The sequence below is a fragment of the Candidatus Bathyarchaeota archaeon genome (assembly GCA_023131225.1).
In the GTDB taxonomy this organism is placed as follows: domain Archaea; phylum Thermoproteota; class Bathyarchaeia; order Bathyarchaeales; family SOJC01; genus JAGLZW01.
This window is the reverse complement of sequence record JAGLZW010000033.1, coordinates 1-108,166: the sequence shown is the minus strand read 5'-3', so window position 1 is coordinate 108,166 and position 108,166 is coordinate 1. Positions and strand designations below refer to the sequence as shown.

115 protein-coding genes, 1 rRNA gene and 1 other RNA gene are annotated in these 108,166 nt (G+C 42.3%); 70 read left to right on the top strand and 47 right to left on the bottom strand.

Annotated elements, in window-relative coordinates:
• From KAU88_08620 to KAU88_08610, 3 genes are all read right to left on the bottom strand, one after another.
• A partial coding sequence (locus tag KAU88_08620) for a hypothetical protein (protein MCK4478571.1) occupies positions 1-859 on the bottom strand: 859 nt, incomplete at its 3' end.
• Between the two features lie 15 nt (positions 860-874).
• Complete coding sequence (locus tag KAU88_08615) at positions 875-1,561, bottom strand: AAA family ATPase (GenBank protein ID MCK4478570.1); 687 nt, start codon at positions 1,559-1,561, stop codon at positions 875-877.
• 120 nt (positions 1,562-1,681) lie between these two features.
• Positions 1,682-2,935: an HAD-IB family phosphatase gene (locus KAU88_08610; GenBank protein MCK4478569.1), complete on the bottom strand. Its 1,254-nt coding sequence runs from the start codon at positions 2,933-2,935 to the stop codon at positions 1,682-1,684.
• Positions 2,936-3,018: 83 nt separating this feature from the next.
• Between KAU88_08610 and ffs the strand changes: the two genes are divergently transcribed.
• Positions 3,019-3,347, top strand: an RNA gene (gene ffs / locus KAU88_08605) — signal recognition particle sRNA.
• 18 nt (positions 3,348-3,365) lie between these two features.
• Here the strand turns inward: ffs and KAU88_08600 are convergent.
• Positions 3,366-4,319 carry a TIGR00269 family protein gene (locus KAU88_08600; protein ID MCK4478568.1) on the bottom strand — a complete coding sequence of 318 codons (954 nt, stop codon included), beginning with the start codon at positions 4,317-4,319 and terminating at the stop codon, positions 3,366-3,368.
• A gap of 79 nt (positions 4,320-4,398) precedes the next feature.
• Between KAU88_08600 and KAU88_08595 the strand changes: the two genes are divergently transcribed.
• Positions 4,399-5,109 carry a nucleotidyltransferase domain-containing protein gene (locus KAU88_08595; GenBank protein ID MCK4478567.1) on the top strand — a complete coding sequence of 237 codons (711 nt, stop codon included), beginning with the start codon at positions 4,399-4,401 and terminating at the stop codon, positions 5,107-5,109.
• Between the two features lie 12 nt (positions 5,110-5,121).
• Here KAU88_08595 and KAU88_08590 read toward each other — a convergent pair whose 3' ends face one another.
• The gene (locus KAU88_08590) at positions 5,122-6,201 is read right to left on the bottom strand and encodes an mRNA surveillance protein pelota (GenBank protein MCK4478566.1); all 1,080 of its coding nucleotides are present in this window, start codon (positions 6,199-6,201) and stop codon (positions 5,122-5,124) included.
• A 160-nt stretch (positions 6,202-6,361) separates the two neighbouring features.
• Here KAU88_08590 and KAU88_08585 point away from each other — a divergent pair, with 160 nt between their 5' ends.
• A complete protein-coding gene (locus KAU88_08585; protein MCK4478565.1) occupies positions 6,362-6,499 on the top strand; it encodes a hypothetical protein in 138 nt (45 codons plus the stop codon).
• On the opposite strand, the gene KAU88_08580 is transcribed toward KAU88_08585, so the two are convergent.
• From KAU88_08580 to pyrH, 6 genes are all read right to left on the bottom strand, one after another.
• A complete protein-coding gene (locus tag KAU88_08580; GenBank protein ID MCK4478564.1) occupies positions 6,496-7,632 on the bottom strand; it encodes a DNA primase in 1,137 nt (378 codons plus the stop codon). The genes KAU88_08585 and KAU88_08580 overlap by 4 nt on opposite strands.
• A 68-nt stretch (positions 7,633-7,700) precedes the next feature.
• A complete protein-coding gene (locus KAU88_08575) occupies positions 7,701-8,138 on the bottom strand; it encodes a toprim domain-containing protein (GenBank protein MCK4478563.1) in 438 nt (145 codons plus the stop codon).
• A 7-nt stretch (positions 8,139-8,145) separates the two neighbouring features.
• Positions 8,146-9,228: a tyrosine--tRNA ligase gene (locus KAU88_08570; protein MCK4478562.1), complete on the bottom strand. Its 1,083-nt coding sequence runs from the start codon at positions 9,226-9,228 to the stop codon at positions 8,146-8,148.
• Positions 9,229-9,557: 329 nt separating this feature from the next.
• Positions 9,558-11,216, bottom strand: a complete 1,659-nt coding sequence (locus tag KAU88_08565; GenBank protein ID MCK4478561.1) for a phenylalanine--tRNA ligase subunit beta — start codon at positions 11,214-11,216, stop codon at positions 9,558-9,560.
• Positions 11,207-12,715 carry a phenylalanine--tRNA ligase subunit alpha gene (locus KAU88_08560; protein MCK4478560.1) on the bottom strand — a complete coding sequence of 503 codons (1,509 nt, stop codon included), beginning with the start codon at positions 12,713-12,715 and terminating at the stop codon, positions 11,207-11,209. Before KAU88_08560 ends, KAU88_08565 begins: the two co-directional genes overlap by 10 nt.
• Before the next feature lie 193 nt (positions 12,716-12,908).
• Entirely contained in the window at positions 12,909-13,583 is a 675-nt protein-coding gene (pyrH, locus tag KAU88_08555; protein MCK4478559.1) for a UMP kinase, read from the bottom strand.
• A 97-nt stretch (positions 13,584-13,680) separates the two neighbouring features.
• Between pyrH and KAU88_08550 the strand changes: the two genes are divergently transcribed.
• The 3 genes from KAU88_08550 (at position 13,681) to KAU88_08540 (ending at position 15,825) form a co-directional block, all read left to right on the top strand.
• Complete coding sequence (locus KAU88_08550) at positions 13,681-14,526, top strand: MBL fold metallo-hydrolase (GenBank protein ID MCK4478558.1); 846 nt, start codon at positions 13,681-13,683, stop codon at positions 14,524-14,526.
• Between the two features lie 403 nt (positions 14,527-14,929).
• On the top strand, positions 14,930-15,334 hold the full coding sequence (locus KAU88_08545; protein MCK4478557.1) for a hypothetical protein: 405 nt from the start codon (positions 14,930-14,932) through the stop codon (positions 15,332-15,334).
• A complete protein-coding gene (locus tag KAU88_08540) occupies positions 15,307-15,825 on the top strand; it encodes a hypothetical protein (protein MCK4478556.1) in 519 nt (172 codons plus the stop codon). The genes KAU88_08545 and KAU88_08540 overlap by 28 nt, the downstream gene beginning before the upstream one ends.
• On the opposite strand, the gene iorB is transcribed toward KAU88_08540, so the two are convergent.
• Both iorB and iorA read right to left on the bottom strand, forming a co-directional pair.
• Positions 15,822-16,415, bottom strand: a complete 594-nt coding sequence (gene iorB / locus KAU88_08535; GenBank protein MCK4478555.1) for an indolepyruvate ferredoxin oxidoreductase subunit beta — start codon at positions 16,413-16,415, stop codon at positions 15,822-15,824. The genes KAU88_08540 and iorB overlap by 4 nt on opposite strands.
• Positions 16,415-18,289 carry an indolepyruvate ferredoxin oxidoreductase subunit alpha gene (gene iorA, locus KAU88_08530; protein ID MCK4478554.1) on the bottom strand — a complete coding sequence of 625 codons (1,875 nt, stop codon included), beginning with the start codon at positions 18,287-18,289 and terminating at the stop codon, positions 16,415-16,417. Before iorA ends, iorB begins: the two co-directional genes overlap by 1 nt.
• 137 nt (positions 18,290-18,426) lie before the next feature.
• Between iorA and KAU88_08525 the strand changes: the two genes are divergently transcribed.
• Positions 18,427-19,848: a M20/M25/M40 family metallo-hydrolase gene (locus tag KAU88_08525; GenBank protein MCK4478553.1), complete on the top strand. Its 1,422-nt coding sequence runs from the start codon at positions 18,427-18,429 to the stop codon at positions 19,846-19,848.
• A gap of 14 nt (positions 19,849-19,862) precedes the next feature.
• Here KAU88_08525 and KAU88_08520 read toward each other — a convergent pair whose 3' ends face one another.
• Positions 19,863-20,189 carry a DUF3227 domain-containing protein gene (locus KAU88_08520; GenBank protein MCK4478552.1) on the bottom strand — a complete coding sequence of 109 codons (327 nt, stop codon included), beginning with the start codon at positions 20,187-20,189 and terminating at the stop codon, positions 19,863-19,865.
• A gap of 125 nt (positions 20,190-20,314) precedes the next feature.
• On the opposite strand from KAU88_08520, the gene KAU88_08515 reads away from it, so the two are divergent.
• Both KAU88_08515 and KAU88_08510 read left to right on the top strand, forming a co-directional pair.
• Entirely contained in the window at positions 20,315-20,503 is a 189-nt protein-coding gene (locus tag KAU88_08515; protein ID MCK4478551.1) for a hypothetical protein, read from the top strand.
• A gap of 47 nt (positions 20,504-20,550) precedes the next feature.
• Entirely contained in the window at positions 20,551-21,723 is a 1,173-nt protein-coding gene (locus tag KAU88_08510; protein ID MCK4478550.1) for a hypothetical protein, read from the top strand.
• Between the two features lie 18 nt (positions 21,724-21,741).
• Here KAU88_08510 and KAU88_08505 read toward each other — a convergent pair whose 3' ends face one another.
• The 7 genes from KAU88_08505 to KAU88_08475 form a co-directional block, all read right to left on the bottom strand.
• Positions 21,742-22,896, bottom strand: coding sequence for an acyl-CoA dehydrogenase family protein (locus tag KAU88_08505; protein ID MCK4478549.1), 1,155 nt, complete (start codon positions 22,894-22,896; stop codon positions 21,742-21,744).
• Positions 22,897-22,970: 74 nt separating this feature from the next.
• Entirely contained in the window at positions 22,971-24,137 is a 1,167-nt protein-coding gene (locus KAU88_08500; protein MCK4478548.1) for an acyl-CoA/acyl-ACP dehydrogenase, read from the bottom strand.
• Between the two features lie 136 nt (positions 24,138-24,273).
• Positions 24,274-25,056, bottom strand: a complete 783-nt coding sequence (locus tag KAU88_08495; protein ID MCK4478547.1) for an enoyl-CoA hydratase/isomerase family protein — start codon at positions 25,054-25,056, stop codon at positions 24,274-24,276.
• A gap of 13 nt (positions 25,057-25,069) precedes the next feature.
• Positions 25,070-25,933, bottom strand: coding sequence for a 3-hydroxyacyl-CoA dehydrogenase family protein (locus tag KAU88_08490; GenBank protein ID MCK4478546.1), 864 nt, complete (start codon positions 25,931-25,933; stop codon positions 25,070-25,072).
• Between the two features lie 112 nt (positions 25,934-26,045).
• Positions 26,046-27,341 carry a phenylacetate--CoA ligase gene (locus KAU88_08485; GenBank protein ID MCK4478545.1) on the bottom strand — a complete coding sequence of 432 codons (1,296 nt, stop codon included), beginning with the start codon at positions 27,339-27,341 and terminating at the stop codon, positions 26,046-26,048.
• Between the two features lie 109 nt (positions 27,342-27,450).
• Positions 27,451-29,040 carry a sodium:solute symporter gene (locus tag KAU88_08480; protein MCK4478544.1) on the bottom strand — a complete coding sequence of 530 codons (1,590 nt, stop codon included), beginning with the start codon at positions 29,038-29,040 and terminating at the stop codon, positions 27,451-27,453.
• A complete protein-coding gene (locus KAU88_08475) occupies positions 29,041-29,214 on the bottom strand; it encodes a hypothetical protein (protein MCK4478543.1) in 174 nt (57 codons plus the stop codon).
• 563 nt (positions 29,215-29,777) lie between these two features.
• Here KAU88_08475 and KAU88_08470 point away from each other — a divergent pair.
• The gene (locus tag KAU88_08470; protein MCK4478542.1) at positions 29,778-30,773 is read left to right on the top strand and encodes a hypothetical protein; all 996 of its coding nucleotides are present in this window, start codon (positions 29,778-29,780) and stop codon (positions 30,771-30,773) included.
• Here KAU88_08470 and KAU88_08465 read toward each other — a convergent pair.
• The 5 genes from KAU88_08465 to KAU88_08445 form a co-directional block, all read right to left on the bottom strand.
• Positions 30,770-32,002 carry a hypothetical protein gene (locus tag KAU88_08465; protein ID MCK4478541.1) on the bottom strand — a complete coding sequence of 411 codons (1,233 nt, stop codon included), beginning with the start codon at positions 32,000-32,002 and terminating at the stop codon, positions 30,770-30,772. The genes KAU88_08470 and KAU88_08465 overlap by 4 nt on opposite strands.
• Positions 32,003-32,105: 103 nt before the next feature.
• On the bottom strand, positions 32,106-32,510 hold the full coding sequence (locus tag KAU88_08460) for a hypothetical protein (GenBank protein ID MCK4478540.1): 405 nt from the start codon (positions 32,508-32,510) through the stop codon (positions 32,106-32,108).
• Positions 32,511-32,512: 2 nt separating this feature from the next.
• Positions 32,513-33,331, bottom strand: a complete 819-nt coding sequence (locus tag KAU88_08455) for a type II secretion system F family protein (protein MCK4478539.1) — start codon at positions 33,329-33,331, stop codon at positions 32,513-32,515.
• A gap of 2 nt (positions 33,332-33,333) precedes the next feature.
• On the bottom strand, positions 33,334-34,338 hold the full coding sequence (locus tag KAU88_08450) for a type II secretion system F family protein (GenBank protein MCK4478538.1): 1,005 nt from the start codon (positions 34,336-34,338) through the stop codon (positions 33,334-33,336).
• Entirely contained in the window at positions 34,338-35,852 is a 1,515-nt protein-coding gene (locus KAU88_08445) for a type II/IV secretion system ATPase subunit (protein ID MCK4478537.1), read from the bottom strand. Before KAU88_08445 ends, KAU88_08450 begins: the two co-directional genes overlap by 1 nt.
• A gap of 180 nt (positions 35,853-36,032) precedes the next feature.
• Between KAU88_08445 and KAU88_08440 the strand changes: the two genes are divergently transcribed.
• Together KAU88_08440 and KAU88_08435 are read left to right on the top strand one after the other, a co-directional pair.
• Positions 36,033-36,515 carry a molybdenum cofactor biosynthesis protein MoaE gene (locus tag KAU88_08440; protein ID MCK4478536.1) on the top strand — a complete coding sequence of 161 codons (483 nt, stop codon included), beginning with the start codon at positions 36,033-36,035 and terminating at the stop codon, positions 36,513-36,515.
• Positions 36,516-36,644: 129 nt separating this feature from the next.
• Positions 36,645-37,115, top strand: coding sequence for a hypothetical protein (locus tag KAU88_08435; protein MCK4478535.1), 471 nt, complete (start codon positions 36,645-36,647; stop codon positions 37,113-37,115).
• Positions 37,116-37,124: 9 nt separating this feature from the next.
• Here the strand turns inward: KAU88_08435 and KAU88_08430 are convergent, their stop codons facing one another.
• The 3 genes from KAU88_08430 to KAU88_08420 form a co-directional block, all read right to left on the bottom strand.
• On the bottom strand, positions 37,125-38,132 hold the full coding sequence (locus tag KAU88_08430) for a DUF4332 domain-containing protein (GenBank protein MCK4478534.1): 1,008 nt from the start codon (positions 38,130-38,132) through the stop codon (positions 37,125-37,127).
• A gap of 113 nt (positions 38,133-38,245) precedes the next feature.
• Positions 38,246-38,887, bottom strand: a complete 642-nt coding sequence (locus KAU88_08425; protein ID MCK4478533.1) for a rhomboid family intramembrane serine protease — start codon at positions 38,885-38,887, stop codon at positions 38,246-38,248.
• A gap of 156 nt (positions 38,888-39,043) precedes the next feature.
• Positions 39,044-39,490, bottom strand: coding sequence for a hypothetical protein (locus KAU88_08420; protein MCK4478532.1), 447 nt, complete (start codon positions 39,488-39,490; stop codon positions 39,044-39,046).
• Positions 39,491-39,691: 201 nt separating this feature from the next.
• Between KAU88_08420 and KAU88_08415 the strand changes: the two genes are divergently transcribed.
• Both KAU88_08415 and KAU88_08410 read left to right on the top strand, forming a co-directional pair.
• On the top strand, positions 39,692-40,012 hold the full coding sequence (locus KAU88_08415; GenBank protein MCK4478531.1) for a hypothetical protein: 321 nt from the start codon (positions 39,692-39,694) through the stop codon (positions 40,010-40,012).
• Positions 40,013-40,143: 131 nt separating this feature from the next.
• Positions 40,144-40,575 (top strand): arsenate reductase ArsC, encoded by a 432-nt coding sequence (locus KAU88_08410; protein MCK4478530.1) that lies wholly within the window; start codon positions 40,144-40,146, stop codon positions 40,573-40,575.
• Here the strand turns inward: KAU88_08410 and KAU88_08405 are convergent.
• Entirely contained in the window at positions 40,572-42,656 is a 2,085-nt protein-coding gene (locus tag KAU88_08405) for an adenosylcobalamin-dependent ribonucleoside-diphosphate reductase (GenBank protein ID MCK4478529.1), read from the bottom strand. The two genes, KAU88_08410 and KAU88_08405, sit on opposite strands and share 4 nt — an antisense overlap.
• A gap of 144 nt (positions 42,657-42,800) precedes the next feature.
• Between KAU88_08405 and arcC the strand changes: the two genes are divergently transcribed.
• From arcC to KAU88_08385, 4 genes are all read left to right on the top strand, one after another.
• Complete coding sequence (gene arcC, locus KAU88_08400; GenBank protein ID MCK4478528.1) at positions 42,801-43,742, top strand: carbamate kinase; 942 nt, start codon at positions 42,801-42,803, stop codon at positions 43,740-43,742.
• A 395-nt stretch (positions 43,743-44,137) separates the two neighbouring features.
• Positions 44,138-44,731, top strand: a complete 594-nt coding sequence (locus tag KAU88_08395) for a hypothetical protein (GenBank protein ID MCK4478527.1) — start codon at positions 44,138-44,140, stop codon at positions 44,729-44,731.
• A 113-nt stretch (positions 44,732-44,844) separates the two neighbouring features.
• A complete protein-coding gene (locus KAU88_08390) occupies positions 44,845-46,839 on the top strand; it encodes a methionine--tRNA ligase (GenBank protein ID MCK4478526.1) in 1,995 nt (664 codons plus the stop codon).
• 7 nt (positions 46,840-46,846) lie between these two features.
• On the top strand, positions 46,847-47,500 hold the full coding sequence (locus KAU88_08385; GenBank protein MCK4478525.1) for a CehA/McbA family metallohydrolase: 654 nt from the start codon (positions 46,847-46,849) through the stop codon (positions 47,498-47,500).
• On the opposite strand, the gene ftsZ is transcribed toward KAU88_08385, so the two are convergent.
• Together ftsZ and KAU88_08375 are read right to left on the bottom strand one after the other, a co-directional pair.
• Positions 47,497-48,624, bottom strand: coding sequence for a cell division protein FtsZ (gene ftsZ, locus KAU88_08380; protein ID MCK4478524.1), 1,128 nt, complete (start codon positions 48,622-48,624; stop codon positions 47,497-47,499). The two genes, KAU88_08385 and ftsZ, sit on opposite strands and share 4 nt — an antisense overlap.
• Positions 48,602-48,772, bottom strand: coding sequence for a type II toxin-antitoxin system ParD family antitoxin (locus KAU88_08375; GenBank protein ID MCK4478523.1), 171 nt, complete (start codon positions 48,770-48,772; stop codon positions 48,602-48,604). Before KAU88_08375 ends, ftsZ begins: the two co-directional genes overlap by 23 nt.
• Before the next feature lie 197 nt (positions 48,773-48,969).
• Between KAU88_08375 and KAU88_08370 the strand changes: the two genes are divergently transcribed.
• Both KAU88_08370 and KAU88_08365 read left to right on the top strand, forming a co-directional pair.
• A complete protein-coding gene (locus KAU88_08370) occupies positions 48,970-50,283 on the top strand; it encodes a tRNA (N(6)-L-threonylcarbamoyladenosine(37)-C(2))-methylthiotransferase (protein ID MCK4478522.1) in 1,314 nt (437 codons plus the stop codon).
• Between the two features lie 125 nt (positions 50,284-50,408).
• Complete coding sequence (locus KAU88_08365) at positions 50,409-50,696, top strand: hypothetical protein (GenBank protein ID MCK4478521.1); 288 nt, start codon at positions 50,409-50,411, stop codon at positions 50,694-50,696.
• Between the two features lie 4 nt (positions 50,697-50,700).
• Here the strand turns inward: KAU88_08365 and KAU88_08360 are convergent, their stop codons facing one another.
• A complete protein-coding gene (locus KAU88_08360; GenBank protein ID MCK4478520.1) occupies positions 50,701-50,919 on the bottom strand; it encodes a hypothetical protein in 219 nt (72 codons plus the stop codon).
• Between the two features lie 230 nt (positions 50,920-51,149).
• Between KAU88_08360 and KAU88_08355 the strand changes: the two genes are divergently transcribed.
• The 14 genes from KAU88_08355 (at position 51,150) to KAU88_08290 (ending at position 62,417) form a co-directional block, all read left to right on the top strand.
• Positions 51,150-51,389: a DNA-binding protein gene (locus KAU88_08355; protein MCK4478519.1), complete on the top strand. Its 240-nt coding sequence runs from the start codon at positions 51,150-51,152 to the stop codon at positions 51,387-51,389.
• Between the two features lie 324 nt (positions 51,390-51,713).
• Positions 51,714-52,190, top strand: a complete 477-nt coding sequence (locus KAU88_08350; protein MCK4478518.1) for a hypothetical protein — start codon at positions 51,714-51,716, stop codon at positions 52,188-52,190.
• 69 nt (positions 52,191-52,259) lie between these two features.
• Complete coding sequence (locus tag KAU88_08345; protein MCK4478517.1) at positions 52,260-52,625, top strand: hypothetical protein; 366 nt, start codon at positions 52,260-52,262, stop codon at positions 52,623-52,625.
• Positions 52,626-52,629: 4 nt separating this feature from the next.
• A complete protein-coding gene (locus KAU88_08340) occupies positions 52,630-53,112 on the top strand; it encodes a hypothetical protein (protein MCK4478516.1) in 483 nt (160 codons plus the stop codon).
• A gap of 2 nt (positions 53,113-53,114) precedes the next feature.
• Positions 53,115-53,711: a DUF1616 domain-containing protein gene (locus KAU88_08335; protein MCK4478515.1), complete on the top strand. Its 597-nt coding sequence runs from the start codon at positions 53,115-53,117 to the stop codon at positions 53,709-53,711.
• 73 nt (positions 53,712-53,784) lie between these two features.
• Positions 53,785-54,051, top strand: a complete 267-nt coding sequence (locus tag KAU88_08330; GenBank protein ID MCK4478514.1) for an AbrB/MazE/SpoVT family DNA-binding domain-containing protein — start codon at positions 53,785-53,787, stop codon at positions 54,049-54,051.
• Positions 54,036-54,464: a type II toxin-antitoxin system VapC family toxin gene (locus tag KAU88_08325; protein MCK4478513.1), complete on the top strand. Its 429-nt coding sequence runs from the start codon at positions 54,036-54,038 to the stop codon at positions 54,462-54,464. Before KAU88_08330 ends, KAU88_08325 begins: the two co-directional genes overlap by 16 nt.
• Before the next feature lie 339 nt (positions 54,465-54,803).
• Entirely contained in the window at positions 54,804-55,847 is a 1,044-nt protein-coding gene (locus KAU88_08320) for a Gfo/Idh/MocA family oxidoreductase (protein MCK4478512.1), read from the top strand.
• 15 nt (positions 55,848-55,862) lie between these two features.
• The gene (locus KAU88_08315) at positions 55,863-56,789 is read left to right on the top strand and encodes a DUF362 domain-containing protein (GenBank protein MCK4478511.1); all 927 of its coding nucleotides are present in this window, start codon (positions 55,863-55,865) and stop codon (positions 56,787-56,789) included.
• Between the two features lie 109 nt (positions 56,790-56,898).
• A complete protein-coding gene (locus tag KAU88_08310; protein MCK4478510.1) occupies positions 56,899-58,071 on the top strand; it encodes a glycosyltransferase in 1,173 nt (390 codons plus the stop codon).
• 137 nt (positions 58,072-58,208) lie between these two features.
• Entirely contained in the window at positions 58,209-59,105 is an 897-nt protein-coding gene (locus KAU88_08305) for a DUF362 domain-containing protein (protein ID MCK4478509.1), read from the top strand.
• A 33-nt stretch (positions 59,106-59,138) separates the two neighbouring features.
• Complete coding sequence (locus KAU88_08300; GenBank protein ID MCK4478508.1) at positions 59,139-60,134, top strand: Gfo/Idh/MocA family oxidoreductase; 996 nt, start codon at positions 59,139-59,141, stop codon at positions 60,132-60,134.
• Between the two features lie 31 nt (positions 60,135-60,165).
• Positions 60,166-61,053, top strand: a complete 888-nt coding sequence (locus KAU88_08295; protein MCK4478507.1) for a glycosyltransferase — start codon at positions 60,166-60,168, stop codon at positions 61,051-61,053.
• Positions 61,054-61,214: 161 nt separating this feature from the next.
• Complete coding sequence (locus KAU88_08290; protein MCK4478506.1) at positions 61,215-62,417, top strand: glycosyltransferase family 4 protein; 1,203 nt, start codon at positions 61,215-61,217, stop codon at positions 62,415-62,417.
• A gap of 227 nt (positions 62,418-62,644) precedes the next feature.
• Here the strand turns inward: KAU88_08290 and KAU88_08285 are convergent, their stop codons facing one another.
• Both KAU88_08285 and KAU88_08280 read right to left on the bottom strand, forming a co-directional pair.
• The gene (locus tag KAU88_08285) at positions 62,645-64,150 is read right to left on the bottom strand and encodes a family 10 glycosylhydrolase (GenBank protein ID MCK4478505.1); all 1,506 of its coding nucleotides are present in this window, start codon (positions 64,148-64,150) and stop codon (positions 62,645-62,647) included.
• A 50-nt stretch (positions 64,151-64,200) separates the two neighbouring features.
• Entirely contained in the window at positions 64,201-65,703 is a 1,503-nt protein-coding gene (locus KAU88_08280) for a fibronectin type III domain-containing protein (protein MCK4478504.1), read from the bottom strand.
• Positions 65,704-65,849: 146 nt separating this feature from the next.
• Here KAU88_08280 and KAU88_08275 point away from each other — a divergent pair, with 146 nt between their 5' ends.
• From KAU88_08275 to KAU88_08200, 16 genes are all read left to right on the top strand, one after another.
• Positions 65,850-68,000, top strand: coding sequence for a DUF2206 domain-containing protein (locus KAU88_08275; GenBank protein MCK4478503.1), 2,151 nt, complete (start codon positions 65,850-65,852; stop codon positions 67,998-68,000).
• Positions 68,001-68,096: 96 nt separating this feature from the next.
• Complete coding sequence (locus KAU88_08270) at positions 68,097-69,587, top strand: sulfatase (GenBank protein MCK4478502.1); 1,491 nt, start codon at positions 68,097-68,099, stop codon at positions 69,585-69,587.
• Between the two features lie 246 nt (positions 69,588-69,833).
• Positions 69,834-70,790, top strand: coding sequence for a hypothetical protein (locus KAU88_08265; GenBank protein ID MCK4478501.1), 957 nt, complete (start codon positions 69,834-69,836; stop codon positions 70,788-70,790).
• A 602-nt stretch (positions 70,791-71,392) separates the two neighbouring features.
• Positions 71,393-72,106, top strand: a complete 714-nt coding sequence (locus KAU88_08260; GenBank protein ID MCK4478500.1) for a class I SAM-dependent methyltransferase — start codon at positions 71,393-71,395, stop codon at positions 72,104-72,106.
• Positions 72,107-72,173: 67 nt separating this feature from the next.
• Entirely contained in the window at positions 72,174-73,172 is a 999-nt protein-coding gene (locus KAU88_08255; protein MCK4478499.1) for a Gfo/Idh/MocA family oxidoreductase, read from the top strand.
• 37 nt (positions 73,173-73,209) lie between these two features.
• Positions 73,210-74,088 carry a DUF362 domain-containing protein gene (locus KAU88_08250; GenBank protein MCK4478498.1) on the top strand — a complete coding sequence of 293 codons (879 nt, stop codon included), beginning with the start codon at positions 73,210-73,212 and terminating at the stop codon, positions 74,086-74,088.
• 247 nt (positions 74,089-74,335) lie between these two features.
• On the top strand, positions 74,336-75,298 hold the full coding sequence (locus tag KAU88_08245) for a GNAT family N-acetyltransferase (protein MCK4478497.1): 963 nt from the start codon (positions 74,336-74,338) through the stop codon (positions 75,296-75,298).
• A gap of 21 nt (positions 75,299-75,319) precedes the next feature.
• Positions 75,320-76,300 carry a hypothetical protein gene (locus KAU88_08240; GenBank protein MCK4478496.1) on the top strand — a complete coding sequence of 327 codons (981 nt, stop codon included), beginning with the start codon at positions 75,320-75,322 and terminating at the stop codon, positions 76,298-76,300.
• A 69-nt stretch (positions 76,301-76,369) separates the two neighbouring features.
• Positions 76,370-76,546 (top strand): hypothetical protein, encoded by a 177-nt coding sequence (locus KAU88_08235; protein ID MCK4478495.1) that lies wholly within the window; start codon positions 76,370-76,372, stop codon positions 76,544-76,546.
• Between the two features lie 348 nt (positions 76,547-76,894).
• The gene (locus tag KAU88_08230; protein MCK4478494.1) at positions 76,895-78,262 is read left to right on the top strand and encodes an alkaline phosphatase family protein; all 1,368 of its coding nucleotides are present in this window, start codon (positions 76,895-76,897) and stop codon (positions 78,260-78,262) included.
• Positions 78,263-78,841: 579 nt separating this feature from the next.
• Positions 78,842-78,997 (top strand): hypothetical protein, encoded by a 156-nt coding sequence (locus tag KAU88_08225; protein ID MCK4478493.1) that lies wholly within the window; start codon positions 78,842-78,844, stop codon positions 78,995-78,997.
• Between the two features lie 107 nt (positions 78,998-79,104).
• Positions 79,105-79,344: a CopG family transcriptional regulator gene (locus KAU88_08220; protein MCK4478492.1), complete on the top strand. Its 240-nt coding sequence runs from the start codon at positions 79,105-79,107 to the stop codon at positions 79,342-79,344.
• 15 nt (positions 79,345-79,359) lie between these two features.
• Complete coding sequence (gene sat / locus KAU88_08215; protein MCK4478491.1) at positions 79,360-80,505, top strand: sulfate adenylyltransferase; 1,146 nt, start codon at positions 79,360-79,362, stop codon at positions 80,503-80,505.
• Between the two features lie 12 nt (positions 80,506-80,517).
• Positions 80,518-81,909 (top strand): alkaline phosphatase family protein, encoded by a 1,392-nt coding sequence (locus tag KAU88_08210; protein MCK4478490.1) that lies wholly within the window; start codon positions 80,518-80,520, stop codon positions 81,907-81,909.
• Entirely contained in the window at positions 81,910-82,455 is a 546-nt protein-coding gene (cysC, locus tag KAU88_08205; protein MCK4478489.1) for an adenylyl-sulfate kinase, read from the top strand. It abuts the gene before it with no gap.
• Between the two features lie 54 nt (positions 82,456-82,509).
• Complete coding sequence (locus tag KAU88_08200) at positions 82,510-83,691, top strand: DHH family phosphoesterase (GenBank protein MCK4478488.1); 1,182 nt, start codon at positions 82,510-82,512, stop codon at positions 83,689-83,691.
• 335 nt (positions 83,692-84,026) lie between these two features.
• On the opposite strand, the gene KAU88_08195 is transcribed toward KAU88_08200, so the two are convergent.
• Positions 84,027-84,299 (bottom strand): DUF2061 domain-containing protein, encoded by a 273-nt coding sequence (locus tag KAU88_08195; GenBank protein ID MCK4478487.1) that lies wholly within the window; start codon positions 84,297-84,299, stop codon positions 84,027-84,029.
• Positions 84,300-84,417: 118 nt separating this feature from the next.
• Here KAU88_08195 and KAU88_08190 point away from each other — a divergent pair, with 118 nt between their 5' ends.
• The 9 genes from KAU88_08190 to KAU88_08150 all read left to right on the top strand — a co-directional run bounded on the left by KAU88_08190 (position 84,418) and on the right by KAU88_08150 (position 91,364).
• Positions 84,418-84,660 (top strand): hypothetical protein, encoded by a 243-nt coding sequence (locus KAU88_08190; GenBank protein MCK4478486.1) that lies wholly within the window; start codon positions 84,418-84,420, stop codon positions 84,658-84,660.
• Positions 84,657-85,052 carry a type II toxin-antitoxin system VapC family toxin gene (locus KAU88_08185; protein MCK4478485.1) on the top strand — a complete coding sequence of 132 codons (396 nt, stop codon included), beginning with the start codon at positions 84,657-84,659 and terminating at the stop codon, positions 85,050-85,052. Before KAU88_08190 ends, KAU88_08185 begins: the two co-directional genes overlap by 4 nt.
• A 479-nt stretch (positions 85,053-85,531) precedes the next feature.
• On the top strand, positions 85,532-85,918 hold the full coding sequence (locus tag KAU88_08180) for a hypothetical protein (protein ID MCK4478484.1): 387 nt from the start codon (positions 85,532-85,534) through the stop codon (positions 85,916-85,918).
• Between the two features lie 56 nt (positions 85,919-85,974).
• Complete coding sequence (locus KAU88_08175; protein MCK4478483.1) at positions 85,975-86,181, top strand: hypothetical protein; 207 nt, start codon at positions 85,975-85,977, stop codon at positions 86,179-86,181.
• Between the two features lie 291 nt (positions 86,182-86,472).
• Positions 86,473-87,210 (top strand): glycosyltransferase family 2 protein, encoded by a 738-nt coding sequence (locus KAU88_08170; protein MCK4478482.1) that lies wholly within the window; start codon positions 86,473-86,475, stop codon positions 87,208-87,210.
• Positions 87,211-87,327: 117 nt separating this feature from the next.
• Positions 87,328-87,906: a hypothetical protein gene (locus KAU88_08165; GenBank protein ID MCK4478481.1), complete on the top strand. Its 579-nt coding sequence runs from the start codon at positions 87,328-87,330 to the stop codon at positions 87,904-87,906.
• Between the two features lie 172 nt (positions 87,907-88,078).
• Complete coding sequence (locus KAU88_08160) at positions 88,079-90,127, top strand: exosortase/archaeosortase family protein (GenBank protein ID MCK4478480.1); 2,049 nt, start codon at positions 88,079-88,081, stop codon at positions 90,125-90,127.
• A gap of 83 nt (positions 90,128-90,210) precedes the next feature.
• The gene (locus KAU88_08155) at positions 90,211-91,155 is read left to right on the top strand and encodes a hypothetical protein (protein MCK4478479.1); all 945 of its coding nucleotides are present in this window, start codon (positions 90,211-90,213) and stop codon (positions 91,153-91,155) included.
• Positions 91,156-91,157: 2 nt separating this feature from the next.
• A complete protein-coding gene (locus tag KAU88_08150; GenBank protein ID MCK4478478.1) occupies positions 91,158-91,364 on the top strand; it encodes a hypothetical protein in 207 nt (68 codons plus the stop codon).
• 213 nt (positions 91,365-91,577) lie between these two features.
• Here the strand turns inward: KAU88_08150 and KAU88_08145 are convergent, their stop codons facing one another.
• Positions 91,578-92,060 carry a hypothetical protein gene (locus KAU88_08145; protein MCK4478477.1) on the bottom strand — a complete coding sequence of 161 codons (483 nt, stop codon included), beginning with the start codon at positions 92,058-92,060 and terminating at the stop codon, positions 91,578-91,580.
• Positions 92,061-92,099: 39 nt separating this feature from the next.
• On the opposite strand from KAU88_08145, the gene KAU88_08140 reads away from it, so the two are divergent.
• The 5 genes from KAU88_08140 to KAU88_08120 all read left to right on the top strand — a co-directional run bounded on the left by KAU88_08140 (position 92,100) and on the right by KAU88_08120 (position 94,481).
• Positions 92,100-92,285 (top strand): hypothetical protein, encoded by a 186-nt coding sequence (locus KAU88_08140; GenBank protein MCK4478476.1) that lies wholly within the window; start codon positions 92,100-92,102, stop codon positions 92,283-92,285.
• Positions 92,286-92,384: 99 nt separating this feature from the next.
• Entirely contained in the window at positions 92,385-92,639 is a 255-nt protein-coding gene (locus KAU88_08135; GenBank protein ID MCK4478475.1) for an AbrB/MazE/SpoVT family DNA-binding domain-containing protein, read from the top strand.
• The gene (locus KAU88_08130) at positions 92,602-93,066 is read left to right on the top strand and encodes a PIN domain-containing protein (protein MCK4478474.1); all 465 of its coding nucleotides are present in this window, start codon (positions 92,602-92,604) and stop codon (positions 93,064-93,066) included. The genes KAU88_08135 and KAU88_08130 overlap by 38 nt, the downstream gene beginning before the upstream one ends.
• A gap of 170 nt (positions 93,067-93,236) precedes the next feature.
• Complete coding sequence (locus KAU88_08125) at positions 93,237-93,905, top strand: hypothetical protein (GenBank protein ID MCK4478473.1); 669 nt, start codon at positions 93,237-93,239, stop codon at positions 93,903-93,905.
• Between the two features lie 63 nt (positions 93,906-93,968).
• Positions 93,969-94,481 carry a hypothetical protein gene (locus tag KAU88_08120; GenBank protein ID MCK4478472.1) on the top strand — a complete coding sequence of 171 codons (513 nt, stop codon included), beginning with the start codon at positions 93,969-93,971 and terminating at the stop codon, positions 94,479-94,481.
• A gap of 233 nt (positions 94,482-94,714) precedes the next feature.
• Here KAU88_08120 and KAU88_08115 read toward each other — a convergent pair whose 3' ends face one another.
• Positions 94,715-95,182 (bottom strand): hypothetical protein, encoded by a 468-nt coding sequence (locus tag KAU88_08115; GenBank protein MCK4478471.1) that lies wholly within the window; start codon positions 95,180-95,182, stop codon positions 94,715-94,717.
• 334 nt (positions 95,183-95,516) lie between these two features.
• Here KAU88_08115 and KAU88_08110 point away from each other — a divergent pair, with 334 nt between their 5' ends.
• Positions 95,517-95,798, top strand: coding sequence for a hypothetical protein (locus KAU88_08110; protein ID MCK4478470.1), 282 nt, complete (start codon positions 95,517-95,519; stop codon positions 95,796-95,798).
• A 68-nt stretch (positions 95,799-95,866) separates the two neighbouring features.
• Here KAU88_08110 and KAU88_08105 read toward each other — a convergent pair whose 3' ends face one another.
• Positions 95,867-96,115: a hypothetical protein gene (locus KAU88_08105; GenBank protein ID MCK4478469.1), complete on the bottom strand. Its 249-nt coding sequence runs from the start codon at positions 96,113-96,115 to the stop codon at positions 95,867-95,869.
• Positions 96,116-96,258: 143 nt separating this feature from the next.
• Between KAU88_08105 and KAU88_08100 the strand changes: the two genes are divergently transcribed.
• The 3 genes from KAU88_08100 to KAU88_08090 all read left to right on the top strand — a co-directional run bounded on the left by KAU88_08100 (position 96,259) and on the right by KAU88_08090 (position 98,728).
• Entirely contained in the window at positions 96,259-97,677 is a 1,419-nt protein-coding gene (locus KAU88_08100; protein MCK4478468.1) for a glycosyltransferase family 2 protein, read from the top strand.
• A 223-nt stretch (positions 97,678-97,900) separates the two neighbouring features.
• Complete coding sequence (locus KAU88_08095; protein MCK4478467.1) at positions 97,901-98,263, top strand: hypothetical protein; 363 nt, start codon at positions 97,901-97,903, stop codon at positions 98,261-98,263.
• 54 nt (positions 98,264-98,317) lie between these two features.
• Positions 98,318-98,728 (top strand): CTP-dependent riboflavin kinase, encoded by a 411-nt coding sequence (locus tag KAU88_08090; protein MCK4478466.1) that lies wholly within the window; start codon positions 98,318-98,320, stop codon positions 98,726-98,728.
• On the opposite strand, the gene KAU88_08085 is transcribed toward KAU88_08090, so the two are convergent.
• The 3 genes from KAU88_08085 to KAU88_08075 form a co-directional block, all read right to left on the bottom strand.
• Entirely contained in the window at positions 98,718-100,196 is a 1,479-nt protein-coding gene (locus KAU88_08085; protein ID MCK4478465.1) for a CoA-binding protein, read from the bottom strand. The two genes, KAU88_08090 and KAU88_08085, sit on opposite strands and share 11 nt — an antisense overlap.
• A 136-nt stretch (positions 100,197-100,332) precedes the next feature.
• Complete coding sequence (locus KAU88_08080) at positions 100,333-101,187, bottom strand: coenzyme F420-0:L-glutamate ligase (GenBank protein ID MCK4478464.1); 855 nt, start codon at positions 101,185-101,187, stop codon at positions 100,333-100,335.
• 24 nt (positions 101,188-101,211) lie between these two features.
• The gene (locus KAU88_08075; GenBank protein ID MCK4478463.1) at positions 101,212-102,324 is read right to left on the bottom strand and encodes a hypothetical protein; all 1,113 of its coding nucleotides are present in this window, start codon (positions 102,322-102,324) and stop codon (positions 101,212-101,214) included.
• 115 nt (positions 102,325-102,439) lie between these two features.
• Here KAU88_08075 and KAU88_08070 point away from each other — a divergent pair, with 115 nt between their 5' ends.
• Complete coding sequence (locus KAU88_08070; GenBank protein MCK4478462.1) at positions 102,440-103,024, top strand: hypothetical protein; 585 nt, start codon at positions 102,440-102,442, stop codon at positions 103,022-103,024.
• 43 nt (positions 103,025-103,067) lie between these two features.
• On the opposite strand, the gene KAU88_08065 is transcribed toward KAU88_08070, so the two are convergent.
• From KAU88_08065 to KAU88_08050, 4 genes are all read right to left on the bottom strand, one after another.
• Positions 103,068-103,274, bottom strand: coding sequence for a hypothetical protein (locus tag KAU88_08065; protein MCK4478461.1), 207 nt, complete (start codon positions 103,272-103,274; stop codon positions 103,068-103,070).
• A gap of 37 nt (positions 103,275-103,311) precedes the next feature.
• Positions 103,312-104,325: a hypothetical protein gene (locus KAU88_08060; GenBank protein ID MCK4478460.1), complete on the bottom strand. Its 1,014-nt coding sequence runs from the start codon at positions 104,323-104,325 to the stop codon at positions 103,312-103,314.
• On the bottom strand, positions 104,325-104,711 hold the full coding sequence (locus KAU88_08055; GenBank protein ID MCK4478459.1) for a DUF559 domain-containing protein: 387 nt from the start codon (positions 104,709-104,711) through the stop codon (positions 104,325-104,327). The genes KAU88_08060 and KAU88_08055 overlap by 1 nt, the downstream gene beginning before the upstream one ends.
• 164 nt (positions 104,712-104,875) lie before the next feature.
• On the bottom strand, positions 104,876-107,086 hold the full coding sequence (locus KAU88_08050) for an elongation factor EF-2 (GenBank protein ID MCK4478458.1): 2,211 nt from the start codon (positions 107,084-107,086) through the stop codon (positions 104,876-104,878).
• A gap of 282 nt (positions 107,087-107,368) precedes the next feature.
• On the opposite strand from KAU88_08050, the gene albA reads away from it, so the two are divergent.
• Positions 107,369-107,653 carry a DNA-binding protein Alba gene (gene albA, locus KAU88_08045; protein MCK4478457.1) on the top strand — a complete coding sequence of 95 codons (285 nt, stop codon included), beginning with the start codon at positions 107,369-107,371 and terminating at the stop codon, positions 107,651-107,653.
• Between the two features lie 126 nt (positions 107,654-107,779).
• Here albA and KAU88_08040 read toward each other — a convergent pair.
• Positions 107,780-108,166 (bottom strand): 16S ribosomal RNA (locus KAU88_08040); the annotation flags it as partial.

Below are 108,166 nucleotides of genomic sequence, written 5' to 3'. Positions count from 1 at the left end.
CTCTATCACCTTCACATAAGCCTTGGCGGATGTATGCTGCAAAGAGTTTCCACTTGTCTACTTTGTCCGTATAGAAAACAACAAGATGCTCTCCCTCTCTTAGACGAAGAGAAGGATCTGTAATTTTGAATAGACTCTCTAGAATTGTTGTCTGCCTAAAATGATATGCCACGATTCCACAATATAGCACATAAAATAGAGAACTTATTTCTACTAGTTCAATTCCTAGGTTCCTCATTAATGCATGGAAAAGCAACAATGTTACTCCAGTAGCTGCCCAGCAAATTCCAAGCCACCAGAGAGCGTCCGAAACATGTTTTTCATTGCATTTGCGACTTAAAAGAATAAAAACTGCACAGGGGTACGCTATAACACTGACTAATATTCCTCCAAGAAACACTGTGAATAGCGGATCATATACAAAGCTCTGAACTAGATTTCCCCATAAATTCGGAACATTGTCTTTTACTTGCCATGGCGTGAATATCCATGCCACAATTAAAACTGAAAACGCATACATTTTGAAGAGAAGAGAGATTATGTTTATCTTATTTGAGAAAAAACCTTTTCGTTGTATTACTTGCTGTTGCTTGTATAAAATAAAAGCAGTTTGCTCTACTGCCAATGCCGCTACGATTGCGGCAGATGTCCCCCAAAGGATGCATGGTTGCATTATCCAGCTTTCTTTTATTATGTAGTTTTTAACCATGTTAATTAAGACAATTGAAGCTACAGCTGAAAACGCTATAAGGAGTAGTATTCTCACTGACTTGAAGTAAGAACCCTTTTGTCGCATAAAAAAAGCTATTAACGTAATGAGAACCACCAGAACTGCTAGATAAAAGAGCAAATCTATCATGATATTTCCCAAGTGTTACATCGTTGAGAACGGCACTATTTTGAGTCCAGTCTCTCCGATTATGACATCGTGATACTTTCTGCTGTGACTTGTTCCCCGCATCTTTCGAATCAGAAAACGGGTTTTAAGTTCAGTATCAACCATAACGTTTTCAAGGACAATGACTGAATCGGCAATAAACTCCTCTATTCCAAGCCCTAATGTATTAGACCCTGCTGGAACGCTGCAAGTCATTATAGTTGTGCAACCAATCTTTTTCAGCATTTTATAAAAAAGATGCATTAGAGTTCTATACTCGAACTTTTCACCTATTCCAATGAGAAAAGCGGTAAGAGAGTCTATAACCAATCGTTCAGCTTTCATTTCCTTAACTATTTTTAGAATAAAGTCCAAATTTGCATTCAAACCCACGTCTTTCATCGCTTGCAATCCTATGACCCTGACTTGACCTTCACGTTCCAGTTTTCCCAAGTTCATACCTAGTTCTTCCATGTTTCTCTGTAAGCTTGCTTCATCTTCTTCAAAAGTTGCATACACTCCCTTTTCTCCATATTGTGTGGCACCGTTGTAAATGAATTGAGTAGAGAATATTGTTTTGCCGCTGCCGGTACTACCTGCTAATAAGATTACTTCGCCTTTTACTAGTCCTCCACCGATAAGTTCATCTAACCCGTCTACTCCAGTTTTTATGCGCTCCATCATTTTTTAATCCTCTAACGTCGTGGCAGGGATAGCTATAGCATCCTCTGTTGAAAACTATGTCAGGTAATCTTAGACTAATCCTTTATGAAAAGAGAATACTAATTTCAAATAATTTGACACCTAAAACATTACAGAGAGAAGAGTCAGTATGGCACCAGTTGCCAACGGCGTTGAAAGATTGTCGTTAATCGGCAACGGCAAGGGTTCCACAACTGTGCCTACAATTGCGCCAATGAAAGCTTGCAGTGGGTGAAGAAAAAATGCGGCGCCGAAGAAAGCGAAAGCGAACCCGGCAACGGAGCCCTCCAAGCTTTTACCTTTGTTGAAAGGGATTGAAGTTTTTCCGAATATTTTGCCGAAAATCGAAGCGGTGCTATCTCCAAGTGAGACTATAGCTATCGATGCATAGTTTATTGGAGTTGGAAAAAGGATAAGAGATAATATGATGCCTAAAGCCAGAAATATTGGAGCCAAAACAAATTCATAGCGTTCTGAGGGTGCTGCTGCGTTTAGAGTAATTGATGAAATTAGGGGAATACTTTTTCTTTCAACTCTGGCAAGCTCAGCTGCCATGTATGTCAGAGTCGTTAGAAATAGAAGAAAAGCAACAATATAAACTCCAAAGCGCATAGCAGCCAGAGCCACAAAGAATCCGCTGGCATGTATAACTTCCCGAATCACTTCATTGCGCGATAAAACAAAACGAGGCCTTTTTTGAGTTCCTTCAAGAATCGGCACAATTTCTAGTAAGTTGCCTTTTATTACATAATCGGACTTTAGGGTTATTAGAAAATCTGGGTTGTAGCCTATCTTCAAGGTCTCTGGATAGAAAATTGGAGAGTTGTTGCGGTCATCAGCTACAACCACACAATCTCTTCGTGTAATGTTTTCTTGGTCCAAGATTTTATTCATTACGAAGGCTTTTCCGTTTTTCTTTATGACGTCGCCTTCGATGTTTCCTGTCAAGATATTGCCCTTAATTTCTAATTCGAGTCCAAAAGCGTAGTCAGCTTTCAGACGAGAAGCAAGATTTTCGACAATCATTTGGGGAAGCCCTGAGCTTATGAGGGCTGTTCTTAACCCTCTTTTCCTTAGTTCTACAAAAACTGCTTCTGTGTGTGGGAGTAAAGGTATTTTTCTGAATGTATTTAGCAGTTCTTCTACTGTGGAATCTCGAAATAGTTTGAACATAGTTTCTAGCGCTGATTTTAGAGAGAGTAAGCCTATCTCGTAGAGGAAACCAATGAAAAGGAGCTTAATGAACTGCAAGAAACTCAGGTTTCGCCCTAGTTCGAAGACTAAATAGCGATTTTTAGGTAGCAATACTCCTTCAACGTCGAAGATTACGAGTTTTCTTGAAGCTATTTGAGTCATGCTTGTCTATCTCTATTCTCTTTGTATTAGCAATTTGGTGGTTGGTAAAGTTTTAATGTTTGGACGAAGCTATGAAGTTTGGGTGGCGGGCCTTAGGTGGGGGGCTAGGGGTCTCCTGAAAGGCTTTGCCTTGACCGTAAATCCTCTATATGACGGACTGAGAGCTGAGGCTGAGGCGTCAAAGAGCGTTGGGCTCCGCTTATCCTTGCAGTGAATATCCGTCCCTTGGGGCTGGCGGTCATGGAGCTGTCTCTGTAGGGAGGCGGTTTCTGTGCCTACTAGGTGAATCTGGCCAGGCCCGGGAGGGAGCAACCTAAGTCTAGACGTTCAGCGCTCAAGGGGGTGCGGATACGAGACAATGGTAGGCTGTGGGCTTGACGAAAACTGGGCTTCGAACCTCAGTGACCCGCCGCTCAAAATTCACAGTTCCTCAGCGTTTATGCGACTTCAAATTGAGCAGCATTTTGCACGGTTGACACATCTCGTTTACAGTTGGTTCACCGCATGTTCTGCAATTTCTCAGTCTTTCTGTTTTTACTGCATTTTCTATGGAAGACCCTAGCCTCTCTGCTGAGCGATAAACCGTATATTTTATTCCTGGATGTTTTTCTTCCATTCTATTCAACATAGTACGAATGTCGTTTCTTAACGCTGCGGGAGCATAGGGACATGGTATGTTTTGGAACTCAAATTTTCGCAAATAAGCATACAACGTTGTTTCCTTTTCAAGGACTTCACAGAAAGGTTTAATGCGGCACACGAAATGCGAATGCGTAGCAGACGAAACGGGTCTAGCTCTAGCTATCCTCAATGGATCACCATGTAAAATGTTCAAGAGTACAGTTTGTGCCTCGTCGTCGAGGTTATGTGCGGTTGCAAGCTTTGTTGCTCCACAACTTCGAGCTACAGAATTAAGTGCACGCCGCCGTAAGACGCCGCAGTAGGCACAAGGCGTCAAACCTCCACCATTTTTTTTCTTATCATGTAATCTCTCAACCAACTCGTCGAGTTTATATCCAAACAATTCTTTGAATGAAACAATGACATGCTCAACACCCAGCTTTTTACAGCCTTCCTCGGCAATTTTTAATGCTTCATCCCTATAACCGCGGATACCTTCATCAACAGTAACAGCGATTAACTCAGCTTGAGGGAACGACCTTTCAAGTCTGGTCAAAATGTGAAGAAGCGCCATACTATCTTTACCGCCTGAGACTCCAACAGCTATCCTATCGTCGAAGCGAAGCATGTCGTACTTGGCTATGGCTGCTCTAACTTTGTTCTCTATAGAATGGCAAAAACAACTACTGCATAGTTTTTCGCCCGAGTAAGGGCGCATGTAAATTGCGCCTCTACGTTTACACATCGTACATGTTGAGGACATTGTTTCATCGCACGGGTTTTGGTTTAGTTTATTAAAAATTAACGCTCTAGTATAGGTTTCTATAGAAGGTCCAAATCTCATGACTAAGCCAATCAGACACGCTGAACGCCTAGAAATCCACTACAATAAACAGCGATGGCAACAATTGAAGATACTACGTTCGAAAGCAATTAATCTAATGGAGATTTTGGAAAAGGCAAATCTAACCACAATCACTCACGGCAGCGTTGCGAGAGGAGATGTAACAGCTAAAAGCGACATAGATATTTTCATACTCAACCTCCCCTCTTCTTTCAGAATCGAAATAACTCTCGAAAGAGCAGGCATTCAGATAAAAAGGCGATTAATTATACAAGCTACACCCTACTACGCTGTCAAAGGATACATCGAAATCGACAGCCAACAGGCGGTTTCCTTTCCTCTCGTAAAAATGCGTCGAGTGGAAAGAGACTTTTACAGTTTTGGAGGAGAAATCACTCTTACAATGCTAAGGGAAGACAGAAGAGTGGCGGGAGTTGACAAGAGACTTATGCTTATAGAGCCAACAGACAAGGGACACATTGAAAGCGGTATAGTCGGTCGAGAAGAGGAAACAGCCAAACTGTTAGGAATTTCTCTAGAGACAGTGTTGGACCGTATGCATGCGCTTCTACGAAGAGATAAAATAGGCAGAACAGGCGTGTTTATCAAAAGAGAATTGGCACCAGACGAAACTTTCGAGCAAGCCCTAAAAAAACTTGCCGAAACAAAACCAGAAGTGCGACGGCGCTTAAAATTTTTTGAAAAATAAAGTGTGTTCAGTTTAGCTAACAGGAAAGCGTAAAAGTGCCGCAACTCCTCCAAGAGCCAGCAGTTTCTGACCAGCTTCATGTTCAACGCTTATTACGATAATTTTTCCGCTTTTTTCTTCAGCGTCTCTCATTAACTTCTCCAAAACCAGTCGTTTTTCATCTGAAGCGTCTCTTATGGTAAAATCTGCCACAAGAAGGGTTTCAACAGCTCCAAATGTGCCCGCTTTCTCTACTTGCTCCAAGCCGTATGTTACATCACCTTTCTCTTTTCCAAGCCTTGCAAGCACTTCTTCAACAACTTTAGCTTCTTCTGCAATGCGCACATGCTTCAATGCTTTGTCTAACACGCCGGAGCGTAAAGCCTCCTTAATACCTGCTATTCCGCTGCTGTTGACACCTTTTACTTCTATCACTGCTTGAGCAATGTCTGGCGCCTCGTTTTTCACGTATCTAACGAATTGGTTTTTGACGAAGCCTACTCCAATTATCGCGATTGAACAATGAATGCTTTGCCAAAGTGTTCTCAAGGCGTTCAATGTTTTTCTAAAATAGTTTCGTAAGGCGTTTGCTCTCTTCTCGGCTTCTAACTTACCTGGAAGGCTAGCTTTGCTTTCAACTCGTACATCTATTCCATATTGCCTGATCATTGCGATACAGTACTCTTCGCTATCAATCGAAACAACAACGATAGGTGGTGCTTGGAAACGTCTAGCTCTTTCAAGACGGTCAATTTGATGCTTCAGCCACTTGTCCTTTACTATCGTTATCGGCTTGTTCACCGCTATGTTTAATGTGTGGTGTGCGCCTCGTCCAGCGATATCTTCCGGTGTTTCGTGTATTTTGCCGTGCACTCGAAGTCTGTTTAAACTACGGTCCCAAAAAACGTCTTCAACTCTTATGCCAAAGAAAACCGAAACACGTTTGCCTTTTTGAGGTCTTGCATACTCTCCGTCAACCTTCACTCCTCGAGTTGTTCTGGCATACACCAAGTCGCCCCTATAAATGATGTTGTATAAATGCCACAAGTCGTCCAACGTTTTAGGCACTACCTTTACGATACCTTTCTTGAAGTTCTTCCCTAAAATCTTCAAAATCGCACACCGCCTGCGTCACCTAATAGAAACATCGAGCTATTAAAAAGTTAAAATCCACAGCAGCAATCCTATTTCTTGGGGCGATCACTATTTGAAGGTTACCTTCTAGCTTTTAGACAGCAACTACGAGATTGAAGGTAACATATCGGAGTTTTGGATGTGGAGTACAGACACTGTTGGAAACCGCGTCTTGATAATTGACAGAACTTCAAAATCTACTTCATTGAAAGAAAATACAACCCCGGAGAAAGTTGAGGAGAAGCAAGAAGCATTAACTGAGTTTTTGGGCAGCTAACCTTGAATATCAGCGAAAGTGATAAGATGCACATTTAAGGGGTGCTTAACAACATCTGAAACACGTGCAGCCACCAAGTATTTGACTTTCTTCTTACTGGCGACGTCCACTAAACGTTGTGTTATAACGCCGTCGAAAACCACAGTATCTATATCTTCTATTTGTCGAAGCTTTTCTGCAAGTTCACTCACTGGCAAGCGCTCCATTTTTTCCATCTTTTCATTAAGCAATACCGCCTCCAAGCTGCCCTCTAACTCCTTTGCAACCTTAACAATTTGCTTTGGAACAAGCACCCTGCGTCTTTCTTTCCTCCTTTTCAGTCGCTCCATAGGAGCCTTTTTGTCAAGTGCTGTCATGATTTCTTTGCAGTTTAGTTCTTCAACTTCCATTCCTGGCGGAGCCCTTGTAACATACTTTGTGTTAGTTACTTGTATCAATTCTTTAAGTATCAAGTCGCCTCCACGGTCGCCGTCTAGAAACGCCGTTGCTTCCTTTCCTTTACATAGTTTGATTATCGTTTCTGGAATTTTCGCCCCTTCAAGGGCAACGACGTTCAGTATTCCACATCTCAAGAGATTGAGAACGTCGGCTCTGCCTTCAACAACAATTATCTCTTTTGCACTTTCGATTTCCGGTCCGGCTGTGAGTTTTTCTTTGCCATATTTTTCAACTTTTGCCGTTCGTAGCGTTTCTGAGACTTCGCGAAAAATTTGGTCTGTGCTTGGCATAGATTCGATGTTCCATTGGTGAAGAATCTCTTTTGCGCGGCCTATGATGAGTTTGCGTCTTGCATCACGTATGTCTTCAACTTTTTCCAGAGTGATTTTGGAGTTGCATGGTCCTACACGGTTGATGCTTTCTATACTTGCAGCTAGTATGGCTGTGGAAACGCGGTTAAGGCTTGTTGGTATGGTGATTATTCCAGATGTTTTATCCTGTTTTGATTGTAGATTGATTTCGATCCTTCCAATTCTGCCTGATTTTTGCAGTTCCCGCAAATCTAATTCGGGCCCAAACAAGCCTTCTGTTTGACCGAAAACTGCTCCAATAACATCTGGTTTTTCTACAACGCCCTCGATCTCAAATTTTGCACGGATTACATATTTTACTGTAACGGTTTGTGATGGCCCCATTAACGTCACCTCCGAGTGATAATGTAAGGATTAACATCACTAAATGTGAATTGTTACCGAATACTCGGTTACAGTTTTCTCTCTATTATAGTTTGCGAATTTCCAATCTTCTTCCTTAAAGTCTGCAGGTACGGTAGCAGGCCTTCTATGTCTTTGATATCATGACTTATCAGATTGCGGAGTTCTTGCCAGAAGAACACGTTTGGCTTTATTTTGGTTTGTTCAAGGTACCGTGTTAAACGTTTTGTCCATTCCTTGCCGCGCCTGTCAAAATCCATTAACAATACTACTTCTTCTATGTCCAGTTTTTCTATTTCTGTTACTAAGGCGAGGAAAGATTTTCTTGTTTTTGCTGCAATTATGTTGCCACAAAACGCAAGTTTGCGAAGGACATCGATGTCATTTCGGCCTTCAACAATTATAGGTATGCCCTTGGCTGATTGAAGGGCCAATCTTTCCAAGAGCTCTTCGATTCTCTCTATTTTTTCCTTTAAGCGAGTTGACAATGTTGTTTTACCTTGTTACTTCGATTTTCTTCATCTTCTCCAGCTTTTCTGGATACTTTTTAAAGTGAGTTCGAACTGGTTCTAATATTTGTATTAGGGCTTCTGCGACTGCGTTTTTTAGGTCCAAGGGATGAATTTTTCCTTCTCTATATACTTTTTCGAGTTCAATGTAGTTGGTAAAGATTTCGGTACAGCCGTATTCAGGTGGACGTGTTATTGTCAACTTATTAGTATTGCTGAACACAGCGAGTTGCGCCGCTTCTAACACTGGATTGCCACTTACTTGTTTTGGCGGGCAATACGCATCCTTTAACTTGGCTTTGATGTCTTCTGGCGAGTCGTGTACGAAGATACATGTGCGCGGTAGACTCTTGGACATTTTTGAGACGATCTTCAAGTTTAACGCTACATCGTCGTCAAGCTGCCTATCGCTTTCAGCGGGTCCTTTGAGTCCCATAAGTAAAGGAGTGTGAATACACGATGGTTTTTGCCAGCCTAGTTTTTCTGCTGCGTCGCGGGCGAGCATATGGGCTTTGCGTTGTTCCATGCCTGCACACGCTACATCAAGTTGCATGTGGAATATGTCTGCGGCTTGCATGCATGGGTAGAACAGCCAAGCGGTCTCAACATCGGAAAGGTTCATCTCTCTGCCCATGATAGGAAGTGCTCTCCATATACGTTGAACCGAGGCTTTTTTTCCTATTTTTACAACTTTTTCCCAGTATTCGATGTCTTTAGCGAGGTCTGTCGCCCACAAGTATTCAACATCTTTTATGCCTAGTGCGGTGAAGCATTCTTTGAAGTATTCGCCGCACAAGCGTATGTTTTTCATCTCGCCGCCGAGCTTGTTGTTAATCCATGAGTGCCAATCTGCAAGGAAAATGACGAAGTGGAAGCCTGCTTCAACCATGTCTTTAATTTTTGAGCCGCATACCAGACCTAATCCTATGTGCATTAGCCCGCTGGATTCGAAACCCCAGTAAGCGCGAGGTTTGGTTTTTGTTTCAAGCAAGGAGCGCAGCTCATCGGAGGTTATTATTTCCACAGTGTTACGTGTAGCAAGAACGAGTTTTTCTTCGATGTCCAACATTGTAGCCCCCTGAATATTTCTTTCTTACATTCTTTGATTAGAGACTTAAAAGTTCTCTTTATCGCGGGTGACATGTGTCCCACGTCACCTAACACTTAACTTCATTGATGGAGTCTCACGCTCTTCTATGTTAAGCTCTCTCTAGCGTGGGAGGTTAATTACCCGCGCCCACCGTGTCCCGTGTTTGGGTAAGCTCTTCGTCATAAGCCAGCTGTTACGCAAGCTTCTGTCAAGTCCGTCTGCACGAGCCCTCAAAGGGAGAGTTCCAGTGGGATTGTGCTCATGTCATCGCTAGGATAATAAACAGAAAACGTAGGAAAAAAGGTTTTCTAGTCTATCAACATCTCTAAGTCTATCTCAAAGGCTGCGGTAGGATTCTCTAGCTCGAAATTGTTTAGGACCTCTGGATGCACTTCGCCAACCATTCCTATCTGCTTGTTCTTGAAACTGATCGTTGCGGCTCTTCCATCGATAAAGCTTGAATGCTTTGTTTCTCTTATTTTCCAACGGTTCAAGCCCATATTTGCCATCAACGCTTCTAAAGCAGATTTTATTTCGGTGAAATTCGCGGTTGCATGAGATGATACTGCAGCTAGGTGCAGTCGTCTTTCGCATCGTGTCTCTTGCTTGCTATTTAGTCGCACTACATCCGAGACTTCGAAGAGCTTTTGGGGAAAACTTTCATGCTTGTTGTCCGCGAGGTTTTTCATCAAGCTAGGCAGCAAATCTTGCCGCACCATTGTGTATTCAGTTGAGATAGGGTTGGCAAGCTTGACAGATTTCTCGGCTTTTCTACGCATCTTTTTATAGTGTAAGTTTTCGTTTGTGATAGTAAAATTCATGGCTTCTGTGAAGCCCAAGCCTATCACGATTTGCCTTGCCATATTTGCGGTTTTGAAGGCGGGGTGCTGTTTTCCTACGGTGACTGAGGATGGAAAAGTGGGTTTAAGCTTGTAGTAGCCATAGCCAATCGCCACCTCTTCCACCAAGTCTACTTCATGAAGAACATCGATACGATAAGCTGGAATCATCACTTCAACGACGCCTTTCCCAAGTTTCTTAGTTCCTAGCCTACACTTCTTTAAACAATCAACGATTTTTGATTCTGAGAGCCTAAGACCCAACAACTCGTTAGCATATGCTGTTCGAAGCTTCATCTTCTGCGGGCTTAAATCAGGTGAGAACAGCGTATGGTCTGTGTATTTTACTTTTACGTTCTCGATGGTACTCCCCATATCTGAGAGAGCTGTGGATAGAACATTTAGGCTCTTTTTAACTGCAACATAATCTGTTCCTGTTACGTCGATGAACAAGTTTTCAGTCTGTTTGTCGATTCTTGTTAGTTCGCCATTTATTATCGGCGGCATAGAGAGCACTTTACTATCCTTATCAATTAACAAAGGATATTTCGGTGCCCAGTCAACCAACTGTCTGTACGCTTCTCCTTTTTCGTGGTCTTCTAGAATTTCTTTTGGACTCATCTCTTCAGTCTTGTCCAACGGAACGAATTTCACGCTGTTTGGCTCAACCGCTGTATAGGTGAAAGGCGGGTTAATTACGTCTAAGTTGTGCACACCTATGGAAGCCTTTTTGCGGTCTCTACCCACGCCCCAGTGTAAGTCCTCCTGCATTTCCATCAAGTCAATAACGTCTTCTTCGTCAAGCTTCACGTCACGCACAATCGCTGCTAGCATGAAAGGTCTAACCTCAGAGACTGCTTCGTCGATGTTGAGCACTGTTCTGCCGCTTTTCACGTTGTATTTTGGTAACCCAATTTCCCAGCCTCTCAACCCGTTGAAAGCCCTAGCTATTCCAGGATAGCTGCAAAAGTCGATACGGTTGGGGTTGAACTCCACTTTTACATTATTCTCTCCGACTTCTTCTATGTCGAAGCCCAGCCAAGGCAGCCATTTGACCATTTCTGCAAGAGTGAGTTTTCGCCCTACAAACTCGGAGAACCTTTCCCTGTCTAAAGTGATTACCGGCATAACGGTGTCCTCCTAATCCATCCTAGGTGGTTGCCATACAGTAGCCGTATGTCATCAAGCCCGAGTTCCAACATGGCTATACGTTCCAGCCCTCCTCCCCAGGCTAAAACAGGGTATTTTATACCCATCGGAGCTAAAACTTCAGGTCTAAACATGCCCATACCGCAAAGCTCCATCCAATGCTTAAGTTTCGGAACATAAACCATTGCTTGCGCTGAAGGCTCTGTATAGGGAAAATAGCATGGCCAGAACTCTACTTTTTTCAATCCAAAACTGCTATAGAAAATCTTTAAAGTACCCATCAAGTCGCGCAACGATACTCCTTTGTCTACCACAATGCCTTCTATTTGGTAAAATTCTGCCGTGTGCTTGTATGTAAGTTGTTCGTTTCGATAAACTCGGTCAACTGAAAAGACCTTAATAGGCGGCTTCTTATGCTTTGAAAGGTATTTGATAGTTTCAGATGTTGTATGAGTACGTAACACTAACCTCTTAGCCTCTTCTGGGCTCCACCTATATCCCCATCCACTCGACCCTGTTATCCAACCATCTTCATGCGTTTTCGCAACAGCGTCCACAACGATTTTCTCAGGTAATTTCCCAGCTTTAGGAATGGAAAGGTAAAACGTGTCTTGCATCTCTCTTGCTGGATGATCTTGAGGTTGAAATAACGCATCGAAGTTCCAAAAAGCTGTTTCAACCAGTGGCCCACGGATTTCGGTGAACCCCATTTCCAGAAAAATCCCTCTTGCACGTTCGATGATTTGCTGCAAGGGATGAACCTTGCCTGGATATACAGGTGGACCATGTGCAGTCACATTGAATTTTCTTAGTTTTGTCTCTCTCCATTTTCCCGTCACGATAAGTTCAGTGGTAAGTTGGCTTACTTCTTCAATGATCTTGACTCCTTTTTTAAGGAGCTTTCGACCTTTTGTGGTTAGATCCAGTATTCGATAAGTTTTTTCTTCAGTCTGTACAAGCTTGCGTTTCCGTAAAGTTGCTATTGCTTCTTGTTTTTCTCTATTTAATTCTTCAGTTATAATAGTGTCCTTTTCTGCTAAAAATGCTAGAATCTCTTCGTCCTTTCCTTTTTTTGGCTTTTTCAAAGCCTCCAAGGTTCGTTCTTTTCGTTCTATTGTTGCCCATTCTTTTCGACGTAGCCAGCCTAAAGCTATGGATACAAAATTATCTTCTAGTTTTGCGTCTTCAACAACCTTGTCAATCTTTGCTTTGCCGCTTAACTTAATTAGCGAATTAATCAGTTGACGTTCTGGCAATCCTCTCTTTGCGTGCAGTTTTCCTTCTTCGCTTAAGGTCACAATTGTTTGTACTTGTTCGTGCAGTTGGACAAACTTTTCTTCTGATAGTTTTAATGTTGCTCGCATGACAGCAGCGTGAGCGAGACCGCTGGCTTTTATGATTTGATTTACGTTGGCTTTACCGCCTAGATTGCCAAGAGCGAGGAGTGTTTTCTGTTCGTTTTCGCGAAGTCTAACCACTTTTGGTTCCCCCAGTTTCTTTTGAGTTTCTACTGTAGTTTAGTGGCGTTCGAATAAAAAGTCTCCATGTGGTTTGGTTGTTTTTAGGATGTTTTAGTCTGATTGGGGATAGAATTCTGTTGCTGGTTACGTAAATTGGTAGGGCATCCCTTCGTACCGTCATAGCATTATGCGGTGGTTTATTTATGTTTTATTATATGATTACAGTGCCGATTTTTTGGCCTTTTATGGCTTGTTGGATATTTTGGGGGGTGTAGCCATTTACTATGATGGTTTTGATGTTGGTTTTCTGTAGGATTTTGATGGCCACTGGGTCAAGAATTTGGTGTATTCCTGCTTTGTGGCGGTTTTGTTCGAAGAGTTGTGTTAGGTCGTGATATGTTATTGTATCTAGTTTTTCTGCGTCTTCATATTTTCTCGGGTCTTTGTTGTAGATGCCATCCTGATCCGTGGCTTTCACGAGAAGTTGTGCTTTTATTTTTTGGGCGATGAGAGCGGCAACTGTGTCTGTTGTCATTCCTGGTTTTAATCCACCCATAACCACGATTTTATCTTTCTCCAAGGCTTTGACAGCTTCGATTATTGAGGTAGGTATATTCTTTGTTCCGTTTTTATTTAGTTTCAACGTGACAAGTAGGGCGTAGAGACGTGAGACCTTTATGGCAAGCCAGTCTTGTGCCTCTTCGCTTAGTCCCAGTCGATTACCCGTCTTTATAAATTCCCGCGCCAGAGCACCACCGCCGACTACAGTTACGATTTTGTGACCTTTTTTTCTGAGTTGTTTGAGAATTTTTATGTATTGATTTATGAGTTTCGGGTTTGTTGGGGAGGCTATGACTGAGCCACCGATGCGTATTACTATAAACATGTTTTGTAGATGCTCCTACGTTGGCTATTTAAGGAGTATTTGGGGTAATAAAGCTAATGAGAAGGCAGTGGAGTTAACCCAGTTGATGTGATGAGCTTTGGAAGAGCTTAGAGTTGTATTTTTAGGGACAGGTGGTGGTCGGTTTGTGACTATTACACAGAAACGGCGGACTGCAGGAATCCGATTGTTGAGTGATGGATTTAATGTGCATTTAGATCCTGGGCCTGGGGGGCTTGTATATTCTTGGAAATTGGGGTTGGACCCACAGAAGATCGATGGGATTTTGGTTTCGCATGCTCATCCTGATCATTATAATGATGCTGAGGTTTTGGTTGAGGCGATGACTAGAGGGACTGTTAGACGGCGGGGTGTTTTGGCGGCGGCGAGAAGTGTGCTTAGAGGCGGCGAAACGGCTGAAGTGGCGATTTCAAAGTATCATCAAAGTTTGCCCGGGCGAGTCGTGGAGGTTGTGGCTGGGGAGGATTTTGAGGTTGGAGGTGTGAGGGTTGTGGGGGCTGAGGCGAGACATTCGGATGTGGATGCAGTTGGGTTTCGTTTTGAGACTGATGTGGGTAGCATTGGGTATACAAGTGACACTGAGTTCTTTGAGGGAATTGAGCGGTATTATAAGGGTGTGCGAATATTGATTTTATGTGTTTTGCGGCCAAGTGGAGAGCCGTGGCAGGGTCACATGACTACCGATGATGCGATGAAGATTGTGAATGCTGTTAAACCAGAGTTTGCGGTGTTGACGCATTTTGGGATGAAGATGATTTTTCAGGGTCCTGTTGGAGAGGCAAAACGTGTAGTGAAAGGAACAGGCGTAGAGACGGTAGCGGCGAGGGATGGGATGGAGTTATTGGTAAATGATGAAATTGTAGTGGGAAAGGTGAGTGGTGAGAAAAGGCGACGAGTTGGATTAGGCACGTTTTTTAGAAGTTAGCGCGTAGCTCTTAGACTACACTGTCTATTATAGGCTCTAAATAGGCTTTTAGTAGCTCTGCCAATGTGGTCTCAGAGAGAGTGTAGGTTGTTGCCAGTTTTTCATTTATATAGGTCATGTATCGTTTTTTTGCTGTTGGTGTTTTTCAAAGCATTTGACCCTAAAACAAAGCAAGTTTGAGTACTGAAGTTAAAGAAAAGTTTTATATGGATGGATTATCCAACCAATTCCTATGGAATCATCAACGACTCGCCGCGTTGCACTATTCGCCCTTCTGACTGCCTTATGTATTAGTTTACAATTAACCCCTCGTCCTCCAAACGTTGAATTTACTTCTTTACTTGTCTTCTTTGCAGGTGCCTTTTTCGGCGCTTTTTTAGGCAGTGCGCTTGGTGCAACTGTAATGTTCATCAACGGGTTTTTGTCGCCTTGGGGATTTGCCGGGTTAATGTTGCCTTTTCAAATGGCTGGAATGATTATCATGGGTATTGTAGGCGGGTTGTATGGACGCACAAAAAAAGGCATATACACCCCAAGTTCTTGTGGTGAGGCGGCCATTTTAGGTACTTTTCTTACAGTTATTTATGACCTAATTACCAATTTCGGCGTTGCTATGTCTTTTATGCTACTTGGAATACCTATTCTACCCGCTTTTATCAGTGCAATTGTCTCTGGTGCTCCTTTTCTGTTAATCCATGTCGTGTCGAACTTCTTTGTTTTTTTGGTAGCTTTCTTTCCGTTGACAAGAGCTTTACAGGAATTCTTCGGAGGTGAAAACATTTGGAGAAAAAACTCTTTACGTATATAACTCTAGGCTTGCTTACTTGGGCGATTGTAGGAACAGCTGCCGCAGGCTATTACTTCACCCAATATAACATCTATCAAAGCGAATACGACGATCTAGTGAATCAACTTAACACCAATGTTGGAGACATTTCAGCGATGTTGGAAGGCCTGTCTCTTGAAGCCAACATCTTCCTAAGCTATGGCAATGGTACAAAAATCTGGCACAACAACACTGTGCTTCCATTAGGCGCAACCGCATTCACAGCCATATACTCCATAGCTGACGACATGAACTATACAGACTATGGAAGAGAATTAGGAATATTGGTGACCTCGATAAATGGAGTAGACAACAATTCTACACACGGATGGTTCTACTGGCACTGGGATTCTGGAAGCTCAGAATGGCTCCTTCCAAGCTACTCATGTGCAAAACACATACTTCACAGAGGAGACGTAATCGCTTTCACATATGCTAGCTACATGGAATGGCCGCCACCGCCACCTATCTAGACTGCTGCATGCAATGTTTTGACAGCGTTGTAGCCCAACTCAAAAGCTCTCATATTTATGTCTAAATATTTGGCTGGCACTAATTCACGCAAAGCCTCTTTCAAAGTCTCAGTTTTCAACGGAAGCTTTCCAGTAGCCGCTAACGCCCCTATCATCACTATGTTTTGGGTTATTACGGCGCCAGCTTTTTCCGCCAACGTTGCAGCATTAACTGGGACAATGTTTCTCGTGAAGCTTCGGAGTTGCTCAAGAAGCTTTTCTACCGGTGGATATTCAGCACCGCTAATCTTGAAAGCCTTGGTGTTTGCAAGGACTATTGTATTTCGCGAGGCGAATCTGATGTTTCGAAGGGCTTCCATGGGTTCGAAGCCGACGATTACATCTGCGGTGCCTTCCAAAACTGTGGGTGCAAGTGCTTTTTCGCCGATGCGTACGTGTGAGACAACAGCTCCGCCTCGTTGAGCCATGCCATGAAGCTCACTTACACGCACATTGTAGCCTTCTTTGACTGCAGCCGTTCCGAGCATTTCTGCCGCCAACAGTATCCCTTGCCCTCCGACCCCAGCAAGCACAACGTTACACGTATCCACTAAACGGTGCCTCCTTGAATAGCGTTGTAAGGACAAACTGACATGCACAGCGTACAGGCAGTACACAACGTTCCATCAACCGTAACCCTATCTTCTTTCACCACAAGCGCAGGGCAACCCGTCAATTTGACACACACCATACAATTATTGCACTCGTCTGTAATTTTCATTGGCGCCACTTTGATTCCCTTCTTCCGCCTTTCCCGCAAGACCAATAACGTGCAAGGTGCACGAAAAACAACCACTGAAGGACCGGACGTCTTCAAAGCTTCCTTAAAAATTTCAGTGGCCTCTCTGACTTTGAAAGGGTTAACTACCTTGACGTACTTGACACCTAACCCTCGCGCAACATCTTCTATCAAAATGCGATTCGTCTCTGTTTGCATGCCGGTCTTTCCAGTTCCAGGGTGAGGCTGCTGCCCAGTCATTGCAGTTGTAAGGTTATCTAGCACCGCAAGCGTGACCTTGTGGTTGTTGTAAACTGCATTAGCAAGACCTGGAATTGCTGCGTGGAAAAACGTGGAGTCACCAACAACAGCTACCGCATCCAAACCAGCAACCTTGCTAATGCCTCCAGCGGTTCCTATGCTTGCACCCATACAAATGAGCACGTCGCCAACCTGCAACGGAGGCTGAATACCTAACGCATAACAACCAATGTCCGTCGATACCACCGCTTTCCCAGCAGTTACAGTTTTTATTATATGAAACGAGGCTCTGTGGGGACAACCTGGGCAGAGAATTGGCGGTCTGGGCAGCAGAATTTCGCGCGCTTGACTGTATTTTTCATCAATTGCCTTAAAATTTATGAGCGGTTCTTTGCCAGTTATTTTAGCAAGGGCTTCAACTACGATACGAGTTGATAGTTCGCCAAAGTAAGGGAAGAAAGACGTTTTCATTTTGCCATAGATTGCCACATTTGGCGATTGGTCTTTGGCCATTGCTTTGATGTGTAGTTCTAAATAGGGTGCCAGCTCTTCGACAACGACGATCTTGTCGTGACTTTTTAGGAATTTAATGATTTTTTGTTCTGGGAGTGGGTGGGTCATGCCGAGTTTTAGGATTCCAGCGTCTAAGTCTAGAAATTCCACTGCCTCGGCTACGTAGTTGTAGGCTGCGCCGGAAGAGATTATTCCGATTGTTTTGCCTTGTCGCACTATTCTGTTGAAGGGTGACGTCTCAGAGATTTTTTTGGCACGTTCAACTTTTTCGAGCAAGACTTTGTGTTGTGTCCGCGCGTGGGCTGGAACCATGACGAAACGCTTAACATCTTTGACAAATTCTCCTTTCAAGTTCGCTTTTTCTAGCGCTCCAAAGGTTACTGGTCCTCGTGTGTGGCTTATTCGGGTTGTTGTACGCAGCAAGACTGGCAGCTGTTGTTGTTCTGACATCTTCACGGCGTAGGGCACCATGTCTTTTGCTTCTTGAGCGTTGGATGGTTCAAGAAAAGGCAACTTGGAAAGCAGGGCATAGTAGCGGTTGTCTTGTTCATTTTGGGAGCTGTAGCATTCAGGATCGTCAGCCGTGACAATCACCATGCCTCCTCGAACACCCACATAGGCAAGTGTCATCAAAGCATCCGCAGCCACGTTCAAGCCAACATGTTTCATGACGGAAAGCGCTCGCACGCCGCAAATGGCAGCACCTGCCGCAGTTTCCAAAGCCACAATCTCGTTAGTTGAATATTCCATATACATACCTGCGTTTTTTGCGATTGCAGAGATAGAATCACCGATTTCAGACGCTGGCGTGCCGGGATAAGTGGTCACCACTCCGATTCCCGCCTCTAAGGCGCCGCGAGCGATTGCCTCGTTGCCTAAAAGAAGAACACACTTACCTTCCGCATCTTCTAACAACACACGAATATCAGGCAAAAACGTAATCCTCCACTTTGAGAAAACAGTTCATAAAGAAAGCTTCTCATATACGTTTCGTTATAAACTTATTTTACCTGAGCAAAAGTAACTATTAGTAACTTACATTATGAAAATCTTATTTCGGTGAAAAACTGTTGCAGAGGAAAAAAATTTTTGAACATATAGACCGGCACTACACTGAACATCTTGGCAAACTTCAAGAACTCGTTCGACAACCTTCCATCTCAGCAGAAAACAGGGGAGTTCGAGAGTGTGCAGAACTCGTCAAAAACTACTTCAAAAATCTCGGCTGCGAAAACTCTCGACTTGTAGAAACCTCAGGGTTCCCAGTTGTATATGGATACTATGACGCTGGTGCTGACAGAACTATAATCGTCTATTTCATGTATGACACTCAACCAGTTGACGACCCTGGATGGGCTATCCCTCCACTGGAAGGCAAAATTGTCAGTATGCCTCCTTTCGGTGATTGTCTTGTGGCAAGAGGGGCAATTAATACTAAAGGAGAACTATGTGCCTTCTTAAACGCTTGTGAGTCGATTAAAGCTGTGGGCGAGGAGATTCCAGTTAACCTAGTGTTTGTTGCCGAAGGCGAAGAGGAATTAGGTAGTCGGCACTTGCCAGAATTTATCGAGAAATACGAAGGCGAGTTGATGAAGGCTGACGCCGTGTTCTTCCCATTTGCTGATCAAGATATGAGGGGCAAAGTAGTGATGTATCTTGGCGTGAAAGGCATCGTCTATTTTGAGTTAGAACTTGATGGGAAGAGTTGGGGATATGGACCAACCGAGTTTGACATTCATGGAAGCAACAAAGCTTGGGTGGACAGCCCTGCATATCGCATGATACAAGCTCTAAGTACTATGACCACGAAAGACGGTAACAATGTTTTGATAGATGGCTTCTACGAGAACGCATTGCCGCCAAACCGAGAAGATCTTGGACTGCTGGAGACACTGGAAAAGACTTTTGATGAAGACTCCGTGAAGGATTCGATGAAAGTCGAGAAATTCATCGGAGATGTGCACGGAAAGAAGGCTTTGCTCAAATACTTGTACTCTCCAACTCTGAATATAGATGGCATATGGGGAGGATACATAGGACCAGGAACAAAAACTGTACTGCCATACAAGATCACAACTAAAATTGATGTGAGACTGGTTCCCAATATGTCAGTAGAAGAAGTAATACCAAGGATAAGAGAGCACCTTGATAAACATGGCTTTAGGAAAATCAGAATTGTAGAGCTTGAAGAAGGCTATGGATGGGCTAAAACAAGCGTGAAAGAACCTGCTGCACAAGCAGTTATCAAAGCCTACCGAGAATTCGGCTACGAACCAGAGATATGGCCTCACATGGCTGGTAGTGCTCCGTTTTGCATGTTTAATCGGGAACCTTTGAACTTACCGTTTATTATGGGCGGGCTGGGTCACGGCGGAAGGGCACATGCACCAAATGAATACATCGTTGTCCAAGAAGGAGGCCCTACAGGTGGATTATGCACTCTTGAGAAGTCTTATGTAACAATTCTCGACAATTTGTCAAAATTGCGTTAGGGCACGGTTTTCTATCATTTTTCGATACATGTAATTTTCAATTCATGCATGCAGTCGACTAACCTGTCTATGTCCTTTCTCTGTCCTTTAATTCTGAATTTCGTGCACAGATCTTTCACAAGCAGAGTTTCAATTACTTTGGCACCGGTCTCTCCAAATATTTCTTTAATAGCCTTAGCGAAAGTTTGCGGCTTTGTGGGAATATCTTCAAGTTTCAGCAGATACCCTTCCCTTAGATGGTAGTAAACCGCCTTGGCTGTATTTTCTCCAAAAATATTTTTCATGCTTTCGTCCAAAGCGGATAGCAATGTTCTGTAAAATCTGTCTCTTCTAGCTGCCAAACTTTCACACTCTAATAAGACACGCAACTTAAAATGTAATTACACGTCATAGGCAATATTTAACTTTTCGTCTGCTTTTACAATATCTTCATACGAAAATTAAAAAATGGAGGAGGTGACTATTTATGAAATGGAAAATTTTGCTTTTTGTCTGCTTACTCGTCGCAGCCGCCGTAAGCATAGCAGCAACATCCCTCAGAACCGTCCCTTCAAACAGCATGAACTCCTTCGACCTCAGCAATCTATTGTTAGACGGAGGTTTTACGCCGACAGGTGGCGGAGACCCACTTCCTGGCGGTGGAATTCCAACATAACTTAAAAAAGCATCTGTTGCTAAATAATACAAACTGGTGCGGCGAGAATGCGAAAAAACTTGGACCTCTTCGATTTGAAGATATTGGAAGGCTTAGGCACCTACGGACCACGAAATATAACAGCAGTCGCGAAACAACTCGGCTTACCTGAAGCAACTCTGCGTAGAAGACTAAAACAGATGCTTCCCCAAATTTTTTTACGAGCCAACGTTTACCACACAAATATTGGCCTCAAAAAGGTAATTGTCTTTGCAGAAGCCTTTCAAGGCTATGAAAATCTTCTTTATCACTGCTTGGATGCTCATGATTATCTGATCTATATCTCTCGATGCTTTGGTGCATATGAAGGATGTGTTGCGATTTTTGCCGTTCCAACAGCGCATTGCGCTGATTTTGAGCAGTTTCTAGGAAAATTAGAAGACAAACGAGTTGCTACAAATATCCGATATCACTGGTCAACCTGCTTTCAAACCGTTAATCTAAAATGTGATTGGTACGACAACGATTCAAAAAGTTGGAAGTTTTACTGGAAAGGATGGATTAAAGAAGTCCTAACCGAAGGAACTGAATTGCCCTTCACATTAAAGGATCCCCCAGAGTACCCAATGAAGGCTGATAAAACCGACATTTTCATTTTAAAAGAACTTGAAGCAGACGCCACAATATCTCTCAAAGAGATGGCTACCAAATTAAAGACCAGTGTACCTTTAATCAAATACCACTTCGACAAGCATATCATTGGACGATGTTTACTTGAAGATTTCCAAGTCATCTATTACCCCTTTGACAAATCGATATCCAACGGTTTCTTCTTCATGTTCAGGTTTGACAACTTGGAAAAAATGTCAAAATTCGCGCGTTCATTGTTAGACAAGCCTTTTGCTCTTTCTATGGGCAAGGTTTTCGGAGAACCGTCACTATTCGCTTATATTTATCTGCCTTTAGCAGAACTCAGAAGGTTTTTAGATAGCTTAGGGGAATTAGTTAGGATGGGTTTCTTGCGTAGATATGAATATGTACTTCAAGACATGAAAATGACCCAACGGTACTCGATACCTCACAAATTTTTCAAAAATAAGTCTTGGCAACACGAGCAAGAAAAATACTTGAAGAAAGTTGATGATCTGATAGCAATGGAAACATTTCCTGTAGAAGAGAAAAAACGCGGAATTGCTCCCCATCTTCGAAAAAATGTTGCATTTCATCAAGCGTGCAGCTAACGAAGAGAAAAAAGTGAACTACATTGATTTCATTAGGTAGTTCAGTATAGTTAGCTTCTGCATTTCCGTGGTTCCTTCGTAAATCTCCATTATTTTCGCGCAGCGATGGAAACGTTCTAAGTGATAGTCTGCGAGATAACCGTACCCACCATAGACTTGCATAGCCTCGTCTGTAACTTCCATTGCAACTCTGCTGGCATAAGCCTTAGCCATAGACGTAGCCATAGGACTAACCTTTCCTTGGTCATAAAGCCAAGCAGCCTTGTAAGTCAGCAGTCTTGCTGCTTCGATCTTCGTCGCCATATCCGTTAGTTTAAAGGATATTGCTTGAAACTTAATTATTGGAGCACCGAACTGTTTCCGGTTCTTGGCATACTGGAAGGCTTTTTCGAAGGCACCATACGCCATGCCTACCGCTTGAGCAGCCACAGTGATTCTGGTGCTGTTGAAAAGCTCTAGCGCATAATAGAAGCCTTTGTTTAGTTCACCTACGAGACTGCTTTCGGGTACTTTGAGGTTACATAAGGCAAGGGACCCTGTAACGCACGGTTTGATCCCCATTTTACCGTGCAGTTTTGTTGTTTCCAGCCCTGGCATGCCCTTTTCTGCTAAAAAGAGGCTTTGTCCTCTGTGCGGTGGCGAAGCGTTGGGGTCTGTTTGGCATAATATGACAAAGAAATCTGCGATAGGGGCGTTGGTTATAAACTCCTTCCCCCCATTGATAATCCATTCATTTTCGCTTTTAACCGCTGTCGTGTCCATGCGAGTTATGTCGCTTCCATGCTCGGGTTCCGTAAACGCTGCAGCAGATATGGCGTTGCCCCTAGCTAGAGGTGGGATACATTTTTTCTTTTGTTCTTCTGTTCCATGTTTTAACAGAATGTCTGGAATCATAAGGTTTCCAAGGGAGACTGCGGCGCCTAGTCCTGGATCTACTCGACACATTTCTTCTACAACTAGGCTATCTTCAATTAGACCATAGCCCTGTCCGCCGTATTCCTCTGGAATTCTCATGCTTGTGAATCCGAGTTTGGCTGCTTTTTTGTAGAGTTCTAAGGGAAATTCTTCTTTTTTGTCAGATTCTAATGCCAGTTCAGGAGTAAACTCTTTTTCGCAGAATTCCTTTGCAGCTCTTTTAATTTCCTTCTGTTCATCGTTTAATTCGAATTGCATCTATATGATCCTCCGTTTTTGTATTAGACTTACCTTTTTTGGTCTTTTAGTTCATATACTTTACGTGCGACAATCTAGTAGGATTTCGGCAACCCTAACACATGCTCGCCGATATATGCTAAAGCCATCTGATGGGTTACCGGGGCTAGCCTAATCATGTTTACTTCTCTCCACCAACGCTCTATATCATATTCCACCGCATACCCATAACCACCAAGGGTTTGCATGGCGTGGTAGACAGCCTGGATACCTGCGTCAACTGCCGCAACCTTGGCCATGTTAGCTTCGGCGCCGCAGGGTTGTCCCTTGTCATAGAGCCAAGCAGCCTTGTAATTAAGCAGCCTCGCAGCTTCTATCTTTGCCTTTGTCTCTGCTAGTGGAAACTGGATAGCTTGATGAGAACCAATGGGAACATCAAAAACATTCCTTTGCTGGGCATAATCAACAGCATGCTTGATGGCCAAAAGTCCTATTCCTCCTGCTGCTGCCGAGAAGGACATTCTTTCAGGGTTTAGGGTATCTAGTATAAGGTACCAACCTTTATCCTTCTCCCCCAACAGGCTTTCCTTAGGAATTCTAAGGTCACTGATGTAAACGTCACAGGTTTGTGAATAATGGATTCCGTGTTTTTCTATGGGGAAAACTTCAATTGCTGGGTTGGGGAGGTCCACGAGGAAAAGGCTTAGACCTAAGGTTCTTTTTGGAGCTTCTTCTTTAGGAGTTGTCCTTGTTATAAGCAGCATACCTTTTGCTCTGTCTGCGCCGGAGATGAAAGTTTTACGTCCGTTAATGACGTATTCGTCTCCCTCTTGCACAGCCATCGTCTGCGTGTTCAAAGTATTTGTTCCCGCATCAGGTTCGGTCAGAGCCATACAGAATTCCATGCCCTTAGCGATTTTTGGCAAGTACTTCTTTTTCTGATCTTCGTTTCCATGTTTCACTATCGACAAGCCCCCGAAAAGAGTAGTTAAACATAGAAACCAAATTCCACCCAATCCACAACTTTCAGAGGTTAAAGTTTCCATGGCCAGAATCATGTCAAACATCCCCATCCCGCCTCCACCATACTTTTCAGGAATGACAATGCCCACAAAGCCAGCGTCAACTAAAGTCTTCCAGAAATTTTCAGGAAACATGTGGTTCTTGTCTTTTTCCCTCCAATAGTCTGGACCAAAATCTTGGGCTATTTCGGAGGCTGCTTGAACTATCATTTCTTGTTCAACGCTTAACTTAAAATCCAAAGTTTTTCACCAGTTCGAACTTTCTAACGGCAATAGTAACTAGCTCAGAATATATTTTTTGTGCGCTTAAATAATAGAAGAGGGGGAACGAAGTTACCTAACGTTTTTTTAGTGGACTCCACAACTTAATTGTTGACTATTTGCCTTTCCATGCAGGCTTTCGTTTTTCCATGAAAGCTGAGACGCCTTCTTGCAAGTCTTCGCTGGACGCCACCACTCCAAAGCCTTCACGTTCTAGAGCCAGCGCCGCCTTCAAATCTATGTCCGACCCCATGTCTATAAGAGATTTTGCCACCTTCAGCGCCACGGGAGCCTTGCCAGCTAATTCCTTAGCAAACTGCCTGACAGCCATCATAAATCCTTCCGCAGCTACAACCTTGTTAACTATACCCCATTGAAAAGCAGTATTGGCATCGATTATCTTTCCAGTAAAGACAAGTTCTTTGGCTTTGGCTTTGCCGACAAGTCTGGTGAGACGTTGCGTTCCACCCCAACCTGGAATAAGACCAATATTAATTTCCGTTTGTCCCATTCGTGCTTTTTCGCTGGCGATACGGAAATCGCAAGCCATAGAGACCTCCATACCTCCGCCTAAAGCATAACCATTAATTGCAGCGATTACAGGTTTTCCGACGTTCTCTATTGCATCGCAAATTTCATATCCCATCTTAGACAACTCTCTAGCTTCTAGGGCAGTCATGCCTTTCATCGCTTTGATATCTGCTCCTGCCGAAAACGCTTTTTCCCCAGCCCCGGTGATAACAACCACTTTTACATTTTCGTCTTTTTGCACATCATCCATGGCGCCTAAGAATTCTTCTGTAAGTTCTTTGCTCCAAGCGTTCAGAGCTTCTGGACGGTTCAGTGTTATTGTGGCTATTCCCTCACTCTTCTCGTATATTATATATTTGAAATCCATAGTCGTTCCCTCGCTACTTTTTCTCTGTCCAGTCGTAAAAACCCTTTCCAGTTTTGCGCCCCAACAAGTTTGCACGCACCATTTGCTTTAGGCCCGTAGTTGGATGGAATCTGGGGTCGATTCCTTGGGTTAGCACTTCAGCGATAGACAGTGTTGTGTCCGCTCCTATGTAGTCCAGCAACATTAAAGGTCCCATAGGCCAGTTTAACCCAAGTTTGATTGCTTTGTCAATGTCATCTCTATCTGCTACACCTTCCCAGTAAAGGGCCACTGCTTCGTTCAGGGCTGGGATTAGGATGCGGTTTACAATAAATCCTGGGCTGTCCTTTTTAACCAGCACCGTTTCTTTCCCCATTTTATGGGCTGTATCTAACACTGTCTGGATTGTATCGTCTGATGTTTTGATGCCTCTTATCACTTCTACCAGTCGCATCAGTTGTGGGGGGTTGAAGAAGTGCATACCACAGATTTTTTCGGGCCTTTTAGTGGTAGAGCCGAGTTGTGTAATGCTTATTGAGCTGGTGTTTGAAGCAATAATCGCGTGTGGTGACGCGTATGTGTCGGCTTCTTTTAAGACAGGTATTTTTATTTCTGGCTTTTCGGGAACTGCTTCAACAATCAAGTCGGCGTCTTTCACGGCTTCTTCCAAGCTAAGTGTTGGATGGATTCGGCGTAGAATTTCGTCCACTTGGTCGTGTGTAATCTTGCCTTTACTCTCAAATCTAGCTAGGCTCATACGTATCATCTCCATTCCATGATCAACGAAACGTTGTTCAATATCTCTGAGCCACACATCGAACCCGCTTTGCGCGGCAACTTGGCAAATTCCGTGACCCATCAGTCCAGCACCTAGCACTGCAATTTTCTTAACTTCCATTACATTTTCCTCCAACTAAACATGGAATAGTTGCATATAACATCTGAGTTATTAGCTTTTGGATAACTATCGCATGTAAATTTTCGTCGTACGATGATTATCTTATGGCAAATTAGAAGATTCCTTCTCCTCTTAGATCTTTCACTCTTTTTGCTTTTCCTTCGAATCTCGGCAGACTGTTGTAGGGAACCAAGACTACATTTGCCTTAACTCCAGTTACCGTTTTTATGGATTCCACAATCTTGTGATTAAGATTTTGAAGTTTTGAGAGGTTTCCGTCTACGCTTTCGAAGATTTCTTTTTCAGGTTCAACATGTACTGTCATGATATCCAATCGTTCTGGACGCTCAAGGACTATCTGATAATTTTGAGAGGCTTCTTCTACGAGAAGTAACGCGTGCTCTACGGTTGTTGGCCACATCTTCACGCCTCTGACTTTGAACATAGCATCTGCTCTACCCAAAATCCTTTGCATCTTTCCTACAGTCCTTCCGCATGAGCATTCTTCAGTTGTAAAGGATGTTATGTCTCCTGTTTTGAACCTGAGCACGGGTGTTGCCTCTCTAGTCAACGTTGTTAACACGAGTTCTCCAGTATTGCCTTCCTCAACTTTTTCCCCAGTCACTGGGTCAATTATCTCTGGTATGAAGTAATCTTCAAAAACGTGGAGACCGTTGTGTTCTGGGCATTCTACTGACACTCCCGGACCAATCACTTCTGAAAGCCCGTAAACGTCAAAGGCTTCAAGTCCCAAAAGCTCTTGAATTCTATGTCTAAGCTCTTCAGACCACGCTTCAGCTCCGAACAACCCGCTCTTCCACTTAAGCTCGCTTACGGGGTCTATCCCAAGCTTTTCGTTTGCATACTCGCCTAAGTAGGCTGCGTAACTCGGCGTACACGCAAGTACGGTTGTCCCATATTCTTTTGCAAGTCTGATCTGACGTTCGGTATTACCAGAAGCAATAGGTAAAACGGTAGCACCAACTTCCAGCGCTCCATAATGGAAGCCTAAGCCACCTGTAAATAAGCCATACCCGTAAGCATTCTGCACAACATCACCTTTCTTTGTCCCAGCAGAAGCGTATATTCTCGCCATTGTCTTTGACCAAAGTTCCAAATCATTTTTGGTATAAGCACATGTTGTTGGGTGTCCCGTTGTTCCAGAGCTTGCATGTAATTCTAGAACTCTGCTGCTGTCCACCGCTAACATTCCATAAGGATACGCCTTACGAAGGTCTTCTTTAGTTGTGAAGGGGATTTTTTTAAGGTCGTCCAAGTTTTTTATGTCGTCTGGGGTTATTCCAGCGTCTCTGAACTTCATTCTATAGGTTGGAACTTTCTTGTAGCAATATTGCACAATTTTTTTTAGACGTTCCTCTTGCAGTTCTACAAGTTTTTCTCGGGGCATTTTTTCGTATTCAGGCTGGAAGATCCAACTTTCAACTGAACTCTTCAATGTTATCACCACGAATTCATTAGCATAAGAGCTTGACACATAAAAATAATTTCGTCTTTCCTCATTTGGTTACTTGATTTTCCTTTGCTTTTGGAGGAAATAACTTTTCAAGTGTTTCCTCGGGAACGGATTTCGTGGCTAAGCTTACGAGAGTGTAGACTAGGGCTGCGCCGAACATCAGAAGCAACGCCCAATATCCCCAATGGTACAAGCCAACTAACTGTCCATACGCTTTAGGATGGAGAACCGTGAGGACTAGGCCATAAATGATGGTGGCGATGGCGCCCCACTTTGTTGCTCTCTTCCAGTACATCGAAACTCCGACAACGAAAAAGAAGATTCCAGCCTGAGCCACCGCAGAGCCAGACATGAACTCCGAAAGAATTGGAGGTGGCGAAGTAAAAGTCCACCACAACGGTATGGCGATGAACGGTATAAGCATCAGCTTTGTAAGCCACAAAAGCTTCTTGGGAGAAGCCTCAGGATACGCATTATGGATGAGGTCCCGTGTAATGTTGGTTGCCATAATCATAACCATACCCGCTAGAGTTGCAACCGACGCTGCAAAAACACTTGCAGCAAACAATGAAGCAAGTGGGATGCCGCCGGCGCTTATGCTTGCGTAGACTGCTGCTGAGTCACCATATATGGGTGGATTAGCAGCCATCAAGGAGTCGCCCCAGACGCTTCTGGCGGCAAGTCCTACAGCGCCAATCCATAGGGGAGTTGAGCCGCCTACAATGATTATCAGCAGCATCATCCAATACTCCCGTCTAGTGATTTTTCGAGTGCCTAAGAAACGGGCTATGTTGTGGGGAAAACCTGTTGCCATAAAGAGAAACATGAACATTGCAGCCACAACGCCAACGTAATCTACGCCTGGAAAAGCTAAGCCCTTAGGGGGTGGCAAGGGCAGAGTGTAATTTCCTAAGGGAATTTGTGTTTGATTGCCTCCAGGATAAGTGAATGTTTGATTTCCAATTGATTCTGCTATCTGCACCGGGCCGCCTGCCCAGATAAGGGCTGTTATGCCTAATGTCCAACCAATAACTGTTAATAGAACGCCTTGAAAGCCTGAAACCCATTGGGTACCTGTGTATCCACCGATAATTACGTATACAAGCACTAAGATTGCCGTTGCTAGTAGGCTCCAACGGAAATCTGTGTTGGTGGTTATCGTCCACACGGTTGCCATGGCTTTGTACTGCCCAACAGAGTAAACTATGAGAAGAATAACCATAGCCAACCCAGCCAACCCTTGCACCATTTTGCTTTCAAATCTTACCCTCAGCATTTCTGGCACCGTTCGGGCTCCAAGCGCCACATACCTGCGCATTCTGTAGCCAATTACCAAGCATAGCGCTGTTCCCATCACACACATTGTGCCGATAAGCCAGCTACCTGACCAGCCATAAGCATAACCCAAACCAGCATTCCCAAAAATCGCCCAACCGCTCAAATAGCTTGCAACCAACGCGAAACCAGTTACGAGAGGACCGATGTCTCCGCGACCCACCAACCATTCCTCGAAATTTTTAGTTTTTTTCCTCATGAAAAAGCCTAAGAGAATACTTATAGTTAGGAATGCTGCTATAGCAGTTATTACGCCAATGGCCATTTCTGACCCCGTTTCAGGTATTGGTGGCGCCATTCAATCTTCCTCCCAGTAGTAGCGGGTTTTTATGAAAACTGCTAGAACGGCAAAGACTATTGCAAGCAAAGCATGCCCCCAAAAAGCGTACCAACCACCTAAGAAATAGGCGATTACTGGAATTAGAATAAAGCATAACGCCATAATTAGTAAAAGCCCATAGATTTTTCTCATGCAGATCCCTTCACTTTTAAAAGAATCATACTCTAATTATTTAATTCTTTAAAAGAGTAATCCTTCTCACAATAGTTTTCTGACTAATTGATTTGAACATATTGGCAGGAAGAAGAGAAAGATGAATTGCGAATTCTGAAATCCTAAATCGACAAGTTTTCATACGGCATAAATCAACTATTCCGGTGCCCACTTTGCCGAGAACGAGCTTTCAAGTTAGACGCTTTTGGGTAATGGAAATTCGTGCTTGCACTTTGGACACTTTGCACTGCTACATTGAACAACAGACGGGCATCCTGAACATGCAAAAGCTCTTCCATAACTAATGTCAAAGGTGAAACCGCATTTTGGACAACGAACTAACTGTTTGCCTTTGGACAACCGTTTTTTCTCCTTTACGAAGCGCACATGAAAAAGCTTTATGCTGTTTTAAAAGTTTTCGCGTTGACACATCTATTCTCCAGAAAAACAAAACCGAATGCTGGAAATATTTAAGAGCGAAGTTAAGCAATCCTAAACTATCAGCAAATGGCGTGATGACAGGAAAAGTCAGGTAAGGGACAATGTCAAAAGCTTCCAAAGTAGAGAGGATGAATCTCTATAAAGATCATTTGGTTCAAGTGTTTCTAAGCAAGTTTCTAAGCGGAGAAATCGCAAAATTAGGCCCTGTTTTTGATCCAAATCGCGGTTACAAGTATCCTCTTATTGAAGCAATTTTAGGAGACTCTGCGAAAGTTGAAGACTTTTTGGCCAAATTAAGCAAATTTGGAATTCTAAAGAGAGAACTGTATGATAAAATCCTGTTTTGCCCCTATTGCAGCTCGCCAAAAATCTCAATACATTATAATTGTCCCCATTGCAAATCGTTCAACATTAGAAAGAGCGCCTTGATAGAACATCTGCAATGTGGATATATTGACACAGAAGAGCCCTTCAAAAGGGGAGACAAGCTTGTTTGCCCAAGATGCAGCAAAGAACTGGTTAAGCCAGATGTTGATTACAGAAAAGCTGGAATGTGGTGCACATGCAATGACTGCAAAAAGAGCTTTGACATTGCCGTTCCATCTCATTTCTGCCGAGACTGCCACAAAAATTTCACTTTTGAAGACGCTGTCTACGAAAACGTTTACTCATACAAATTAAGCGACGAATCAAAAAAAGAGGCTTCACTTGGATGGATTCTAGTCGCACCTATAAGAGAATTCTTGGAAAGTCATGGTTTCAAGGTGGAAACGCCTGGATTTTTGAGAGGAAAGTCCGGTGCAAGTCACATGTTCGACATTACAGCCTTCAAGCCAGATGTTGCGAAAAACATGACAGTCATAGACCTTGCTACCTCTACTGAGGATGTTATCTCTGAGCAACCAGTAATCGCCATGTTTGCCAAAATCTATGACGTTACCCCTGACAATGCATACCTAATTGCAATTCCCAAAGCCACTGAGAATGGGAAGAAAATGGCAAAGCTCTACAATATTACTCTAATTGAAGCGAAAGGCCCAAAAGAAGCAATAAAAGCTTTAGAAAGCAAATGCAATAAACTAAAAAATAATTCTTAGCTTGGTGAGTAAACAGCGATATTTCCCCGTTCAGTCGTGACTTTTACGAAATAGGAATCATCTGGCAATGAAATGTCTGTGCGGATGTAATTTATTGATTCTCCTGCATTGATATAAACTTCTGTCACATATCTTGTGTGAATTGTGGAGTTAACAATCCATATTGAGATTATGTGACAGGTCAAAGCTCCTTCGCTCTTGAAGGAAAAACACGTTCCTTCAATAAGCACTCTAACAGCTAGAAAGTCTATATCGACAGCAGTTTGATTAATGTCAGCGCCTACGTCGTGGAATCTAATGTTTATTGCTCCATCTGCTCGTACATAACTAAGCCATTCGTCAGTAAGATTTACGGTGTAATTGTCCCATGCTGTCGTAGGTAGATGTCCTGCAGTAGAGTTGAATCCATTGTCGCTGTATTTTCCAGAGGTCCAGTTATATGCCTTTAGATACCACCTTTCGCCAGCATCACTTGCTCTATACTTTAACTGAACTTCTACACCTTTCACCTCTGTTAAGGAGTACGTATAGATATCCATCGTGAAAATTCCATTTATGTCAGCAATTGCACCATGGTTGACAACTATCCAAACGTTTGTTAGCCTGATGAATCTGTCTTCGAAACTTCTGGCAAAGGCTCCTGCTTGCAAAGAATTAACTTCATCCCAAGTCCATGGTACCCCCGAAAGAGGGTTTGTATCGTACTGTGTGTTCAAATTCTGGTAAGATGTCGTCAGAGCTATGGTTTCAGACGTATAATCTGTGTCATGCGTTCTGACTAGTGTTCTGATGTAAGATGCAGGTCCTAGGACATTGTTGTGTTTTGCTCTTATGTACACTCTGACCCAATTGATGTTTCCAGAGCCTGCGATGTCCTCCAAGCTGTACACTTCTCTTCGCCAACTTTGAGTCGTTGTTTGGACATAGGAATTGTCGTCGTCAGGAGGGTCTTCGTTGCAGCAGTTCCAATGTGCCGTTTCTGTAGGAACTTCTATGCCCAATTCTGCATATTGTCCAGCAGCATTTAGGTGGATTGTTGTCTGGTTTTCTTCTTGAAAAGTTTCGTATGAATTGTCAACAGCAGTTGTATCTTGGTAAGTGCCATTGATGTGGTTGCCAATGCTTACTGTATATTCGCTTTGCGTTGTGAACCATACTGAGCTGTTTATTTTCGCAACATCTGTGATTTTGAGCTTCTCTTGCATTTTTTCCCAGTCAAGCTGGTTCATCTGATAACTCCACAAGATAACATTAGAGGCCACTATCACTAGAATGACAAGGCTTAGCACTATAACTATGACGTTGCTAATGCCACGCTTATTGCGTCTAAACTTATGAAGGTGCCTTATAATAGTCGACAATTTTCGTTCCTCTACTAGTCACTACGTTTATATGATGCACGGTACCAGCATCCCAACTGAAAGTAACATTTAGCCATCCATGATCACCAATTTCCAGCGTGAGCGGTGTAAAGGATTGGCTTGTGAAGTCCACATACACTGATGACACTTCAATCGCCACTTTTCCTATATTACGGAGATAAATCGAAATTCCATCAGGTGTAAACCATACATCCTCTGCGACAACGCGTTCTCCCATAATTTGATGCATGTTGTCGGTTATCACATAGGTAGCTGAAGCCGCCAAAGACATGACTGCCACCGCCACAACAGTAAGTAGAACATTACTTAGAACCGGCGTAACTCCACACTTATTCCTTAAAAATCGCCTCATCATAATCACCAAGTAAATAGTTTCAAAGCAGCGTATCCAGTTACCATGAGAATTACACTGTGTTTCAACCCGGCGCTTAAGGTTCCTTCACCCATTTTTCCAGCAACTAATCCGCCGAAAAACGCTTGCACAAGGCTCATGTGGAAGAAAATGCGCCACGCTTCTTCAGAAGTTAATGCGGAAAAACCGATGATTGGTGAACCGTCCATTTCTACGAAGAACGTTTTGAAAAGCAAAACTATAGTGAAAATGAAGACAAAAAATGCAACATAAATTATTGCGATGTAAGGTCTTGTTTGAGCCTTTCGCTCCTTCTCCATGTTAAGAGTGGATTGAATAAAGCCTTCCATCGGAGCAAAGACCTTCTCCACACGCCCTCCAGATCGGCCAGCCTCAATAATCAAAGGTACAGTCCTCTGCACTAGAGCAGTGTCAACACGCTTACCAAACTCTTGAAATGCCTCTTCAAAAGATAAACCCCAAGACATCTGATTCACCACTTTCCTCAACTCCGCAGTTAGGGGACCATAATTTCGTTTTGAGGCTTCTTCCAAGGCTTGAGGTAAAGGCATACCTGTCTGTTGAGCCTGAACAATGCTTCTAAACAAGTCGGGCAAGTGTTCGTCTATTGATTTTTGCCAGCGGTATTCTAAATAACCTAGCACTGCAGTAGGAAATACAGCAACTACTGCAGCAAAAAAAAGATACTCGTCAAAAAGCGGTTTTCCCGCTAATGTTATGACTGCTGTCGCTACTATAACGAGACCTAAACCGATAGAGACTAACCAAGCGATTTTCTTTTCCCGTTTTTCAACTTTTAGCACTTTCACCACCGTGGCGTAAGAGCATCCAAGATTATTATGAAGATGACTGAGCCAACAGGTAGGACAATGTATGTTAAAAGCATCAACAGCAAGGTTGGATTCATTATTCCGAACCCGGCGCCTCCAAGCATAGCCATAACCGATAGCATCACAACGAAAATAAGCGGTCCTGCTACTAGTAATGTTACATAGAATTCTGAAAGCACTCCAAGAGTATCTGAAAACTTTCGCAAGGTAATATTTTTAAGCTTCATGTTTTGTCGCGATCTGTCCAACAAATAAGACATTAAATTGCCGCCAGAGTATATTGTTGCTATGAAGCCTTCAAGTAATTCTCTAAATCTCTCAGAAGGTGTGCGTTTTGACGCATTCTCTAAAGCAGTGATTATGTCTGCACCAAAAAGTTCCACATCTCGAACGATGATTCTTGACTCATCAACGACAGCCAATCTCTGAGGAATATTTGAGAGAGAGCGAAACATTTTGGCAGGCGGTATGCCTGCACCTGCTAGAATTGCCAAATAACCCGTTGCAAAAGACATGCTATCATCTAAGTTTCGTTTAATGTTGTCTGCTCTGTAAACAGGATAAATGTAAAAGCAAATGATGGTTATAGCGCCCGCAAGCAAACCACCACCTACGCCAAAAAGAAGGGATGGAAAGAGCTCTATCTGTAGGATAAGATGCAATGTTGAAGGAACAAAAAACATTGTGAAAACAGTAACTACTAGGCTAGTTAGAAGAGTAAGGCTGACGTAGGGCTTAAAACTTATCCTCATGCCAGATCTATGCAGACCAATAACCATGTCTCTGAATAAAGGTAAAAAACGATTTGTTCTTTCTCCCAAAAGATGGTAAGCGAAAAGTTCAGGCTTCCACTTTGTTTGCTCTATATTCTCCGTTGATTGACCAAAGTGACTTAGGGGCGCAGAAATTTTTAAGCGAATTTTGTTCATAATGCGTTGGCGTATCTGGTTTACTGACTTCTTAAGACGAGTAAAGCTCATTAGCTGCCCATCCTTGCCTTTCTATACATTCGATCAGGATTTGCGTAGTATTCTCGGATAACGTTGGCGACTTCGGTGTATTTTCGTATGTTTTTTCGAACCATCCACTCCAGAACAGCTTTTCTTCTTTCCAGTTCTTCACGAATCTCTTCCACACTAATTCCTGTTTTTTCCATGTTTCTTTCCAAAATATGACTTCGCCCTGTGTATTTGAAGGAGTCACTCCTAATGTCCCACTTGAACACGTCATTCGTAAGCAGTTCTTTTGTTCCAGGATCAAGAGCAACAACCTCGGTCACAGCTGAGGTTCGCCTTGCAGGTTTATCATCGATTTCTGTCCTTACCTGGATTGTCACAACGTCAATCATAGCCAGTAGAGACCTCGGTATGTTCATGGGCTCAGATTCTAGCCTGTGCACAACTGAGTCCACCGACTCAGCGTGGATTGTGCTCATACCCAGATGACCTGTCGCCATAGCTTGGAACAATGTATATGCTTCTGCACCTCTCACTTCACCTACGATTATGAAGTCGGGACGCTGACGTACTGCCGCTTTTAGAAGATCAAATAATGTTATGGCACCTGGGCCTTCCTCTTCACATCCAAAACTCGCTCGTACAATAGAGGGTATCCAGTTTTCATGAGGTAAGTTAAGTTCAGCAGTGTCTTCTACACTTACAATTTTTAACTCTGGCCTAATAAACATGGATAGGCAGTTAAGTATAGTTGTTTTGCCGGAAGCCACTCCTCCCGCTACCAGAACAGATGCTCTATTTTCTATCGCGTACCAAAAATAGGCAGCCATTCCAGATGATAACGTGTTGAAGCCTATTAGATCCGAAATCGTGAGGGGGTCGACACGGAAGCGTCGTATTGTAAATGTTGAGCCACGTCTGGTGATTTCGTTTCCATATGTTAGTTGAATGCGACTTCCGTCTGGAAGAGACGCGTCTAGCATGGGAGATGCCATAGAGATGTTTTTGCCGGAAAGGTACGCTAATCTCACAATGAAAGAGTTTAACTCGCTTTCATCTTCGAAAATTATGTTGGTGGGTAGAGATTCGTATTCGCGATGCCAAACATAGATCGGAATATTGACGCCGTCTGCAGAAATATCTTCAACCATACGGTCTTTCATTAAAGGGTCAATTTTTCCATAATAAACAAAGTCGCGTACAATGTAGTACATTAGTTTGTCTATGGCCTCTTCAGCAATTTTTAGGCGATAATTCTTGATGACTTCTCGGATTTTTTGTTTCAGATATTCTGAAGCTTTTTCTCTTGTGTCGATTTCTTTTAAGTTTACATCGATTTCTTCCATCAAAATGCTTTTTATTTCCTTAAGCATTTCAGCTTCTTCTTCAAGCAGTGTTGGTTCGATTACTTTGTAGCGGACTTTATGGGTTTTGGGATCTTTTACTATGGCGGCGTATGCATATGGCTCTTGAACGGAGTAGACCTGTCTGAATACCGAAAGCTGTTTTTTTCTGATTTTTTGTTGTGTTTTTTCCACTGTTTTTCACCTTTGTTTTTCAGCATGTGTTCTGCTTGAAGGGGGGTTCTTGGTTTTGTTCGAATACAGGTCATATAGTGTAGCAAGTCTTAATAAAGTGTATGAATTCATGATAACCCGTTCCTCAAACACACACCAACTCCACAAAACTTTACAAGAACCAAAACACAGTGAACAAGCATGATGAAACACTTAACAAGAAAAACAGGAGTTCACAAAAAGGGAACCATAAAACTCACAAACATCATTCAAACCGCAAAAGCAAACAAAAACTTCCACAAAGCAGGCGCCATCGCACTATTCATCGGCGTTGTCAGAGGCGAAACCAAAAACAAAGAAAAAGTCAAAACGCTTGAACTAGAAGCATACAGAGAAAAAGCCAACGAAATGCTAGAAAACATCTGCAACGACCTAAACAAAAAAGAAGGAATAATCGACGTTCAAATCCATCACCTACTCGGCAATTTTAAAGTCAGCGAAGAACTCGTCTATGTCCTAGTCGCAGGAGCACATAGAAGTAAAGTATTTCCCGTCTTGCAGGAAGCGGTGGAACGATTCAAAAGAGAGGCTCCCATCTTCAAAAAAGAATACGTAATCAACAAAGAAGGAAGAACAAAATCCTACTGGGTCAGCGAACGAGAACACGAAATGAACAGTCACTGAGGATAAGACTAATGGTTTACAAAGTCTGAGGCATCGACAACTCACTCCACATGCTGAAAGAAGCAAGAAATAAACTGAAAAAAAGAGACTAAGGCGGCGCAAGAACGAGTCAGACTCTTTGAAGCAGACATGAAAAACTTCAACTCAAACAGAAAATTTCCCCTAGCACATATTCCCTCATCAACCATCCAATACTGCGCCAAACAAGAAGAGCAAATTGCGTGCTTAAAAGCAATAAACAGACACCTGTCAAGAAATGGGCTTTTAGCCTTCAACCTAATCTTGCCATCAGCAACCTATAGCAATAATCTAAGATTCATCCGCAAAGCAAAATATAACGATACAATAGTAATGCGTTTCATCTCCTATCAGCCAAACTGGCAAGAACAACTCCTCAAAGTCTCGCTGCTTTTCGAAGTTTACAAGAACGGTGAAATTATCAAACGCATCTACGACGCTTCTATCATAGCAATGATAAGCAAACGAGAGCTGTTGCTTCTACTCGAAGAAACAGGGTTTAAAGTAAAAAACTTCTATGGAGATTACAGTAAATCAAAGAAAATATTAAACCATGCTGTCATAGAGGCAAGAAAGATTTAGTTTAGTAAATCATTGCGCTTTTGCTAATCTGATCCACAAAGCGATTTCTTCCAAAGTGGGTTTTTCGTCTTCTTTGATTTTTCCATCTTTCACGTAAAGCTCAGCAGTTTTCGCGACTCTAGCACCAAGGCTAAAAGTGTCCTGAAGCGCAAGTTCTTGCTTAGAATTTACTCCACTTTTCAAAAGAAGCACAGCATCTTCATGCTGGACCCTGGGGACCATTAACAATTGAATTATACTTTGCAAATTTTTTGCTTCACCCTCAGTCATAGTTTTTGTCAACGCTATTTCGACAGGACTCTTCAACAGTAAGTCCTCAATTTTCTCTATGCCATTCAATTTCAACTGTCGAACTGTCCCTCGTTTCAATACTTTTCCTTCTAGCACACTTATTCCGTCAGTGCTCTTAAGGCAAGGCTCAGGAATAGAATTAAATTTAGTCATAATCTCTTGAATGTTTTTCAACTCTTCTTCTACAGCCTCTATAGCCTGTAGTTTCTTCTTCAACTTTGGCAACTCTTTTTGGCTAGTTTGGATTTTGCTTATTTTGTGTTCCATTCCCAGCAGTTTCTTTTGAGTTGTTTTGAGGATTTTTTCATGAGTTTCCATGCTTTTTTTCAGTTTGTTATTCAATTCTCCAAACTTCTTATGCAAGACTTTCATACTCTCTTTTAACTGAAATTCTCTGAGTCCCAGCTTTGTTAGTGCCTCATCAGTTGAATTTTTAATTTCCTCACATTTCACATCAAGTTGTTCCTCAAAATCTTTACTTAGCTGATATAATGGTAAGTCCAACGATTCGCCGCGAAAAACTACGTAGCAAACTGCTCCGATGAAAAAGAAAGTGGTTGTTAGGGTTGCGATGAAGTAGGTAGTGACTTCTAATGAGAATGAAAGAACTGTAATTACGCTGACGTCTTCAATCTGCCACAAGATCCACCCATGTAGGGTGCCTAAGATTGCTAAGAAAGTGAATATAATAAGTATCCAAACTGTGAAGGCTTTTTTGGAAGTCAATGCTATCCCTTAAATAAGCTAGCATATTTGACAATTTAACGTTATGAAGCAACAATAATTATTACTGTTACGTGTGCGCGCTGTGATCGACATCTACGAAACATAGATGTCGCTTAAAAGAAATTGAGCAAAAATTGGATTAGATAAATCATAGTTATAAAGGCAATGAGCAACAAAATTGTAAGGCTTAAGTTCTTTACCCATTCACCTTTACTCCACATTATGCCAAAAGGAATCCCTAGGAGGAAACCTGTGACATGAGCCATGTATCCTACATTCCCACCTAAGTTCATGCTAACCGCGAAAACATTAAAAATAAAATATAAAATCGCTACCAAGCCTAAGGGCATAAAAAAGAAAAGCCATGACGATTTTAACGGTTTGATAAGCATTGCTGCAGCAGACAAGGTGAAGATGGCTCCAGAAGCTCCAATCATTGAAACATTGAAGCCATAGTAAAATGAGCTAATTATAAGAGAGCCAACTCCTCCTACAAGAAAAGCTGTCATTGTCAGCTTTGCACCTGCGTCTTCTTCAACTACTCTCCCGAAAACATAGAGAAAAATCATATTGCCTATCAGATGTATTGGATCAAAATGTATAAAAAGAGATGTGACAAGAGTCCATAACGCACCTTGTGCCAATCTGCTTCCACTGTAAACTAGATACTCTTTTGCAAAGTTTGAATATACATCATACCAATAGAAGAGACTAACCAACGTGCAGATGATTATCAGGAAATTTGTCTTTTTCAAACTTTCATCAAACCTAGAGAATTGGTGACAATTTGCCCTTATATTAGGTTTCTATTCTAGAGGACGGGCCGTCGCCGTTCAACATCTTCTGGAGGAATTGGATATCTCTTCAGTTTCTTGTTGATTGGTCTGTGCTTCCTGCGCCTTTATTGTTACTTAAGGTTGCTTGATTTCTTCTCCAAGAAATTCTTCTCTCAATGCCTCTGTAATTTCTTCTTTCAGAGCTTCTGGTTTCTCTTTTTGTGGTTTAACATATTCGCTGAGTTTTCTCTGTTCTTTTTCTTCTCTAAGCTGGACTGCCTCCTCTATTTTCTTGGCTTGAAGAGTATTTTCAGAAACTACTGTGGATTTTCGACTTCTCTTAAAAATGTACAACGTAACAATTATTGAGAGGAATATATTCACCCAAGACAGACCGAAAATTATTCCAGATAAAACCCAGTAAGGCATCGCCCATCTGTAGCTGAATTGCAAACCGTAATTGTAAAGGTCGCCATGAACTATGTAGTTCACTTGGTTTAGGCTGAGCATGGTGAAAAGAGAGGCTGCTGCCATTAAGATTAGAACTGTACTTATTGCTGACGGGTTGACGTTAGTTTCCATATGGTGACCTTGATAGTTTAAGGCAGTGAAAAGGCCATTAAGTGTTGTGACTTTGAAATTAGATTCAGAAATTAATAGTGGGAATAAGCTGGGCAATGATTGCATAGGTCCTTTGAAATCGAATAAACTACAACAGATCTACCATTTGTCTTTTTTGACAATATTAATTCAAAATAAAGATAGGTAGGTAGTAAATCAATTATGTCAGGACGAATTATCAATTTTTCCTCGGTGTTCCAATTGGACGCAGAAAACTCCCGTACACAACTTCAGGCACCTATCGAAGGATATGCTGCCTTAGAAAGAGTTTCCCCGGTTGAGGAAACGAAGAGCCACCGGTTTTCTGCTCTTGTAGACGGAATTTGTATGGGAGTTGGTATGATTTTTATTCTTCTCGGAGTGCTTATGCCGATAACGAGTGTTGGAATGTTACTCCAAGGATTGATGTCAATCATCGGTGGGCTCGTTGTCTTAGCTGTAGGAATTGTTGTCGAAGTACACCATTGGGCTAAGCTCCACTGACTGCATTATGTCTGCAAACAATTTTTGAATTTAGAACTTTAAAAACACAAGTGAAAAAAAAATAGTGTATACTTTATCCTTAAAGACCTATGAGCGAACTTGAATAGGATCATTTTTTGGAGAATAGTTAGGTGACCAAAGTATTATTTGTCTGCGTCGAGAATGCGGGCAGAAGTCAAATGGCTGAAGCCTTCGCAAACTTGCACGGTGAAGGAAAAGTCAAAGCATTTAGCGCTGGAACTATGCCCTCGAATAACATCTATTCCTCAATCGTCAAAACAATGCAGGAAAAAGGAATCGACATCTCTAAGAACAAGCCTAAACTTCTAACCACTGAAATGCTTCAAAATGCTGACATAGTTGTTGTCATGGGTTGTGAGGCAAGGGGATTTTGCCCTGCATGTCTACTTGAGAAAGTTGTTGATTGGGGATCGGAAGACCCAAAGGGCAGACCTATAGAGGAAGTTAGGCGAATCAGAGACGAAATAGAAAGAAAGGTTGTTGAATTGGTTTTAGACCTCAACATTCAAAAGAAGTTTGCAGATGAGGAGAGTGTGTCTTAAATGCAAGTTGGACATCCAAAACTAATATCTGCAAGTGTTCCCTCGCTTTCAACAGGTCGCAGAACTTGTTTTTCTCGGCTACGGTGGCGATAAACGGTCACACCTTTGCATCCCGATTTGTATGCGAGCCAATAAGCTTCGTCAATGTGGTCGGGTGTAGCTCTGTTGGGAAAGTTTATGGTTTTTGAAACCGCGTTATCAGTGTACTTCTGGAAAGTTGCTTGCATTTGCACATGCCACTCTGCGCTCATGTCATGAGCCACCACAAAGAGTCTCCTTATACGTTCTGGGGTCTCTTCCACATCTTGTATGGACATTTTTTTCGCGATTTTTTTTATCAGTTCCTCGTCGTAGAATCCCTCTTTCAAAGCTATACTTTCGAACAGTGGATTCACCTCAATAAGACTTCTTCCTAAGCTTTCGGCAACTTCGCGAACGTAGACAATTGCAAAGAGCGGCTCAATTCCCTGCGAGCAACCTGCAATTATGCTTATGGTACCAGTGGGAGCAATAGTTGTAACTGTGGCGTTTCTCATAGTTTTGAACTGTTTTTCCCAAATGCTTTCGTGGAAGTTTGGAAAGTTTCCCTTCTCTTCACCTAACTCTACACTCATCTTTTTTGCTTCAGTGCCTATGAATTTCATGAGTTTTTCTCCAGTTTGAAGGCCTTCTTTAGTGTCGTATCTTATACCCGTTTTAATCAACATGTCGGCAAATCCCATTACTCCTAGGCCGATTTTCCTGTTTCCCTTAGTTACCTTTTCTATTTCAGGCAACAAGTAAACATTAGCGTCGATTACATCATCTAAAAATCTTACAGCCGATCGTATAGTTTGCCTTAGTCGATTCCAGTTTATTTTGCCATCATCACACACGAACTTGCTTACGTCAATGCTTCCCAAAGTGCAGGATTCATAAGGTAAAAGTGGTTGTTCACCACAGGGGTTGGTGGATTCGATTTGCCCTAAGCGAGGTGTTGGATTGTGTCTGTTTATCGTGTCTAAGAAAATTATACCAGGCTCGCCGTTTTTCCACGCCATCATTATCATGAGGTTCCATATTGCTCTCGCCTTTAGCGTTTCAACTGTTTCACCATTTCGAGGGTTTATTAAATTAAAATCGCTGTCTTCTTCAACTGCCTTCATGAATTTGTCAGTAACAGCCACAGAAATGTTGAAGTTTCTCAGCACTCCTTCCTTTTCTTTCGCAACGATAAAGTCCATGATTTCAGGATGGTTGACGAGAAGTATGCCCATATTAGCACCTCTACGTCGACCACCTTGTTTCATCACCTCGGTCGCAGTGTCGTATATTTTGGCAAACGATATTGCTCCTGAGGCTATGCCTCCCGTGGTTCTGACAACATCTCCCCTTGGTCTAAGTCGCGAGAATGAGAAGCCAGTTCCCCCTCCAGTTTTGTGAATTAGAGCAGCCGCTTTCAGCGTATCGAATATGCTTTCTATGGAGTCGTCTATGGGCAAGACGAAACAGGCGCTGAGTTGCCTGAACATTGTACCTGCATTCATGAGCGTGGGAGAGTTGGGGATGAATTCGAGGTTTGTCATCATATGGTAAAATTCGTTTTCATAATCGGCTACTTCGTCCTCACTTTTGCCGTATTGTTTTTCAACTTCAGCTAAGCTATTAGCGATTCGTCTAAACATTTGATTTGTAGATTCGACGACTTTGCCTTTCTCGTCTTTTTTAAGATAACGTCGCTCTAGCACAAGAATCGCATTTAGGGGAAGTTTAAGCTCGTCGACGACACCCAGTAGAGCCTTCGTTCTCCTTATCTTAGCTCGTTTCTGTCGATAAAGAATGTATGCCTTCGCCATGCTGGCTTGCCCGTTCTCTATAAGTGTTTTTTCCACAAGATCTTGAACTTGCTCCACGGTGGGCATCTGATTTGGTTCGAGTTGCTTCTCTAACTGCCTTACAACTTGCTCAGCAAGATTCACAGTAAGTGGCTTATCTTTCACTCCAACAGCCTTCGCAGTTTTCCAAATTGCTTCAGCGATCTTGTTGGAGTTGAATTCAACTATTCTACCATCTCTTTTCTTGATTTTTTCAATCGTAGCCATATAAGACGTCCCAGTTATGAATGTAGATTTTCTCTTTTAACTATTAGGTTTCAAGTATGTAATGTGACTTTTTCAGAAAAGGCTTTAAAATGCAACTGGTTCTCTTTCCTATCCTACTGCTAAATGCATACAGATGGTGATTGTGTGAGTCGGAAAGTGTTAGTGGCATTAGGTGGAAACGCAATTTTGAAACATAAGGAGAGGGGAACTGCTGAAGAGCAGTTTGGGAATGTGAAAAGAGTTTGTAAACATCTTGTTGGGCTAATTAAGGACGGATATAAACTTGCAATAACTCACGGAAATGGTCCTCAAGTTGGCGATATTCTCCTTAAAAATGAGCAGTTGAGGGATGTTTTGCCCCCTATGCCATTGGACGTTTGTGGAGCCCAGAGTCAAGGCATGATAGGATATATGTTGCAACAGTCAATGCGGAATGAAATGGACAGATCGGGCATAAATATTCCGGTTGTATCTCTTGTAACCCAAACATTAGTTGATGAGAACGATGTTGCTTTTAGAAAGCCTACGAAACCTATAGGGACTTTTTACACTGCCAGAGAGGCTGAAATGTTGAGAAAAGAGAAAGGGTGGACGATGGTTGAAGATAGTGGGCGGGGGTACAGGCGGGTGGTGCCGTCGCCTAAACCTAAGGAGATATTGGAGAAAGATGCGATTAGAACGTTGTTTGAGAGCGGTGCAATAGTTATTGCTGTTGGCGGCGGAGGGATTCCTGTGGCGGTTAGAGATGATGGTAGTTTAGAGGGTGTGGTGGCGGTAATTGACAAGGATTTGAGCGCGCGAATTTTTGCTAGTGATGTAGGAGCGGAGGTTCTTCTAATGTTAACTGATGTTGAGAAAGTTTTCCTTAATTACGGAAAATCGAGTCAGAGTGATCTTGACGAAGTGAGTATTATTGAAGCTAAGAGGTTCCTGCGAGAGGGACATTTTGCAGCTGGGAGTATGGCGCCTAAAGTTGAGGCAGCTATAGAATTTGTGGAGGCGGGGGGTGAAAAAGCTGTTATATCTTCTTTGGAAATGGGGCGGAAAGCCTTGGAGGGAAAAGCAGGCACAACAGTACACAGCTGATGCTTGTAAAAGTTTTGTTCAGATTCTCTCGCATGCGTTGATTCATTGTTGACAGTGTTCCTTAGAGAAGCATTGTTTAGAGAAGGCGTGCCCATCGAATTCTAGTCAGTTAGAGATGACGCGTATAAAGATAGAAAAGTAATAACGTTAATGGTTTTAGTTGTAGAAAGCGTTGAGACGCAGAAGAATAGATCCAAAAGGGAATATTTTAAGAACTCTGAAAAGCTTGTCCTGCAATTCTATGGCTGAAAGGGGCTAAAATAGTCATAGTCATGGAAAACTACTTTTTGACCTCTCATTTTCTCAAGGCCAAGGGTTTACTTAGTTCGAAATCCAATGCTTACTCTAACAAGTTTTAAATAGAAAAAGCCTGAACACAATGGATAGGTGATATCTTGAAAAAACTAGTTACAATTTCATTGGCTTTGGCGATGTTTTCTATGGTTTTGGTGCCCTCCGTTAGAGCGCAAGACATCGAAGGATGGGTGAGTGTTAACAAAAATACGTATGAACCAGGTGAACATGGAACAATTTACATTACTATTAGAAACACTGGGGACGGTCCCATAGAAGTTAAGAATGTAACCATTGAATTCAAAGACTGGATGATATACACAGAAGATGGCTGGGACCCACTGGGCAACAAGACAATTGTTTACGATCCGGTGATCCATGTAAGCAGCGAAACGGCGGTTGCACTTGATGAGATTACCTTCACAGTCCCAAATGACGCTAGAGGGCACAGTACTTCCGTTGACCTTTCGATATACACAACCAAAGGTAAGCTGCCTGCGATTGCTATCAAAGGATGGAATAATCAGATCCAAGTTATGGACGCTTATAGCCTGCGTTATCTTAGAGCTATGGACAACATAGTGACGCTTCTAACAGTAGTCTCGATACTGGCGATTATCAGTGCCATCATTATAGCAGCAGCCATCTTTCTTTCGGGACGTAGACCGAGAGTTACGTGGCAGAAAGAGGAATAGCTCTCGTCCTCAAAACCTTTTTTTTCTTTTTATTCCGCTTTATTTAAGTATCTGCATATTCAGAATGTCTCTGGTATTATGTACTTTGGAGGTGCATTTCACTCGGTAAAGTTGTGGTCACCTGTGCGTGGCCTTACATTAATTATATGCCTCATTTGGGCACTTTAATAGGGTCAGTTCTCTCAGCTGATGTTGTTGCTCGATACTACAGACTGCGTGGGGAAGACGTAGTTTTTGTGACAGGTTCCGATGAGCATGGAACGCCTGTGGAAGTAGAAGCCATTAGATTAGGTATTCCACCAAGGCAGCTTACGGATAGAAACCACGCAAGGGTAGTTGACTTGTGGAAGAAGTGGGGAATTTCCTTTGACAATTATACTCGAACAGAAAGCCCTGTGCATAAGTCATTTGTTAAGAATGTTTTTTCGAAGATATACAAAAATGGCTACATCTTTTCTGAAGAAACCGAATTACCCTATTGCTCAAACTGTGACCGCTTCTTGCCAGACAGGTTTGTAGAAGGAATATGTCCAGATTGTGGTGCTGAAGGGGCTCGAGGTGACCAGTGTAGCTCTTGTGGACATCTACTTGAACCAGCAGAACTTGTTGATCCTTACTGTACAATCTGTAAATCTACACCCATTATAAAAAAAGTCGAGCACTGGTACTTTGACTTGCCAAAATTCACTGGTCAGCTTCGCCAATTCATAAAGAGTAACAGCAGATTGCCCTCTAACGCTAGAAAATTTAGCCTGAATATAATCAACGAAGGACTTAAGCCCCGAGCGTTAACCCGAGACAATAAATGGGGAATCCCTGCACCATTTCCCGGAGCAGAAAACAAAACAATATATGTTTGGTTTGAGGCTGTTCTTGGCTATGTCTCAGCCACGATCGAATACTTCAAAAACCGTGGAGAGGGAGAAAAATGGAAGGAGTTTTGGTTCGATAAAGATGTCAAAACTTTGTATTTTATTGGTAAAGACAACATTCCCTTTCACACCATTATCCTTCCAGCTTTGCTTCTTGCTATAGAAGAAGAGTACAACCTGCCGTGGAATGTTTCTTCAACTGAATTTTTGCAATTCAAAGGTGAAAGGTTCTCTAAAAGCCATAGGGTGGGTATCTGGATAGATGAAGCCCTAGAATTGTTCTCAGCAGACTATTGGCGCTACTTCCTCGTATCCACGCGCCCAGAAACAAAGGACACGAATTTTTCATGGGATATTTTCATAGAAAAGATAAATGCTGATCTTAACGACACTTTAGGTAACTTCATACACAGGACTTTGACATTCATTAATCAACATTTTGAGAGCTCGGTGCCCAAAACACACAACCTTGACGCCTGCGACAAACGCGTTCTCAGAGCTGTGGAAAAAAGAGTAGCGGAGGCGGCGGAAAACCTGGAAAGCTGCAAGCTGCAGTCGGCTTTGCAGAAAATTATTGACATCAGCCGTATAGGAAACAAGTATTTCAACGAAAAGGAACCGTGGAACCTCCTCAAGGCCAATAGGCAAAAAGCCGCAAATACGCTCTACGTCGCTGTCCAAATTGTCAAAACTCTGGCGATAACCCTTGAGCCATTCATTCCGTTCACTTCTGAAAGGATTTCAACTCTTCTCAATTTGTCATTCGAGACATGTTTGCAAAAGTGGGATGAAGCAACAAAGCTTTTACCCTCAAGTCATAAAGTAAAGAAGTCAAAACCGTTATTTAGCAAGATAGAGGTAAGCGGAGAGGAGTTGCAGAGCAAGTTGGAAAAGACGAAAACTAATCCGTCCACCGTAACATTTGAAGAGTTCTCTAAGCTCGACTTACGAATAGGCAAGATTGTTAAGGCAGAAAACGTTCCTCAATCAAGGAATCTTGTGAAATTAACCATTGACATAGGTGCTGGAGAACTGAAACAGGCCGTAGCAGGCATCGCTCAGCATTATAAGCCAACACAGCTGGAAGGCAAAAGCATTGCTGTTTTAGCTAATCTTAAACCTAAACGTGTTTTTGGCTTAGATTCTGAAGTAATGATTCTAGCAGCAGAGGATGGTAAAAGCATTTCAATCATTCAACCCGACAAGTCAGTCGAGGCTGGAAGCAAAATAAAGTGAACCCTCTTTGCCTTTAAGAATTGACATGCACGTTCACACAAAATATTCTTGTGACGCTTTTATTACGCCTGAAGAGTTGGTCATCTGCTCGAAAAGGCGGCGTCTAGACGGAGTTGCCATAACAGACCATGACACTGTCGGGGGATTACGGGAGTTCAGCAAAATTCGAAGTCTACTAATTATTCCTGGAATTGAGGTTACAACGAAGCAAGGCCATGTTTTAGCAATAAACATCAACACTGCTGTTAAGGCTGGTTTATCTTTTGCTGAAACTATCGACGAAATTCATGACGCTGACGGATTGGCAATAGTTGCTCATCCGACCGCGTTCTTTAAGGGAATCGAGGAGGAACAGCTTAATCGGAATTTCGATGCAATGGAAGTCATCAACTCTTCTGCAGTACCATTCTCTTTTTCAGTGCGTAAGAACCGGGAAATGGCGAATAAACTTAATCTTCCTCAAACAGGGGGGAGTGATGCTCATTATGCGCCTGAAGTTGGAATGGGCTATACTCTTGTCGACGCTGAAGCAGGTATTAACGAGATAGTTAAAGCGATAAAAAATGGAGCTGTGACGCCTTTCGGTAGATCGATACCTTGGAGTATGAGGTTAAGAAGGGAATTTGCAAGCATTAGGAGAATTTTATCGGGAAGGTTTTAGGATTCGAATTTTTCTAGCTGGTATAGACCAAGATCTACTGGCAGTTTTTTCTCAGGTTCTGAATAAGGTTCTAGGTTGAAAAGCTGAGGGGCAATTGAACCAAACTTTGACACTGTATGCGGTGAGTTAATGCCAGTCATCACCAGAGTGACTCTAATCTTCCCGTTCAGCTCGGGGTCTACTCTGGCACCCCAAATCAATTGGGCGTTGTTATTCATCATTTCTGTTACAATCTCTCCTACACGATTAGCTTCTTCAATTGTCATTTGACTATCGCCGGTGACCTCGATGAGTGCGCCTGTAGCTTCAGTGTAGTCAACATCCCGCAATGGGCTTCTTAGCGCGTTACGTACCGCTTCTTCGGCGCGATTCTGCGCGTCAGATTCGCCTATTCCTATCACTGCGACTCCACCGTGTTTTACAATGCTTATGAAGTTGGCGAGGTCAAAATTGATGAGGCTGGGCGCTGAAATCATCTCTACTAGGCCTTTTATCACTTTGGCTAACACTTGGTCAGTGATTTTGAAAGCTTCGCTGATTGGAAGTTCAGGTGCGAGTTCTGTAAGTTGGTTGTTGTCAATTACTACAACTGTATCACATTCCTGTTGGAGTTCAGTGAGCGTATAATAAGCTGATTTCACTCGATCTTTTTCGATTTGAAAAGGTTTCGCAACTACTCCTATTGTGGTGGCGCCTTTTTTCTTGGCGATTTCTGCGACGGCTGGGGCAGCTTCCATTCCAGTTCCGCCGCTTAGACCTGTGGTGATAAATACGATGTCCACGTTTGTTATGGTTTTCTCTATTTGTTTCTGTGACTCTTCTATAGCAGCCCTTCCTGAAACAGGATTTCCGCTTGTGCCAGCGTCTTGAGTCAGTTTCTCTTTGATTAGTATCTTTTCATCTGCTTGTGACGCGTTAAGTTGGAGTGAGTCAGTGTTGATTGCAATCGTATGCATGTTTTTTATTCTCATTCTTGTTAGCTGTGTGACCGTGTTGTTGCCGGCTTCTCCGATTCCGATGACTACGATTTTGCATTGGTTAGATGGCTGTATGCTGTCAGTTGGTGCAAGGGTGCCTTGCCATGTGGGTTGAAGAGCTTTGTTAGTTGGTTTTTTGCCAGCCATTTTGTTTCCTCCCCCAAACCTCTACGGATAACATGTCTCGTATAGCTATGCGGATGGCTTCTGCGCGGTTTGGATAGTATTGTTCGTTTACAAGGCTGTCTAGTGCTTTAATGTAGGGTTCGGGGAGATGTAACGTAATGAGTTTCATTCTTTTTTTGTGCCTCCTCCCTTCTGTAGGTATTAGGAATGGATGGTGTTTTTGAGTTATAGCTCTATATAACATACTGCAAATATGATTCAAATATGTTGGTGCATGTCTTTTTAAGCTTTGCCCTTGTTCTCCTTTCTGTTTGTGTAAAAGCTTCTGGTTTAAAGAATGTTTATGTTTTTGTTTGTGACTTAAACTTGTATATTTTGAATGATGGTGCTGTGATGCGGATATACGTGAAAGGCTTTGGTTGTTCCAGTAGCCTTGCAGACGCCGAGGTTCTTGCTGGTTGTCTTTCAAGAGCGGGTCATACAATAGTGAGCAGTCTCCAAGAGGCTGAGCTTGTGCTCTATAATACATGTGCAGTTAAAGGTCCCACTGAGAATCGAATGATAAACTTGCTGAAAAGAACCCCGAAGGAAAAGAAGCTTGTTGTGGCGGGATGTTTGCCGCTCATAAACTTTGAGAGGCTGAGTAAGGAGGTTTGCTTTGACGGGGTTGTTGGACCTGCTTTAGGGGAGAAAGTTGTTGACGTTGTAAAACATGTCTCTATGGGCGTGCACGTCGAAGATTTAGAAGATGCCATGCTGAATATGCCGCAACTAGATCTGCCTCGCATGCGTTTCAATCCTAGAGTAAGCATTATTCCCGTAAACTATGGATGCTTAGGCTCATGCTCATATTGCTGTGTTCGCTTTGCGCGTGGAAGGCTTAGAAGTTATAGCATCAAGGAAATACTGAACAAGGTTGAAAGAGATGTTGCAGAAGGCGTTCGCGAGTTTTGGTTGACGTCCCAAGATACGGCGTGTTACGGAATGGACGTTGACACTGATCTGGCCGAGCTGCTAAAGGGTGTCTGCGGTGTTAAGGGGGACTTTTTTGTCCGTGTTGGAATGATGACGCTTAATAATCTCATGGACATCGTTGATGAGTTGATGGAAGCATTTCAAAATGAGAAAGTGTATAAGTTTTTGCATTTGCCGGTGCAAAGTGGTGATGACGATGTTTTGGGGCGAATGAACCGTTTTTATTCAACTGAAGACTTCATTATGGCAGTTGGGAAGTTCAGAGGGGCGTTTCGGCAGTCAACTGTTGCTACTGATGTTATTGTTGGCTTTCCGGGAGAGACTGAAGAAGCGTTTAAGAATACTTGTAAGTTGATTGAAGATGTCAGACCGGACATAGTAAATGTTTCTAAGTTTTTTGTAAGGCCTAAGACTTCTGCGGTAGATATGGAGCCGCAGGTTTCGCCTTTAGAAGTGAAGCATAGGAGTGCGTGTTTGGCAAGCTTAGTTCGCCGTGTTGCTTTCGAGCGAAACATTGAGTGGAATGGTTGGAGTGGGAGGGTGTTGGTTGATGAGGTGGGAAAGCAGGGGTCGGTTGTTGGGCGGAATTTTGCGTATAAACCTGTTGTGATTAGGAGCAGGTGTGGGCATGGTTTATTGGGGCAGTTCGTCTCTGTGAAGGTGGTAGATGTCTTTCAGTCGTATTTGCTTGGTGAAATTGTGTAGATTTCTTTGGTTTTTTTCTTTTTTCAGTGTTTTTCCTTTGCTCGTTTGGGCTGAAGAAGGTTTAAATTGTGGATTAGTTATGACTATATTGTGGGACGCGAGAAAGGAGTCTGGTGAGAAGACTTTTGGTTCAGATGGCAACTGAGACTAAGTCATCGCATAGAAGTCGATTAGATATTATTGCAAACATACTTACTTCTGCTGCTGGTGGAGTGCGGAAAACTTCTATTATGTATAAATGTAACCTTAGTTTTAGGCAGTTGGAGGTTTACATGGGTTTTCTTTTGAATAAGGGTCTTTTGAGAGTGTTTACGAAAAGGCAGAGTGCAACTAGCTACTTTTTTGAGACTACTGCGAGGGGAAAGGATTTTTTGAGGGCTTACCATGATCTGGACGCCCTTATGTCAGCGTAACTTTTCATAATTGTTGTGTTTTTTTAAGAAATCCTAAAAACGTTTTGGACAGTTTTGCCTTTTTGTCTTTTCTATTGAGTTCGAGGAAGGAGTAATCTGCGAGGAAATCGGCTAGAATTTCTATTTTGAATTCGTGTAGTTTGGTTTTTTGACTTATTTCTTTTAACGTGTGCCACTTGCCATCTCTGAGTAGTTCAATGGCGCTGTTGATTTGTGGCTGCATTAGGGTGATTCCCTTCTATGATTGTTTCGCGGTGTGAGCTTAAATAATTTCTGAGGTTTTTGTTTAGAAGATTCTTCTAGAGGTGGAAGAGTGAAAAATAGCTTAGCTCGCTTGATCGTTAGATGGAGAAGTTGTAGTTAATTTTTTATAGTTTTAATAGGCTGATATGTATGTGGTTATTTGATAGTAATTGAAATCAGAGGTTGGTGTCGATGAGCCGGAGAAGTAGGATGGAGGTTATAATTGATATCCTAACGGAATCTCTGGACGGAGCGAATAAGACTAGGATTATGTATCGTGCTAACTTGAATTTTCTACGTTTCAACTGTTATCTTTCTGAGATGCTTGAGAACGGCTTGCTACGAAAGGAGAATAATGGTGTTGGGGGAGTTGTGGTGTATAAAGTGACTGAAAGTGGTAAGGCTTTGCTGAGGACGTTGCGTAAGGCTCAGCGGTTTATGCCGATTTGATCGACTCTGTCGTGCCTACTAAGTTTTCTATTGTTGTGCCTGTGCTTTTTTTTTGGGCTTATTTTCCAGTAGAGGCTTTCTTGCCTACCCCCCCCCTCCCCTCCCCCCCCCTCCCTTTTCTGGCTTTTTTAATTGTAGCGTTAGGGTAAGCACATGTATTTTGATATATTTAGCCGAGTTTTGCACGTATAGGTTCCATGAGAAATAGATTTTAGTTCTATACTATTAGTCTAGAACACTCGTACGACTATGTTTATAAATTGCCGTTCAATGTTCTATTCTAAATTTGGTAATGCTGGAGGCTTTTCTGGAAGGGCGCTTTGCTTGGAGAAAGGTGAGGTAATGACTGAGTCTTGTCTGCTTCCGTCAGGAAGGGATTGTATAGCAGGTGCTGTGGAGTGGAAGGGTTTTGTGGAGGAGCTTAGGCGGCAGTGGAAGCTTTTGTGGAGGGAGCGGATAGATGATAAGGTTAGGGCTGAAGGAATATCCAGTAAAGATTTTGAGTTGTTGTTTGTTGATCGTGGCACTGTAATTGTGGCGACGAGATGTTATAAGCAGTTGGATTTTAAGGAGATTTTGGAGCAGTACGGGACGCCTTATGAGGTTAGGGTTAAGCAGGAGACGCCTTCTCCTTATGTTGGTGGTTGGAGAAAGTTTGGTAGGGAGATGGCTGGTGTGCGGGGTAGAATGATGAAGAGACGGAAGAGAACATGGTCTGAAAATAAGGCGGAGAATGGTAAGATGCGGAGTTTGCAGTTGAAGCAAGGTGGAAGAGGCTGGCTGCACGTCAGAGCTAAGTAGCGAAAAGAGTTCTTGTGTCTGTTTGATTTCTGAGTTTTCTTTCTTAGGTTAGATTTTTGAGGGTTTGGTTTGACGAAGTATAGGAGTAAGCTTCAGATTATAGCTGAGATTCTGGAAATAGTCAGGGGAGGTGCTAAAAAGACGCATATTATGTATAGAGCTAATCTTAGCTACAAGCTGTTGTGTAAGTATCTTAATGAGGTTCTTGAGTGTGGGTTGGTGCGTGTCAGTCGTGACGATTCGTACGTGGTTGCTCCGAAGGGAGAAAAGTTTCTGCAGAGGTTTATTGATTATAAAAAGCTTCGTGAGCGTGTGAACGAAGAGCTAAGCGCTGTGGATAAAGAAAAGATTTTGCTTGAAATGATGTACACGAATTCGAGGGTTAGGAACTCTAGTGTGAAAGGATCGTCAAGAAAAGGTTTGGATGTTGCATAAAGTAATGTTGTTTCGTGTCAAACCTTTGTTGGCTTTCGCGGCTTTTATTCTACTAGTTTTTGGCTCTTGTGCTCGATTTCGCGTTTTCGGGGCCAACGAGACTGATGCCGTAGCTGCCATTACTGCGGCTGAGGAGAAAAATGTTCTTTGTTATGATGCTGTTGCGGAGGCAGATGGAGCTGAGGCGAATGTTACAGTTTTATTGGTGACGCTTGACGAGGCTGGGGAGCTGTTGTCTATGGCGGAGTTGTCGTACGCTAGGGGTGATTTTGATAATGCAGTTGATTTTGCCAGTCAAAGCCAAGGCAAGTTGAACGGTTTTGTTGTTGAGGCTGAGGCTTTGGCGGAGACGGCGGTACAGGGGAATTATTGGGATTTTTTAGTTAATGTTGTGGGTTCTGTGGTTGGGTCGGTGGCTGTTGTTTGTGGCAGTTTTGTTGTTTGGCACTTTTTTAAGAAGAGGTACGGTGGAGGTGTTGGTGCGTGAGTTTGGAGGAGCATCGGGTTGTGTTTATGGTTGTTACGGGTGTTTTGGTGTTGCTTGTAGCTTCGCCTGCGCTTAGTAGGTTGTTGGTTTTTCCGCGTACTGATTTCTTTACTGAGCTTTGGCTTCTTGGTCCGAATCATAGGGCTGAGGATTATCCGTTTAACATTACGCGCAACTATAATTACAGTGTGTTTCTGGGGATAGGGAATCGTTTAGGGTACGCTGCATACTATAAGGTTGCAGTAAAGCTTCGCAATCAGACTCAATCGGCTCCTGACAGTTTTAACCGTACTTTTAGCAGCTTGCCTGCATTGTATGAAATCCGAGCTTTTGTGGCGGATGAGGCAACATGGGAGATTCCGCTTTCGTTCTCTTTCGACTATGGGTATAATGAAACTCGCTTGCAGGTTGATGTTCACAGTATGACGTTGAATGGTGTTGTATTAGAAATAGAGAATTGTGAAATCGCTTGGGACCCGGAGAATAATGGTTTTTTGGGTAATTTGTTTTTTGAGCTTTGGATTTATAATGCGACGACGAATGGCTTTCAGTATCATGAGCGTTTCGTTAGTTTGTGGCTGAACGTGGCTGGTTCTTAGGTTGTTATTCTTTTTTTATGGTATAACGTAAGATTTATTTATACGTTGTTTGTTGTTATACTTGGTGTTGTGTATGACTGAGAGGTATCGTAGTAAGGTTGGACCAAAGGGACAGGTTGTTGTAGTGAAGGAGCTTCGAGAGAAGTATGGAATAAAGGAGGGGGGTATAGTCGAGCAGATTTCAACCGATAAAGGGGTTTTGTTAATTCCTGTTTCTGTTGATGGTTTGTTGGAAGAGCTTGATGCGGTGTCTGAGGAAGTGGGGAGGACTTGGCCGAAGGGTGTCTCTGCGGTTGAAGCGGTCAAGGAAGACAGGGAAAAGCGATGGCAAAAGAAGTAACATTGGATTCTTCGGTTCTTGTTTCGGCTTTTGTGAAAGGGGACAGATTTAGGCCTGCGGCGTTACGAATTATGGAAAAGGTATTTCGTGGGGAGTACCATGTGGCTACGAGTGCTATAGTGCCTATAGAGGTTTGCGGGGCAGTTTCTAGGCGTGCTGGTGTGGATAAGGCGGTTTCGGTGAGGCATCAGCTGGACAAGTGGGAAGGCATGAACTTCATTGTTTATAGTGAGCTTAGTAGGAGAAGGAGACAAGAGGCAACGGGGCTTGCTGTAAAGTTGGGGTTGAGGGGGATGGATGCGATAGTGGTTCAGGTGGCAAAGGAGAAGAAGGCTGCTTTGGTAACTTTTGATGAGGAGATGGCTGAGAAGGCGAAGGGCGTAGTTGAAGTTCTCACACTCAGTGACTCTTGAGAAATGAATGCTTATCGCGCGTGACAATCAGCGGTTTTCAGCATTATAATCGTTTTGTTGGGTTATGGTTGAACGTGACTGGTTCTTAAGTTGTTAGGTTGTTTGCGTTGTTTTCCCTCTTTGTGGATGGAGAGAGACCGTGTTGTGGTTTGTGTGATTGGAATTGGTGACTTTTGGTTGTTTTTAGTTGTTTTTTGTTGTGGCGTTCGTGTTTGTTGTGAGTTTCTGCGGGAAGAATTGTGTGCATATAATGATTAATTTTGAGTGGAGATTTTGATTCCGTCCTGACTTATATCGTTTCTATTACAGCATATTTGAGATGTTCAAAAGGAGAAGAGGATGTTGAATGTGGGTATAATCGGGCTTGGGCATATGGGCAGGTTGCATATGATGAATTGTCTGCATGTCGATGGTATCAAAGTGGTTGCTGCAGCTGATTCATCGAAAAGAGCTTTGAAGAAGGCGAAGCTTGTTGGCGTTAAGAATCTTTACATGGACTATCATGATTTGTTGAATGATTCTTCTAATGTGAATGCAGTCATCATATCTCTACCTAACTTTTTACATCTTGAGAGCGTTCAGTTGGCGTTGGAAGCTGGACTTGATATTTTTGTAGAGAAACCGTTGGCTAGGAATGTGAAAGAGTGTCGCAAGATTGTGAAGTTGGTGAAGTCAAGCGGCAAGAAGCTTATGGTCGGTCATTGTATGAGGTTTATTGATGCAATTGAAAAAATGAAGGTAGTGGCAGACAAGGGTCGTATTGGAAATCTGGAGGTTGTCACAATTGAGCAGATACTTAGCGGGCCCTTCGCCCACGGAACGGTTCCTGCACCTGTACCTGAGTGGTGGTTTGATCCTAAGAAAACCGGAGGAGGAGCATTACTGGATTTAGGTTATCATCTTATTGACTTATTCCGTTTTTTCGTGGGCATGGATGGCAAGATATTGTTTTCTTGTTTTGATCACAAATTTAATCTCCCTTTCGAGGACGGTGCAATAGCGATACTATGTTCATCTGATTCTTCTGTTAAGGGAATTATCAATGTTGGTTGGTATCAAAAATCGGTTTTTCCAGAATATAATTTCAGGGCAATTCTCCATGGAAATGCGGGGTACATGTCTAGCGATGATCTTGTGCCGAGGAATATTATTTTGCATGCTGTCAAGGAGGGAGCAAAGAATTTTCTTCGAAAAGTTGTTGGAAAGAAGATAAGGCCCCTTTCTTATTCGTATTATTATGAGTCATACTATAAGGAGTTGCAGCATTTTTTTGAATGTGTAAAGAACGATTCTGAACCATCCGTTTCAGCCATGGACGGATTAAAAACGATTGAACTTATTGAAGAAGCCTACAAGGGTTTTGGTGAAAGGCAATTTACTTAGGGAAGCAGTATTAAAATGGGCGACGTTGTTAGTCTAGTTCGAACGCACAATTCAGAGGAGGACATAAAGAAATCTATTGGCAAGGCGTTGGATCTCATAGATTTTAAGCCTAAGAGCTTAGTAAAATCTGTTGACATCAAGGTAAACTTGTGTTATTATTGGCATGCAGCAACAGGATATACCACGGACCCCCGAATTGTAGCTGGAATCATAGATTGTCTTCGCGAAAGATATGGCACGGGTATACATATCCGCATTGTCGAGGCTGACGCTACGGCCATGCGAACAAAACATGCCTTCGTAATGTTGGGATATGAAAAATTGGCTAGGGAAAAGAGTGTAGAGCTTTTTAATCTTTCCAATGATGAAACCCACGAAGAGACGGTTCGTGTAAACAGACATGAAATTGTCTTTCAAATTCCTCAATCATTATTAAAATCCGACCTGTTCATTAATGCGCCAAAATTAAAAACAATGCGTGATACCAAAATCACCTGTGCTCTAAAGAACCTTTTTGGTTGCATAGCTTCTCCAAGGAAAATAGTTTACCATCCAATTTTAGATGAAGCTATCGTTGGTATAAACAAGATCTTGCATCCAGACCTCATCATAGTCGATGGATTAGTCGCACTGGGCCGCTTTCCTATCGAACTCGGTCTTATTATGGTAAGTGTAGACCCGTTTTCAGTCGATTGGATTGCTTCTCAAATAATGGGATACAATCCCTCTAAAATCAAATTCTTAAAAATTGCAATGAAAGAAAAACTTGGGAAATTAGAAGGCATCAAGACTCGTGGAGAAAACCTAATAACTTTCAAGAAAACCTTCCCTAAGGAAAACTTCTTTTCATCAAAGCATTGGTGGAACTTCCAACTCCAATTACTTAAGTTATATCACAGAATTGTTAAAGATGTTATTCCTCCCGCTCTAGAAGAAGTTTAGATGAAATCGGAATGACAAACAGTTTTTGTATCGTTAGAGCATTTCTAGTGAAGCTTTTGGGAAGGCAATTTTGGTGTTCTAAAAATTATCTTAGAGATGAAGTAGAAAAATGAACCTTATAATAATCGTTTGGCTACTTCTCTGTCTAATTTTTTTTGGCGTCCCAGGCCTATATTTTCTGTATCTACGGCGAGTTGCCTCTAGACCATGGAACTTAAAGATTGACAGAAAATACAATCCACCAATAACGATCATAATCCCTACACACAACGAGGAGAAGACAATAGGGTTCAAGTTAGAGAATTTGTGCAATGTTCGTTATCTCAAGGAAAAAATGCAGATCATATTGATAGATGATGCCTCAACAGACAACACAATAAAAAAAGCGGTCAAATTCCTCAACCTACACCCAGAATTAAGTGTAGAAATGTTGAGTGAAACCGAACGTAGAGGAAAATCAGGAGTTCTTAACCTCGCGTTAAAACGCGCAAAACACGATATCGTGGTTATATCCGATGCTGACGCTTTTTGGACTACACATATCTTGACTGAGACATTGCCCTATTTAGCTGATCCGAAAGTTGGAGCTGTTATTGGCAGGCAAAAAGTGCTAAATTCTAATCAGTCTTGGGTTACTCAAACCGAAGAAACTTATCTAAACTTTACGTTTGAAGTAATTAGGCTTGGGGAATCAAAGATTCATTCTACAATAGTTTTCCACGGACTTTTCGGTGCGTACAAGAGAGAGGTTCTCGACGAATTCAATCATGAGACGGACGATTCAGGGACCGCTTTAGATATTGTACAGAAAGGAGCTAGAACTATATTCATTCCAGAAGCTACTTGCTTTGACATCTCTCCTTTTACTTGGAGAGGCTTGGTCTCTACAAAGTTGCGAAGAGCCACTCAGCTTGTGCAAATCTACGCAAAATGCTTGAAGCTTCTAGTAAAGAATCAATTGCATCTTCCAAAACGGATAGCCATGCCAGAAATTTTTCTTTATCTCTTCAACCCTATAGTCTTTCTTCTATTTGCCGCCACAACTTTGATCATGATTTCAGATTTCCAGTTGTACTCCGTCATCTTGACTTCGGTATTTCTGGCAACGCTTCTTCTGCCTAAGAGTAGGGGTTTTCTTTTCGGGGTAATACAGAATAATTGTATTCTGTTGAGTGCATTGTTCGCATTACTATTGAGAAGAAGGTTCATCTTTTGGAATACCTTAGAAGAGTCAAGATCACTTTTGACTAGAGACATGCTTGAAAAGGAAAATCTACTTTAGACCTTAGTCAGAATTGTTGGATTGACTGGTGGAACGATTCTTCCCACCCTTGGATTGTTAAAACATCATCTTATCTCATTTGAAGAAATGTTGTGGATTAAAACTCGTAAAGCTTCTTATCCTCTGGAGAGTTTAGTTTGAGTTTAGTAAGCTTTGTTGCAGTTCAACAATCTCATCACCTGAGACAAGCCATTTCGAGTTCTCTAGACTTGATTCAGTACAGATTCCCGAAAGATATAAGAAATGTTGTGATAAAGCCCAACATGTGTTATTACTGGGATTATTCGACTGGGCAAACCACCGATCCAAGTTTTGTTGGCGCTCTGATCGAGGTCATCCGAAACCAAATCTCGTCTAATGTGAATATTTCAATTGTAGAGTCTGATGCTTCAGCGATGAAATGCAAGTACGCTTTTAAGATGCTTGGGTACGAGAAACTGTCACAGCGTTACAGAGTAGATTTGGTTAATCTATCTCAAGATAAGGGCGATACGTTTAAGATTAATGTTGGAGGCCATTACTTCAACATAGTTGTACCTCAAACAATCCAGAAGGCTGATTTGCGAGTGAATGTTCCTAAAATAAAGTATTTGGCACAGACAGGAATTTCGTGTGCTTTAAAGAACATCTTTGGTTGTAATCCCTACCCTCAAAAATTCAAATATCACCAAAAGCTTGACGAGGCCATTGTCGCAATAAATAAGCTTATGAAATTCGATCTGTGCGTTGTTGACGGAATCATTGTTTCTGGTGCCCATCCGCGCAGGCTAGGGCTTATTATGGCTAGCCACGATCCAGTGGCGCTGGACGTTGCTGCATCCAGAATAGCTGGAGTGAATCCCAAGTCGGTGGGGCATATCATGTTGGCCAATAAAGAGGGAATAGGGGCGCTTTCCTTTTCTCCAGTTGGGATTGATCCCCGTTCTTTTAGCAGTATTTATCCAAGAAAAGGACCGTTTCATACACTCTTGAGCTTCGGGTACAAATTCTTAGTCGACACAGGTCTAAACGAACTACTTGGTCTCTCAGAATAGAGCCCTAGTTTAACCAGGCAGAGGATGGCAAAAATGGGAAGAACCAAGTTGGGATTAATCGGCTTAGGATACGTTGGGAGAATTCATCTTCAAAACTGCTTAAAACTCAAATCTGCAGAGCTTTCAGCAGTTTCTGACCTTTCCAAAAAAGCATTGAGTTCTGCCAAGAAGCTCGGAGCAAAAAACACTTTCCAGGACTACCAACAACTTCTGAAAGATGACGATGTAGATGCGGTTATAATAGCTCTGCCTACCCATCTTCATTTAGATTGCGTTAGAAAGGCAACGGAAGCAGGAAAGCACATCCTTGTAGAGAAGCCATTGGCTAGGAATGTGGCAGAAGGAAAAGAGATGGTATCTTCAGCTAGAAAAAACGGAGTGAAGCTGATGGTAGGTTATCATCTTAGGTTTTGTTCTTCGTTTCAGGCCCTCAAGGAAAAGATGCAAACTGGTATACTTGGTGAGGTACAGATTGCTTATGCTACTAATGTAGGACCGGGCCCATTCATGCATCGGGCTGACGGTTACTCTCCACGTCCTGTCCCTTCGTGGTGGTTCAGGAAGGAATTGACCGGTGGCGGTGCGCTAATGGATTCAGGAAGCCATATGGTTAATTTATTAAGATGGTACTTTGGCGAAGTATCTAACATCAAATGTTATCTTGGATATAGACTAAACATGAACGCTGAAGATCATGCAGTATGCTTAGTCAGGTTTGCAACAGGAAAAACCGTGATCCTTAACATTGGCTGGTTCTCCCAAAAAAGCCAAACAAAAGTAGAAATCTATGGAACTGTCAAACATGATTATGCTGAACACGCTCCTCCGAGTAAGGCAATCACGATTCTTCAGCTTCTCACAAGAAGGACCCCAAGTTTTTACCTTCCCTATCTTTCAGAGCTTGGATACTTTGCTCATTGTGTAAGACATGACTTGCAACCTGCTCCCTCTGGAGATGATGCACTTAAGGATTTGGAAACAATCTCCCTAGCCTATGAGAATGGCGTACCTTTGAGAAAAGCATCCTAGTACATTCTGTGATGACTTTTGAGTGATGCATATGAGACCTACAGTTACCATAGGGATTTGCGTGAAAAACTGTGAAGCTTCACTCAAAGAAGCTATTGACAGTGTTCTAAATCAGAATTTTTCTCATGAGCTTATGGAAGTGATCTTTGTAGACGACGGTAGCGAAGATGGAACTTTTTCAGTTATACAAAAGTACATCATGAGGATGGATGTTAAAGTCAAAGTGTTTCGTAATAAATGGATGGGATTAGGAGCTGCAAGAAACATCGTGGTAGATAATGCAAAAAGTGACTACATCGTCTGGGTGGACGGTGACATTGTATTACCAACAGATCATGTGCGAAAGCAAGTTGAATACATGGAGAAAAACCCTATGGTTGGCATTGCTAAAGCAAAATATGGTGCATTTCCAGAGGAAAATCTGATTGCCACTCTTGAAAACATTCCGTTTTTAGTGGACGATATACATAGCGGAAATGAATGGAAAACTGCTTCTAAACTTCCAGGAACCGGTGGTTCAATTTATCGGGTGGAAGCTATAAATCAAGTGGGGGGCTTCGACTACCACCTAAAAGGAACTGGGGAGGATCAAGACGCTGCCTTTAGAATTAAAGAGGCTGGTTGGTCAATTTGCAGAACTAACGCTGTATTTTATGAGCAGCGTAGTAAGACGTGGAAAGCTATTTGGGAAAAGTATGTTTGGTATGGTCACGGTGATTATGATCTATATCTTAAGAATAGGAGAATCTTTTCCCTTCTCAAGATGACTCCTTTTGCAGGTTTCATAGCAGGAGTACTATATGCTATTCCAGCCTACAGATTGTTACGTCGAAAAGTAGTCTTTCTGCTGCCGATTCACTTTACTTTCAAAATGACTGCTTGGTGTCTCGGTTTTTTGATAGGCTATTTGGGGAAATAGGTTATATCTGTGGGCACGATTCAGCAGCTTTTCCATATCGTCTGCTCACGCGCGCTTTAATCCTACACTATGAGGATGACCAAGATCTCACACGAGATTGATCTGAATAGGTAGTTAAGTTCATACTTGACAAGTGAGATTTTAAAATGGAAATCTGTATTTTGAGTTGTTTTAAAGATTTGATGTTGAAAGATATGGGCCCATCTGTACGCATTTATAATTTGGCAAAAGGTCTTGTATCGCTTGGCCACAAGGTTCACATAATAATCCCAAACGATAGAGTGACACATGAGCATATCGATGGATTGATAGTCCACGGTATCAAGGGTTTCTTTCCAAAGGTAATTCTAAAAATCTTTGGCAAATTACTAGGTGTGTCAAGACCTACATCTCTTCTTTTTTATGACTTTTTATTTATTTCAAGGGCTATTCGAATAATTCGAGAATCTAACGTAGTACAGATAGAACAGCAGTCAGCTGGTGGATTATTAATCCCAATTGTAGCGAGAATCCTAAAAAAACCACTTGTTATTGATTGCCATGACACATTTCAAGCATTGAGGATAAAACACACAACCATGCTAAGGAAAATCTTAGAAACCTTTTTGGAGAAGATAGCTTATGAACATGCGAACGTGATACTGACTGTTTCCGAAAAAGAAAAAGAGTACTTGGCTTCTTATGGAATTGGACGACGTAATATTGAAGTAATACCTAATGGTGTGGATACTAAAGCCTTTAATCCTTCATCAGATATAACAAATGTTCAGAATAAATATGATTTGAGAAATTTTCACACAGTAACTTTTGTTGGAAACATGGAGTACTTACCTAATCAAGAAGCTGTTCAAGTGATAGCTTCAGAGATTGCCCCGAAAGTTCAAAAAGAGATTAACAATACAAAGTTTCTTATAGTCGGGAGAAATCATGTAAAAGTGGAGTCGTCTAATTTAACCTTTACAGGGGTTGTTGAGAATGTCGCTGAGCTTCTTAATGCTTCCGACATTGCCATTGCCCCGTTATTCCATGGATCGGGTACAAGGTTAAAGATTCTTGAATATTTTTCATGCGGTCTTCCGGTGGTATCAACGACTGTCGGCGTAGAGGGTTTAGACGTCAAGAGTCAAGTGAACGTCTTAATCGAAGATGATATGAATGAATTCACTGTCAAAGTGATCGAATTGCTGAAGGATAGGATATTGTCGATGAGACTTGGGGAAGCCGCAAGAAAACTCGTACTCAACAAGTATGACTGGGAGAAAATTGTTAGGCAGCTAAACATAGTTTATCACAATTTGCTTTTTGGAACGAATAACAGGATCGTGCGCACGCAAAGGTCAAAAGGTTTAGTTAACCCGGAGTGAACACAAATCAGAAAAAAGGTCGTCTGCTTCAGCCTTTAGCAAGATTATTAGTTTTTTTCGTCGCTTATATATTAACGCAAAGTGTGCGCAAGGTTTTTTCATTTTCTAATTTGACATCTAACCATTCTATACGCATAACATTCTAATGCGCTAATCGGAATTTACGAATGTTATACTATTATGAATATTTTCTGACTTTGCATGTATCAGGTTTCTTCGGGTAGTTCTTATACTAAGCCACTTATTGAAAATTCATAGACTTTGCTAGTTATAATTCCTGAATCTTGACTCTGCACACGGAAATAATAAGTTGCATTTGGGTCTAGATTAGCGAGAGTTATACTATGGTCAATTACTCGTTGAAGATTCTCAACGACCTCTCCCTCAATATGCTCAATGTCCAAGTAGCTGAAGTTCCATTTTGAGTCATATTGCCAATTTACGTTAAATAAAGGAGATATGCTATATTCAACCCTGCTGATAGTTGGGATATTCGTGGTCCATGTAATTGTTGCGCTTTCATTCTGCTCATTTAGATAAACCGTTATTCCTTCCATCGAAAAAACTGGAGAAAGATTAAGGGCATTTAGATAATCTCTGATATCTAACCCGCCAGCGCCTGGACCACCATATCTCCAAATTATCCAACCATCAACTCCTTCTTCCCGAAGTATGTCAATTTCTGCTTTGAATTCTTCAGGAGTTTTAAGTATTGGAAATTGATTGGCTACAAATATTATCATAGGGATTTTTCCTTCTGGGCCTCCTACTCCTAATTCAACATCTGCTTTAACGCATGGTCGCAAGAAAGTTTCTAGTTCATTAGGATAAAAATATGCCATAGGAGCAACCCAGTCTAAATAGTCCTTCATCACCCAATCTGTCCAATCTTGTCCAATTAATTTACGCCGTTCAGCCCATTCATATGAAAGTCCGGTTTTGAGTATAGTCCAAGGAGCCGCCGAAATTTTCAAATCTGGCTTGATAGCTTTCATCCAACCAATGATATCTACTAATAACTGAGTAATTACTTCTACTCGCCACTCCAAAAATTCATTGTAACGAGAGCCACTGGGGGCGAATTCTCCTGGAAAATTCGTTACTGTTTCACCCAACCAGTTTCCTAATGCTGTTCTTGACTCTTCAGAGTAATCCATATCAGGAACACTACCTTGCCATTCCCACCTGATATAGTCAAACATGAATCCGTCTATGTTAGGATATTTCGTTACAAGTTCCTCAACGATGGCTCTTAGATAATCTCTGGCCTCTTGTTTTGTTGGACAGAGCCAATCGATGAAATTACCTTGACTATCAACGCAACCCCATTCTGGGTTGGGAGTCTGATAAAGAACGTTCATAGCTACATAAACTTCTATTCCAAGAGGATGAGCCACTTCTAGAGCTTCGTTTATGAAGTCTAAACCAGCACTTGCAGATATAACATCACTTGGATAACCCGCATATTTGGGCATCATTCCTTCAACTACCAGTAAATTAATGCCATAATCATAAAGGGTGTTAACTATCAAATTCCAATCATTTGACGCACTTAATGAAGTGAAATGGAAAAATACGGCCCGTATTTCACTGTTATCAGTCATTTTATAATGCAAAATGCGCCCGTCCGTGCTAATTGACCCTGAGCTTGAAATAGTATAATACATCTTGAACTGGGCCATTACCAAACTAGTGCCAAGAATCGTAGACAAAATTATAACAACTAAAACCACTCTAAACTTCGAAAAATGCATTTCTTTCATACCTTTCCAAATCCAGATTTCTAAGGTTTAAAGGTGTAGACCTTGGTGGTGGTGATACCGGATGAATCTTGGCTTTGTACGCGGTAATAATAAAGTGTTCCTTCCTGCAAACCTGTCAGAGTTATCATGTGACTCGTAACTGGTGTAGTATCTTCTATTATGGTTCCTTCAACATGGTCAATGTTCCAGTAATGGAAGTTATTCATCGATAGATATTCGTAAGATGCATTGAATAATGGGGATGTGCCATATTCAACTGTGCTGGTAGCCGGCTTATCTGTGGTCCAAGTAATCGTTGCATTACGACCTGTACAATTAACTTCTATCTCTCTCAACGAGAAGACCTGAGGTAAATCAATTAGATTGAGATAATCCCTAATGTCAGGGGCAACTGAGCCTTGTCCATCGCCTGGTCCACCATAACGCCAGATAATCCATCCGTCAGCTCCGTTAGCTCTAATAGTGTCGATCTGTTGCTTGAATTGGTCGGCAGGTACGGTGGCAGGGAAACAGTTAGTCATGAAAGGAACTAGAGGAATTTTTCCCTCTGGTCCCGCTACCATATATTCTTGATATTCTTGCATCATCGCAGCTATTGTGCTTATATCCGTTGTGTAAATCATTGGGGAAACAAAGTCTAACCATCCTTCTTTAATCCACTTATTCTGGTCTTGTCCTATCCACATTCTGTTATACGTAGGATTTGTTGGCGGCCAACCCCAAACAGCTGCTGAGATTTCTAAGTCAGGATTGACTCCTAATGCCCAACTTTGCATATCTCCTACTAAATCATCAATAATGGTTACTCTCCACTCTAGAAATTCCGTGTGTCTTGACATTCCAGGTGCAAAATCACCGGGCCAATTTATTATTGCTTCACCCAGATATGTTTCTAGTTTTTGCCGTGCATATTCTCCATATGGCATATCGTTATTATCATATCTTATGTAGTCAAGCATAAATCCGTCTATCGTATCTCCAGCTTGAATTCCACTCTGGACTTGAAAAGAACAAAGTTCCTCAGTCAAGTTTCTCAAATGAGTTAAAGCTGTAGGATTTGTTGGGTCAGTCCAATCCCATAATGTTCCGCTTGAGCTTACAGCTTTATGTTCATCGCTCAATGCACTTAAAAGAACGTTGAACGAGGCATGTAGTTTCATCCCTCGAGAGTGTGTAGCTTGTATAGCAGGAGTTAATTCATCTCTAGTATAAGATGACACATAATTACTTGGATACCGAGAACCTGAAGTGTACAGAACTTCAACAACAATACTATTGACACCATAGCCCTGTACAGTGTCACAGATTGTTTCCCAATCTGGATAAAGCATATTCAAACCGTGAACAAATAGAGCTCGCATTTCACTCTCATAAGTGGATGCTTGTTGAGTTTCAGATGAAGCAATTGACCCTGAACTAAAAATAGTATAGTAACTCGTTAACGGTGCTATTGCTGAAACAAGAAGAGGAATCGTAAAAAGAACAATGACGGCCAGAGTCATTTTGAATTTCGGGGTGCACATACCTTTTACACTTCCTATTCTATCATAAATATAGATTAAAAACCTATGCCTACATGATTTAGTGTTTATGTGTTCTCCCTTTGTACAAGAGAGCAAACCCGTATATAAAGTCTCTTGTCTTACGATATGGGTCAGAGACAGTGAGTATGACATACAAAAGTGACAAGCGATTGGTGGACAACAAGAATAGAGATTGGATTACACTTATTTTGGCAATCATTAATCTCCAAATTCTAGTTGATGTAGCAATTCTGCTGGACGTTCCTATTGCAAGGCAAGTTTTAGGTTTCATCTACTTGACTATTGTACCAGGGATGATTCTTCTCCTTTTCTTCAAGCTACCTGGTCTTGATTCTGCGGAAAAATTCTTGTTTTCTGTTGGATTGAGCGTAGTCTTTAGCCTAGTTCTTGGGCTAATGCTGAATGTGATTGGTCTTTTATTTCAGGTAGCCATTCTATCTACTCCCATTTTGCTTCTTGCAATGAACTCCACAGTTTCATTCCTTTGCGTACTTTGCTTCCTTCTTAACAAGAATAGACAACGAAGCAAAGAAAAAATCGATTTTTCGTTGCCTTTGGTCTTGTCTGTCTGTCTACCAATTCTCGCAATACTAGGGACAACTCTGGCAAATTTCAACGGAAATAGTGTGATTTTGCTTCTACTGATAGGAACTGTTGCGCTAGCGGTTCTCATAGGTTCTATTAGATCTGGAACGAGCTGGCCCTTTATTCTACTTATGATTAGTGTTGCGATTTTGCTCCATGGGTCTTTAGTATCAAATTACATTGTTGGCTATGATGTCCACCCAGCTTATTATGTCTTTGAGAACACTCGCGAGAATGGGATATGGAATTTACGCCCGAGTGACGCTGTCGTTCTCCGAACAAGTCAAATGTTAAGCGTGACCATTTTCCCGGCAATATACGCGGAAATTCTTGATCTAGAGGGGACATGGATATTCAAGATAGTTTACCCCATGATATTTGCGCTTGTGCCTGTCGGCTTGTATCAGTTGTATCAAAAATACATGGAAAAGAAAGCTGCTTTTGTCGCAACATTTGTCATTCTTGCTGGTATGACATTTTTCTATGAGCTGCCCGGTCTACCTACTCAGATGATTAGCGAACTTTTTCTAGTCTTGTCATTGTTAGTAGTGTTTCACAGAAAAATCAGTCCGACCACCAAAATGCTTTTCTTTACAATTTTCAGTGTGGGAATGATTGTGAGTCACTATGGGATTTCCTACGTTTTTTTGATCCTCATTTTCTTTTCATGGTTTGTTTCGTTCATCCGAAAGAAACAATCTGTAATTACGCTCACGCATGTCGTACTATTCGTTGTGATGGCTTTTTCTTGGTATATATATACTTCTCAATCAGCTAGCTTTGTATCACTGGTTGAAATGGGGGAAAACATACAAAGAAACTTTTGGGACGATCTTTTGGCTCCTTCAGCTCGTCCGGGACATGTCTTAAGGGCGGTTGGCGTGGGAGAACCTGCAACGTCGATAGGACACTGGTTTGGGAGAGGCTTTCACTATTTAGTGCAATTCTTTATAGTATTGGGCGTTGTGATTGTTGTCCTGAAACGAAAGACTAGCGACAGGTTCGATCATGAATATGTTGTAATGTCTCTGGCCATGCTGGTATTCGTATTGTTACCCTTGGTTGCTCCAAGTTTCAATTTGTTGAACGTTACTCGCACTTATCACATATCGCTTCTGCTATTGGCGCCTTTTTGTGTGATAGGAGGTAACTCCTTTTTTTCTTTTTTCCTTCGCTTTCGAAGAAACTTCGCACCATTTTTTTTGACTACTGTTGTTGTTGCGTCCCTTTTTCTTTTTGAAACAGGTTTCGTCTACGAAATAACTGGAGATACATCGTATTCAATATCTCTGAGCAGATACAGGATTGACAGAGTACTTTTTTATGGTGTTGGATATTTGACCGAATCCGTTGATGTATCCGCTACTAGATGGGTGCGTTCAAACATAGTTTTAACTGCGAACACACTAATCTATGCAGATGTAGTATCAGTATCCTTTCCACTGATGAGTTATGCAGTTTTTCCAAGAGCCCAGACAGAGATACTTACTAATGCAACCTCTTTCGATCGCACGAACGCATACGTGTATTTGAGGAAATTCAACACAATTGATGGCAAGATTTTTGGACGAGGATATGTGTTTGGGCATGTGTGGAATACCAGTGACTTGAGTTCTAGCCTGATAGCCTTTAACAAGATATACACTAATGGAGGTAGCGAAATCTTCTTTACGCTCAGAAGTGACTATTAGTGCGTGCGCAATGTTTTGTACAAGATTCCATCTTGAATTGATAAAAACTGTAAACCAAATGCATGACTATTAGGCTGCCTTTCAGGAGCTGGGAAATTGAAAGCACTTCCATCCAACATGAATGAAAAAGAACGAATGCCCAATATTATTCTTATTGTAGCTGATACGGTTAGGGTGGATCATCTTTCATGCTGCGGTTATCACCGTAAAACGAGTCCTAACATTGATAGGCTTGCGAAAAAAGGTGTTCTTTTTGAGAACGCTTTTGCAACAGCGGAATGGAGTCCTCCTTCTCACGCCTCGATATTTACAGGAAAATATCCTTCTTATCATAAGACTATGGGAAGACAGATATCCCTTAACAGAGAAAACATTACTTTAGCAGAGATTCTGAATTGGAATGGATATCAAACGATAGGCGTATCTAGTAACGGGCTTCTTAATGTAACAAGTGGATTCACAAAAGGTTTTCAAGAGTACTTTGATTTGTCCGTACCGTATAAGAGTTTTAGGTTTGTTAAAGAGAGCCCGAAAGATGTTATTAGAACTCTCATCTACGGACTCGATTGGTGGACTTATCGAAACGTTGAGAAGATTAAAAGCCTCCTGAACAAGTGGAACAAGAAAAAACCTTTCTTTCTGTTCACCAATCTCTTCTGTTGTCACGCACCTCATGACCCACCCCGCCCTTTTAAGAAGAGATTTTGCAGCTCTCTCGAAGAACCTAAACTCTATCTAACAGAGCTTCTCTTGAGCAAGATCTGTGGCCATACAGGAGAAAGAATGCGTGGTCGTAATTCGGATGTTAGGCGACTTAATCGTCTTGCTTCTGACGATGGCCAATATCATTTTATGGCAAACGAATTCCAAGTGTCTGAAGAAGAGTGGGAAATCGTTAAGTCTTGGTATGATGGTGCCATATCATATCTGGATTATCGAATAGGAGAACTCGTCGATTTTCTTTGCGACAAAGGAATTTTTGAAGACACCCTCTTAATAATACTCTCGGATCACGGCGAGAATTTCGGTGATCACGGCCTCGCTTCACACCAGTTTTGCTTGTACGACAGTTTGATTCATGTCCCATTGATAATGGTTTATCCCGATGTAATTCCCAGAGGAAAGAGAATTTCAAACCTTGCATCACTCGCAGATGTTTTTCCCACGGTATTAGATATCTTGAAGATTAAAGGGTTTAGAGATAGGATACAAGGCAAAAGTTTACTGCCATTTAAAGATCAAAAAGTTCATGATTTTGTCTGCGCAGAAAGCGGGGAAACTCTGAGAAATTCACCGCCAGAATTCAAGCTGATTATCCCTAAGCTTGAGCAAATTGATGAAGCAGCTAAGTGCGTTAGAACACAGTCTCATAAGTACATATTATATCGGGATGGAAAAGAAGAACTATACAATATTCAAAGCGATCCGTTTGAAAAAGTAGACATTGCAGGTGAACATCCCAAGATAAAAGATAATCTTAGAAAACTACTTAAAAGCACCTTGGACTTGTCGTATTTTGGGCCTGTTCATCCGCGAAAAGAAAGCGAAGAGATAGAGAAGAGACTGCGAGCGTTAGGGTACATTTAGATAAACAATTTGGAACGTTGATATATGCGGGTAACTTCTTTTGTTACGCGTATTCTCTTTGATCATTCAATCAAAAAATGTTTGTGTATGCGCGTAGGGGAGTTCACCCCCTACACTATCGCTCAAGATTTCCCTATCAAGTATTTAGAAACCTCACGAACTAGACTTTTCTTCTATAATTATCTTTCATCAATATTTATATCTCCTGAAACAGAACATATTTCACGCAAAACTTAGGTGTTAGAAATGAAAAAACTAAGAATGATATCTGCGCTAGCATTGCTTTTCGCATTAATAATCACTGCGGTTCCGATACTTGGTGCAAAAGCACAAGGACATCTCATATGGGAAGCAGACGTCCTCAGCACTGGCGGACCAGTGACTTCTCCAGTCCTAGAGGCAGGAAGAGTATATCGCATTGAGGCAAAGGGGTGGTTCATATCGTGCGACCCGACCTATGGATGGGTTATCTTTGCCGGTGACGCCCAATACTACACTGATGAGTTCTACGGTACATTCACCTACGGCCCGACTTGGACAAGCCCTCTTCCCGCGCCTAGTGGTCACTCTTTCCTACAGATCGACGGAATGGATGTGAATTGGGGTCCATTCAGCAACGTGGATCATGAGTACACGATCTTCTACACAGGAACAGGTGCACCAATTACCTTCACAATCGTGGACTGGATCGACGAAAACTACGCTCACAACTTCTGCCACATACACATCAAGATATACGAGGGCCCACCACCGCCACGTGGTGAAACTGCCTTCGCGTACGGCGACGGATACGCTACATGCTTCATGTCCATGGATTTTGACGGAGACGGGAAACGAGATTTCAAAAATTGGGGTTGGTCCAACGGACCGCTCGCACCTGGATCTTATACATTCGACGTCTGGGCAGGAGCAGCTAAGTGCGACCTTGGTAAGGGGACTCTGGTGGGCAATGTCACAATAGACTACGATGGTTCGACCGCCACAGTTACATACATGATGCACACAAGCTGGACGATGCAGAACACTCAGCTCTACGTGGGCTCTGAACCGCTTCCGAGAGATAGCCAAGGCGAGTACACGGTTGCTCCAGGTCAGTACCCCTATATTCACGCAGGGATAAGTGCGGTGAGCGACACGTATACCGTGTCTGGTCTGTCAGGCGATATCTACGTGGTCGCACACGCAGATGTATTAGAAGTATAGACTGGGCAGCTGGTCATGAGCCTGTGGACTAGATGAAACGGTTCATCTAGAACCACGATCAAACCTCCTTTTTTTTTTAGATATCCGAAACTGTCATTCATATCCACGGGCTGTAGAAGCGAAAGAAGACGCTTCAAAAACTCGTGTATCTAAAAGAAAAGAAAACCTGTTGTGGTGACCGACGAGTTTCCCTCTGAACATGCAGTTGACGAAAGCTCGTTTTCCTTGCTTGTTGATATTCTCTCCCGTGTACGGTTGATTTCTCCACCTCTTAGGACGGTGACTGTGGAGAAGATAGGCAAGAGAAAGGGACGTGCTACTCTTGACGTGGACAATAGATGAACTAGGATTGGAGACCGCTTGGGGCTATGTGCTACATTTCAAAGTGTACCCTAGAAATAACCCGAAAGGTAAATGGGTTGGATTCACCATTCCCGGAGAGTATTTGCTCAACTATGGAGCACGGATAGCTACTTCTTCATGGGAACACAATATTTGGATGGACTCCCCTTTCTTTTTTTCTACGCATGCTTTATCTTTGTAAGTTGAGAAGAGGTAATATGTGTAAAGACTGGTGAGGTTTCAGTGTGAATTTTTCTGATTTGATGATCAAAAGGAAACTTTCGCTGGCTGATCCTTGGTATCAATTGATATTGAGGATGATGAAGTCAAACATTTCCGTAGATATTGAGAGTATTTTAGAAGTTGGCTGTGGAAAGGGCGGTTTTTCTATAAGGATGGCAGAAAAATGTCAAAATGTAGTGGGACTTGACCTCTCATCAAGTTCGATTAGACAAGCAAAGAATTTGGCAAGAAGGTCGAGACATCATAAAAACGTGGATTTCGTGATTGGGGATGCCCAGTTTCTGCCATTTAAGGATGGCTCAGGCTTCGTAACTGTATGCTCAGAAGCGTTGGAACATATACCTCATTTTACCAAAGCTTTTCAGGAACTAGTAAGAGTGACTAAAAAATCAGGTTATTTATTTGTCACAGTTCCTAACTATATAAGTACCCAGTTATTAGAACTTTGGTTGTGGTCTCTTATAGGTGAAGGTGGCCGCAGACATGGACTGCATATTTTCCATTATTTCAAGGTTAAAAAGTTATTCAAGAGAAGCGATTTAGAAATATTGGATATACGTGGTACAGATTTTATTCACATCCCATTTCTCAGTCTTAAGAGAATGGACTGGAGCAATAGGACGCCATCAAATGAGAGTAGTCTCCTAAGATTTATGCGTTTTTTTGAAAGATACGACAGATTAATGTGCCTTTTTGGATCCAATATCGGAATTATGGCTAAGATCAAATAGTACAAATGGCGCCAAAAAAGGGAATTAATTGTGGTGAGCGCCGCAACAATAAGAAAGGTGTGCAGGCTTGAGAAACGTGAATTTAGGCATAATAGGCTTAGGATCAATTGGGAAAGTTCATTTGAAAAACTGTCTTCGACTCAAAAACGCCAAACTAGTCTCGGTGGCCGATTCATCCAAAAAAGCATTGAAATTTGCTAGAGAAAATGGAATCAAAAACATTCAAACTGATTACAATAGGTTACTTAATGATAAGAGCATCGATGCAGTCATAATAGCAGTACCCAATTTCCTTCACTGCGAATGTGCGTGTAGGGCTGCTGAGGCAAAAAAAGACATTTTCTTAGAAAAGCCTCTGGCTAGAAATCCAGCAGAAGGAGAACAGGTTCTATCTCATGTTAGACGCGAAGGAATAGAACTTATGGTGGGATACCCATCACGGTTCAGTGAGGACTTCAATAAGTTGAAGAGCAAAATAGAAAGCGGTACGTTAGGTGATATACAACTTGCTTATGCGACTAATATAAGTGCAGGCCCCTTCTCTCCAAGGGGCGAACTCGGTAGACCCTCCCCCGTGCCCGCATGGTGGTTCAACAAGGAGATGATGGGCGGCGGAGCCCTTTTGGATTTAGGGGTTCATTTGGTAAGTCTTTTTAGGTGGTATTTTGGAGACGCCGTCGATGCAAAAAGCTACCTAGGATACAGATTCAACATGGACTTTGAAGATCACGCAATGTGTCTTCTAAGATTTAGAGATAGGTTGCTTGCGACTATTACCGTGGGCTGGTTTTCGAAAGATCCTAAAGTAAGCGTGGAGCTGTATGGAACAGTTAAACACGCGTCTGTAGTTCGTTCCTCTCCCAGCGTGGTGAGAATTATTGCTGACGATCTTAGAAGGAAAGTTGGAAAGATCGAGCGTTCACTTGATCGCTATTTCAAAGAACTCCAGTACTTCGTCGACTGTGTGAATACAGATATTTCACCTAGTCCATCTGGAGAAGAAGCTCTTCAAGATCTAAGAATTATTTCCATGGCATATGAAAACGCCTTGCGTTTTGACTCTTGATTACAGCGATTTATCTATTGTTCTGGTTGAGTTGGTTTTGAGCCTCGTAAGCTTTGTCCGTGCCCAAGCGCCAAACGATATCTCCGTTAAAAATGCTATTAGCAAGTCTCTGGATCTTATACAATTCAGTTTGGAAAAACATCCCAAAAAAATCGTGATAAAGCCAAATTTGTGCTATTACTATGATTACTCCACTGGAGAAACTACTGATTCTAAATTTGTGGGCGCTCTCATTGACGTTTTAAGGGAACGATTATCTTCAGATATGGACGTTTCTGTTGTTGAGTCTGATGCTTCTGCTATGAGATGTAAACATGTCTTTAAAATGCTTGGCTATGAAAAGATGGCTAAAGAGAAAGACGTCAAGTTGGTTAATCTTAGTAAAGAGAAAAGCGAAAATGTTGAGGTGAAGATCAGAGATTATTATTTCCAATTTCGGGTGCCTCAGATTTTTCGTGAGTCGGATATGTTGGTTAATGTTCCCAAAATTAAGTATCAATCGGGAGTAAAGGTAACGTGCGCGTTGAAAAACATCTATGGATGTAACGCCTTCAGTAAAAAATTCGTTTATCATAGGGCTTTGAATGAAGCTATCGTGGGCGTAAACAAACTAATAAAAACTGGTCTAGTCGTCGTGGATGGTATCGTCGTGAACGGAGTCAACACAAAGCAGCTTGGACTAGTTATGGCAAGTGAGGATCCAGTGGCAACTGACGCCGCGGCGTCGAAAATTCTGGGACTAAATCCGAGATCTGTAAAACACATCGTGCTTGCCTCTCAGGAAGGTATAGGCGATATGCAGTTTATTCCAAAAGGCGAAAACCTAACTTATGTTAGGGATATCTTTCCGAGGAGAAAACTAAAAAACAAAATTCGGATGCTGCTTGCTCAAGTCTACATGCGTTGCATAAGATAGCGCGCTAGGATTTCTAAAATATGTCTCTAGAGCATAATCGAAACGCCTTAATAACATCCTTAACGACATGATGAGGTGACAAATCATCCTTAAAATAAAAGAACTAAGCAACTTCAATCAATTCGAAGATCTAAAAGACAAATGGAATGACATTTTACAAAATAACTTGGATAGTAACATTTTCTCTACTTGGGAATGGCTGTCAAGTTGGTGGAAGCACTTTGGAAGCGGAAGAGAACTTAGAATTTTGATTATCGAAGACAAAGGGAAAGCTATAGCTGTTGCCCCACTCATGTATTCCAAATACAATTTTCTTCATTTTGGCAATTTAAGAAAGATAGAGTTCATCGGAAGCCCCCAATCCGATTACAACAATTTCATTTTCCTTGAGAAAGAACAAGAATGCTTGAAACTCTTTTGGGATTATCTGACAGATAAACATGCCGACTGGAATTTTGTAGAACTGGGAGATATTCCTGAGAGCGCTACGTTCGTCAGTTTACTGCGAACGATGTCCACTGAAGAGCTATCTGGGGTTCATTTAGACGAGGTAATAACTTTCTCGTGCCCTTATATTGATCTTCCCATTTCGATTGAAATGTTTCTACAAAGATTAAGCGGAAACATGCGAAGAAATTTGCGCAGAAGAAAGAAGCGTCTAAGCGAGAAATATCGAGTTGAGGTTAAGACACATAGCGATTTTAGTTCAATTGAAGAAGCTATGGACGCATTTTACGAGTTACATCAAAAAAGATGGGAAACTCAAGACCTGCCTGGAGTATTTGCGGAAAAAAAGCTTCGCGACTTCCATTATGACATAGCCCGCCACTTTTCTAAAAAGGAATGGTTAAGCCTATACATTTTAACCGCAGATGACTTGCCTATCGCGGCGATATATTCTTTTAATTACAAACAGAAGAAATACGAGTATCTCACGGGATTTGATCCAGAATATTCCAAATATGGAGTTGCAAATCTGTTGAGGATGCACGTTGTTGAAGAATGTATTCGTAAAGGGTTAAAAGAATATGATCTAATGAGGGGCGATGAAACATACAAAATTTCTTGGAATGCCAAAAGCAGGAAAAATCTTGAATTTCGACTTATCCGCAAAGGCCTTTTTCCCAGAATATACGGTTGGATAACGAAAAGTGTTACCGCTACACTTTTAGCGCAAAAGTTGGGTAAATCCTTAACCCTTAGACAATAGTCCTCTCAAGGAAGCTTATTATTGAGAAGTGAAAAAAGGGTTCTTTTGACTTTCGATGTCGAAGGCCCTGTACTTAGAGAAGACTTTCTAAATGAGGAAGTAGTTGCAGCCTTATTCAAGGTATTGAAGTTATTAAGAAAATATGATTTAAAGGGACTTTTCTTTCTCACGGGGACTATCGCAGAGCAGATCCGTCGTTTTCCAAAGATTTCAGAATTATTAAAAACTCACGAAATAGGCTACCATGCATCAAGTCATTCCGTCAAACCTGCTATTTTTGAATATACAGACATAGAAAGCTATGTAAAGGCTGCCAAAATCTCGAGAAGAAGAGAAACTTCATGTATTAACCCTTTGAGTGGAAATATCTGCAGCAAAGGCGGTATTCTGTTACTGCGACAAATTTTTCCTGAAAAAGAAATCACATCTTTTAGAGCTCCATTTTTATGCTGGTCTCCACCCCATCTAGAAGCATTAAAAGAACTAGATTTCAAGTTTGACTTTTCAGCAGACATTTGCAAAATGCCAGTTCTGCATAAAGATGTGACCTTCTTTCCATACCCCATAATAATCGATTCGCCAGGGGTCAATTTTCCAATTATAATAAAAAAAATGCTAAGCCAAAAATTCTGTGTTCTCTTAATGCACCCATCTCATGTAATGTTTAAACCAGGCGAATCCTTCTACCATCAATACAGCAGTCCATTTCATCCTATCCGAATCAGAAAACGTAATCCTATGCGTGTCACATCGAAATTTTCGGAGCTAGAAATATTCTTGTTTGGGCTTCATCTACTACGAAAAAAAGGATTAATTAAACTCATAAATACGTTAGAACGAGCTGAAAAAACATTAGATCCTCATGAGACTGACATCGCGAAGGTTTATAATAAAAGCGTATATGCTGCCAAAAATCTATTTGGTTACAAACCAAAATTTTTATTACGCCATTTTCATCATTTTTTCAGAATTCGAAAGTCTGATATGCTAACCACGAAGTGATGATTTGTTGACCCATAAAAAATGCGCGCGCGGGCGAATTAAATAATTCTGGAATGTTTATGCGGAGAGTTGGTCTTCATCTCAACTTTGAAGAACCACCTAGCCTATGACCAGTTCACGTGGAAAGGCTTAGACAACGCGGGCATCCACACCAGCCTAGCGTTCTGCGTGTTTTACGCCGTTGTGATTGCAGCTTTGAAGCTGGGCCGACCAGACCTAACAGGAGGCATAGCTTACTTCGCTTGACAGCCACTGGAAAAGGACGGATGACACGACAACCAGTGTGAAGTAGGATCCTTCCGCCTGCATTCCCTTTCTACGTTCGCGTTCTCTTCCCCTTCACCGAAAAATCGAGTAGAATCTTTCATCTTGATATGTACACGGATGAAGTTAATGATTACAGATAGTCCACGCAGAACCAAAAAAAACTAATTATTTAACTCCCCTACGCGCAGATTTACCGATCATTCAAAAAAGTAGAAGTGTGGAAAGAAACACAATACGTTTTGGCTAGAGGGCAGTACATGCACACGAGTAATATCTCCTAATCTCAAAATTAGCCACTGAAACAACAAGTGTATAGGTAGAACAAACTTGAAAGTCCTTATTTTAGGATTTGATGGGGCATCGCCAAAACTAATTGATAAATGGAACGACTTTCTACCCACATTCAAGATGTTCAAACAAAGGGGCATCTTCGGTCAAACAATACCACCAGTTCCTGCTCAAACGCCGGTGGCATGGACGACGTTCATGACAGGAAAGAACCCAGGTAAACACGGAATCTTCAGCTTCGCCATGAGAAAAGCAAGAACCTACGAGAGAGAGATAATCCACCCGGCAATGCTAAAGTCAGAAACCTTTTGGCGCATCTTAAGCGACAACGGTAAAAAAGTGGGGGTTATAAATGTTCCAATGAGCGACGTCGAAAACCTAAATGGCTTTGTCATTCCAGGCTTCCTATCAAAAACCGAAGGTACTCCATACCCTGACAGCGTTAAAACCAAAGTTCAACGAAATCTTGGAATTGAAAGACTTGTTGGAGATGTTGAAACAGAAATTCTTAAATCGGTGAAAAGTGAGCCAGACTTGTTTTTTGAAAGCGTCAACCAAGTAACAGACCAAACAGCCCAAATTTCCCAATACTTATTTCAGGAAGAAAATTGGGATTTCTTCATAACAGTCTTTATGGGAACAGATAGAATTCAACACTTTTTCTGGAAATACGTCGATCCAACTCATCAAACATACGAAAAGAACCGATTCACTCAGCTTGTGAAAGAATACTACATTAAAATCGACGGGATTGTTAAGAGTTTCCTAGACCATATTGACGAAAATACGCTGATGATTGTCCTTTCCGATCATGGATTCTGTCCAGTCCACAAAGAAGTTTTCGTAAACAACTACCTAGAAGAACTAGGCTTTCTGAAAACAAGAAACGAGAAAATCGACTTGGAAAACAGCAAGGCAGTTTCATACGGATACGGGGACATATGGCTAAACGTAGAAGACAGAGAACCCCACGGCCTGCTAAAGCTAGGCGAGGAATATGAGACAACACGAAACGCAATAATCGAGGGACTTAGAAACCTTAGAGTTAATGGGGAAAACCCCTTCAAGGATGTGAAAAAGAGGGAAGAGATTTACTGGGGAAGCTACTTAGACAATGGCCCAGACCTACTGGCAATCTTTAAACCAGGTTGGCAAGCCGCCAGACGCCCAGCGATTATTAGAAAGCAACCCTCAGGGATATATGTAAATGAAGAACCTCGGTGGAGCGGAGGTCACGATGGAGCCCACGACCCTGTTGATGTTCCCGGAATATTTGGCCTAATAGGAGAAGGAATAACAAACCAGCGGAATCTAAAGGTTAACCTCTGGGACCTAGCGCCAACAATCCTTCAACTAATGAATGTCCCAGTTCCTGCAAACATGGACGGCAAACCTCTACGATTATGAAACCCCTTTCATCACCATATGACAATCATTAAAAGATTGCAATAGATGACGAAACCTATAAAAATACTTGCATTTTTTTCTTGATGCTTATACTGAATATGGACAGTGGGTGCAATCACCAAAAGGAGCAATTTCCTTTGGCGCTTTACTCTGTTTATAGTAGTTTTGAGTTTTGTCACAATTTTCGCGCTAAGGGCAATCAAAAAGTCATTTGAGGTTGAATCATTTCATGTGGGTGTATACTGGAATCCTAAATGCACAAAAGAGGTGACGTCAATCGAGTGGGGCAAGTTAATTCTAGGTTCAACCAACGACGTAAACATTTTCTTACGAAGCGAAGAGTTAGACTTATCATGTTTCATGTTTTTATAGACTAAAGATTGGAGTCGACACTAGGCAGCTGAATACATTTCCCTAAGTTGGGATTATGACGGCAGAAACGTTGAACATGGTGAAGTAATACCTGTTACCTTAACACTTAAAGTTGCACGCGATGTTCTTGGAATAATAGATTTCAATTTTAACATAATTATTTCTGGAACGAAATATGTTCTTGGCGATATAAATCAAGATGGATTTGTGAATATCTACGATGTGGTGGAGCTTGTATTCGCTTATGGTGTAACTCCTTCCAACTCTCACTGGAACCCTCTGGCCGATTTCAACGGTGACAATATTATAAATGTCTACGATGCAACTATGTTATCTCTAAACTACGACCCTTCTTCTCCGTAGTTTTTCTGCAAGCATGTTCGTCTAGAGAAGTAATCCATAAAGCTTAAATTCACTAATTAGATGTAATTAAAACGCTGTAATGACATATAATTAAGAAGCTTTTTAAAATGTCCAAAAAAGAAAAATCCGAAGAAAGAAAGAAATTCACCACAGTCTCCATTCCAATACCCCTCTTCAAAAAAGTCGAAGAAAGAATCAGAGACACAGGCTTCACGTCAGTTTCAAGCTACGTCGCCTATGTGCTGCGAGAAATAATAGCAGAAGAGGAAAAAGAGGAAGAACCCTTTAGCGAAGAAGACAAAGAGAGAGTCAAGGAAAGACTGAGAGCATTAGGCTACATAGACTAGAAGAGGCGAATTCAACTGCCGAAACCCCATGGAGGCAAGCTAATAAACAGAGTGCTAAAAGGCAAAGAAAAGAAAGAAGCGTTAGAAACGGCGAAGAGATTAGAGAAAATCGAAGTTTCTGACGCGGTTGCCAGCGATGTCGAAAACATTGCCAAAGGAGTTTTTAGCCCCCTTGAAGGCTTTATGATTCAAGAAGAACTTGAAGCCGTACTGCATTTGATGCGGCTTCCCAGCGACCTAGCTTGGACAATTCCCGTTCTACTTGACGTTTCTAAGAGCAAGGCTGAGAGGTTCAATGAGGGTGACGAGCTTGTACTACACTTCAATGGTGAACCTCTGGCGCTGATGCATCTGGATGAGAAATACAGTTTTGACAAAGATGAACTGGCAAACCACACTTTTGGCACGCTAGATTTGGCTCATCCTGGAGTGGCGATGGTTAAAACTTTAGAAGGCGTTTTTCTCGGAGGCAAAGTCGACTTAATCAACGAACCAAAGGGATCCTATGACCAGTACAAGCTGGAACCTTTGGAGACAAGAGTGTTATTTGAAGAGAAAGGTTGGAAAACCCTAGTAGGATTTCAAACACGGAATCCGCCGCATCTTGGACACGAATACGTGCAAAAGACTGCCCTTGCTTTTGTTGACGGCGTTTTCATAAACCCTGTAATTGGTAAGAAGAAGAAAGGCGATTTCAAAGATGCGGTTATTCTCGAAGCCTATAATGCTTTGATGAAAAGCTACTACCTTAAAGAGTCGGTAGTAATGTCTATTCTGCCCTTCGAAATGCGCTACGCAGGTCCAAGAGAAGCCATCTTCCACGCCATTGTCAGAAAAAATTTTGGCTGCACCCACTTTATTGTCGGTAGAGATCATGCTGGAGTGGGCAAATTTTATGGTCCTTATGACGCTCAAAAAATCTTTGACGAGTTTCCAGACCTCGGCATTTCCCCACTGTTCTTCAAATCCTTCTTCTATTGCAAACGATGTAGCGCTGTCACAAATGAAAAAGCTTGCCCCCACGGCGAAGAAGACCACATTAATTTTAGCGGAACAAAGATACGGAAAATGCTTTCTGAAGGACAAATTCCGCCGAAAGAGTTGATGCGTCCTGAAGTTGCTGAAGTGATTGCGAGGTACCCAAATCCATTTGTTGAATAGGAGTGCAGAGAGATGAAAGCTAAACGGGTTTTGGTAGTTGGCTTGGATTGTGCTCCGCCTGAACTGCTGTTCGACCAATTTGCAGATGAACTGCCGAACATAAGAAGAATGCTTGACGATGGGGTGCACGCGAGGATGGAGAGTTCCCACCCACCCATAACAATTCCTGCTTGGATGGTGATGGCTACAAGCAAGAACGCTGGAAGACTTGGAGTTTATGGCTTTCGCCACCGCAAACCTGGAACCTACAATGACATCTGGCTTGCAAACTCTCAATCAATCAAAGAGAAAACCGTTTGGGATATTTTAGGAGAGCATAACAAGAAGGTGGCGGTTGTTGGCGTACCACCAGCTTACCCTCCAAAGCCAGTCAACGGCTCTTTAATATCAGGTTTCATGACCCCTAGCGTTGACAAAAACTACACCTATCCGCGTGGGTTGAAGCAGGAAATAGAGAGGTTGGTTGGGAAGTATCTTCTTGATGTTGTGTTTAGAACAGGCGAGAAAGACAAATTGCTTCAGCAGCTTTACGAAATGACAAAGCAACACTTCACAGTTCTGAGATATCTCTTAAAAACTAAGCCTTGGCATTTCTTCATGTTTGTTGAAATAGGCGTAGATAGAGTGCATCATGCATTCTGGAAATTCTTTGACAAGGAACACCATCTTTACAAGCCTAACAACAGATACGAAGATGTTATTCTGGACTATTACAAGCTCATTGACAGCGAAATCGGCGAACTATTGAAACTTACAGACGACGATACGTCAGTAATTATTGTATCAGACCACGGCGCCAAACGAATGATAGGAGCTTTCTGCGTTAACCAGTGGCTAATTGAAAAAGAATACTTGAAACTCAAAAAAACGCCGCCAGCAGGGACATCACTTACAAAAACAGAAGTTGACTGGTCTAAAACCAGAGCCTGGGGATGGGGCGGCTACCACGCAAGAATATTCTTCAATATTAAAGGAAGAGAACCTAAAGGGGTCATAGAGTCTAAGAATTACGAGAAATTCAAGGATCAAATAACTGACGATTTAAAGACTATTCGAGGACCAAAAGGTGAAAAGTGGGACACAAAGGTGTACACTCCTGAAGAAATCTACCCAAATGGTATAGGAGACTACCCAGACCTTACAGTCTACTTCGACGATTTAAGTTGGCGTTCTGCAGGGACTCTGGGCTATGACTCGTACTATCTACCCGAGAATGACAAAGGACCTGACGACGCTGTGCACTCACATTACGGCGCTTTCCTCTATTATGACCCAAAACGGAAAATGGGTGGCATAAAATTAAAAGACATAAGCCTGTTGGATTTTGCTCCGACCGTGCTAAAGGTCATGGGAATTCCAGTTCCTGAAGACATGGAAGGGAAAACTATTGAAGAGGTGGCATAAATGAGCAAAGAAGATCAAGGATTTGTGGTTTGGCTAACTGGTTTACCTGGTTCGGGGAAAACAACGATTGCACAAGGACTACTTCGCGAATTGAAGGCTAGGAATCTTAAGGTGGAGCTGTTTGACGGCGATGAAGTGAGAAGAAACCTTAGCAAAGGGCTTGGTTTTAGCAAGGAAGACAGAGACACACACAACAAAAGAATAATTTATGTCTGCAGACTCCTAACACGAAACGGCGTAAACGCCATCGTTTCTCTGATCTCGCCCTACAGAAGCACTAGAGCCTACGCAAGAGAAAACCTACCCAAATTTGTCGAAGTTTACCTAAGCTGCTCCATCGAAGAATGCATTAGACGAGATCCGAAAGGTCTTTACAAGAAAGCCCTTGCTGGAGAGATAACTAACATGACTGGGATTCAAGACCCCTATGAAGAGCCTTCGAACCCTGAAGTGCTGCTGGACACCGAACATGATTCCTCACAAAACAACGCAGCAAAAGTCATTGGAAAGCTTGTGAAACTCGGTTACATTAAATCTAAGTCTTAATAACTACTTCCCAGACAACCATAGTCGATTCTGCCTCTAGCAACTGGCGACAATTTGAAGTTGGCTCCTTTGGAAAACTGGATAAAAATCATCAAACAGTCAGAAACAATGTTATCCCATATTTTCACAGAAAACTCTGCCTTCTTACTCTTTCACGACGACGCTGACGGTTGCTGTGCTGCTGCCATTCTTCTTAATTTAGTATCAAAACGAGCCAAGCATGGGTTCCTTGATTTCGCCTCGCCAGAGAATCATTCAGTTGAGTTGACACCGAGACTTCTTGAAAAACTTCAAGGAAAAAGTCCAAGTTTCATAGTTTCGCTTGATCTTGCACTTACAAAGTCAGTAGAGAAAATTAAGACACTTCTAAGCTTTCTTAAGGCACACATACTGATATATGACCACCATATTCAATCAAAATCTCTCAGATGGTCTGACAGATGCACCCACATAAACCCGTTAAACTTTAACCTTGGAAACATACCAGCAGCCCATTATTCCTATGTCTTATACAAAAATTACATGAAGGAAAATGATGTGTGCTGGGTGGCTGCTGTAGGCGTAGTTGCAGATTATCGGGCTAAAGAATGCAGAGACTTGTTACAGGAAGTGAGGAATCGTTATCCTTCGCTTTATCCTTTCGAAACCATCAACCAGGCAACGGCCCTTCGCTCGCCTCTAATGACCATGGCGCACCTTGTTAACGCTGGCTATCAACATTCAGACTATTCAGGAGCAAAAATAGCAGTGGAAGCATTGAATGAAGCCTTGCAGTTGGACGATCCAACAATGTTACTTGAAGGCAAAACGGAAAAAGCCACGCTTCTCCATAGGTATAGAAAGGAAGTTGACAAAGAGCTAAGTAAATATCTAGAACAGTTTGACTCTAAAGCCGAGTTCCACTCAGACTCCCAACTAGCGGTTTACTCCATAAAACCAAAGTTTAACATCACCAGCCAAATAGCCACGCAACTGCAACACAATAACCCAAACACAACCATTGCCGTCATATCTCCTGAAACTCAGGAAACAATGAAAGTATCTTTGCGAAGAGGAAGCAAAGTAAAAACTGATCTAGCCACTTTAGCTGAATCAACCACTACTGGTCTAGTGCAAGCTTCTGGTGGAGGCCACCGAGATGCCGCTGGTTGCATTCTACGAAATGAAGACATTGACCTTTGGAAGAAAAACACGTTGCAATATCTTCGTACATCTGCCAGGAGCAACTGCCTTTGAAGTTATTGCTTTAAAAGAGTTCTTTTGAACCAGTTAATCCTGATGTTGAGCTGACAATTTTAGAGATCCTTAGAAGGCTTGCTGGATAGCACGCGCATTTCAATTTGACAGGATTCCATTGTCAAACATGCTTGTAGAAATTTCCGCAAAAGCTGTCAGAAAAAAGTGTGCCTGAGTGTGTGTAATAGCACAAGTCTTCTAATATCTTTCATCTTGAAGTTTTGCAGAGAGCAAGTCAAAATGCACGTTGCCCCACGTTCACCTTGAGCTAAACTCGTGTGGGGGTGGGATTTAAACCCTCAACACACAAAAGTTTGGAGTTCGCTCGTTTTTCCCTAATCTATATACCCAAGGCGTCTCAATCTTTTCATCATTCTCTTCTTTTCTTTCTCTGTCAACTCATTTTTATCCTTAAGCCCCCAGTCAATTCCATCCCACAACCTTTCATGGAAATAGTATAGAATTACTCTTATAACATGAAATAGTATGGTCACAGTTGCGGTGATTTCCCAACTTTCTGTGAGAAACCAAGTTATCCCTCCGAGAATGATGATACCCAGCAATCTCCAAGTGATTGACTTCATTACAGATCTTTTTTTACTCTCCATTCGTATTCCTCTTGAAGCAGAATAGTTCTATATGATTATTCTAATTTTCGGCGCGCGCTACATATGTGCGTATCGAAACAAGGGTAAACCTTATATTCCGATTTTTTTGTAGTATAGAATGGTGGTAATATTGGGTAGGTATGTCACCGTGTCTGTGAAAGTCCCCCTTGAAGTTAAGGAGAAGATGAAGCTGCTCAACATCAAGCCATCTACGCTGTTGCGAAGAGCCATTGAGGAAGAGGTAAGAAGGAGGGAGATTCAGAGGATTAAAGATGAGATAGAGAGTCTAAAGCCGATGCTTAACAGGATACGCACGGAAGCCATTGTACGAAGTATTAGAGAGGACAGAGACCAAAGATGAGCTACGTGTTCGATTCCTCTTCAATATTCAGGGCCATAAAAGAGAATTTGGTAGAAGTCTTGGCTGGAAACTACACTCTAGAATTGACAAGATATGAGTTGGGAAACGTCTTATGGAAAGAGAACACCTTGCATAGACGAGTTAATAGCAAAGAATTAACAAAGCTCGCTAAGATAGTTAAAAAAGTGCTTAACTTGATGGAAATATCAACGATAAGTTGCCGCGAGGAAGAAATATTACGCATAGCTGAAAAGTTAAAATTGACATTTTACGACGCATCCTACATATGCTATGCCAAAGACAAAAAGCTGCCCTTAACAACAGAAGATGCAGGCATAATAGATAAAGCAAAACCCTACATTAAGGTTTTGAAGCTCGACGAGCTAATTTGACCCACGCTCTCATCATAGCAGCCTTGCTGGCACCATTCCCTTTTGATCACAGTGTCCGTTTTATTTGATCTGACTGAACGCAACGACTTCTTAGTTGATTTGTGTATTTTTCTTCGTGCGATATGACGTAAACGTAATTTATACGAAGCCTTGGTTATGCTCCGGTGGCGGTATGACCATGCGCACGTGTTTTTCCCTGCAAAACATGAAGAAGAACGCGCATAAGCAAAATTGAAATAGTTTTTTACCTCTCTCGACATCTTGTAAATAGATGCGCCCACGCAAGAACAAAGTAAATAGGTGGCTCAAAAATAAAAGCCAAGTTCGATTCTTTCATTACGTTTCTGCGTTCTTCAAAGAAAACAATACTGCTGATAATAGTTGTCGCACTGATAACGATAATTCTCAGCACCGTACTGTCTATATGGTTAAGCAAAACTTACAATCTATACGTTCCAAGCATCGGAACCATACACACATTGGGCGTCAAAGCCTATTGGGATGCAAACCTTGAAAACGAAACAAAAGAAATCTACTGGGGAACCAGCTACCCAGGATCATCAAACAACGTCACGCTTTACCTGCAAAGCATAAGCAACATCAATGCAGCCCTCCACCTTAACACTGCAAACTGGACCTTCCAAAAATCAGATGGCAAAACTGTTACAGGACCCACCGATACTTCACCTTACATGAACCTAACATGGAACTACAATGAAACCACAATTCAACAAAACGAAACTATTCAAGTGACACTAACCTTATCAGCTTCCTCCTCCCCCAACTTCATCCATTACCTCATCAACAACGATGTAAAAAACTTCAGCTTCGACATCATCATCAACACATCCAAATACAACAGCTAACCCTTTCTACAAAGCACATAAAAACTCAACGTTAAGAGCCTCATACAAAGAAAACAGTGAAAGCGTTTCCTAAGACCATTGCAACCGTAAAGCCCAAATACCACACAATCTTCTCCACGACCCTAATACTACTCACTATCTTAATCGTTTACTGGCAAGACCTAACAATCCTAACGAACAAGGTCCTGCAAAGCGAATCGGTAAGCCACATACTTCTCGTTCCATTCCTCATCACATACTACACCGAAAAAGAAATAATGTAAAGCATCAGTTTCGCTGGAAAGGCCTCGAGAAAAAACAAGACATGTTTCATTAGATGAAATCATCGGCTTAGCCCTATGTCTCTCCGCTTTAAAATCATTTCAAACCTGATGAAAATCCCACTAGTTTTAGCAAAAAAGGCGTAGATATCCAGTCTACATGCACACGCGAAAAATAACACGTACATTTTTTCGGAAGCCTTAATGTGCGCGCTAGAGTTACTCTATAACATTCCACTAATTGTTCTAGGTCATATTTCCACATAGTTTAAGAACTACATTTCGTTGTATGTGTTGAGAAACAAACTGAATAAGGGAGAAAGCGAGACACAGATGCAACCAGAAGCCAATCCGATGATTTCGGTAGTAATTCCCGCATTCAACGAGGAGAAGAACATAGCGGATATCATCGCGCAAACAGAAGACTCTTTGAACTCTCTAAACCTTACCTACGAAGTCATCGTCATTGACGACGGCTCCAATGACAAAACGCGACATTATGCTTCAAACAATGGAGCTAAATTGATAAGCTACCTGACCAACCACGGTAAAGGCTACGCAATTAGAAAAGGACTGGCAAATGCAAGAGGACAAATTCTGGTTACATTGGACGCTGACGGCTCTCACAGACCAGACGAGATACCAAAATTAATCAAGCCCCTGCTTTATGGCGCTGACGTTGTTATCGGATCGAGATTTCTTGGGACCCATGGAAAAGAAGTAACATCCAAACTTCACACCTTCGGTAATCATTTGTTCAACATTCTAATACTGCTTCTTACAAAAAAGAAAATCACGGACAGCCAAACTGGTTTCAGAGCTTTCAAAAGAAAAGTGCTAAAAGGAATCGAATTATTCTCTAACGGTTATGAAATAGAAAGTGAACTTACCATTAAAACACTCAAGAATGGCTTCAAGGTTATAGAAGAGCCCATAACTTGCGACAAAAGAAAAAACGGTCTCTCGAAACTAAATACCTTTTCAGATGGCTTTACAATCCTCAAGACAATTCTCAAAGCAAACTTCATCTAAGACTACATCACTGATTACGCCTTACAATGCAAGGATAGAACTTCTGTTTTTATTTTCTATAATAATATCCATTAATGGTTTATTAGGGACGAATACTTTGATTTTCGGTGACCCAAAATGAAAGAAAGACACATACTGCTTGTTTACTTATCTGTCATAATCCTTTTAGCCAGCATGGCAATTGGGCACACATTCGCAGATGAGTTGAAAGGATCTACTGAAGGCAGCCTTAACGCGCTAAATTCCGGGTACGCCATTACTAGATGGCCATGGGACGGTGGCGACCTTCTTCCAGGTGAAAGTGCCACAGTAAGAGCATGCACAACAGATCCTCCTCACCCAGAAGCCACACAGGTTGTGTTCAGATGGAATCGACCAGACGGCAGTCACTGGGACACAGATCCCAAAAACCTCACGCTTAGCGGTGACGCTTGGGACGGAAAACCAGTATGGGACGCATATGACACGCAGACCTTGGACATGGTCGGGAATTGGGGTGTTCAAGCACTGTTCCTAGACAGTGAGGGGAACCTACAGGGACCAAACCCGTATCCCATTGTAGGACTAAGGGCAATATCCTATCACGTTGTTCCAGAGGTGCCTTTAGGCGCAATCACGGCCGTGCTAAGCATGCTTGGAGCATTAGGTGTCTTTGCAATCGTTAGAAGAAAAACAGCTGTTCCAAAAATCCTTTAGGCTTGTTTAACTGACCCCCCTCCTTCTCAAGTTCGAACCAATAATGTGCAGAAAACCAAAAATTTGATGGAAGAAATTATCCCTACGTTCAGCGCGTTTAAATCCTCCAATAATCTAAATTATGCATGCACATTTCTGAGTGCAGTCAGTTTCAGACGGAGTCTTTTTAGTCATGAAAAAAGTTGCAGTATTCGCAAAAGCAGCGGGGTTTATTGGATTTTACCGTTTGTACATTCTCTCGGCATTTTTAATACTGTTAACTATTGTTATCGTGTATTGGCGTGACTTCGAAATTCTTGTAAACGAAGCCTTACAGAGCGAAGCTACAAGCCACATCATTTTAGTTCCTTTCTTCGTAGGCTTTCTTCTGTACCAAAAGAAAGATTTGGTAAAGGCTTCATTTATCTTGGAAAAGTTTCGTAAAAAAACGGTGGCTAAGTATTTAGATGAAGTTGTAGGTGTAGCTTTGTGCCTTGTCGCCTTCCTCTTTTACTGGTACGGCTCTTACACCTTCTATCCGTTGGAGTATCATCTTTTTTCCCTTCCCATATTCATCGCAGGCACAATATTGATCTTGTTCAGCTGGAAAACTTTCCTTGTACTAATCTTCCCCATTCTCTTTCTATTATTTCTCATACCCATCCCCGCAGAAATCACATACACCATCGGAGGAGTCATGGCTAACTTCAACACCCAAACATCCTACACATTACTAAGCGCTCTAGGTTTACCAGTTACCCTGCAATCTTCCTACGGGCCACCAACGATTGCAGTTGCCACTTCTTCAGGTCAACTCATCTATTTCGCAATAGATGTACCATGCTCAGGAATATACTCGCTAACCGCTTTCATAATGTTCGCCACTTTCTTGGCATATATCGTGATTGCCCCACTTTTCAAAAAAGCTGCTCTATTCGTACTCGGCTTTCTAGTCTTTGAAGCAACGAACATCTTTCGCATAACAACGATTGTCTCTATAGGATACTGGCTCGGCGAAGAAATTGCTATGATAATATTCCACACCGTTACTGGGTGGTTGCTAATTCTCGTTGGAATGCTCTTCATTCTCTTCGTAACAGAAAAACTCTGGAAAGTGCAAATCTTCCAATCATCACAAGGCCAACAAACATGTTCAATGTGTAACACAAGCCTGAAAAACCTTGAGACTTTCTGTTCGAAATGCGAAAGGTTTCTAGGCTCGACTTACTCAAAAATTTCTTCAAAGTTTTGGGCAAAACTCATCCTTCTCTTGCTCGGCACTTACCTCGTTACCCTGAGCATCCAAGCACCCACATTCGCCATTGCACAAGGAGTTATAGAAGTTACATCGAGTTCAAGCTGGGAAAACGCTACAAACGTTTTTCCAGAAATCCCGGACTACCAACTAAGGTTTCTTTACCGAGACACAAACTACGAAAAAATAGCCGGTCAAGATGCCTCACTTCTCTACGCCTACTTTCCAACCAACATGTCAAACCCAACAATATACGTAGACTTAGGCGTTGCCAGCACCATCTCAAACCTCCACAGTTGGGAAGTATGCCTAATAACATGGCAAACCTCCCAGGGTCGCTATCCTCTCGTATCTGTGTTAGATAAAAGAGACACACAACTGCTGCAAGACGTCCCAATCATCGCACGCTATCTAGTTTTTGAAACCCCTGCCAACTATACTCAAGTTACTCTTTATTGGTACGAAAAAGCAACATTCAACACAGGCCTCACAGTAGAGCAAAAATATGTTCGAATCAGCTTAATCATCATGACACTCAACTCCACAATGTATCCACAATTTGAAAACGAACTACTAACATTCGGACAATCCATCGCATCCTACTGGGAACCACTTAAAAGCCAATCTCTAATCTCCATTGGCATTCCCATGCAACAAATGCTCCTAGGTTTGGCAATTGCTTTTGTGGCAGTCACAAAAACTGCAGAATACACGAATGAATGGAGAAAGAAAAGCAACAACTTAAGAATCTTTAACAATTTTGCCTCAAAAGACGAAAAACTTGTGCTCCAGACAATCCAAGAGTTATTCAAAGAGAAAAAAATCGTGCAAACCAAAACTATAGCTTCAACCTTAACTTCAAAGACTGACACAGCCCTGGAGCGTAGCAATCTGATTAACATATTGAATCGATTAGAAGAATACGGACTTGTCAGAAGAGACATCGTTAACATTCGCGGCAAACCCGTCCTAGTGTGGAAACCGTAAACCTTCTTTGAATTAATCAACGCCTAAAAGATCGAATGCGTACATAAATGAATTGGAAACTTTAAAAGATAAAGCTACATTAATTGCTCACGAAAGATATGGCACTTGACAAAACCGGAAAATCACAGAAAAAACAAAAAACTGAAGACAAATCAGCGGAGCTATCAACTACTCAATACCTAGTAGAAACAGTCAAACAACTTCAAGCTGAAAACGAAAACCTGAAACTCGAACTAACAAAGTCCAGACGGATCCCTTCAGGCAAAATCGGAATAATCTTCCTAATTCCAGGCATATTATCCCTTGCCTTCTCAATATATACAACCTCATCCGTACTGGCCTTTATAGGCCTAGGCCTAACCTTCTGGGGCGCCCTATTCTTCTTCGTCCGACCCATAAAATACGTCCAAAGCACCCTCCTAGACTCCACCGCAATCACAACATACTCAACAATCGACCGAATAATCAAGGACCTCAACTACAAAGGAAAAAGCTTCTACATACCACCCTACCCAAAAGACATCTATCTCCCAGAATACCTCAAAGGCCTCAAAAACATGATAGTCTTCATATCCGCTGACAGCGACGCCAGCATGCCCTCCATAGAAGAAATGGCAAAAAGCCGCTTTCTCCTCGAAAACCCGAAAGGAATAAGCATCGCCCCACCCGGCTTAGGCCTACTAGCCCTCTTCGAAAAAGAACTAAAAACAGACTTGACCCGCCTCAACCTCAACGAACTATGCGACAGCCTGTCAAACATAATCCTCGAACACTTCCAACTAGCCAAAGAAATCGAAATAAAACCCGAAAAAAACACAGCCCACTTGAAAATCGTAGACTCAACCTACAAAGACCTGTACAGCAAAGAAGAAAACCTAAAAAGCATACACTTACTCGGATGCCCAATCGTAAGCGCCATAGCATGTGCAATAGCCAAAACCACCGGCAAAATGGTCACAATCGCAAAAGACGAAGTATCACTCGACAACCAAACCATTCAAGTTTGGCTTCAAATCCTAGGAGCCTAGAAATGAACTTCCCACTGTCAACATCTGACATCGGACTCTGGCTGGCAATAACAGCAATAATCCTACTCGTGACCTCTGAGCTCTTATCTTCCCCCACAACATACCTCAGCGACATCGTCATCGAAAGAACCCGCCTAAGACTGATATCCATCGGAGTCGGCATGGCATTCATGCTCACAGTATTGCTACGAATTTTTCAACCTTTCTAACTCGTCAAAATAACCCTACGCTACAATAACCCTTCTTATCCCTAAAAACTGGACTCAACCGATTTCTGCAACAAAACATGCTTCGGTTGAATCCCCAGCGATAGCCTTTCAGAAATGCCCCACAATCAAAATTGCAACAAACACTAACCAATGCGAAGACACCCACCAAATTCACGATATGCGCTAGCGTAGAATGCGAATAGTACTGTTCAACTACACATGTGTTTCAATTACCACATCGAAGCTGAACGCCGTTATATCTCTAACATCCCAAGACAGAGACAAAATCAACGCAACACGTATCGCACCATCAACCCCAATAGGTTGACCTTGATAATCACTAGTAAAATTTATGTAATGCTCCACCTCAGGCGACGACCAGTTGGCAGCCCAAATCGACAAAACCAACTCCGAGTTTCCCTCATTCCTCACATAAACATCCACAGTCTTGTTTTCACCAGGTTCAATAATACCCCAATCAATAGCTTCCACAGGGCTTGTACAGTCAACGTCCCAGTAAACACCAATATCAATCGACTTAACAATTGCAGTGTTCCGAAAAACCACAAACTGCGTGCTTGCAGTGTTCGCTATCAAAAATCCATTCACTATCGCTAATACAATAAGGAGTTTAAATATTGGAGGCAAAGCTGAGAAAACATCCTTTGCAACGGACGGCGAGAACCTTCCCAGCAACTTTCTCCCAAAAACAACAATTATGCGAACCAAACTAATATGTTTTGCTCACATCCAAAGCTGAAACAAGAAGTCAACCTCCCACTCGTACTCCTACTCTCAATGATACCCGACGTAGACATACTAATCCCCGGCGTGGAACACCGAACCATAACCCACTCAATCATAACTGCAACAGCAATATTCACCCCACTCTTCATTCGATACAGAACAGAAATTACTTGAGCAAAAGCATCCTTCTATTCAAGACAAAAAAAACCTGTTTACAGGTTACCAGAAAACATTTTTAAGTCCGGCAATCCAATACTTTCCTGGTGAACAGCCTTGAGTCTGACTATGCAAACCCGAATCGGAAAAAAATACGCCATCTACATACCGAAGGCCGTGGTCAAGACCCTCGGACTAAAAGAAGGACAAAAAATATCACTACGAATCGTTGGAAACACACTCGTCATAGAAAGTATCCAAGATCCTATTCACCTGGCCCTTTCAGGCGAAAGGTTTGCATCCATAACCCACGATCAAATCGAGGAAATAAGCATTGAAGAACAAGCAATCCACACTAAGCATTCTCCTTGACACATCATTTATACTTCCAACCCTTGGAATAAACGTAGGCAAAGAGGTTTCAAAGGGACTGAAAAAACTTGATGAAACAAACGCAAAAATATACTATTCCCAATTCAGCATTTTAGAATCACTATGGGTAACATCCAGATTTTTAACATCACAAACATTCAACGAAGAACGCTTCAAAATCGGCCTCAAAAGCATAATGAAAGCCGACAGATACACGAAGGTAGATGAAAACCCAGAAATATTCAACGAAGCCTTGAGACTACAGAAACTGGGCCACAAGGACATGATAGACAACATATTATACTCAACCTCGCTCCACCTCAACCTCAAACTCTTAACATTAGACACACAACTCAAAAAGTTCATCGGCGATAAAGGGCTGAAAGACACACTAATATCGCCAAACCAAATAACTAAACCATCATAACAAAAAACCTCCCATAACACTTTTTCAAACACGCCTTCACCAAGTAACTGTCAGTAATCACACGCTTTATTAGGAAACAAAGATTATTTTAGCGAAAGCATTCTCTCGTTTGGAGCGCAAAGACCACGTTTGCAGTAGGCCACCTATCACTCGGCTACCTCTCAGCTAAAATATCAGCGAAGCTTCTCAAACAAAAAATCAATCTACCACTAATATTTCTACTCTCACTAATACCCGACGTAGACATACTAATCCCCGGCGTGGAACACCGAACCATAACCCACTCAATCATAACTGCAACAGCAATATTCACCCCACTCTTCATTCGATACAGAAGCAAAGCAATACCCTATTTCGCCGCACTAGCACAACACAGCCTAATCGGAGACTTCATAACAGGCGGTGCACAAATGCAAGGAGCCCAACTTCTCTCGCCTATAACCTCAACATGGTACGGCCTGCCAATCAGCATACTAAGCCAAACCAACATAATCCTAGAATGGAGCAGCTTCCTAGTCGCAGGGGCGGTAATGCTCAAAACAAAAGACATACAAAAGCTACTGAAAAGCCATCTGCCACACCCATATCTTTCTATACTCGCCCTAACAGTTTTGTTCCCTTCACTCCTCTACTTCCCCGTTTCAGTCCCCTTTGAACTTGCGCATGCATATACGCTTTTAATTCCACATATCGCTTACTTAATTCTCTTTACACTGTCCATAATCAACGTTTTCAAATCGATTCAAAGAAAACCATTTTCGACACGTACAACCTCGCAAAATCCGAATCTCTACTACCAACCAAACGAAACAAATAGAAAACTCGAACACATTTTCTAGTACAACATAACCGAAACCTTTAAACTTCTGCCTCCAAAATGAGAGACCAGAAAGGGTGAACATATGCAAAAGAGCAGGCACATTCTAACGGCCATAGCATTCGCTGTAGTAATAATTCTGTCTCTAGCACAACAAACGTATGCAATAAACGTATACGTCGCAAAAGAAGACGGCACCACAGCAAGCACCTTCGAAATGGGCGAAAAAGTAAGAATAATCACTTATTCAACAAAAACCCCATTTGACATCACCGTTATAGACCCCGAAGGTAAGACCCGCTACAAAGAAACTTCTTACACCCATGATTATGACAAAATAATAAACGGAATCACAGACAAAGCTGGACGCTGGGAAGTAATAGTCACTGAACAAACAGGAGACACAATACCCAAAACAACCTCTATTCCGCCAACCTCTACTCACTATACCACTACCATCAACAACGTGGTCCCCGAGGTTCCCCTAGGAACAATAACAATCCTCATAGCATTTCTTGCAGCCTTCGGAATAATAGCATTCCGAAATAAAGTTACTCCAACGCGCACAAAACGCAAAAACCACACCACACAAAAATAAACTATTCCAAATATCTCAGCACCATTTACTTGCAAGTACAAACACTTTTAGACCAGTAGCATCAGATTCCCTCAGCAATTCTGCAAACCAGCCACTGCAGCTGAGGCGATCCTAGATTAGGCTCTGGAAAACATTTAAACTACGGAATCGTTTGAAAATTCTGAAAGGTTTCTCTGTCACCAATAAAAAAAAGGAAAACATGGGTTTAAAGAACATGGGAGATTTTGAATGTGCTACTCGATGCCTGTTATAGTTATGTCGAAGCTGAAGCTATCAATCTCACTGATATTTGATGCCACTGACAGGGTTAAGACCGCTTCTAGAACCGAATTAGCATTAACTTGGCTGCCTTCGCTGCTCCAACTTAACGTTATGTACGTTGAAGCTGAAGAAGGGATCCAGTTGTCGGCTGTCATGTTCAACGTCATAGGGACTGTGCCTTCATTTTGAATGTAGATGGTGACGTTTTGGCTTGCGCCAGGCTCCATATAGCCCCAATCAATTGTTGATACTTCGTTTATGCACGCGTTTTCCCAGTAGACGCCTACTCCTATGGAGTTGACGTTGCCTTGGTTGTTGATTGTTTTGCTTCCGAACAGTAGTCCGGAAGTTATGACTACTGCTGTGACCGCCATGGTTATGACTGTTAGGAGGATTATTGTGGAGAATCTTTGGTTGAGCATTTTCTCGACCCAAAGCATATGAAATCTGAAGTCTTAATAAACATTCTCGTAGAAACGTCGCACACAAATACACCCACAACACCATCCACACGTCAAAAAACGACGCCTCACCTTCCCAAATCAACCAAACTGTTCTACTCAACAAGAAAACTATCAAGACCATTTCACAAGCGTCAAGCCAAATGTGCGCGCGAAAATATGTCGCCCCACGGAATATAGAATCTTACGAAACACCCCTTTTAACCTGCCTCACCCGTGAATGTTATAGACGATATTTCTAGACAAGGTGTATAGATTGATAAACTGGGACAACCCACGCAAACGTAGAGACCGCTTATTTATCATTGCAGAAATGCTCGACATCGCCAAAGATGGAGCATTAAAAACTCAAATCATGTACAAAGCTAACCTAAGTTTTGCCCAATTGAACACGTACCTTAAATTGCTGTTGGAAACACAGCTACTTGAAATCATAGATAGAAAGGGAAAGAACATTTACAGGACAACGAAGAAAGGCTGTGAATACATGCAAAGCTACAAAGAAATCATTGAAATCTTAAGCAACAACACTAACAACAATAACTGCCCCCGCATCAAAGGCGGACCGACGATATACTGGATAAAAAAACCTTAACACCATGGCTCACCTAGCGTACCCTTTTATAAATTCTCAGTCTGAAATGCCAAAAAAGAAAAAAGAGGTTATTGAGTTCCCACGATGTTTACTGTTCTTCTTTTCCAACGGACAGCTAGAACAGCCAAAGTAATGATTGACGCCGTGCCCACTAGCAGCAGAAGCAACCCAGGAGTTATCAGTGTTGGGATAGTTTCCAGCCCCAACAACTGTTTAAGCTCTTTGAAGCCAATCTTCTCCTGCTCGCCCAGTATTTCAATTGTTTTCCGACGGGCAGGGTCTCGAAGCAGAGTATAGTAACGGGATTGCTCGTCCATAGGTAGGCACCACAAGTTGTCTCCTAAGATGGCCACGTAAGGTATTTATGGCTTAGCATCATGTTTTCCTGTTGGAATATTATATTTTGAGGAATAGGACTTATTTTACGTTCAAACCGTAGTTTCCTATTGAAGGGAGAAAGGTGGCGGTTCCAAAGCCAAAAACCAATCGTCTCTATTATCCACTATTAGTGCTACCTTTCATCTTGGCATTCGCTTCCTGGTGGGGCTTCCCCGTCTTGGCTCAGTGGCTATCAATGACAGTGTTTGGATACGAGCCTTTGCTTCAGCCCGCAGGTTGGCTATGGCATGCCACTGTTGCACTATATTATTCATGGTTTACTTTCCTAGCCATCGGAGTTGGAGGCTTGTTAGCGGTTAGCGCATGGCTGTCACGGCGCCACGCGAAGCGACAGAATGTTGGATTTTATCCTATGGTATCATTTGTCGTGCCAGCCTTTAATGAGGAGAAAAAGTTGCCACGGTGCATTGACAGCTTGTTCCGGTGTGCAACTGAGTATCCTGGACCTGTAGAGGTTATTGTCATAGATGACGGAAGTATTGATGCTGGTTATGAGGTGGCCTTTGCAAGTTTACAGTTGAACACGCGGCGGCATCCGAAGGTTAAGGGGCGAGTTGTGCGGCATATGGCGAATTTAGGGAAGACTGAGGCTTTGCGAACCGGCGTGAATCGTGCTTTGGGCCAAGTTGTTGCGGTTGTGGATGCAGATTCTTGGTGGCATAAGGACGCGCTGCGAGGTCTAGTGGAATATATGCTTAGAAATGGAAAGGTAGCGGTTACTGGTTATGTTCATCCCAGCGACGGCGAGGCTGAGGCTAATCCGCTTGTAGTTTTGCAGCAGCTAGAATATAGTCAAGGGCTAAGCGTTTTTCGGTGTGCACAGGCCTTGGGAAACGCTGTCTTAGTAGTTCCCGGGGCGATTGGACTATTTAGGGCAGATGTACTCAGGGACATTTTGAATAGTAGAAGGTTGAAATCGGTCACCGAGGATTCTGAGATTACATTGGAGCTGCAAAAGCGCGGTTACGGAGTGGGATATTTGAATGCAGCGCGGTGCGGAACTATTGCACCCAGAGATCTTGATAGCTTTTGGAGTCAGCGGCTTCGATGGTTCGTTGGCTGGCTGCACAACGTATTAGGGGTTCATCGAGATATTTTGCTGGAGAGACGTTGGCTAAGTTTGCTCCTATGGTATTGTCTAGTTGTGGAATATTTTGGGGCCTTCGTGGAGTTCGCCGCAGTCATCAGTTTCCCGCTTTTGTTCTGGTTTGCACCCGACAGGATTCTGTTTGTACTCAACCTGCTGTGGTTCGGCGGTTATGCGTTACTCGTAGGCATGATGGCTCAGGCGGTTGCGCTGCGGTTTGCGTATGGAGAGTATAATCACAAGTGGCTGTTGTATTATACACCGTTTTATTCGATTTTGTGGTTCGTCAACTTGTGGGCGCGGATGTTTAGCGTAGTGAAGTATGCCTCTGGGTATAGAGGGAACTGGCACACAACAAAACGAAGAACAACCAAACAGCTAACCCGCCATTAAAGCTTTCAGTCTTCAACAGCATACATCATTGCAGATAAAGTCGCGTGTTCATCCAATCGTTTTGAACTCCCGTTGCATGATAAATTATGTTATGCCACGATTCCGCTCAGCTGGTTACGCGCTCCAACCAGAAACCACTAAAAGCACAAATACAAACCTAAAATATGCGAAGAGAATAAAAATGAAGCGCAGTAAATAAGGAAGACACGGAGAAAACAACAAAATGAACCAACTCACAATAAAATACGAACCCTTCAAAGAAATCATAGTCATTGAACGCACCCAATTCCCAACACCAGACGATCTGGCACGATTCACAAGCATCATCGCTGGAGGAAAAACAGCAGGCATATACTGGGCCCGAGGTATAGCTTTCATCTACTTCCCCCTGTCCATAAACACCGAAGCAGCCGCAAAAGAACTCATAGAAAAAAGAAGAATCTACTGGGCCTTCCTAAGCTACACCCCCATGCCAACCTACAAACCCATAATCGAAACAAAAGAAAAAATAATAGTCCCAGTCATCGACATGTCAACCAACCCCTTGTTCCAAAAAGTAGCTGAATGGCTGAAAACCCAGAAATAACCGAAAGCAGACCTACAAGCTGGCAATCAAGTCTTCTACGTCGAAGGTCAACAAATGAACACAGTCACAATAAAAGGAACAGTATTCAGCGGCGAAGGAACTGGAAGCCAATTTGTCAGAATCCCTTGGGCAACAAAGCAAATCAAAGAAAAACTAAGCTTCAACCCTTACTTTGGAACATTAAACATTCACCTTCAAAAAAGAGAAACAAAAAAACTAGAAAAAATCTTAAAAGAGTCTAAAGGCACCAAAATCATCCCAGCAGAGGGTTTCTCTCAAGCCCAATGCTTCAACGTATTGATAATGAACAAAATCAAAGGAGCCATTGTCCTCCCCGAAAAAACAAACCATCCACCCAACGTCCTAGAAATCATTGCACCAGTTCATCTACGCAACACACTATCGCTAAAGGACAGCGACGAAGTCAAACTAACAATATACTTAGACACCAACATCAAAAGCTAACGCCATGTCTCTTCGCATAGATCTCCAAATAATCATCAAAGCAATCTATCTTCCTCAAATACTCGCCATAATACACCAACGCAGTCATCGCTCGCGCCGCGTCTTCCGGTGTAGAGTAAGCCGGAATTCCCAGCTTTTCAAATCTTGAACGGATAAACAATGCCATCTCTGTCTCTCCAATGTCACAGGCAACAACAGGCTTCGTATAACTCTTCGCCAAATTCGCTATTCGGTCCACAAAATCTTCCTGCAAAGCGGGAGTATGATGCAAACCCAACACAATTAAACCGTCAACTTCAGGTGCATCTAACAAAATCCTTGCTGAGAGCTCAAACATCTCAGAAGTTGCAGAACCCGTAATATCAACCGGATTCAAGTTGGTCGCAAACTTGGGCAGCCCTCCCTCCCGTTTCAACTTTTCAAACTTTTCAAGAACCTCATCAGATAACGTTTTAACCATTAAACCCCGTAACTCACACTCATCAACAGCCATCACACTTGGCCCTCCCGCATCAGTAAGAATTCCAATGCTATTTCCAGCAGCCGGCGGCTGAAAAGTAAAAGCTTTGCCAACATCAAAAAACTCCTCCATATCCTTAACGCGAATGACACCCACTTGAGCAAAAGCCGCATCATAGATTTTGTCCGATCCTGCAATGGCTCCTGTATGAGAAGCAGCAGCTCTAGCACCAGCCTTAGTTCTCCCGCTCTTTAAGGCAACTATTGGCTTTCTTTTTGTAACTTTCTCCGCAGCTTTCATGAATTCCCTACCAGCTTCTATGGCTTCAGCATAAAGAAGTATCACCCACGTTTCGTCGTCATGAAGAAAGTATTCAAGCATTTCAGCCTCAGCTACATCACATTTATTTCCGAAACTCACGAACTTGCTTACACCCATCTGCATTCCACTCAAGTAATCAAGTGCAGCAACACCAAAAGCGCCACTTTGAGTAATCATTGCAAGATGTCCCGCCATAGGGCGAGGGGTTGCTATGAATTCGTCCCCAGTTGTTAACACTTTTGTTTCTGGTAAGAACAACATGTCGACTCCAGTGCTTATGTCGTAGACGCCAAGGCAGTTAGGTCCTAAAATTCGAATGTTAGCTTCATTTGCAACTGAAACTACAGCGTTTTCAAGTTCAGTCTTTCCAATTTCGCTGAATCCAGCGGTAATTATCACTGCAACTTTGACGCTTTTTGCAGCAGCATCTTTCATAACGCTGAGAACAGCCACAGCGGGCACAACAATTACAACAAGCTCGATTTCCCCATGTATCTTGGCTAATGAAGGATAAGTTTTGTATCCCAGAATGTGGGTTTCATGGGGGTTGACTGGATATAACTCTCCCTTAAATACACCTCTTCGCTTGTTTTCAGCGAAGTTCTTGAAAATTACATGCCCCGCCTTGTAGATTTTTTTGGAGGCGCCAACTACTGCAACTGATTTCGGGTTGAAAAACGTGTCCATCTGCTTAATTATTGAGCTCATCTTAGTTTCTCCAGTTTTGAGTCAGTGATACTTCAAGTAACTTATCTCACTATATGGGCTTTACGATGCGCACGCTTAGTCACTTACCTTCACTGAACTGGGAAAAAACACAAAACTAGACACGCACAAAATGTATCGATCTAACCACAACAATAGGCATGTGTTCTGTTTCTTCCAGCATTTTCCAAGAAACACCTGTTAAGGAAACGTTGAAAGTTTCAGCCATGCTCCAAATTGTCCTTCCCGCGCCAAAACCTCGAGCACGATCGGCCAACTCTGCAACCTTTAAAGCCTCTTCGATACCCATACTTATGCCAGCAAAAGCCAATGGAGTAGATCTTCTCTTTAAGTTCAAGACCCGCGCGACGATATAGCTAAGAAACCCACCTACAGACAGTATTCCCTTAATCGGCTTAGGTCTAGGAGTAAAATGAAAGTTTCCCCAAGAATACGTTTTATCAGTATCAACAATCATGACACCTACATTTTTATTAAGCTCTGCTTCTATGCTACAACGAATTCTTTCTGCCACACGATAACTGTTATTCAGAAGCAAACTAACATACGAGTACGGAAGATTGCTGCCATCAATTCCGCCTTCAGAACTATGCATTAACGCTTGCAAAAAGCCGCAATATTGCAACGCTACTTGTTTATGAGCACTACCTTCTTGGATAGGATAGTTTCTAAAGTGAAGAATCGCGCTCTTTCGCAAGTGGCAGAGTGGCCCAAGAACATATGCCCAAACATATCGCATCCAATATTTAGCTAGAAAACATGCCGTCAAGCTTGGCTTCACTACACTTTCATCTACAATGTTGCCAATTGCTGTCGAAATAGCCTTTTCAGAAACTACTACAATGTCACCATCCTGGACCTTGCCTTTCAAATCCACAACCATTTTGGAAATATAGTCCACATTAGGCTTCCAGTACTGTGTCTTAACGGCTAAGGCTTTGTAGCGCTTCACAGTTAATCACAGCACAGATGACCGCTATCGATTACTTTGGCTAAGTGTTCTTTTAAGGAAATTGCAGAGTTGCGACACCTGCGGGTGTTCACCGGTTGGGCCGCTAATGTAATAAGCTGCAACAGCATTTGCAAACATAAGTCTCAGGTCAACTGGAAAATCGTTTGCGTCTGCATATATATTGCCTGCATTCCAAGCGTCACCAGAGCCTGTTGCCCGCAAAGCCTTAACATTGAAAGCAGGAACGACAGTGCTCTCATTTTTTGCAAAAGTAGCGGAATAGGTTGTGGCGTGGAGATCTATACGGCTGGTAAATCTTTGAGCTAGAATCTTCGCGCATTCTTTCGCAAGAGCCGACATGGACTTACATTGTTCTTGAAGTTTGGCCAATCGTTTAGGGGCTACATACTCAGCAAAGGTAATGACTTCATTTTCGTTTACGCTCAAGATATCTACCAAATCGCTGCGAAGCAAAATTTTCTCGACTAGTTCAGGTATTTTCGGTTTATTCGGAAGTGGGTCGGCAGTGTCATAGTAAGTTTTACCTCTGCCCTCAGTTTTAACATGGTAAAACACTGTCTCTGCAAGTGCTGTTCCGTGTCTTCGAGTACCAGCCCAGTTGAAAACACAAACATAATCAGTCTTCTCTAAGAGAGAAAAGTCTTCTTTTGTGAGGTTATTTGGACCGAATTTTTCTAAAGATCCGAGATCACGCAACATTACATTTTTCTTCTCTCTGCCTTGTGTGAATTCCAAGGCTGTTGTAAGGGAAACGGTGCCATTTACCTTAACGTACGATAGATCAATGTCTAATTGTTGAAGGCCTAGCTCGAGTAGCTTAAACCCAAGCTCACTTGTATGGACAATGGGAAACACATTCATGCCTAGAGAAGCCAGCGCCTCCGCAGTGTTAACAGCGTTACCGCCCCTAGTCTCCATTTGCGCCACATTATCTATACTCCCCCCCTTACGGTTCACAACTTCAGATATCCTTCTTGAAAAATGTCTCGCGTTTCCATTCCATGAGATGAAACGATCCAAAAAGAAGTCAGGCATCAAAACTACATTGAATGTTTCTGGTTTGAACCTGCTTAGATGGCTCATCAGTCCTTCTACATTTTGAGAAAAAGCTTTCAAGGACAAAGCTCCCTGAGAATGCATAAAACCCTTTCTGATAGATAACTTTTACATTTTTGTATGCACAAAGAAGTCTACCATAGTGTTAAATTTAGGAAATATTTCTAAAGTATCTATGGCAGTTGAAGAACTTTCATTGACTGAATTAGAATTTGTTGGTGATTGCAACGACGAGTTTAGCAGAATTATTAAGAAATATGTTGATGCTCATGAAGGAGTCACTTTAAGAGATCTCTTAAAATTCTTGTATCAGTCTGTTCTTGGGGCTCATCACATATTTGATATGATGGAAGAAAATGGAATTAAGAAATGGATCGAAAAAAATCTTAACGATGCTGAACCTTCAGACAGACCATTGACAGAAGAATTATATGGAAAAAAGTGGGTGAGAATCGATTTAGGGTCTTTTAAGAAAAAACATGGAAATAATTCTGAAAAGCTTTTTGAAATTTTTTTGAAAGGAAAGGAAGAGAAAAGAGGTTCTATGGATGAATTTTTGAGTTTCCAAGATGAATTGACGCAGCTCGTAAAGAACGGAAAAATTAAACCGTTATCTCATAGTAGTCTAGGAGATTTAGTGGGAGATTTTATCGTAAACTACAACCAGAAAGGTTGCCCACCACTTCATCATTCAAGGCTATATGTGGAGAAAAATCCCCCTTATCTAGTGGCATCGTCCAAAGCTGCAAAAGATATGTAAAGAAATATCTAGTCACGTGTTCACATCCTCCCCAGTGAATATGTTATCTAGTCTCTCTATCGTTGTTACCCCTCTTCTCAAGTGCTTCTAACCGCTTCATTAATTCGTCCATTTGCGGTGGAGCCATGCCCCAACCGTTAAGTCGCAGCTTTAATTCCTCTATGCGCTTATTCGCGGCCTGCAAGTTCTTTTCAAGCGTGTGCACGTCCTTTCTTGAAACGGTTCTAAGGTCTTCACTTAGGATGTTCAAGTAAGGCTCTGCCTGTTCAAACTGTTCTTGTGCCCATTCAGACCGGTTGAAAACTTTGTTGTACTGGTTTGAGTCGATGCTGTGACCTAAGAAGAATTCTGCCATGAATTGTTTGGCATCTGTTAAATTCCATTCTGTCCTGTACGTGTCTCTCATTTCGTGTGCATGAACCCTGTATCTGACAAGTTTGCTTCCAGCCTTCTTTTTTGATGATCCCCATTTTTACGGTGTGCCTTTTGAAGTAGCAACTAATTGATTCCCCGCTTATTAGAGCCCACTTTTCGGTGACGAAGATGGCTTCTTCCAGTTTGGGCAATGTGTCTTGTACTGTTCTGTCTTTTCGTGTAACTGTGCCTCTTACTTCTAGGTACTTCTTCAGTTTGTCAACGCCGTCTTTGCCGAAGAAGGTGAAGTAGCCGCCTTTAGGCTTCATGTAGCGGTGTTTGCGTCTAGGCAAGTCTACTCTGACTACTTGTTTTCCCTCGTCCAGTTGCTTCTTAACTTGCTGCCAGCAGTGAGTGTTAAAATACACCAGTTCATTCAGGCCCATGCTAGATTGAAACATGATGATGAAAATGGCTTGGTGGAATTTGTTGCTACTTAGAATAATGTTCTTCAATTCTTTGATGCTCATGTGTCCTTTAACGCTTTCTCTGGTTGCTCTTATCTTAAAGTTTATGTCGCGGGGCAAGGGCACGTGGTTGGAAGCGTAGAAGCTATAAATGGCGCTTTTAATCAGCATCTTCGTCGAGTACGTGCCTTCCCTCTCGTTCAAATATGAACGCAGCAGGTCAACTTGTTTGAACTGCGCTCTTTGTCGTACGCATTCATCCTGCATGTCTAGGAGCTGTTCTGGCGTTTTGTTTTTGAAGAGGTCTGGCCCTTTCTGGCTGACCCACGTAAAGTATTTGTGCGCGTAATAGAGATATCTGATTTGAGTTTTGGGTTGAAGGTTGCTTAGCCACCTGTTTATAGATGGGTGCTGCTTACTCCACTCTTTACGCTTCTCGCCAGCTAACATTGGGGACGCTTCAAGACTTGACGATGCCATTAAATTCTCGCCTCTTTGCTGCGAGGGCAAACTTGCATTATTTTTTTAAGGCATTCGTCAATGTTTTTGTTTACTTCTTCGTCCGTGACTGTGACTACGTTGAATCCTTGTTTTCTTAGTAGGTTTTCTCTCCAATCGTCTTTTTCTTGTTGTCGACTCCACTTATGGGTTTCGCCTTTCACTTCGACGATTGTGTTTGAGTGAACTAGAAAATCTACGGTGAACGTCCAAGCTTTGTCGTTGCCGTCTACGCATCGTATCATGTATTGGCTAAAGTAACGTAAGCCTTTCTTGGTCATTGCTCTTCGCAGAGTCATTTCGGCTCTAGTCGATTTTGGGGCTTTGAGGCGAACTGCTGTTTTAGTGTTCATTTTACGTTTCTTCATTATTTAGCCTTCTTGGTGTAGGTGGCTTAGAATTTTTATTTTGTAGCTCAACGAAGATTTCCCGCAACTTAACTCGGCGGCTTGTGACGGTTCATTGCTAATACCTTCGCTGGACACATAATCTACAACAAGAATACTGTCGAAAACCAGTGAAAGCTGAGCTCTTAGGCCTGGTCAATGAACCGACTGGCATTGGGTATGTCTGGCGACAGACCTCTCCTTTCTCTAATCGTCTTAATAACCTCGGCGGTTACATTCTCCGGTGCCTTTTCCCAATGATCAAAAGCGGTTTGCCAAAAAGCATGCCCTGAAGTAGCTGACCTCATTTCAGCAGACAATCCGAAAGTTTCAGCAACAGGAATGAACCCTGTAATCATCGTTAAAGGACCTTTCTGCTCCGAGGCAATGATACGCCCCCTCTTTCTAGTGATCAGACCAGAAACTTCACCAACCCATTGAGCTGCCACAGACACGCTGATCTTGTAGACGGGCTCAAGAATGACAGGGTTCGAAGACAAGAATGAGCCAAGAATTCCACGTCGAGCAGCTGGCATAACTTGGGCTGGGCCTCTATGCACAGGGTCCTCATGCAACGAGGCATCCATTAGCTTCACTTTCAATCCTCGAATGGGCTCTTCACACAGCGGCCCATTTTGGCAGGCCCACGTGAACCCTGAAATTATCATGTCTCGAATTTCCCGCAGATACTGTACGCCTTTTGTCAAGTCAACCAGAATATTTCTATGTTCTTCAAGTGCCCATATGTTTCTTGCCTGTTCAGTGGGCCAGCCAGCTTCTTTCAAAACAATGCCCATCTTCTTTCGCGCCATTTCCTCTGCTAAGTCACCCTTCTCAATCAACTGAATAATATTCTTTTCAAGTGGCTCCAGTTGTATCCAGAACTTATTATGTTTGTTCGGACTTTTTGCCATAACCACTGCGCTTGGCGACAGAGTTGATTCTCTGTAGACCACTAGTGGTTTGGACGTAATTATTTCGAAGTCCCCACCCGCGAATTCTCGGAGAAACTTCACTGCAATTTCTAGGTGAAGCTCGCCCATCCCACTTAGTAGGTATTCGCCGGTTTCTTTGTTTATGCTTGTTACCAAGTTGGGGTCTTCGATGGCTAGACGGTGCATGACATCGATGAGACGAGGTAAATCCCTAGGGTGTTTTGGTTCAATGGCTATTGTGATGACTGGTTCGGAGACGTATTTTATGCGCTCGAAAGGAACCATCCCATCTTTACTATTAACGCTTACCAGAGTTTCACCTGCTCTTGCCTGATCAAGACCTAGAACCGCAGCTATGTTACCCGCGTCTATCTGACCAACAACTTCTCTGAAAGCACCCATATACATGGAAACTTGCTGTACGCGATAGTCTCTTTTAGCGCCTACGAGGTATACTCGCTCTCCTTCCCTCACAACTCCGGAGAATAGGCGTCCTGTGGCTACTAGTCCGGCATGTGGATCCAGCTGTGCTAATGTAATGCACATCACTATCGGACCTTTAGAGTCAGCGTTCATCATGGCTTTTCCCAGTTCAGAGTCAATGTCGCCTTTCCAGACTTTTGGAATTCGGTATCTTTGAGCTTCCATGGGGTTTGGTAGATGCTTGACGACCATTGTGAGGATGGCCTTGAAAAGAGGCAGTTCTTGGACTAGCTCCTCGACTTTCTCGTTCTTGTAAGCATCTATTATGTCGTTGAACTTTATGTCTTTTTCTTTAGCGATATCGACGGTAAAACCCCAGCGGTGGAGAGCTGAACCGAAGGCAACTGTACCTTTTGCAACGTCAACTTTCCAGTTTTCTTTTTGTTCAGCCTCGCCATATAGGGCGATAAGGTTGTTGAAGTCACGTATTATGCGAGCAAGTTTTGCTTGGATTTCATCTGGACCTAGTTTGAGCTCTTTGATTAGGCGGTCGACTTTGTTTATGAATAATACGGGTTTTACGCGTTCGTTAAGGGCTTGCCGAGTGACCGTTTCGGTTTGAACCATGACTTCTTCAACTGCGTCCACGACCACTACCACTCCGTCTATGGCGCGCAGGGCACGTGTAACTTTTCCCGTAAAATCTACGTGGCCTGGAGTATCAATGAGGTTAATTAGGTATAGGGTGCCTTTTTCCTCGTGGAGAAGGCTGATGTTGGCGGTTTTTATTGTAATTCCTCGTTTTTGCTCTTCCTCAAGGTAGTCTAGGGCTCGGGCCACACCTGCGATTTTTGGGCTTAGGAGGCCCGCTTCAGTGAGAAGGCTATCTGTCATAGTTGTTTTGCCATGATCTATATGGGCGATTATTCCAATGTTCCGTATGTTCTCTTTTTTATCCATGAGCTTTAGGATATCTGCAATTTGTTTGAATCTTGGCATGCTTGTGAATCCCCTTTCAATTATGAGCTTAAAGGCTTGTAAGGATTGTCTCCTATTAACTTTACTGAGCACAACAGACATGTGGCTGTAGAAGTATGTGGCTTCCGGGATTAGACTCTCCATTATAGGCTCTAGATGATTGGCAAACACGTGAGAAAGGAAGAAGTTAAGGACATGCGGTGATTGTCCTACTTTAATTCTAGTTTTTTGTTCCTATACGTTCATATACTAGTCTGTCTATTGCCTTTATTACTATATACACAAAGAAGGCAGATATACAAAATGAGTACAGAACCAAACGTGATTTACGTCGGAAACAAACCTCCAATGAACTACGTCATGGCAGTCATTACAGGCTTTAACATGGGCAACACAACCGAAGTCACATTAAAGGCACGTGGCCGCGCCATAAGCACAGCTGTTGATGTCGCTGAAATCGTTCGCAACCGATTCTTCAAAGACACCAAAGTACACGCCATTTCCATCGGCACCGAACAAATCACACCCAGAGAAGGCGGCAACCCAAGAAACGTCTCAACAATGGAAATCACCCTTAAAAAAGAATAAGCAATTGAGACACCAAAAACCGCCTACCCATCTATTTTTTCTCCAACAATGAAATAAAAGTAGCATCAAGCTTAGCGCACTGAACAATCTTTCCCCTCCAACCCACAAGCAAAGCGTTGCTTACTTAGGAGGTGATCCGGCCGCAGGTTCCCCTACGGCCACCTTGTTACGACTTTTCCCCTCTCGCGAACCTCAGGCTCGACACAGCCACTAAGGACCGCGCCTCACCCAAAGCCCACTCGAGTGGAACGACGGGCGGTGTGTGCAAGGAGCAGGGACGTATTCACCGCGCGTTAATGACACGCGATTACTAGGCATTCCAGTTTCACGAGGGCGGGTTGCAGCCCTCGATCCAAACTACGACAGGCTTTAGGGATTACCATCCTCTCACGAGGTAGGAACCGATTGTACCTGCCATTGCAGCACGCGTGTGGCCCGGGGGATTCGGGGCATACTGACCTGCCGTGGCCCACTCCTTCCTCCGCCTTATCGGCGGCTGTCCTCCCAGAGTGC

Bases quoted from the DNA above. Each gene is read 5' to 3' on its own strand.
- KAU88_08615 (MCK4478570.1), bottom strand. From the start codon at position 1,561: ATGATGGAGCGCATAAAAACTGGAGTAGACGGGTTAGATGAACTTATC.
- KAU88_08610 (MCK4478569.1), bottom strand. From the start codon at position 2,935: ATGACTCAAATAGCTTCAAGAAAACTCGTAATCTTCGACGTTGAAGGA.
- KAU88_08600 (MCK4478568.1), bottom strand. From the start codon at position 4,319: ATGTCCTCAACATGTACGATGTGTAAACGTAGAGGCGCAATTTACATG.
- KAU88_08595 (MCK4478567.1), top strand. From the start codon at position 4,399: ATGACTAAGCCAATCAGACACGCTGAACGCCTAGAAATCCACTACAAT.
- KAU88_08585 (MCK4478565.1), top strand. From the start codon at position 6,362: ATGTGGAGTACAGACACTGTTGGAAACCGCGTCTTGATAATTGACAGA.
- KAU88_08580 (MCK4478564.1), bottom strand. From the start codon at position 7,632: ATGGGGCCATCACAAACCGTTACAGTAAAATATGTAATCCGTGCAAAA.
- KAU88_08570 (MCK4478562.1), bottom strand. From the start codon at position 9,228: ATGTTGGACATCGAAGAAAAACTCGTTCTTGCTACACGTAACACTGTG.
- KAU88_08565 (MCK4478561.1), bottom strand. From the start codon at position 11,216: ATGCCGGTAATCACTTTAGACAGGGAAAGGTTCTCCGAGTTTGTAGGG.
- pyrH (MCK4478559.1), bottom strand. From the start codon at position 13,583: ATGTTTATAGTAATACGCATCGGTGGCTCAGTCATAGCCTCCCCAACA.
- KAU88_08545 (MCK4478557.1), top strand. From the start codon at position 14,930: ATGTTCATCAACGGGTTTTTGTCGCCTTGGGGATTTGCCGGGTTAATG.
- KAU88_08515 (MCK4478551.1), top strand. From the start codon at position 20,315: ATGAAATGGAAAATTTTGCTTTTTGTCTGCTTACTCGTCGCAGCCGCC.
- KAU88_08510 (MCK4478550.1), top strand. From the start codon at position 20,551: ATGCGAAAAAACTTGGACCTCTTCGATTTGAAGATATTGGAAGGCTTA.
- KAU88_08505 (MCK4478549.1), bottom strand. From the start codon at position 22,896: ATGCAATTCGAATTAAACGATGAACAGAAGGAAATTAAAAGAGCTGCA.
- KAU88_08495 (MCK4478547.1), bottom strand. From the start codon at position 25,056: ATGGATTTCAAATATATAATATACGAGAAGAGTGAGGGAATAGCCACA.
- KAU88_08490 (MCK4478546.1), bottom strand. From the start codon at position 25,933: ATGGAAGTTAAGAAAATTGCAGTGCTAGGTGCTGGACTGATGGGTCAC.
- KAU88_08485 (MCK4478545.1), bottom strand. From the start codon at position 27,341: ATGCCCCGAGAAAAACTTGTAGAACTGCAAGAGGAACGTCTAAAAAAA.
- KAU88_08480 (MCK4478544.1), bottom strand. From the start codon at position 29,040: ATGGCGCCACCAATACCTGAAACGGGGTCAGAAATGGCCATTGGCGTA.
- KAU88_08475 (MCK4478543.1), bottom strand. From the start codon at position 29,214: ATGAGAAAAATCTATGGGCTTTTACTAATTATGGCGTTATGCTTTATT.
- KAU88_08470 (MCK4478542.1), top strand. From the start codon at position 29,778: ATGTCAAAAGCTTCCAAAGTAGAGAGGATGAATCTCTATAAAGATCAT.
- KAU88_08465 (MCK4478541.1), bottom strand. From the start codon at position 32,002: ATGAACCAGCTTGACTGGGAAAAAATGCAAGAGAAGCTCAAAATCACA.
- KAU88_08460 (MCK4478540.1), bottom strand. From the start codon at position 32,510: ATGATGAGGCGATTTTTAAGGAATAAGTGTGGAGTTACGCCGGTTCTA.
- KAU88_08450 (MCK4478538.1), bottom strand. From the start codon at position 34,338: ATGAGCTTTACTCGTCTTAAGAAGTCAGTAAACCAGATACGCCAACGC.
- KAU88_08440 (MCK4478536.1), top strand. From the start codon at position 36,033: ATGATGAAACACTTAACAAGAAAAACAGGAGTTCACAAAAAGGGAACC.
- KAU88_08435 (MCK4478535.1), top strand. From the start codon at position 36,645: ATGAAAAACTTCAACTCAAACAGAAAATTTCCCCTAGCACATATTCCC.
- KAU88_08420 (MCK4478532.1), bottom strand. From the start codon at position 39,490: ATGGAAACTAACGTCAACCCGTCAGCAATAAGTACAGTTCTAATCTTA.
- KAU88_08415 (MCK4478531.1), top strand. From the start codon at position 39,692: ATGTCAGGACGAATTATCAATTTTTCCTCGGTGTTCCAATTGGACGCA.
- KAU88_08405 (MCK4478529.1), bottom strand. From the start codon at position 42,656: ATGGCTACGATTGAAAAAATCAAGAAAAGAGATGGTAGAATAGTTGAA.
- ftsZ (MCK4478524.1), bottom strand. From the start codon at position 48,624: ATGGCTGGCAAAAAACCAACTAACAAAGCTCTTCAACCCACATGGCAA.
- KAU88_08375 (MCK4478523.1), bottom strand. From the start codon at position 48,772: ATGAAACTCATTACGTTACATCTCCCCGAACCCTACATTAAAGCACTA.
- KAU88_08360 (MCK4478520.1), bottom strand. From the start codon at position 50,919: ATGCAGCCACAAATCAACAGCGCCATTGAACTACTCAGAGATGGCAAG.
- KAU88_08355 (MCK4478519.1), top strand. From the start codon at position 51,150: ATGGAGGTTATAATTGATATCCTAACGGAATCTCTGGACGGAGCGAAT.
- KAU88_08340 (MCK4478516.1), top strand. From the start codon at position 52,630: ATGTTGTTTCGTGTCAAACCTTTGTTGGCTTTCGCGGCTTTTATTCTA.
- KAU88_08330 (MCK4478514.1), top strand. From the start codon at position 53,785: ATGACTGAGAGGTATCGTAGTAAGGTTGGACCAAAGGGACAGGTTGTT.
- KAU88_08325 (MCK4478513.1), top strand. From the start codon at position 54,036: ATGGCAAAAGAAGTAACATTGGATTCTTCGGTTCTTGTTTCGGCTTTT.
- KAU88_08320 (MCK4478512.1), top strand. From the start codon at position 54,804: ATGTTGAATGTGGGTATAATCGGGCTTGGGCATATGGGCAGGTTGCAT.
- KAU88_08315 (MCK4478511.1), top strand. From the start codon at position 55,863: ATGGGCGACGTTGTTAGTCTAGTTCGAACGCACAATTCAGAGGAGGAC.
- KAU88_08310 (MCK4478510.1), top strand. From the start codon at position 56,899: ATGAACCTTATAATAATCGTTTGGCTACTTCTCTGTCTAATTTTTTTT.
- KAU88_08300 (MCK4478508.1), top strand. From the start codon at position 59,139: ATGGGAAGAACCAAGTTGGGATTAATCGGCTTAGGATACGTTGGGAGA.
- KAU88_08295 (MCK4478507.1), top strand. From the start codon at position 60,166: ATGAGACCTACAGTTACCATAGGGATTTGCGTGAAAAACTGTGAAGCT.
- KAU88_08280 (MCK4478504.1), bottom strand. From the start codon at position 65,703: ATGTGCACCCCGAAATTCAAAATGACTCTGGCCGTCATTGTTCTTTTT.
- KAU88_08275 (MCK4478503.1), top strand. From the start codon at position 65,850: ATGACATACAAAAGTGACAAGCGATTGGTGGACAACAAGAATAGAGAT.
- KAU88_08265 (MCK4478501.1), top strand. From the start codon at position 69,834: ATGAAAAAACTAAGAATGATATCTGCGCTAGCATTGCTTTTCGCATTA.
- KAU88_08220 (MCK4478492.1), top strand. From the start codon at position 79,105: ATGTCCAAAAAAGAAAAATCCGAAGAAAGAAAGAAATTCACCACAGTC.
- KAU88_08210 (MCK4478490.1), top strand. From the start codon at position 80,518: ATGAAAGCTAAACGGGTTTTGGTAGTTGGCTTGGATTGTGCTCCGCCT.
- cysC (MCK4478489.1), top strand. From the start codon at position 81,910: ATGAGCAAAGAAGATCAAGGATTTGTGGTTTGGCTAACTGGTTTACCT.
- KAU88_08195 (MCK4478487.1), bottom strand. From the start codon at position 84,299: ATGGAGAGTAAAAAAAGATCTGTAATGAAGTCAATCACTTGGAGATTG.
- KAU88_08190 (MCK4478486.1), top strand. From the start codon at position 84,418: ATGGTGGTAATATTGGGTAGGTATGTCACCGTGTCTGTGAAAGTCCCC.
- KAU88_08185 (MCK4478485.1), top strand. From the start codon at position 84,657: ATGAGCTACGTGTTCGATTCCTCTTCAATATTCAGGGCCATAAAAGAG.
- KAU88_08165 (MCK4478481.1), top strand. From the start codon at position 87,328: ATGAAAGAAAGACACATACTGCTTGTTTACTTATCTGTCATAATCCTT.
- KAU88_08160 (MCK4478480.1), top strand. From the start codon at position 88,079: ATGAAAAAAGTTGCAGTATTCGCAAAAGCAGCGGGGTTTATTGGATTT.
- KAU88_08150 (MCK4478478.1), top strand. From the start codon at position 91,158: ATGAACTTCCCACTGTCAACATCTGACATCGGACTCTGGCTGGCAATA.
- KAU88_08140 (MCK4478476.1), top strand. From the start codon at position 92,100: ATGTTTTGCTCACATCCAAAGCTGAAACAAGAAGTCAACCTCCCACTC.
- KAU88_08120 (MCK4478472.1), top strand. From the start codon at position 93,969: ATGCAAAAGAGCAGGCACATTCTAACGGCCATAGCATTCGCTGTAGTA.
- KAU88_08115 (MCK4478471.1), bottom strand. From the start codon at position 95,182: ATGCTTTGGGTCGAGAAAATGCTCAACCAAAGATTCTCCACAATAATC.
- KAU88_08110 (MCK4478470.1), top strand. From the start codon at position 95,517: ATGCTCGACATCGCCAAAGATGGAGCATTAAAAACTCAAATCATGTAC.
- KAU88_08105 (MCK4478469.1), bottom strand. From the start codon at position 96,115: ATGGACGAGCAATCCCGTTACTATACTCTGCTTCGAGACCCTGCCCGT.
- KAU88_08095 (MCK4478467.1), top strand. From the start codon at position 97,901: ATGAACCAACTCACAATAAAATACGAACCCTTCAAAGAAATCATAGTC.
- KAU88_08090 (MCK4478466.1), top strand. From the start codon at position 98,318: ATGAACACAGTCACAATAAAAGGAACAGTATTCAGCGGCGAAGGAACT.
- KAU88_08085 (MCK4478465.1), bottom strand. From the start codon at position 100,196: ATGGACACGTTTTTCAACCCGAAATCAGTTGCAGTAGTTGGCGCCTCC.
- KAU88_08070 (MCK4478462.1), top strand. From the start codon at position 102,440: ATGGCAGTTGAAGAACTTTCATTGACTGAATTAGAATTTGTTGGTGAT.
- KAU88_08060 (MCK4478460.1), bottom strand. From the start codon at position 104,325: ATGGCATCGTCAAGTCTTGAAGCGTCCCCAATGTTAGCTGGCGAGAAG.
- KAU88_08055 (MCK4478459.1), bottom strand. From the start codon at position 104,711: ATGAAGAAACGTAAAATGAACACTAAAACAGCAGTTCGCCTCAAAGCC.
- KAU88_08050 (MCK4478458.1), bottom strand. From the start codon at position 107,086: ATGCCAAGATTCAAACAAATTGCAGATATCCTAAAGCTCATGGATAAA.
- albA (MCK4478457.1), top strand. From the start codon at position 107,369: ATGAGTACAGAACCAAACGTGATTTACGTCGGAAACAAACCTCCAATG.